This window comes from Megasphaera hutchinsoni (assembly GCF_001553405.1).
In the GTDB taxonomy this organism is placed as follows: domain Bacteria; phylum Bacillota; class Negativicutes; order Veillonellales; family Megasphaeraceae; genus Megasphaera; species Megasphaera hutchinsoni.
Window position 1 is genome coordinate 1 of record NZ_KQ960928.1, and the last position, 87201, is coordinate 87201.

The 87201-nt window shown below is 37.8% G+C and carries 74 protein-coding genes, 2 tRNA genes, 1 pseudogene and 1 riboswitch; of the genes and pseudogenes, 70 read left to right on the forward strand and 7 right to left on the reverse strand.

Going from position 1 to position 87201, the window contains the following annotated elements; translation table 11 throughout:
• From HMPREF3182_RS01035 to HMPREF3182_RS01100, 14 genes are all read left to right on the forward strand, one after another.
• The coding region (locus tag HMPREF3182_RS01035; protein WP_062484976.1) for a TonB-dependent receptor plug domain-containing protein at positions 1-1433 on the forward strand (1433 nt) is incomplete at its 5' end.
• Between the two features lie 125 nt (positions 1434-1558).
• The gene (locus tag HMPREF3182_RS01040) at positions 1559-3274 is read left to right on the forward strand and encodes an ABC transporter ATP-binding protein (RefSeq protein ID WP_062484978.1); all 1716 of its coding nucleotides are present in this window, start codon (positions 1559-1561) and stop codon (positions 3272-3274) included.
• Positions 3275-3544: 270 nt separating this feature from the next.
• The gene (locus HMPREF3182_RS01045; protein WP_036257315.1) at positions 3545-3850 is read left to right on the forward strand and encodes a DUF2325 domain-containing protein; all 306 of its coding nucleotides are present in this window, start codon (positions 3545-3547) and stop codon (positions 3848-3850) included.
• Between the two features lie 238 nt (positions 3851-4088).
• Positions 4089-4877 (forward strand): electron transfer flavoprotein subunit beta/FixA family protein, encoded by a 789-nt coding sequence (locus HMPREF3182_RS01050; RefSeq protein ID WP_007392204.1) that lies wholly within the window; start codon positions 4089-4091, stop codon positions 4875-4877.
• 13 nt (positions 4878-4890) lie between these two features.
• A complete protein-coding gene (locus HMPREF3182_RS01055) occupies positions 4891-5892 on the forward strand; it encodes an electron transfer flavoprotein subunit alpha/FixB family protein (RefSeq protein WP_062484980.1) in 1002 nt (333 codons plus the stop codon).
• Positions 5893-6036: 144 nt separating this feature from the next.
• Positions 6037-6522, forward strand: a complete 486-nt coding sequence (locus tag HMPREF3182_RS01060) for a tRNA (cytidine(34)-2'-O)-methyltransferase (protein ID WP_062484982.1) — start codon at positions 6037-6039, stop codon at positions 6520-6522.
• Between the two features lie 14 nt (positions 6523-6536).
• Positions 6537-6884: a YlbF/YmcA family competence regulator gene (locus HMPREF3182_RS01065; protein WP_062484984.1), complete on the forward strand. Its 348-nt coding sequence runs from the start codon at positions 6537-6539 to the stop codon at positions 6882-6884.
• A 28-nt stretch (positions 6885-6912) separates the two neighbouring features.
• Complete coding sequence (gene murB / locus HMPREF3182_RS01070; RefSeq protein WP_062484986.1) at positions 6913-7800, forward strand: UDP-N-acetylmuramate dehydrogenase; 888 nt, start codon at positions 6913-6915, stop codon at positions 7798-7800.
• 338 nt (positions 7801-8138) lie between these two features.
• A complete protein-coding gene (typA, locus tag HMPREF3182_RS01075) occupies positions 8139-9944 on the forward strand; it encodes a translational GTPase TypA (protein WP_062484988.1) in 1806 nt (601 codons plus the stop codon).
• A 795-nt stretch (positions 9945-10739) separates the two neighbouring features.
• Positions 10740-12209, forward strand: coding sequence for a [FeFe] hydrogenase, group A (locus tag HMPREF3182_RS01080; protein WP_062484990.1), 1470 nt, complete (start codon positions 10740-10742; stop codon positions 12207-12209).
• A gap of 268 nt (positions 12210-12477) precedes the next feature.
• On the forward strand, positions 12478-13836 hold the full coding sequence (locus HMPREF3182_RS01085) for an aldehyde dehydrogenase family protein (protein WP_007392259.1): 1359 nt from the start codon (positions 12478-12480) through the stop codon (positions 13834-13836).
• Positions 13837-13901: 65 nt separating this feature from the next.
• Complete coding sequence (locus tag HMPREF3182_RS01090; protein WP_062484992.1) at positions 13902-15014, forward strand: 4-hydroxybutyrate dehydrogenase; 1113 nt, start codon at positions 13902-13904, stop codon at positions 15012-15014.
• A 283-nt stretch (positions 15015-15297) separates the two neighbouring features.
• Positions 15298-16908: a LytS/YhcK type 5TM receptor domain-containing protein gene (locus HMPREF3182_RS01095; protein ID WP_156439298.1), complete on the forward strand. Its 1611-nt coding sequence runs from the start codon at positions 15298-15300 to the stop codon at positions 16906-16908.
• Positions 16909-16962: 54 nt separating this feature from the next.
• Positions 16963-17721 carry a LytR/AlgR family response regulator transcription factor gene (locus HMPREF3182_RS01100; protein ID WP_062484996.1) on the forward strand — a complete coding sequence of 253 codons (759 nt, stop codon included), beginning with the start codon at positions 16963-16965 and terminating at the stop codon, positions 17719-17721.
• A 38-nt stretch (positions 17722-17759) separates the two neighbouring features.
• Here the strand turns inward: HMPREF3182_RS01100 and HMPREF3182_RS01105 are convergent.
• A tRNA-Lys gene (locus HMPREF3182_RS01105) sits at positions 17760-17835 on the reverse strand.
• A 255-nt stretch (positions 17836-18090) separates the two neighbouring features.
• Between HMPREF3182_RS01105 and HMPREF3182_RS01110 the strand changes: the two genes are divergently transcribed.
• Together HMPREF3182_RS01110 and HMPREF3182_RS01115 are read left to right on the forward strand one after the other, a co-directional pair.
• Positions 18091-19206, forward strand: coding sequence for a pyridoxal phosphate-dependent aminotransferase (locus HMPREF3182_RS01110; protein WP_062485007.1), 1116 nt, complete (start codon positions 18091-18093; stop codon positions 19204-19206).
• 43 nt (positions 19207-19249) lie between these two features.
• Positions 19250-19327, forward strand: a riboswitch (ZMP/ZTP riboswitch).
• 38 nt (positions 19328-19365) lie between these two features.
• Positions 19366-20541 (forward strand): phosphoribosylaminoimidazolecarboxamide formyltransferase, encoded by a 1176-nt coding sequence (locus HMPREF3182_RS01115; RefSeq protein ID WP_082718169.1) that lies wholly within the window; start codon positions 19366-19368, stop codon positions 20539-20541.
• 167 nt (positions 20542-20708) lie between these two features.
• On the opposite strand, the gene yfcE is transcribed toward HMPREF3182_RS01115, so the two are convergent.
• From yfcE to HMPREF3182_RS01130, 3 genes are all read right to left on the reverse strand, one after another.
• Positions 20709-21257 (reverse strand): phosphodiesterase, encoded by a 549-nt coding sequence (yfcE, locus tag HMPREF3182_RS01120; RefSeq protein WP_062485012.1) that lies wholly within the window; start codon positions 21255-21257, stop codon positions 20709-20711.
• 63 nt (positions 21258-21320) lie between these two features.
• Positions 21321-21839 (reverse strand): DUF4231 domain-containing protein, encoded by a 519-nt coding sequence (locus HMPREF3182_RS01125; protein ID WP_062485014.1) that lies wholly within the window; start codon positions 21837-21839, stop codon positions 21321-21323.
• Between the two features lie 134 nt (positions 21840-21973).
• Positions 21974-22048: transfer RNA gene (locus HMPREF3182_RS01130), tRNA-Arg, on the reverse strand.
• Positions 22049-22220: 172 nt separating this feature from the next.
• On the opposite strand from HMPREF3182_RS01130, the gene HMPREF3182_RS01135 reads away from it, so the two are divergent.
• The 29 genes from HMPREF3182_RS01135 to pheT all read left to right on the forward strand — a co-directional run bounded on the left by HMPREF3182_RS01135 (position 22221) and on the right by pheT (position 55300).
• The gene (locus HMPREF3182_RS01135) at positions 22221-22859 is read left to right on the forward strand and encodes an HAD hydrolase-like protein (RefSeq protein WP_062485015.1); all 639 of its coding nucleotides are present in this window, start codon (positions 22221-22223) and stop codon (positions 22857-22859) included.
• Between the two features lie 21 nt (positions 22860-22880).
• Positions 22881-25802, forward strand: a complete 2922-nt coding sequence (locus tag HMPREF3182_RS01140; RefSeq protein WP_062485017.1) for an insulinase family protein — start codon at positions 22881-22883, stop codon at positions 25800-25802.
• Between the two features lie 9 nt (positions 25803-25811).
• Entirely contained in the window at positions 25812-26756 is a 945-nt protein-coding gene (gene gluQRS / locus HMPREF3182_RS01145; protein WP_062485019.1) for a tRNA glutamyl-Q(34) synthetase GluQRS, read from the forward strand.
• A gap of 161 nt (positions 26757-26917) precedes the next feature.
• Positions 26918-27358, forward strand: a complete 441-nt coding sequence (gene mraZ, locus HMPREF3182_RS01150) for a division/cell wall cluster transcriptional repressor MraZ (protein ID WP_007392160.1) — start codon at positions 26918-26920, stop codon at positions 27356-27358.
• 8 nt (positions 27359-27366) lie between these two features.
• The gene (rsmH, locus tag HMPREF3182_RS01155; protein ID WP_062485021.1) at positions 27367-28302 is read left to right on the forward strand and encodes a 16S rRNA (cytosine(1402)-N(4))-methyltransferase RsmH; all 936 of its coding nucleotides are present in this window, start codon (positions 27367-27369) and stop codon (positions 28300-28302) included.
• A 23-nt stretch (positions 28303-28325) separates the two neighbouring features.
• Positions 28326-28715, forward strand: a complete 390-nt coding sequence (locus HMPREF3182_RS01160) for an FtsB/FtsL family cell division protein (protein WP_062485023.1) — start codon at positions 28326-28328, stop codon at positions 28713-28715.
• An 81-nt stretch (positions 28716-28796) separates the two neighbouring features.
• Positions 28797-30293: a UDP-N-acetylmuramoyl-L-alanyl-D-glutamate--2,6-diaminopimelate ligase gene (locus HMPREF3182_RS01165; RefSeq protein ID WP_062485025.1), complete on the forward strand. Its 1497-nt coding sequence runs from the start codon at positions 28797-28799 to the stop codon at positions 30291-30293.
• A 4-nt stretch (positions 30294-30297) separates the two neighbouring features.
• Positions 30298-31674, forward strand: coding sequence for a UDP-N-acetylmuramoyl-tripeptide--D-alanyl-D-alanine ligase (locus HMPREF3182_RS01170; RefSeq protein WP_062485027.1), 1377 nt, complete (start codon positions 30298-30300; stop codon positions 31672-31674).
• A 5-nt stretch (positions 31675-31679) separates the two neighbouring features.
• Complete coding sequence (gene mraY / locus HMPREF3182_RS01175) at positions 31680-32657, forward strand: phospho-N-acetylmuramoyl-pentapeptide-transferase (RefSeq protein WP_062485029.1); 978 nt, start codon at positions 31680-31682, stop codon at positions 32655-32657.
• Between the two features lie 31 nt (positions 32658-32688).
• The gene (murD, locus tag HMPREF3182_RS01180) at positions 32689-34053 is read left to right on the forward strand and encodes a UDP-N-acetylmuramoyl-L-alanine--D-glutamate ligase (protein ID WP_062485031.1); all 1365 of its coding nucleotides are present in this window, start codon (positions 32689-32691) and stop codon (positions 34051-34053) included.
• 28 nt (positions 34054-34081) lie between these two features.
• A complete protein-coding gene (gene murG / locus HMPREF3182_RS01185) occupies positions 34082-35200 on the forward strand; it encodes an undecaprenyldiphospho-muramoylpentapeptide beta-N-acetylglucosaminyltransferase (RefSeq protein WP_062485033.1) in 1119 nt (372 codons plus the stop codon).
• A gap of 23 nt (positions 35201-35223) precedes the next feature.
• Positions 35224-36606 carry a UDP-N-acetylmuramate--L-alanine ligase gene (murC, locus tag HMPREF3182_RS01190; protein ID WP_062485034.1) on the forward strand — a complete coding sequence of 461 codons (1383 nt, stop codon included), beginning with the start codon at positions 35224-35226 and terminating at the stop codon, positions 36604-36606.
• 6 nt (positions 36607-36612) lie between these two features.
• Positions 36613-37551 (forward strand): D-alanine--D-alanine ligase family protein, encoded by a 939-nt coding sequence (locus tag HMPREF3182_RS01195; RefSeq protein ID WP_062485036.1) that lies wholly within the window; start codon positions 36613-36615, stop codon positions 37549-37551.
• Positions 37552-37568: 17 nt separating this feature from the next.
• Positions 37569-38429, forward strand: a complete 861-nt coding sequence (locus tag HMPREF3182_RS01200) for a cell division protein FtsQ/DivIB (protein WP_235808615.1) — start codon at positions 37569-37571, stop codon at positions 38427-38429.
• 120 nt (positions 38430-38549) lie between these two features.
• On the forward strand, positions 38550-39575 hold the full coding sequence (gene ftsZ, locus HMPREF3182_RS01205) for a cell division protein FtsZ (RefSeq protein ID WP_007392250.1): 1026 nt from the start codon (positions 38550-38552) through the stop codon (positions 39573-39575).
• A gap of 56 nt (positions 39576-39631) precedes the next feature.
• The gene (nrdR, locus tag HMPREF3182_RS01210) at positions 39632-40099 is read left to right on the forward strand and encodes a transcriptional regulator NrdR (RefSeq protein WP_007392206.1); all 468 of its coding nucleotides are present in this window, start codon (positions 39632-39634) and stop codon (positions 40097-40099) included.
• Between the two features lie 15 nt (positions 40100-40114).
• A complete protein-coding gene (locus HMPREF3182_RS01215; protein WP_062485039.1) occupies positions 40115-41614 on the forward strand; it encodes a PfkB family carbohydrate kinase in 1500 nt (499 codons plus the stop codon).
• 89 nt (positions 41615-41703) lie between these two features.
• On the forward strand, positions 41704-42225 hold the full coding sequence (locus HMPREF3182_RS01220) for a D-glycero-alpha-D-manno-heptose-1,7-bisphosphate 7-phosphatase (RefSeq protein WP_007392217.1): 522 nt from the start codon (positions 41704-41706) through the stop codon (positions 42223-42225).
• The gene (locus tag HMPREF3182_RS01225) at positions 42212-43246 is read left to right on the forward strand and encodes a glycosyltransferase family 9 protein (RefSeq protein WP_007392282.1); all 1035 of its coding nucleotides are present in this window, start codon (positions 42212-42214) and stop codon (positions 43244-43246) included. The genes HMPREF3182_RS01220 and HMPREF3182_RS01225 overlap by 14 nt, the downstream gene beginning before the upstream one ends.
• 66 nt (positions 43247-43312) lie before the next feature.
• A complete protein-coding gene (locus HMPREF3182_RS01230; RefSeq protein WP_062485041.1) occupies positions 43313-43894 on the forward strand; it encodes an outer membrane beta-barrel protein in 582 nt (193 codons plus the stop codon).
• A 113-nt stretch (positions 43895-44007) separates the two neighbouring features.
• Positions 44008-45159, forward strand: a complete 1152-nt coding sequence (locus HMPREF3182_RS01235; protein ID WP_062485083.1) for a cysteine desulfurase family protein — start codon at positions 44008-44010, stop codon at positions 45157-45159.
• Positions 45156-46244: a tRNA 2-thiouridine(34) synthase MnmA gene (mnmA, locus tag HMPREF3182_RS01240; protein WP_062485043.1), complete on the forward strand. Its 1089-nt coding sequence runs from the start codon at positions 45156-45158 to the stop codon at positions 46242-46244. The genes HMPREF3182_RS01235 and mnmA overlap by 4 nt, the downstream gene beginning before the upstream one ends.
• A gap of 14 nt (positions 46245-46258) precedes the next feature.
• Positions 46259-48061, forward strand: coding sequence for a translation elongation factor 4 (lepA, locus tag HMPREF3182_RS01245; protein WP_062485047.1), 1803 nt, complete (start codon positions 46259-46261; stop codon positions 48059-48061).
• Positions 48058-49185, forward strand: coding sequence for a radical SAM family heme chaperone HemW (hemW, locus tag HMPREF3182_RS01250; protein WP_082718171.1), 1128 nt, complete (start codon positions 48058-48060; stop codon positions 49183-49185). The genes lepA and hemW overlap by 4 nt, the downstream gene beginning before the upstream one ends.
• 367 nt (positions 49186-49552) lie before the next feature.
• Positions 49553-49969 (forward strand): PaaI family thioesterase, encoded by a 417-nt coding sequence (locus HMPREF3182_RS01255; protein WP_206445527.1) that lies wholly within the window; start codon positions 49553-49555, stop codon positions 49967-49969.
• A 4-nt stretch (positions 49970-49973) separates the two neighbouring features.
• Entirely contained in the window at positions 49974-50420 is a 447-nt protein-coding gene (locus tag HMPREF3182_RS01260) for a PaaI family thioesterase (RefSeq protein ID WP_062485087.1), read from the forward strand.
• Between the two features lie 15 nt (positions 50421-50435).
• Positions 50436-51578: an acyl-CoA dehydrogenase family protein gene (locus tag HMPREF3182_RS01265; protein WP_288822786.1), complete on the forward strand. Its 1143-nt coding sequence runs from the start codon at positions 50436-50438 to the stop codon at positions 51576-51578.
• A gap of 255 nt (positions 51579-51833) precedes the next feature.
• On the forward strand, positions 51834-52856 hold the full coding sequence (pheS, locus tag HMPREF3182_RS01270; RefSeq protein WP_062485051.1) for a phenylalanine--tRNA ligase subunit alpha: 1023 nt from the start codon (positions 51834-51836) through the stop codon (positions 52854-52856).
• A 17-nt stretch (positions 52857-52873) separates the two neighbouring features.
• On the forward strand, positions 52874-55300 hold the full coding sequence (pheT, locus tag HMPREF3182_RS01275) for a phenylalanine--tRNA ligase subunit beta (RefSeq protein ID WP_062485053.1): 2427 nt from the start codon (positions 52874-52876) through the stop codon (positions 55298-55300).
• Positions 55301-55429: 129 nt separating this feature from the next.
• Here pheT and HMPREF3182_RS01280 read toward each other — a convergent pair whose 3' ends face one another.
• Positions 55430-56824 carry an NCS2 family permease gene (locus HMPREF3182_RS01280; RefSeq protein WP_062485055.1) on the reverse strand — a complete coding sequence of 465 codons (1395 nt, stop codon included), beginning with the start codon at positions 56822-56824 and terminating at the stop codon, positions 55430-55432.
• Between the two features lie 817 nt (positions 56825-57641).
• Here HMPREF3182_RS01280 and HMPREF3182_RS01285 point away from each other — a divergent pair.
• From HMPREF3182_RS01285 to HMPREF3182_RS01325, 8 genes are all read left to right on the forward strand, one after another.
• Positions 57642-59060: an autotransporter outer membrane beta-barrel domain-containing protein gene (locus HMPREF3182_RS01285; protein WP_062485057.1), complete on the forward strand. Its 1419-nt coding sequence runs from the start codon at positions 57642-57644 to the stop codon at positions 59058-59060.
• A gap of 51 nt (positions 59061-59111) precedes the next feature.
• Positions 59112-60512 (forward strand): autotransporter outer membrane beta-barrel domain-containing protein, encoded by a 1401-nt coding sequence (locus tag HMPREF3182_RS01290; protein ID WP_062485058.1) that lies wholly within the window; start codon positions 59112-59114, stop codon positions 60510-60512.
• A gap of 674 nt (positions 60513-61186) precedes the next feature.
• The gene (locus tag HMPREF3182_RS01295) at positions 61187-62761 is read left to right on the forward strand and encodes an S-layer homology domain-containing protein (protein ID WP_062485094.1); all 1575 of its coding nucleotides are present in this window, start codon (positions 61187-61189) and stop codon (positions 62759-62761) included.
• A gap of 14 nt (positions 62762-62775) precedes the next feature.
• On the forward strand, positions 62776-65109 hold the full coding sequence (locus tag HMPREF3182_RS01300; protein WP_062485060.1) for a TonB-dependent receptor plug domain-containing protein: 2334 nt from the start codon (positions 62776-62778) through the stop codon (positions 65107-65109).
• Positions 65110-65822: 713 nt separating this feature from the next.
• Complete coding sequence (locus tag HMPREF3182_RS01310) at positions 65823-66098, forward strand: GyrI-like domain-containing protein (protein ID WP_072270815.1); 276 nt, start codon at positions 65823-65825, stop codon at positions 66096-66098.
• A gap of 84 nt (positions 66099-66182) precedes the next feature.
• Complete coding sequence (locus tag HMPREF3182_RS01315) at positions 66183-66629, forward strand: nucleotidyl transferase AbiEii/AbiGii toxin family protein (protein WP_062485062.1); 447 nt, start codon at positions 66183-66185, stop codon at positions 66627-66629.
• Positions 66630-67120: 491 nt separating this feature from the next.
• Positions 67121-68017, forward strand: a complete 897-nt coding sequence (locus tag HMPREF3182_RS01320) for a HamA C-terminal domain-containing protein (protein ID WP_062485063.1) — start codon at positions 67121-67123, stop codon at positions 68015-68017.
• On the forward strand, positions 68014-70149 hold the full coding sequence (locus tag HMPREF3182_RS01325; protein WP_062485065.1) for a DEAD/DEAH box helicase: 2136 nt from the start codon (positions 68014-68016) through the stop codon (positions 70147-70149). Before HMPREF3182_RS01320 ends, HMPREF3182_RS01325 begins: the two co-directional genes overlap by 4 nt.
• Positions 70150-70339: 190 nt before the next feature.
• On the opposite strand, the pseudogene HMPREF3182_RS01330 reads toward HMPREF3182_RS01325, so the two are convergent.
• Positions 70340-70693: pseudogene (locus tag HMPREF3182_RS01330) on the reverse strand (plasmid mobilization protein); the annotation flags it as partial.
• 383 nt (positions 70694-71076) lie between these two features.
• Between HMPREF3182_RS01330 and HMPREF3182_RS01335 the strand changes: the two are divergent.
• The 8 genes from HMPREF3182_RS01335 to HMPREF3182_RS07515 all read left to right on the forward strand — a co-directional run bounded on the left by HMPREF3182_RS01335 (position 71077) and on the right by HMPREF3182_RS07515 (position 77118).
• The gene (locus tag HMPREF3182_RS01335; protein WP_009369753.1) at positions 71077-71649 is read left to right on the forward strand and encodes a TetR/AcrR family transcriptional regulator; all 573 of its coding nucleotides are present in this window, start codon (positions 71077-71079) and stop codon (positions 71647-71649) included.
• A gap of 103 nt (positions 71650-71752) precedes the next feature.
• Positions 71753-73492, forward strand: a complete 1740-nt coding sequence (locus tag HMPREF3182_RS01340) for an ABC transporter ATP-binding protein (protein ID WP_062485067.1) — start codon at positions 71753-71755, stop codon at positions 73490-73492.
• Complete coding sequence (locus HMPREF3182_RS07850; RefSeq protein ID WP_456237716.1) at positions 73485-74225, forward strand: ABC transporter transmembrane domain-containing protein; 741 nt, start codon at positions 73485-73487, stop codon at positions 74223-74225. Before HMPREF3182_RS01340 ends, HMPREF3182_RS07850 begins: the two co-directional genes overlap by 8 nt.
• A 61-nt stretch (positions 74226-74286) precedes the next feature.
• Positions 74287-75132 carry an ABC transporter ATP-binding protein gene (locus HMPREF3182_RS07855; protein WP_456237717.1) on the forward strand — a complete coding sequence of 282 codons (846 nt, stop codon included), beginning with the start codon at positions 74287-74289 and terminating at the stop codon, positions 75130-75132.
• Positions 75129-75299, forward strand: coding sequence for an ATP-binding cassette domain-containing protein (locus HMPREF3182_RS07510; RefSeq protein ID WP_072270816.1), 171 nt, complete (start codon positions 75129-75131; stop codon positions 75297-75299). Before HMPREF3182_RS07855 ends, HMPREF3182_RS07510 begins: the two co-directional genes overlap by 4 nt.
• A 104-nt stretch (positions 75300-75403) precedes the next feature.
• The gene (locus HMPREF3182_RS01350) at positions 75404-76678 is read left to right on the forward strand and encodes an ATP-binding protein (protein WP_235808616.1); all 1275 of its coding nucleotides are present in this window, start codon (positions 75404-75406) and stop codon (positions 76676-76678) included.
• 43 nt (positions 76679-76721) lie between these two features.
• Complete coding sequence (locus HMPREF3182_RS07375) at positions 76722-76970, forward strand: methyltransferase domain-containing protein (protein ID WP_072270817.1); 249 nt, start codon at positions 76722-76724, stop codon at positions 76968-76970.
• Complete coding sequence (locus HMPREF3182_RS07515) at positions 76894-77118, forward strand: hypothetical protein (protein WP_062485071.1); 225 nt, start codon at positions 76894-76896, stop codon at positions 77116-77118. Before HMPREF3182_RS07375 ends, HMPREF3182_RS07515 begins: the two co-directional genes overlap by 77 nt.
• Positions 77119-77632: 514 nt before the next feature.
• Here HMPREF3182_RS07515 and HMPREF3182_RS01360 read toward each other — a convergent pair.
• Positions 77633-78451: a sulfite exporter TauE/SafE family protein gene (locus HMPREF3182_RS01360; protein WP_062485073.1), complete on the reverse strand. Its 819-nt coding sequence runs from the start codon at positions 78449-78451 to the stop codon at positions 77633-77635.
• Positions 78452-78923: 472 nt separating this feature from the next.
• On the opposite strand from HMPREF3182_RS01360, the gene HMPREF3182_RS01365 reads away from it, so the two are divergent.
• The 9 genes from HMPREF3182_RS01365 to HMPREF3182_RS07725 all read left to right on the forward strand — a co-directional run bounded on the left by HMPREF3182_RS01365 (position 78924) and on the right by HMPREF3182_RS07725 (position 87118).
• A complete protein-coding gene (locus HMPREF3182_RS01365) occupies positions 78924-79454 on the forward strand; it encodes a hypothetical protein (protein WP_235808617.1) in 531 nt (176 codons plus the stop codon).
• A gap of 483 nt (positions 79455-79937) precedes the next feature.
• Complete coding sequence (locus HMPREF3182_RS01370; RefSeq protein ID WP_062485075.1) at positions 79938-80783, forward strand: phosphate ABC transporter substrate-binding protein; 846 nt, start codon at positions 79938-79940, stop codon at positions 80781-80783.
• Between the two features lie 64 nt (positions 80784-80847).
• Positions 80848-81714, forward strand: coding sequence for a phosphate ABC transporter permease subunit PstC (gene pstC / locus HMPREF3182_RS01375; RefSeq protein WP_007392070.1), 867 nt, complete (start codon positions 80848-80850; stop codon positions 81712-81714).
• 51 nt (positions 81715-81765) lie between these two features.
• Entirely contained in the window at positions 81766-82578 is an 813-nt protein-coding gene (pstA, locus tag HMPREF3182_RS01380; protein ID WP_235808618.1) for a phosphate ABC transporter permease PstA, read from the forward strand.
• Positions 82579-83355 carry a phosphate ABC transporter ATP-binding protein PstB gene (pstB, locus tag HMPREF3182_RS01385; RefSeq protein WP_062485077.1) on the forward strand — a complete coding sequence of 259 codons (777 nt, stop codon included), beginning with the start codon at positions 82579-82581 and terminating at the stop codon, positions 83353-83355.
• Positions 83355-84026 carry a phosphate signaling complex protein PhoU gene (gene phoU, locus HMPREF3182_RS01390; protein ID WP_062485079.1) on the forward strand — a complete coding sequence of 224 codons (672 nt, stop codon included), beginning with the start codon at positions 83355-83357 and terminating at the stop codon, positions 84024-84026. Before pstB ends, phoU begins: the two co-directional genes overlap by 1 nt.
• Entirely contained in the window at positions 84001-84681 is a 681-nt protein-coding gene (locus tag HMPREF3182_RS01395; RefSeq protein ID WP_007392056.1) for a response regulator transcription factor, read from the forward strand. The genes phoU and HMPREF3182_RS01395 overlap by 26 nt, the downstream gene beginning before the upstream one ends.
• Positions 84671-86335, forward strand: a complete 1665-nt coding sequence (locus tag HMPREF3182_RS01400; RefSeq protein WP_062485081.1) for a sensor histidine kinase — start codon at positions 84671-84673, stop codon at positions 86333-86335. Before HMPREF3182_RS01395 ends, HMPREF3182_RS01400 begins: the two co-directional genes overlap by 11 nt.
• A 369-nt stretch (positions 86336-86704) precedes the next feature.
• Positions 86705-87118, forward strand: a complete 414-nt coding sequence (locus HMPREF3182_RS07725) for a hypothetical protein (RefSeq protein ID WP_235808619.1) — start codon at positions 86705-86707, stop codon at positions 87116-87118.
• The last annotated feature ends 83 nt before the right edge of the window (positions 87119-87201 follow it).

The following is an 87201-nucleotide window of genomic DNA, read 5'->3' on the forward strand; positions in this document are numbered from 1 at the left end:
TGGGAACACCACAAGGCGGACACATGGGAACACCGCAAGGCAGAGACATGGATGAATGGGGATCTATTACAGATGGTTATGAGTCTAATATGTATGGTATGCATCGTTTATTCCATGGTACGGCTATTTATGATTTTGAAAATAACAATAAGAATAAAATTCGGTTTGATATCTTTCATATGAATGATGATTTTCAAGCAGAATTTCCGAATATGACAAGTTTGTCGAAACGTATATTTTATAATAAAGATAAAAAAGAATGGTACCATTATGATAAAAATGAATATAGTATAGAGTATATAGGAAAAAATGAAAAAAATTCCTATCAGATACGTACATATTATAGTCGTTTGAATAAAGAATCAAATTTAATTAATAAGAGGGAAACATTTTCTAAGGATTTAGAAAAAAGAAAGGGGGGTAAGCATCCGAAGGCAGATATGGATTCGGCTGTATATATCAACTGGATTGTAGAAGGTAAAAATACGGCATATATAGGGGAGCATCACAATGTGACATATGGTGCAGAATATCGTAATGTTTTTTATGAAGGCACCCGCCTCGGCGGTTCGCCGGCAGGATTGAATAAAGTGAAAAAAGCACATAGTGTAAAATCATATGCCGGATTTGTGGAAGATGTATGGCAAGTAACTGATCGTCTTGTGTTTATACCAGCTATACGATATGAATATAATGAACGCTTTGGTTCAGAAATTACACCGAAAATTGGCATGACCTATGAGTTGGAACCACATGTACGCCTGAAAGTAAATTATGGTAAAGGATATAAAGCACCAACCATTAGTGAGTTGTATATGGATATGAATCGGGCTATGGGGCCGGCTATTGTAAGTATTAAAGGAAATCCTAATTTAAAGCCTGAGTATGCAACTAGTTATGATATTACGTTAGAAGGCGAACAGGGAAATCTATTTACAAAGGTTACCTATTTTAATAATAGCGTGTATAACTTAATTGATGCAAAGACAACTAAGCGTGGGCCTAATGGGATGCCTGCTTTAATTGAGTATTTTAATGTCGGAGAAGTACAAATAAACGGAACTGAATTCACGTTAGGTGTGCATTTCAATCCTCGTGTTACGTTAAAAGCCGTATATAATACGATTAATGCGACAGATAAAAAGACGAATGCACGGTTGTCGGGACGTCCCGAAGCGGTAACAACGGTGCAACTTACTTATGATGATCATCGTGCCGCTGGTATTATGGCGGTATTATCCGATCGCTTTACGTCTAATTATTATCAAAATCAAAAGAGCTATTCGTATAATATCATGGATTTTGTCTTAGAAAAGAAGTGGAGCAAGGATTTCGCTACTATATTTGGTGTGGATAATATCCTTAATAAAAAAGAACCTGTGATGGCTATTGATGGACGGGAATGGCGAGTTTCAGGACAATGGAAATTTTAGCACCATAACACACGGGCTGCTTCTTATGGAGCAGCTCGTGTGTTTTCTTTTTCTCATAATAAAAAATATGATATGATACGATAAGAAAAGCGATGAATTTATAAAACATATAAAAGGAGGATAACATGAGACAGTTATGGTCATGTTATGCACGGTATTATAAGCAGGTGTTATTTGTTGTCTTGGGATCTTGTGTGACGGCTGCCTTGGATATCACTTTTCCGATGATTGTTCGAAATATTTTAGAAACAGTGCTGCCGTTTGCAAATATACAACGGTTATGTTGGCTTAGTGGTTTGTTGTTTATATTATATGGTGTATCGTTATTTTTTTCTTGGGGAATTTATTATTGGGGAAAAAGTATGGGCAGTGCTATTGAGCATGATTTACGTAGTCAATTATTTGAGCATATAGAACAGTTGCCCTTTTCTTTCTTTGATAATACCCATACAGGGCAGTTATTATCTCGTATTACTAATGACATATCAGAAATAGGGGAATTTACGTTTCAACTACCTAATTTGCTTATTATTTGTTCTATTACGATGGTGGGGAGTGCGGCGTTATTATTTTATATCAATTGGATGCTTGCGATATTGGTGTTGGCGTTGATAGCGATCAAGACAGTAGGTACAATTTACTTTAATCGACAGATGAAGGTTTCTTTTGTCGCAACGCGCGAAGCAACAGGAGAAATGAATGCACAGGCCGGAGAAAGTTTGAATGCTATTCGTTTGGTACAAGCATTCGCAAATGAACGACTTGAGCTGGAGAAGTTTATCTATCGTAGCAATTGTTTGCGAACGGCAAAAGAGAAGACGTTTCGTATAGGTGCATATATGATGAGTAGTGTGTTGTTTTTTTCTAACTTAATCAATTTAGCCATTATTGGTGGGGGTGCTTTTTTGATTTTACGCGGCGAACTTCGTGTTGGCGATTTAGTTGCTTTTTTAATGTATTTATTAGTCTTTATTAAGCCTATTTTTCAGCTAACGTCTTTAACAGAACAATATCAGCGGGGCTTAGCTGGATATAATCGGTATGAAGAACTTATGGCTATTCAATCAGCGATTATAGATAAACCAACGGCGACATATCACCAGGTAACGAAGGGACAGGTGTCTTTTTCCCATATTTCTTTTGCATATGAGCCGGGAGAAATGGTTTTACAAGATGTATCTATGGATATACAGGCAGGTCAGACCGTGGCACTAGTAGGTACCACGGGGAGTGGTAAATCGAGCTTAGTAAGTTTATTATTGCGTTTTTATGAACCTTATGGTGGACATATTTATATTGATGGCATTGCGATTGATCAATATACCTTAGCTTCGTTACGGCGACAAATTGGGATTGTTCAGCAAGATGTATTTCTTTTTTCAGGAACGGTGCGAGAAAATATTTTATATGGTAATCCTCAGGCAACAGATGAGGCCATTATACAGGCCGCTATGTTAGCGGATGCAGATTCTTTTATTCGAGAATTGCCACAGGGATATGATAGTGTTATTGGCGAACGAGGCGTTAAATTATCGGGCGGTCAAAAGCAACGACTAGCTATTGCACGTGTTTTTTTAAAAAATCCCCCTATTTTAGTATTGGATGAGGCTACGTCGGCATTGGATAATGAAACAGAACGTAAAATACAACGTTCATTACAGCGGTTATCTGAATCTCGGACAACCTTAGTGATTGCCCATCGGTTAGGAACTATTCGTAATGCCGATGTGATTGTGGTGTTAGAAAACGGTCGGATTGTAGAACAAGGAAATCATGAAACGTTGATGAATTATCAGGGTAAATACTATGAATTATATATGTCTCAATTTAAAAAAAGTTGAACTGGTATAAGTAGCGATATTAATTTCTTTTAAAACGGAAAATAATACTGAAATTATTTTCATATAAAAAATAGAATGTTGGGAAAATTTTGCAGTGTATATTCTTTATTTTTGATATATATCAAAAGGAGTTACGGTATATTTTCTATTGTATTAGAAAATATGTTAAAAATAGCATTGACAATACTTATGACATACCATATAATATATACATGATAAATGAAGATGATTATCGAAATTAATTTGTATATGTGTAAAGGAGAGAGGGTCATGAGTGTTGTTATCGTAGGAGGTAACGACTGTATGGTTTGTCAATATAAAACGATTTGTAAGAAATATTCTTATAAAGCGAAGGTATTTACACAAGTTCCTAGTGATTTTAAATCAAAAATAGGATCGCCTGATTTAGTTGTGTTATTTACCAGTACCGTCAGTCATAGTATGGTGCGATGTGCATTAAAAGAGGCACAGCGTAAAAATGTAGAAGTTGTTCGTTCACATACGAGTAGTTCCAATGCATTAAAATGTATTTTAGAAGCTCGTAATAATGGTAATGAGTATGTCGTGAATGAGTAAGTACATTGCAATGAAGTCAATAAAGAAGCTTATCAACATAGTTGGTAAGCTTTTTTTGATATGTAAAAACGAAACATGGTATAAAACGGAAGAGAAAATTATTCTTTCAATATAAATAGAAATAATTATTAATTAAAAATAATAGTTGATATAAATGGCATAATATGTCATAATTGCTTATAACACTATTACATATATCAGTATGATAAATAGGGAGTTATAAAAGGAGGTATGAAATATGAACATAGTTGTTTTAGTAAAACAAGTACCAGCGATTTCAGATATTCAATTAGATGAAAAAGATAATAATTTGGTTCGTGTAGGAGCACCATCCATGTTAAATCCAGTGGATATGCATGCGATTGAAGCAGCATTAGCCGTGAAAGATATATGTCCTGATGCGACAATTACGTTAGTTACGATGGGACCGTCTACGGCAGGGGAAGTAATGCGTGAAGGTATTGCTATTGGAGCGGATCGGGGTATTTTGATTTCTGATGAAAAGATGGCTGGTTCGGATACGGTAGTAACGGCTCGCATTTTGAGTAAGGCTATTGAAAAGTTAGGCGGTGCCGATTTGATATTTGCGGGCAATCGTTCTAATGATGGCGATACAGGACAGATTCCGCCATCGTTAGCAGAAATGTTACATATGTCGTTATTATCACATGTGGATAGTGTATCTTTGGATGGTACGGAATTAAAGGGAACACGTAAAAATAGAGGTGGCATTGAAACAATTGCTGTTTCATTACCCGCGGTATGTTCAGTTACGGAAAAAGTGAATACACCAAGACAGGCTCGAATTAAGGGAAAAATGGCAGCCAAAAAGGCGGTTTTTGATGTATGGCGTACGGATACGTTAGGTTTGCAGGCTGAAGAAGTGGGCAGTACTGGTTCGGTTACCCATGTGACGAATCTTTTTGCACCAGAAGCTCATACGGTTGGAAAGATGATAGCTGGTGATACGATGGCTCAAGCTGTAGATACGTTGATAAAAGAGCTTGTAGCGGAAAAATTGATATAAGGGGGCGTTTGAAATGGAGTTAAAAAATAGCATATTTGTATATATGGAACAAGAAAAAGATGCTTTAACCAAATTAAGTGTACAAGTACTGGGAAAAGCAAGAGAAATGGCTGATTCTTGTCCTCACAAGGTGGTTGCTTTATTGATTGGTAAAGGGGTAAAGACATTAGCCCCGAAAGCAATTGGTTATGGTGCAGATGCTGTTATCGTTGTAGATCAAGATGAGCTGGACACATTTGATTCGCAAGTGTATGCAAAAATAGCGGCAGAAGTCATTAAACAGTATGAACCATCAGTATTTTTATTAGGAGCTACGAATGATAGTCGAGATATTGGCGGACGCTTATCGGCATCATTGCAACTGGGTTTAGTTGCAGATTGTATTGATGCAACTTTTGAAGGTGCGGATGACACGGTTATGTGGATTCGTCCCGCTTATACGGGAAAATTGTTTGTTAAGATTATGACGAAGACAAGACCTCAATTGGCGACAGCAAGTGAAGATATATTCTTACATACTACCTTTGATGATAAAAGACAGGGTGACGTTATTGAGTTGACTGTTGATGTCGGCGATATAGCTAAAACGCAAAAAGTATTGTCTTTTGAAGAAGTCGCTGCTGAAAAAATGACGTATTCATTGGAAGATGCAGAAATCATTGTGGGTGCTGGTCGTGGTGTAGGTGATATTGATGGCATGAATGCGGTACAAGATTTTGCTGCTTCGATTGGTGCTGGGTTTGGAGTTACTAAACCGTTAGTTGATGCTGGCTGGATTGATCATGAAGCTCAAATTGGTATTACTGGTAAAAAGGTAGCACCTAAAATTTATATTGCGTTGGGCATATCTGGAGCATTACAACATAAATTAGGGATTAAGGATGCAGAAATTATTATTGCTGTTAATAAAGATCCCGATGCACCTATTTTTAAATTTGCTCACTATGGTATTGTGGGGGATTTATTTGAAGCGATGCCCGAACTCGCTGCGAAGATTGCTCAATTAAAAGCATAATAGTGTAACTATTTTTATATAAGCACGTTCTTTATGTAGGAAGAACGTGCTTTCTTTATAAGAAAACCTTCTTTTATTAATAGAAGTAGTGATTGAAATAAAAGAACAAATCCTGTACAATAACCTTTGGAGAGTGATTATAATATGCATATCGTTATGGTAGAACCTGAAATTCCGGGGAATACAGGAAATGTTGCGCGGTTGTGTGCAGCAAATCATATGACGTTACATTTGGTTAAGCCCTTAGGGTTTTCTTTAGAAGATAAGTATTTAAAGCGAGCTGGTTTGGATTATTGGCCTTTAGTGGATGTACGCGTGCATGAAAATGTGGCAGAAGTATTAGATGCATATGCTGGGCATAATATGTATTATTTAACAACTAAATCGGATCAGTGTTATGCCGATATTTCTTTTGCACAAGATGACTTGTTGTTTTTTGGTAAAGAAACAAAGGGGTTACCTGAAGAGATGTTAAAAGCACATCCGGAACGGTGTTTTCGCATACCTATGGTAGAGGCGGCTAGAAGTTTAAATTTATCAAATTCGGTTGCAATTGTGGCGTACGAAGCACTACGGCAATTGCGGTTTCCTCAGTTAACAGGAGGAATAGGTATTTCTAATTTAACATAATATGAGGTGGCATAATGAAATTATATGATCAGGCAAACGTGTTAGCAAAGGCTATTAAAGAATGTAAAGAGTATCAGGATGTTATCGAAGCGGGTAAGGAATTAAAAAAAGATGAAAAAACAAAGCAAATGGTCAAGGAGTTTTTGATCTTACAAGCAGAACTAGCATATGCACAATCTATGGGGGGGAAGGAAGACAAACAAAAAGTAGATCGATTAAATGATATGTCTGTTTTGATTAAAAATAACGCACAGGCCCAATCTTATTTGCAAAAATATCGTGCATGGCAAACGATAGCGGGAGAAGTGTTTCAAATTATTCAGAATGCCATGGCGGAAGGAATGAGTATTCTTGATAAATAAGGAGGTCCTTACGTCATATCTCGCACGGATGCAACGGTATATTGCGAAAGAACGTTTGTTGGAGAATGAGCCTATGCGCCAACATACCACGTTTGCTGTTGGGGGACCAGCAGATATACTGGTTTTGCCTACATCGATAGAAGAAATTGTCTTAGCTGTGCGATATGCTCGTGAATTAAATTTACCGCTGACTATTTTAGGGGGCGGATCGAATGTATTAGTGTTAGATGGGGGCATTCGTGGGATAGTTATTCAGTTGCAGAATATGAAAGCGACCTTGCAATGTCAGGAGAAATTGGTGGTAGCAAGTGCGGGTTTTATGTTAGCAGATGTATGTCAATTTGCACAGAAAAATGGGTTAGGCGGAGCGTCTTTTTCTTGTGGCATTCCTGGAACAATTGGTGGTGCTGTTTTTATGAATGCGGGTGCCTATGAGGGTGAAATGAGTCAAATTGTTTCGCATGTTCGTACGGTAAATGAAAAAGGCGAAGTATGTTCGTATGATGCAACCGCTTGTGCTTTTTCCTATCGTCATAGTCGTTTTCAGGAAACAAATGAAATTATTGTAGAAGTGGAGCTAGCGTTAAAAAAAGAAGATCCCTTGGTTATTCAACAACGGATGGATGAATTAATGAAGCGTCGACGGAGTAAGCAACCGTTAGAGATGGCTAGTGCAGGAAGTACATTTAAACGACCGCAGGGTCATTTTGCGGGCACGTTAATTGACCATGCTGGATTAAAGGGCCTAACGTATGGAGGGGCACAAGTATCGACTAAACATGCTGGTTTTGTCGTTAATACGGGTAAGGCAACCGCACAGGATGTATTGACAGTAATTCGCATGGTACAAGAGCGAGTGGCTTCAGTGCACGGTGTGCAGTTGGAAACAGAAGTGCGTATTCTGGGCGAAGCATAAAGAAGATTCGATAACGAATCTTCTTTTTTTGGGTCTAAGATAAATTTAATCGTTTGTATATGGTTGTTATTTGCAGCTAGAATTGGCGTAGGGATGATCTTGGCAGAACTTATGATAGAAAATATGCTGTATGGTGAGGTTAGTTCCACCGCATAGAAGGGCCTGCGGTGGAGGTGTTATTGTATTTTGGCTAGCAGGGCAAAGATGTATTAAGCAAGTGACTATATTTTTTTGTATTGAGAAAAAAAGTATTCACGAATAAAAACTTTTGTGATATAATAAATAAGTTATATACTTCAATAAATTTCAATTTGGATTTTGTATAGGAGAGAGTTTTAATGGAACGTACAGATATTCGCAATATTGCAATTATTGCCCACGTTGACCATGGTAAAACTACTTTGGTTGATGCGATGTTAAAACAGAGCCATATTTTCCGTACTAATGAAAAGGTGGCTGAACGGGTTATGGACTCGGGTGATATCGAACGAGAACGGGGTATTACAATATTGTCAAAAAATACATCCGTCATGCATAATGGCGTGAAAATTAATATTGTTGATACGCCTGGGCATGCTGATTTTGGCGGTGAAGTAGAACGTGTTTTAAATATGGTTGATGGTGTATTATTATTGGTTGATGCTTTTGAAGGACCTATGCCACAAACTAAATATGTATTGCGAAAGGCTTTAGAACAAAAATTAAAGCCGATTGTAGTTATCAATAAAATAGATAAACCAGGGGCTCGTGTTGCCGAAGTGGAAGATGAAGTATTAGAGTTATTTATGGAATTGGATGCAACGGATGAACAATTGGATTTCCCTGTAGTATATGCAAATGGTCGCGATGGGATTGCTAAACTTTCGATGGATGACGATAGCCAAGATTTAGAACCATTATTTCAGACGATTGTAGAGCATTGCCCAAGTCCACAAGGGGATATAGAAGGACCATTGCAATTTATGGTTACGACCTTAGATTATGATGATTATGTAGGGAAAATTGCTGTCGGTCGCGTTGTGCGCGGTAAGATGATGCCGAATCAAAGTGTCGTGATTACCGATGGTGAAGGACAACGACGTGGTAAAATTGGTCGTGTTTATACATATGAAGGCTTAAAACGCACCGAACAGACAGAAGCAGCGATGGGAGAAATAGCTTGTATTGCTGGTATTAGTGATTTGAAAATCGGTGAAACCGTTACGGATCCTCAAAATCCAGAAGCTTTACCTAAAATTGATATTGATGAACCAACGTTATCAATGATTTTTTATGTTAACGATAGTCCTTTTGCGGGACAAGAAGGCGATTATGTAACGAGTCGTCATTTGCGTGATCGTTTGTTTAAAGAAGTACAGACGAACGTTTCCTTGCGAGTGGAAGAAACGGATAGTGCTGATGCCTTTAAGGTATCGGGGCGTGGTGAACTTCATATTGCGGTGTTGATTGAAGAAATGCGCCGTGAAGGCTATGAATTACAAATCGGTAAGCCCAGTGTTATTACGAAACAAATTAACGGACAAAAATGTGAACCATTAGAAGCATTGACAATTGATGTACCACAAGAATTTATGGGTGCAGTTATGGAAAAATTAGGAACACGTAAAGCTGAAATGGTTAATATGACGGAAGTTTCTGGATACACGCGGTTAGAATTTATTATTCCTGCTCGTGGGTTGATTGGCTTTCGTAGTGAATTTTTAACGGCAACGAAGGGGAATGGCATTATGTATCATGTATTCCATGGCTATGCACCATGGAAAGGCGATATTCCTGGTCGCACACGAGGCAGTTTAGTTGCTTTTGAATCGGGGACAACAACGGGATATGGTATTTTTAATTTGCAAGATCGTGGCATTATGTTCATCAAGCCTGCTCAAGAAATTTATTTAGGCCAAGTGGTTGGAGAAAGCAATCGCGATGTTGATATTGATGTGAATCCTTGCAAGAAGAAGCATTTGACAAATACTCGTTCGTCGTCTTCAGATGAAGCTTTACGGCTAGTTCCACCACAGGATATGGGACTAGAAAAATCCTTAGAATGGATTAATGATGATGAATTGGTGGAAGTTACACCGCAAAGTATTCGTATTCGTAAGGCTATTTTGGATAAACATGATCGGAAAAAAGCAATGCGTAAATAACTTATTACAATAGGTGTATAGGTATAGATTAAAAAAGATCTCAAGAGAAGGAAAAAAGCCTTCTTGATGAGATCTTTTTTCTTATAAATGAGAATGAAAAGGTGGGGGGGAGAAGTGACTGTTGTTGTTTTTTTGTATACTTTGGCAACGTATATCGTTATACTTTTTTTGCAATATAAGCCATTAAAAATACGTAATTATTGAGAATACACGATAAAATGTTTTTTTTGTCAAGGAAGAATGGACTTTTTAAATATACTTGGTAGTAATTTTATTGGAAAAATAATTATTGTGAAAATAATAACTAAGTTTCATAATTTAAATTAGGCACATAAAAGTGTAGTATCAAAAGAAAGAAAAAATGCATAAAAATTGATAAAATGAGGGTATGTATGTTGCAGTTATGATATACGTTAGAAGGGGAGAAAGCTGGTCTATTTTCAGTAGTTATGGTAAGATATATAGAAAGAGAGTATAAGTGAATGTAGTTTTATACGTGGTATAAACAATCATATAGATACGGGATGAAAAAATAATTTCATTTTATTTGAAAAAATGAAATTATTTTTACTCTGTGAGGTGATGGGGTACAATAAAATTGTAGGAGAAATACGTGAAATTATTTGTCATGTATTTTTTGAATATGATATATCTATAATTACGAAGATTAATTTCAAAAAAAATATAGTAATTGGCATGAATTTGTATTACCATATGAAAAGGATATTGTATAATTAAGATAAATTAACGAATGAGATCGATTCGTTAATGTGTTTTTATGAAAGGATATACGTTATGACTGAATTTCATTCTCGTTTTGAACAATTGCAGCGTCGAGTTCCTATTGATGAACATAATTGTTCGGTACAGTTTGATGTGAAAAAGTGTAAAAATTGCACGATGTGTTTACGAGCATGCTGTAATACGCAGACTATTATGGATTATTATTATTTACCTAGTACAGGCGATATGCCCATTTGTGTGCATTGTGGTCAATGTGCCAATGCCTGTCCATTTGGTGCGATTACAGAAGTTAACGATGTTGAGCGCGTAAAGGCGGCATTGCAAGATCCGGATAAAATAGTTATTTTTCAGACGGCTCCAGCCGTTCGCGTTGGTCTTGGCGAGGCGTTTGGAATGGATCCGGGTACCTTTGTAGAAGGGAAAATGGTTGCCTCCTTGCGTTCGTTAGGTGCTGATTTTGTCTTTGACACCGATTTTGGTGCGGATATGACCATTATGGAAGAAGCAACTGAATTAATGCATCGGGTGCAGTCGGATGAAATTCCTACTCCACAGTTTACGAGTTGTTGTCCTGGTTGGGTAGAATTTGCTGAAATTTATTATCCTGAAATCATACCGAACCTTTCTACTACGAAAAGTCCGATTAGTATTTTTAGTCCGATTATTAAAACGTGGTTTGCTAAGAATAAAGAAATTGATGTCAAAAAAATGGTGGTTGTTTGTGTTACTCCTTGTACGGCAAAGAAATCGGAAATTATTCGTCCTCAATTAAATGCTTCTAGCGATTATTGGGACGATCCGACTTTGGTTGATACAGATATTTGTATTACGACGCGGGAGTTAGCCAATTGGATAAAAGAAGAAAATATTGATTTTAACGCACTTGAAGATAGTGCCTTTGATAAAGTTTTTGGACAATCTTCTGGCGGGGGTAAGATATTTGGTAATACCGGTGGCGTTATGGAATCGGCTTTACGGTCAGCGTATTATTTCCAAACAGGTGAAAATGCACCCGCCGAATTTATTCCGTTTGAACCAGTTCGCGGTCTAAATGGAATTAAAGAAGCGGATGTGACGATTGGCGATTATACGTTGAAGATTGCTGCTATTAGTGGGTTGGGCAATGTTCGTAAATTTTTAGATTTACATATGGGTGATAATACATTGACTGATTACGCTTTTGTTGAAGTCATGGCCTGTCCGGGCGGATGCATTGGTGGTGGCGGTCAGCCTTTGGTAAAAATGCCACAAGTTAAAAAAGTACAAGAAGCACGAATGGCTTCTTTGTATCAATCTGATACAGATGCGGCGGTAAAAGCTAGCTGGGAAAATCCGGAAATTAAGGATTTATATAATGATTTCTTAGAAAAGCCGTTATCAGAACGGTCAGAAGAATTTTTGCATACGTATTATCAAAATCAATCGGAGTTACTCGGTCCGATGAAACATGTTACGCCGCAAACGAATCCCATGTCGAAGCAATATAAACCACCAACACCACCAGCAGATGAAAAAGCATAATAATTAGTGTAATAAATTAGTGAATGAAACCGTCTTTTATTTTTGGTATACTATAAAGGGCGGTTTTTTTATGTGATAAAGGAGGTGAAACTTTTTCATTCATATTTATTGGACATCCTTTTTTTGTTGTTGGGGGATTAAATTGGGGCATTGGTAGTCGTTTTATTGTGAAAAACTACACGATATTTTACAATACAGCCATAAGGCAATGCAGGAATAATATAAATGCCTAAAACTTATAGTTTCCAAAAGAAAGGGTGTTGTAATTATGGCAGTTAATATGGATGAGTATGTAGCAAGAGCGAAAGTCGCTCAACAAGAATTTTCCACATACACGCAGGAACAAGTAGATGCGGTGGTTCGTGTGATTGGGCGAGTGGTATATGAAAATGCAGAATTACTTGGTCCCATGGCAGCAGAAGAAACGGGAATGGGTGTAGCTGCAGATAAAATCGCAAAGTGTCGCGGTAAATCTGGTATGATTTGGAATTATTTAAAAGATAAAAAAAGCGTGGGTATTATTGAACGTGATGAAGCACGTGGACTTTTATATGTAGCAAAACCCGTTGGTGTAGTAGGTGCTATTCAGCCATGTACAAATCCAGTTGTAACACCGATGATGAATAGTATGTCCGCATTAAAAGGGCGTAACGCCATTATTATTTCGCCCCATCCGGCATCAGTAAAATGTAGTATTAAAACGGTAGAAATGATTAATGAAGCATTGGATAAAGTAGGTGCACCGAAACATTTAGTTCAAATTATTCCAGAAGCAAGTATTCAAGCCTCTAATGATTTGATGAAAGCTTGTGATGTTGTAGTAGCAACAGGTGGTCCTGGAATGGTTACTGCTGCATACAGTAGTGGTAAACCTTCGTTAGGTGTAGGTCCTGGTAACACGCAAGTTATTATTGACCGTGATGTAGATATTACGGAAGCTGTTCCTATGATTATTAATGGTAGAAAGTTTGATAATGGTATTATTTGTTCGGGTGAACAATGTGTATTTATTCCTAATGATAAATATGATGCTATTATTAATGAATTTAAATTAGATGGAGCTTTTGTCATTAGCGATGAAGCTACTCGTCAAAAAATGCGTGATGTTATCTTCCCTGGTGGAGTGATGAATAAAAAATTGGTTGGTAAATCACCGGCTGTAATTGCTGCAGAAGCAGGATTAACGATTCCTGAAGGTACAAAAGTATTCTTAATTGAATTGGATAAACATGGAAAAGATGAAATCTTATGCGATGAAAAACTTTGCCCCGTTTTGGTGTGCGTGAAGTATCATACGTTTGATGAAGCTATTAAAATGGCTAATGATAATTATCTTTTCAAGGGTGCAGGTCATACGGCATCGGTACATTCATTTAATGATAAACATATTGAAGCAGCTGGCACGAAATTACCAGTTAGCCGTGTAACCGTAAATCAACCATGCTCTTCTACGGCTGGTGGAAGCTATACAAATGGCTTGAATCCGACAACTACGTTGGGCTGTGGCAGCTGGGGCGGTAACAGTATGTCAGAAAATATTACGTATAAGCATTTTCTGAATATTTCACGCGTTGCGTATGTGATTAAAGATGCTAAAATTCCTACTACCAAAGAATTGTGGGACTAATTTCTTCCGGTATATGTGCAGTGGTGGTTGCTATCACTGCACACCATTAGAAAGGGATGAGAGCAATGATTGAATTACAATTAAAACCAACTATTTATACGTATGAGTCATGCCAAGAGTTTGTTAATGAATTAAAAATTGGACAAGGTGATTTGATCGTTACGAATGAATACATTTATGAACCCAATTTTGGCGACATGAATCTTCCTTGTGCGGTTATTTTTCAAGAAAAATATGGTATGGGTGAACCTTCAGATGAAATGGCAGAAGCGATGTATCGGGACATGCCGAAAGATGTAACGCGCATTATCGGTATTGGTGGCGGTACGATCATGGATTTATGTAAACTATTTTCGTTACGTCATGTAAGTCCTATATTAGATTTGTTTGACGGAAAGAAACCCATTGAAAAAGGAAAAGAACTTATTTTAATTCCGACTACTTGCGGTACTGGTAGTGAAGTGACCAATGTTTCGGTTATGGCACTTATTAGTCGTAATACCAAAAAAGGTATTGCTGATGATGCGATGTATGCTGATAAGGCCGTATTGATTACACAGTTATTAAAAACATTGCCTTTTAAAGTATTTGCTACAAGTTCGATTGATGCTTTAGTGCATGCTGTTGAATCAGCATTATCGCCGCATTCCACACCGAGTTTCCGCCTTTTCAGCTATCATGCAATTGATTTGATTTTACATGGATATATGGAAATGCGAGAAAAAGGATTAGAGGCACGGGGTCCGTTGATGAAAAACTTTTTGTTAGCAAGCAACTGGGCGGGGATTGCTTTTAGTACTCCTGGATGTGCAGCTGTTCATGCTATGAGTTATCCTTTTGGTGCAAAATATCACGTTCCACACGGAGAATCTAATTATGTTATCTTCATCGGCGTTATGAATTGTTACATGTCTATCAAGTCGGATGGAGAAATTGCACGTCTTAATGCGTTTATTGCAGAAATTTTAGGCTGTGATGTGGATCATGTATATGAAGAATTAGAAAATTTATTAAATACAATTTTACCGAAAAAAGCGTTGCATGAATATGGTGTAACGGAAGAAGATTTGGCTGAATTTGCCGATTCCGTTATGAAAAATCAAGGTCGGTTAATGTCGCATAACTTTGTAGAATTGGATTATGATAAAGTGTATAGTATCTATAAAGCATTGTATTGATAGGTAAAATCATCATAAGAATTAAGGGATAAAACAATAGATTGCGGCATATAGTGTGCAACCTTTGTTTTATCCTTTTCTTATGTATAAAAGAATGCTGATACTTGTTTTTTAATAATTTAGCTTAAATAAAAATGAAATAACCATTCGTAATAGGAATTTAAGTTGCTTTTTATTAAAATAAAAATATGATAAAATAAAATTGATAATTGAGAAAAATAATGAGAAAACAAATGTTTTCTAAATAAATAATTTATCTCTATAGCCTGGAGTGTAGTGGGTGATGGATGTGAATGGACTGGTATTAGAAATTACAAAAAATCTTTCGGTTATTGCCCTTGCCGTATATCTGATTACCCAGTGGAAACCGTTTAGACGAGCCATGAATCAATCATCTTATTCATATAAGGATAAATGGGCATTATTAGTGGTATTTGGTATGTTATCGGCTGTTGGCAATTATCTAAATGTACCGTTTCAACAGGATGGCATGGTACATACTCGGTTAGTCGGAACGATTATTGGAGGTTTATTTGGGGGGCCGTTAGTAGGTGTAGGTGCGTCTATTATCGGTATGATACCGCGATACTTTATTTCGGTTAGTGCTATTCCTATTATTGTAGTAGCTGGTATTGCTAATATTATTATTGGTATAGTTGCGGGCTATATAAATAAACGATATGGTGCACGACAAATTTCCTTAAAGATAGCTTGTTTAGTAGGACTATTATCTGAAGTGATTTTGCGAATAGGCGTGTTGTGGCAATCTCAATCGGTAGATGTGTTTTGTGTAGAAAAAACGATAGCTTTGCCAGCGGGGATGGCTACTTGTCTAGGTGTGATGATCGCTGTATATATTATTCGTGGGGTCTATCAAGATGAAGATATTCATAAGGCGAAAGCAGCTAAAAAAGTCATTGATATTATTTTTTGCACGCGGGGTGTTTTTCGTCAGCAAGGATTTACACAAGAGGCAGCTTATCATATTGCAAAAACCATGTACGATATTCTTACGGTAGATTATGTGGCGATTTCATCGCCTCAGGGAATATGGGCAGCGTGCATGCAAGGTAAAGATAAAAAAAATAGCCCCAATACGATTAGCTTACCCTTAATTTTGGCGGATAAAAAAATTGCAGAAATTTATGTATCGCGACCAGGTTTGCGTTCGTTTAGAAGCTATGAAAAGCAGTGGTTGTTGCGTTTTGCTGAATTATTAAGTTTGGAATTGTATCAAATGGAATTAGATCGAAAGGCTGTATTACTTTCACAGGCAGAGGTGGCTGTTTTAAAATCACAAATTAGACCGCATTTTATTTTTAATATGTTGAGTACAATAAAAGCTATTGTCAGTACAGAACCAGAACAGGCAAAAGATTTGATCTGCGATTTATCTTCTTTTTTACGAAATAGATTGCATCATGCATCTGATACGATTTGTTTAAAGGATGAGTTAGAAGCGGTAGAAACATATATTCGTTTAGAAAAAATGAGGTATGGTGAAAGGTTGCAAGTAATACAGCATATACAGGTGGAAACTTGGATGCAAAGGGTACCTTGTTTTGTATTACAAATGTTGGTAGAAAATGCGATTAAACACGGTATTTTTAAGAAGAAATATGGTGGTACTATACAAATTTGTGCTATGCGCAAGCAAGACCAGTTGATTTTATCTGTTCAAGATGATGGGATGGGGATGGATCAGGCGATATTACAACAAGTCAATCATTTTTCTATAGATCATGATATTGAAATGAAGTCAGAAAGTACGGGTATTGGCTTGAAAAACATTTATGATCGGATGCATCAATTATATGGTGAACGGGGAAAATTTTTGGTAGAAAATCTGAAAGAGGGAGGTACGTGTGTGTCTATTATCATTCCTTGGGGGTAAGGAACCAATAGCTTATTTATGGATAAAGTGACAAGCAGATTATACTGCTGGGGGATGAAGGTGAAGACAATGATTCGATTAATGATAGTAGAAGATGAAAAGGCAACGGCTGCTGATTTAAAACAAATGGTAGAAGGACTTTGCTCGGATATGGAAGTCTGTAGTGTTTGTTATGATGGCGAAACGGCGTTAAAAGATATTCAGCAAGTCTGTCCCGATGTGATTTTTTTGGATGTGGAATTACCAGGGTTACGGGGGATTGAAGTAGCCCAAGCATTACAAGAGATGGAAAAAATACCGCTTATTGTGTTTGTTACGGCATATGTAGATTTTGCGGTACAAGCATTTTCCGTTAATGCTCTTGATTATATGGTTAAACCTGTTAGTAAGCGATGCTTGGCAAGAGTGTTATTGAAGATTAAAAAACGGATGCAGCAAATCAAATCTTCTCGTGTTGGCAAAGAAAGTGATAGTTATTTGCGTAAATTAACGATTAATAAAGGAGATCGGTTGGAAATTATAGATTGTCAAGATATTCGGTTGATTTATGGTAAAAATAGACAGGTTTTTATTATGACTAAAGATGATGAAGTCTGTCGGGTGAAAATTACGTTGCAAGAATTTGAAGAACGATTGGCGGGAACATCTTTTTTTCGATGTCATCGGAATTATATTGTGAATGTTGATGAAATAAAACAAATTACAACATGGTTTAAACAACGGTATTTATTGATTTTAAAGGGAAAGAAAAATTTAGAAATACCTGTTGGTAGAGCGTATGTTAATAATTTACGTCAACATGTGGAATTTTAATAAAAAAAAGACCATTGCTAGACAATGGTCTTTTTGTGTGGTGGATCATCAGGGGGTCGAACCCTGGACACCCTGATTAAGAGTCAGGTGCTCTACCAACTGAGCTAATGATCCAAGACGTTTTTTAGTACAATAAGTATATTACACTAATTTTAGTGTTTTGGCAAGCTTTTTATTTGTAGCGTTTGGAGAAGATATAGGAAATTTAATTTTTTTTGGTGTGATTTTTAATAAAAAGAAAATACGGTGCGATTTCTTGACTTTGCAAATAAAGGAGCATATTATATAAAAAATATAAGAAAAAGGTGTATGTATTTGTTGCAGGAAATAAGTAAATAGATAACATACTTGAGGTGGAAAAGATATATTATGAAATATCGAATTCGTCATTCTTTGCAGAACTATCATAGTATAGGATATTTACATGGAGATGAGGGGATAACTTGTACGGATGTGATAGATTGTTCATTAGGTATTAATCCGCTAGGGTTTTCACCTCGGATTACACAGGAGGTATTTTTAGAGGCGTATGATCGCATTTATGCGTATCCTGATTATCCATATGAAGGGTTGCGGCGTTGTATTTGTAAATACATGGAATCAGTTGCTACGATTACACCTGAACAAGTGCGATTTTACGGTGGATCGATGGGGGCTATTTGGAATATCAATAAGTTGCTTATTGACGAAAAAACCTGTATTCTTACATTTATACCAGGTTTTTCTTCTACTCTTAGTGATATGCGTTCGTTAGGTGGAACGATTGATGCGGTACCATTGACAGAAAAAGATCGTTTTTTAATTGATCTATATCAATTGATTTATCATCTCAAGCCACAACATCATCTAGTGTATTTAGATAATCCCAATAATCCGACAGGGCAGGTTATTCCTATTGAGGCGTTACGGCGTTTAGCACATAAAGCATTAGCACAAGATACGTATGTTTTAATAGATGAAGCATATGGAGAATTTATGCCATTGGAAAACTCGGCTGTGACGCTTATTGCAGAATATCCGAATGTACTTGTTGTGAAATCCTTCTCAAAAGGGTTTGGGCTGGCTGGATTACGTACAGGTTATGTTGTGATGCATCCTGATTTTATTCCATATATGTCACATTATCCTGGCGAGATGACTGTAAATGGGATTGCTTCGGCGATACTTCCTGTTGCGTTGTCTGATATGGATCATCTTGCTCGGAGTCGTCAGATTATGGCAGAAAATAAGCGACAAATAATAAATTGTCTTACGGAATTAAACGTAAGTGTAACGGATGAGGAAACCCCGATTTTATTATTATATACATCGCAGACGCTTGATTTATATCAGCTATTGCTGTCACAGGGAATAAAAACAGAGCGAGGAGAAGATTTTGATGGTTTAGGGAAAGCCTATGTGCGTTTGCGAATTCCGGCTACCGTAACCGAATGTATTACTCGCTTGGGACGAATGCAAAAGTTATTGGCAAATGATAACAGATAGAGAAAAAATGATTGACAAATAAATTAACACTTTGTATACTAAATACATATCATGTGACTGACGGAAGTGGAGTTAACCACGGGGAGCATGAAGAATATAGCCGACCGTCTGGGCGATGTATCCAGACGTGTCGGTTTTTTTGTTTTTAGGAGGTAGATCATGCAGAAATTGTCTTTAAAATATGGATGTAATCCCAATCAATCGTCGGCTCAAGTTTATATGAAACAAAATCAAGAATTGCCTTTTACTGTATTGAATGGAACGCCTGGATATATTAATTTATTAGACGCACTTAATGCTTTTCAATTAGTACGAGAATTACAAGCAGCAACGGGAAAACCAGCAGCGACATCTTTTAAACATGTTAGTCCGGCTGGGGCGGCGATTGCTACGGATATGAGTGATACTTTAAAAAAAATATATTATGTTGATGATTTGGTATTAAGTCCACTTGCTAGTGCGTATGCTTGTGCTCGTGGGGCGGATCGGATGAGCTCATATGGTGATTTTGTAGCTTTATCGGCATGTTGTGATGAGTCTACAGCTAGGGTCTTACAACGAGAAGTTTCGGATGGTATTATCGCACCAGCGTATACGCCAGAAGCATTGGATATATTAAAGAAAAAGAAAAAAGGAAAGTATTGTATATTGCAAATAGATCCATTATATACACCGCAAGTAATTGAACAAAAAGATGTTTTCGGTATTACTTTTGAACAAGAACGGAATCAAGTGAAACTTACCGCATCGGTGTTGCAGAATAGACCAACTCAAAATAAGGAGATTCCTTTGACCGCACAACAGGATTTATTGATTGCTTTGATTACGTTGAAATATACTCAATCTAATTCGGTATGTTATGTAAAAGATGGTATGACCATTGGTGTAGGTGCGGGACAACAATCGCGTATTCACTGTACTCGTTTAGCTGGGAATAAAGCTGATATATGGTGGTTGCGTCAGCATCCTATGGTGATGGCATTACCTTTTCGGGAAGATATTAAAAGAGCAGATCGGGATAATGCTATTGATATTTATATTTCTCCCGATCAAGAAGATCTTTTGGTAGATGGCATTTGGCAAGCATTGTTTACACAGCGTCCGCCTGTGTTAGAACAAGCAGATAAGAAAGCTTGGTTGATGAAGTTACAGGGGGTTAGTTTGGGAAGTGATGCGTTTTTTCCCTTTGGTGATAATGTTGAACGAGCATATCGGAGTGGCGTAGCCTATATTGCTCAAGCGGGTGGTTCTATTCGTGATGATCATGTGATTGCTACGTGTGATAAATATGGCATTGCTATGGCTTGTACGGGAATACGGTTATTTCATCATTAAGTTGTTCTTGCAACGGGAGACTACATAACATTAATGTTATATCGGAATATTCTGATACCCCCCTTGAATTAAATTGATGGTATGTGGCTTTGGTAACTTCTATACACATAGAAAACAAACTCGTTGCAAGAATAAAAAGCTCAGCAAGTATTATTGCTGAGCTTTTTTTATAAGCAAAGTTGGTGATACGGCTTTCCCTCTAAGGTTTTCCAAGTTAGGTTATGATCTTCTAAGAGTAGATAGCTATGGGGACTTTCTTCTTTTGGGATAGAGATAGACCCTGGATTAATATATAAATTGTCATCGCCAAAGGATTTCCATGCAGGAACATGGGTATGGCCATGTAATAAAATATCGCCCTTTTTTAGAGAAGGAGGTAAATGGTTCAAATTAAATAGATGTCCATGGGTAATAAATACTTGCCGTTTTGTTAGGTATAAAAAGGCATAGTCACTTAATATAGAGAAAGAAAGTACCATTTGATCTACTTCGGAGTCACAATTTCCTCGTACACATAATATACGGCTGGGACAGTTGTTTAGCAATGTAATGACTTCCTTGGGGTGATAGTTTTTTGGCAGATCATTGCGGGGACCATGATAAAGCAGATCCCCCAATAGCAATAAAGTATCTGGTTTTTCTATGGCTAGTTGGTGCATTAGGGCTTGACAATAATAAGCAGAGCCATGGATATCAGAAGCAATTAATAATTTCATTATTAGGAACTCCTTGTATAATAGAGAGCAAATGATAGACGCTTATTCATGTCTAGGTAGTAGTTAGGAAAAAAAATTTTTATAATGGCCACATAATTTATCATTTAACGAACGAAGTTTATAGATATATTGTCCATACGTCAATACTGATAATACAGGGGTAGAAACGGTAGCTTGATTGATATGGAAAGTACATATTAGATCATAAATACGCTGTTGTAACCGTTCATCTCGTTTATAGTCATCGGTGTAAATGGATAGATGGGTCATATAATTGAATTTTTCTTGTTGTAAGGCAAGTGCGAGTTGTTTATAATCTTGCCAATTTGCGTGTTGTAAGGATAAGGAATGTATGGAATGAATGATATCGACTATACCACTCATGATACCGCTACAAATACTACTATATACATTGATAAATTGCAAATAAGATGCGGTAAACGTTAATAATTGTAAGCACGTTATTAATAATTTTTCCGTTTGAGTATATCCTATATAGTATATGTAATTACGAGAACTTTCGAGGGTATAATAATAAATTTTTTCTTCCATATGCAGTACAACAGGGGTTTTTGATTTCATGCAGTATCCTTTCTTTGGATTTTGGGAATCATTATCTATTATTTCTTTTATCATACTACATAATAGAGAAAAATCAATACTTTGGCTTAGAACCCGTGTTGTATAAAAAAAGGCCTTGCTATGCAAGACCTTGATGGTGCGCCTAGAAGGATTCGAACCTTCGCACCCGGTTCCGGAGACCGGTGCTCTATCCCCTGAGCTATAGGCGCATGTTGTATAAAAGAATACTTTCCTATCATAGCATGTATTTTTATATCTGACAAGAAAGATTTTTTTATTAGGAAGAAAGAGGGAAAAGGGACAAACGCACGGTGATGACTAGCCGAAACAAGACAAAGATGGTATTATTAGATACATAGCGATATAGGGTAGGAGAAAAGAATGATTAAACATGTTATTTTTGATTTAGATGGCACATTGACTGATTCTAAAGAAGGTATTATACGATCTGTTGAGTACGCATTGCAAAAAGCGGGCGAAACGACAGCCCATCGGTTGTCATCGGAGATTATTGTAGGACCGCCTTTGTTGACGACGTTTCAAGAAACATATGGCTTTTCAGAGAAAAAAGCTCGTGCTATTTATGCATTTTTTCAAGAGCGATATAGTACTATTGGCAAATTTGAAAATCGATTATTTCCGGGTATTATACAGTTGATGAAAGCACTAGCAACTAGGCATATCCGTTCGTATGTAGCAACGTCAAAACCAGAAATTCATGCACGAGAAATTTGTCAACATTTTCAACTTTTGCCATATTTAGCCGCTATTGCGGGCCCAACTGTAGGAGGAAAAGAAACTAAGATCGATTGCATTAACCGCATTATACGTTGTATTGGGACTAAACAAGAGGTGGTTATGGTAGGTGATCGTAAATATGATATAGATGGGGCACATATTGTAGGAATACAAAGTGTAGCCGTAGCATATGGGTATGGTAGCGAAAGAGAGATACAAGCATGTAAACCAGATTTTACGGCATATAGTGTAGATGAATTAGCCAAATGGTTGCTTCGCTGATAAAAGAAAAGAGGGATTATGATGGAGTTAAAGAAAGCGTGTATGGTACATGGATTTCGTGTTATCCGAGGGGAATATGTTAACGAAATTGCAAGTCAGGTATATGAATTGCAGCATGAAAAATCGGGAGCACGTGTATTATATATTCAAAATGAAGATGATAATAAGGTCTTTTCTATTTCCTTTAGAACGACCCCGATGGATAGCACGGGAGTACCACATATATGTGAACATTCTACATTATGTGGCTCACGGAAATTTCCACTCAAAGAACCGTTTGTAGAATTAGTTAAAGGCTCGTTAAATACCTTTTTAAATGCGATGACTTTTCCCGATAAAACAATGTATCCAGTAGCTAGTCGCAATGCTCAAGATTTTCATAATTTAATGGATGTTTATTTGGATGCGGTCTTTTTTCCAAACATGTTGCATGATCGGCAAGTATTGATGCAGGAAGGATGGCATTACGAATTGGAGAGTGCCACCGCGCCTTTAACTTATAGTGGGGTTGTATATAATGAAATGAAAGGAGTATTTTCTTCACCGGATTCTCAATTAGAACGTCATGTTATGGCATCGTTATTCCCGCAGACTACATATGGTGTGGAATCGGGCGGAGATCCAGATGATATCCCTACGCTCACATTTGAAGGATTTACGAATTTTTATCGTACATATTATCATCCATCAAATAGTTATATTTTTTTATATGGTGATATGGATATTGAAAACACCTTGGCATTTATTGATAGCGAGTATTTACATCATTTTGATAAGCAAAAAATTGATTCGGCTGTTACACGGCAACATTGCCTTAAGGCGATTACGAAGACATTTCCTTATGGTGTAGCTTCTGATGAAAATACAACCCAAAAGACGTTACATAGTTTAACTTATGTTATAGACGATGCCTTGGATACAACGTTGGGATTAGCACTTAAAGTATTGACTTATGTGTTGGTAACATCACCAGCAGCACCGTTAAAGAAAGCATTGTTAGATGCTCAAGTAGGGAAAGATATTTCTGCTGATTTTCAAGATGGCGTTTTACAGCCTATGTGGTCTCTATCTGTGCATGGTTCGGATCCGGACGATCAAGCAAAGATTATACCTATTGTACAGAATGTTTTACAAGAATGCATTACAACTGGTTTAGATCGTAAAGCGTTGACGGGAGCATTAAATCGGGTAGAATTTCTCTTGCGGGAGGCCGATTTTGCAGGACGTCCAAAAGGGTTGATTTATGGTATTCGGTGTATGGATACATGGTTATATGATAAAGATCCCTTGGATTCTTTGCGGTATGAAGAAAGTTTAAAAGTATTGCGTAATGGATTACATACACGGTATTATGAAGAAATTTTAAAAAAATATATATTGGATAATTCTTATTATGCATTGGTATCGTTAGTACCAGAATCAGGATTAACAGAAAAACATGATCAAGCACAGGCACAAGCATTAGCTGAATATAAAAAAACGTTGTCTGCAGCGAAAATTGAACAGATTATTGCCGATACTAAGGCGTTAAAAAAACGACAAGCTGCACCAGATTCACCAGAAGCATTGGCGACTATTCCTATCTTATCGCGAGATGATTTATCGAAACAAATAGAAAAAATTGAACGACGTGAATATATGCATGATGGGGTAAAGGTCATTCATATTCCAGCGGTTACGAATGATATTACCTATCTTTCGGCATATTTTGATTTGCATGGGTTTACGGTTGATGAGTTGCCATATGTATATTTGCTAAGTGATTTGTTAGGTGAAATAGATACAGCTCAGCAATCTTATGAAACATTAGCTATGCAGGTGGATTTAGTGACGGGTGGATTAGATTTTTCCGTAGAAGCTATTGCTGATTATCAAGATAATACGGTATATACACCTGTCCTTAAAGTAAAGGCAAAGGGATTGACGTCTAATTTCGCAGCTATTGGTGATTTACTGCGTGAGGTTACGCTGGAAACGATTTTTACTCGTAAAGAACGCTTGATTGAACTGGTAGAAGAAGTAAAGGCGAATTGGGATATGGACGCTTTTCGGCGTGGAAATATTTTGGTAACACATCGCTTATTATCCTATGTGTCACAAGTAGAAGCGTTTTGTGATGCTGGTGAAATGACATATTATCAATTTATTTCACAGTTAGCAGATAATATCGAACAAGAGGTCGATTCACTTGCAAATACGTTGCAAAAAATATTGCAAAAAGTGATGACTAAATCGGCTTTGACCATAGCGATAACTGGTAGTGATGCGGATTATCAAGATGCACTTTCGGCGTTAGCCCCATGGATAAAATCGTTGCCTGCTGGGAGTAAAAAAACGACGTTATGCCAGTTTGCATTGCGACAGCGCAATGAAGGAATTGTGACTAGTGGTAAAGTGCAATATGTGGCTAAAGGCGGTAATATTCGCTCACATGGATTTGATTATACGGGTGCATTAGCCATTTTAGATACGATTTTACAATATGGTTATTTGTGGACGAAGGTTCGCGTACAAGGCGGCGCATATGGTGCGATGACTCGTTTTTCTGGTAATGGGGACATGATCTTTTGTTCTTATCGAGATCCTAATTTAGGTAGTACGTTGGATGTATATGATACAGTCGCTGATTATTTAGAAGGTTTTGCTGTATCAGAACGAGAAATGACAAAATATGTTATTGGGACGTTGAGTAGAGTTGATATCCCTTTGACGCCATCATTGCGAGGTGAAAAGGCGATGCGTCAATATTTTTCCGGGCTAACAGATGAAGTAGCTCAGCATAGACGAGATCAATTGCTGCAAGTAACCGTAGCGGATATTCGTCAGTTAGCACCATTAATTCGTGCTGTAATGGCTGAAAATAATGTATGTGTCATGGGAAATGAGGGTAAAATAAAAGAAGCGGCTGCACGATTTTCGCAGGTTATTCCGTTGACGAAGTAGGGATTTATCATGCGCGGAAGATTTGCTCCTAGTCCTACGGGAGAGTTGCATTTGGGAAATGTATGGACCGCGTTTTTATCATGGCTGCAAGTACGGAAGTATCAAGGCACGTGGGTATTGCGGATTGAAGATATTGATGAACAACGTGCTAAGCCAGTATATACGCGAAAAATTTTGTTTGATTTGTTGTGGCTCGGATTGACTTGGGATGAGGGACCGCAGCGTGGAGGCCCCTATGCTCCTTATCGACAACAGCAGCGGTATGCACATTATGAGCTTTTGTTGGAGATATTGCGAGAAAAACAATTGTTATATCCTTGTTATTGTACACGGAGTAGGTTACAACATATTGATGCACCCCATGCTGGCGAATATCGCACCTATGATGGACATTGTTACAAACGATGGCAAGCACATGTATTTGATGAAACGAAGACACCTTCTTGGCGTGTTCATATTCCTGATGGTACGATTTCTTTTGTGGATGGTGTCTTTGGGTTACAGAAAGTATCATTTGCCAATGCGACAAGTGATTTTGTTGTGCGACGAGCGGATGGCTTGTATTCTTATCAATTAGCGGTGGTAGCTGATGATGGTGCTATGGATATTACACATGTTGTACGGGGACACGATTTGTTGGCGTGGACCGCAGTGCAATGTTGGCTTTTTGGTGAATTGGGTTATGGTATACCTTGTTATACGCATGTACCTCTTTTAGTGGATCCAGAGGGAAATCGATATTCTAAACGCCAACAGGGGATTACGATTGATTCTTTGCGTCAATGCGGCATTAGACCAACCCAGATTCTCTCTTATTTAGCATGGCGAGGTGGACTCGTGAGAGAAAAACGCTGTTATACGCTTGATGAATTGATTCAGAATAGTGAATGGAAGTGTTTATCTACACAAGATATAGTTATCACGAATCTTGTAGATGAGCTGAAAAATATATAATAGCTAAAAAGAATAAGACGCTTGATAATTATTCTAATTTAGAAATCACTGTAAAAAAAACAGTGATTTCTTTTTTTTTATATAAAAAATTTATCCTATTATTGTCATTTAGTGTGTAAATGTGGTAAAATGTGGTGGAAAGTGAAAGAGGTGATAGACAAATGTTCATGGGTGAGTATACACATAGTATTGATGCTAAAGGAAGAGTTATTTTGCCTGCGAAGTTCCGTGAAGAACTTGGCATTCATTGTGTTGTCACGCGTGGATTAGAAGGATGTCTATCCGTATATACGGCTGATCATTGGATGGCGTTGGCGAATGGAATGAAACAGTTGAAAGCCTCAAAAGAAAGCGTACGAGCATTTAAACGGTTTTTATTTGGGAGTGCGGCTGAAGTGGAATTTGACAAACAGGGACGAGTACTTATTCCCAGTACACTTCGCGAATATGCTAAGCTGAATAAAGATGTCACGGTGTTAGGGACTGGCGATAAAATTGAAATTTGGGATAAAAAAGCGTATGAAGAATACGCGTCTCGTGTTGTTCCTGATATGGAAGAGATAGCCGAAAGTTTAGACGAAACATTAGCGTTGGATTTTTAGGAGGCTGTATGGATTTTCATCATGTTAGTGTGTTATGTTCGGCAACAGTAAAGGCTGTATTAGGTCCGACCAATGGAGTGTATGTAGATTGCACTTTGGGGGGCGGTGGTCATGCGGCGACATTAGGTATGTTATTAGATAATGAAGCATGGTTGATCGGCTTAGATCAAGATAAAGAGGCTTTAAAAGCGGCGAAAACACGATTAGATAAAACGGTGTCTTGTCATGTTACTTGTGTGCAACGTAATTTTCGAGAAGTGAAAGAGACGTTATATGAATTAGGTGTTGACGCAGTGGATGGCATTATTTTTGATTTAGGTGTTTCCAGTTATCAACTAGATATGCCCGAACGTGGTTTTTCGTATATGCATGATGGTCCTTTGGATATGCGTATGAATCAAGAAAATAAGAAAACAGCAGCCGATATTGTTAATACGTATAGGGAAGAAGAATTATATCGTATTATCAAAGACTATGGCGAAGAACGATGGGCAAAACGAATTGCTATGTTTATTGTGGCTGCGAGGAAAGAAAAAACCTTCACACGGACACAAGAATTGGTGCAGGTTATTAAGCAAGCAATTCCTGCGGGGGCTAGAAAAGAAGGACCTCATCCAGCAAAACGTACATTTCAAGCTATTCGTATAGAGGTAAATGGGGAGCTATCTATTTTACAGCAGTCTTTAGAAGCTGCGGTTTCTTGTTTAAAACGGGGCGGCAAAATAGGTGTTATCACTTTTCATTCCTTGGAGGATAGAATTACAAAACGCACGTTTAAACAGTTGGCGACAGAGTGTATTTGTCCTCCTCATATGCCAGTATGTACTTGTGATCATCATGCTAGTTTAAAAATAACAAATAAGGTGATTGTACCATCGCCAGAAGAGATTATGCATAATCCACGGGCACGCAGTGCTAAATTGCGTATCGGTGTTCGAATATAAGAAAAAAGAGGAAGTGTTAAAATATGTTGGCCAGAAATCCAGAATATATGGGATATCGTGTAAAAAAGCAACCGTCGTTTTCGATACCACTACGTACTACCGAATCATGCATGACGATAAATTGTAAACGAATAGTGAAAGCAATTGGTTTGGCAGCTGTCTTTTTGGTTTTATATGTAAATTTATCGGCTATTAAAACGTCTAATGAGTACGCTTTGTCGAATATAAAATTACAAACTAAACAATTACAACAGGAAAATGATAATTTACGCGTTGATATTGCCCAGTTGGAAGCCCCAGAACGGATTTATACCATGGCCACGACTGAATTAGGTATGGTATCACCAGCATATATTTTATATAACCAGAAGAATCAAGGAAATGTAACAAACGAAGAGATGGCAAATCGCTGAGGATATACGAGCAGCCTTTTTAGGCTGCTATTGTTGTACACTATTCTTATTGACGGATAGATGATATAAGGAGGATTATTCATGAAAACAATACAGGAACTTTGTGCTAAGATACAAGGTGCATATACACTACAAGGAAATGAAACGGGTGTTATTACAGGTATTGTGGCCGATTCTCGCGAGGTGGAAAAGGGAAATTTATTTGTTTGTGTAGCAGGAGCTCATGTAGACGGGGGGGATTTTGCTATTCAGGCAATAGAAAAAGGGGCAATAGCTGTTTTAACGGTAAAGCCGTTAGCACTACCTTCGACGATTACGCAAATTGTTGTTCCGGATGTTCATGTCGCAGTAGAACAGATGGTGCCATATTTTTATGATTATCCAGGGAAAAAGATGAGAATGATCGGTGTCACGGGGACGAATGGAAAAACGACTACAACGCATATGATTGCACATATGTTGCGTATGGCAGGACATCATGTAGGCGTATTGGGAACGATTCATGCTTTATTAGATGATGAAGAATTACCCATTCATAACACCACACCCGATGTGGTTGAGTTACAGCGATTTTTATCATTGATGTATGATAAAGGAATGTCCCATGTTGTCATGGAGGTTTCCAGTCACGCATTGGCATTGCATCGGGTGGCAGGAATTGAATTTGATACAGCTGTATTCACGAATTTAACACAAGATCATTTGGATTTTCATAAAACGATGGAACGATATGTGGCTGCTAAGGCAGAACTGTTTCGAGGGTTGACGGAAAATCGTGAACAGAAACAGGGAAAAACAGCAATTATTAATGTGGATGATGAATGGGCACAACAAATACTAGATGCTTGTGGAACGGCGAAAGTGCTTACGTATGGAATAGAACAAAAAGCCGATTTGCGTGGAGAAAATGTTCGTGTTGAATTAAAAAAAGCATCATTTACGGTGCAAGGTAATTTTGTAAATGCTTCGTTAGAAATGCCCGTGACGGGGATGTTCAATGTATATAATACCCTTGCTGCTATGGGTGCTGCACATGCTGAAGGAGTAGATACGGCGGTAATTGAACAAGCTGTACGGAATTTTCATGCTGTCCCAGGAAGATTTGAGTTAGTTGAAGCAGGTCAGGATTTTGCGATTGTTGTCGATTATTCTCATACACCGGATAGTTTGGAAAAAGCACTAGTTACAGCACGAGCATTAAATCCACAACGAGTATTAGTGGTATTTGGTTGTGGTGGTGATCGAGATCGCACGAAACGTCCTATTATGGGGAGGATTGCTGCACAACATGCAGATATATCAATTGTTACATCGGACAATCCGCGCTCTGAAGATCCAGAAACCATTGTAAAAGAAATTGAAGTAGGGGTTAAAGAAGCGATAACCGCTGGTAAAACCTATAAGGTAATTGTCGATCGACGGAAAGCTATTCAAAAAGCAGTTGGCTTGGCACGGAGTGGCGATATTATTATTATTGCTGGCAAAGGGCATGAAACATACCAGATTTTATGTGATAAAACGATTCATTTTGATGATCGAGAAGAGGCTCGTCAGGCCGTATTGGCGTTGAAGAGGTAAAATTATGGCAACATTTACAGTACAGGAAGTAAAGGAAGTAACAAAAGCACAAGTGCTGATGGCACCTAAATCGCGGTCAGAAGTTTTTCAACATGTAGATACGGATACACGTACATTGGCACAACAATCGTTATTTGTGGCGTTAACAGGAGACCGGTTCAATGGTCATGACTTTGTTTTGGAGGCGGTGAAAAAAGGAGCAACGGGTATCGTTGTTTCTGAAAATAGACCGGAATATAGGTCTTTGGATGCGATTGTCTTTTTGGTAGCTGATACGTTGCAAGCATATCAGCAGTTAGCACAGTTTCATCGGCGGAGATTTTCTATACCGGTTATTGCGGTTACGGGATCAGTAGGAAAAACATCAACACGCAATATTATTTCAACTGTTTTATCGCAAAAGTTCAATGTATGCCAAACGGAGAAGAATTTTAATAATGAAATTGGTTTACCGAAAACGTTATTGCAGTTAGATAAAACACATGAGGTTTGTGTGGTTGAAATGGGAATGCGTGGATTAGGACAAATCGCAGCACTGGCTTCTATTGCTGAACCCACCGTTGGGGTAGTCACGAATGTGGGAAAAAGCCATATTGAGTTATTAGGTTCTATTGAAAATATTGCACGGGCAAAAGCTGAATTGGTAGAAGCACTGTCGGAAGAAGGAATAGCGATTTTGAATCAGGATGATTCTCGTGTTGCTGCTATGTCAAATGTATGTAAAGGGAAGGTTATTGGCTATGGGGTATCGTGTGAAGCGGCTGTGCAGGCAGAACGAATACGGGTCAGTGAAAAAGGTGTTTCGTTTATGTGTCGGTGTTTTGATCAAGGATTTGAAGTTAAAATACCTGTGCTAGGAAAACACCATGTCTATAATGCTTTGGCGGCAATTGCTACGGGAAGGCTATTAGGATTAAGTGAAAATCAAATGATACGTGGATTAAGTGAATATAAAGGTGTTCCCATGCGGGAAGAATTAATACATATTGGTTCATATACGTTTATTAATGACGCGTATAATGCCAATCCTGCTTCCATGATGGCGGCAATTCAAACCTTGTCGATGTTACCGAGAGGGAAAAAGATAGCCGTACTGGGGGGCATGTTAGAATTGGGAGAGTGGTCTGTGAGTGAACACGAAGCACTTGGGGCTGCCGTGGTACAAGCGAATATTGATGTGTTAATTACGTTAGGAGAACTAGCAGCTGCAAGTGCTAGAGCAGCGAGAAAAGCGGGTATGACAGCGGTATATGAAGTGAAAACACATCAAGAAGCAGCAAGTAAAATAAAAGAGCATTTGTCGCCGGGAGCAATTATATTATTAAAAGGCTCGCGCGGATTTAGTATGGAAAAAGTACTTGCGTATTTTGAAGGGATGTAGAATGTATGATAGCCATATTGCTATTTGGATTTTTGGCTAGCCTGGTTATTTCATTATTTTTGGGTAGGCCACTTATACAACAATTAAAAAAAGCAAAAGCACGTCAGTCTGAACGTTTAGAGGGTCCAGCGAGTCATAAGCAAAAAGAGGGAACGCCAACGATGGGTGGTATTTTACTTATTGGATCTACGCTGATAACCATGGTTTTGGCGATGTTTATTTTTCATTCTGTGGAAAGTCGTCAATGGTTAGCGATGATTTTGTTTTTAGGCAATGGGGCAATTGGTTTTTTTGATGATGGAATTAAAGCAATAAAACATAGAAATTTAGGGCTAACGGCAAAACAAAAATTATGCGGACAAGCACTTGTTGCAATTGTTTTTTGTGTATTATTGCACTTGACAACACCATTTTCAACGACACTGGTTATTCCTGGAACTTCTTTGCAGTTAGATTTAGGCGATTTTTATTATTTTTTTGTCTTTCTTATGATTGTAGGATCTAGTAATGCTGTTAATTTAACTGATGGATTAGATGGATTGGCTGCGGGGTCATGTGCGATTACTTCTGCTGCTTATGTGATTATTGCATTTACCTTAGGATATACGCAATTTTCTTTATTTCCTATGGTAATTACGGGAGCTTGTTTAGGCTTTCTGTATTTTAATCAGCATCCAGCAAAGGTTTTTATGGGTGATACAGGATCCCTGGCATTAGGGGGGGCATTAGCAGCAATGGCAATAGTAACGAAAACGGAGTTATTGTTATTGCTGGTTGGTGCATTGTATGTGCTAGAGGCATTATCGGTTATTTTACAAGTTCTTTCTTTTAAATTGAGAGGGGTTCGGATTTTTAAAATGAGTCCGATTCATCATCATTTTGAATTATCTGGATGGAGTGAAGTAAAAGTAGTTTCGGCTTTTTGGTTCTTTTCTGCTGTAGTAGCGATTTTTTCTATTTTATTAGTGGTATGGCGTTATTGATGCGATAGTTCATATAAAGTGGGTGTACAAGATGAGTATAATGGATTTTTCAGGCAAACGAGTACTTGTTTTAGGTGCGGGGATTAGCGGTCGGTCTGCGGCAGTGGCAATAGCTCAACATGGAGGAACGGTGTTGCTAAATGATGCAAAGCTACAGGATATAGCGGAAGAACCGTGGAAGGGATTTACAGAATTAGGCATTCAGTGTGTTTTTGGTACCCAAGATATATCTTTGTTGGCAGATGTAGATATTGTTGTTCCGTCACCAGTCATTTCTCTTGACATGGATATATTGCAAGAGGCAAAAAAACGACATATGCTTATTTGGAGTGAAGTGGATGTGGCTTGCCAGTTGACGAATGCGACTATTTTAGGTGTCACAGGAACAAATGGCAAAACAACGACAACAACGTTGTTAGGTGAAATGATAAAAGCGGCAGGAAGACAAACTGTTGTAGGTGGGAATATCGGAATCGGATTGTCAGAGCATGTGATGGATTTACCTAACACAGCAGTAGTTGTTGCAGAATTATCGAGCTTTCAATTGGAGTGCACTCATTTTTTACATGCCAAGGGGGCTACCGTTTTAAATATAACACCCGATCATTTAGAACGACATCATACGATGGAAGCTTATGCGGCGGCGAAGGAAAGAATTTTTCAAAATCAAGAAAAAACAGACGCAGCGGTTTTAAATTATGATGATACACGAGTACGAGAAATGGCAGCACATGTGGTTGGGCAAGTGTATTATTTTTCTACGGAAGGCCCTGTGCCAGAAGGTGCTTTTTATGAAAATAATCAATTAGTCATACGTCATAATGGAGCAGATATGGTAATCTGTCAGGCTGATACGTTACCATTATTAGGAAAACATAATATACAAAATTATTTAGCTGCAACGGTATTGGCACTTGTGGCAGGTGTACCATTAGATACGATTCGTCAGGTTATAATGAATTTTTCTGGTGTAGAACATCGTCTAGAAAAAGTGCGTGTTATTCATGGCGTTCCATATTATAATGATTCCAAAGGTACTAATGTGGATGCATCGATTAAAGCCTTAGAAGCATTTTCAGGAAATCTTATTTTAATTGCCGGTGGACATGATAAAATGACATCTCTTGATGAGTTTATGAAGCTTGTAAAAGAAAAAGTGGACACCTTACTTCTTATCGGAGAAGCATCTTCTCGTTTTGCTCAAGCAGCACAAGCGGCTGGCGTTAAGGATATTCGTCTGATGGGAAACAGTATGGAACGGGCTATTATGGAAGCACGTTCTATTGCTAAAGCACCTCAGGCAGTAGTGTTATCTCCGGCTTGCTCTAGTTTTGATATGTATGATAATTATGAACAACGAGGTCGTGTCTTTAAAGGGATTGTAAATGCTCTATAAGGGGCGTAAATAGTAGGGAGGACAAAAGATGCGTCGAGTCATTATTTCTGGGGGTGGAACGGGAGGCCATATTTATCCCGCAATTACCATCGCCCGTGCTATTGCGGAATTGGAAAAAACAGAATTTTTATATGTTGGTTCGCGTCAAGGACTGGAAAATACCTTGATTCCCAAAGAAAATATTCCTTTTGTTACGTTAGATGTGCGAGGATTAGAACGAAAAATTTCGTGGAAAAATGTGGTTACGTTGGGGCGAACTGGTAAGAGCGTTATTCAAGCTATGCATATTATTCATCAATTTAAACCAAATGTTGTGATAGGTACAGGCGGATTTGTTTGTGGACCCGTGTTATTAGCAGCCAGTATGCGGAAGATACCTACGCTTATTCAGGAACAAAATGTGATTCCTGGGGTTACGAATACCATTTTAAGCAGATTTGTTAGTTGTATTGCTTTGGGGTATGAGGCTGCGGCAGAGAGATTTTCCCATAAAGATCGATTAATTTATACGGGTAATCCTGTGCGTAAAGAAGTACTTACGGTAACAAAAGAACAGGGGAGAGCTGCATTATCTTTAAAAAAAGATACGTTTACTCTCTTGATTGCTGGTGGTAGTAGAGGTGCTCGTTCTATTAATACAGCGGCCCTTATGGTACATGAATATTTTAAGGATATGGATGATATTCAAATTATTCATGTTACGGGAGAAGGGGAATATCAACGAGTTGTACAGGCACTTGCGGAAGTGGATGAAAAAGGAAGGTATGGTCGAGGTAGTCTTATTATTCCTTATTTGCATCAGATGCCAGAGGCATTGGCCGCAGCAGATCTAGTGGTGTATCGTGCTGGGGCGGTAGGATTAGCTGAAGTGACAGTGCGAGGTGTGCCCTCTATTTTAATCCCTTACCCCTATGCAGCAGAAGATCATCAACGTTATAATGCACTTGAATTAGTAAAACAGGGGGCAGCGAAGATGATTTTAGATAAGATGCTCACGGGAAAAGAATTATTAGATGAAGTATTGCGGTTAAAAGAAAATACAAATGCGTTATTGGCGATGGCAAAAGCAAGCAAGGCATTAGGAAAACCACAAGCAGCACATGATATTGCTCAATTAGCATTGACAATGGCAAACCGTCGTAGCTGAAGATAAGAGGAGTGGATATATACGTGGTAGATTTACATACAATACGAAAAATTCATTTTATTGGTATTGGCGGAGCAGGTATGCGAGCAATTGCGAATATTTTTATTGCTAAAGGATATGACGTATCTGGATCGGATAGTGTACGATCTGATATTACTGATCGATTTGCACAACAGGGTGCACGCATATGTATAGGCCAACGACCTGAAAATTTACAAGATGCAGAAGTGGTAGTGGTTTCAACAGCGATTCATCAGGATAATTGTGAGTTGGTTGCAGCTAGAGAAAAACAGCTTCCTATTATTCATCGTTCTGATGCATTGGTTTATATTATGAGCTGGGGAAAATCGATTGCTGTTGCCGGGGCACATGGAAAAACAACGACATCATCTATGTTGGGGCAAGTTTTTATCGAAAGTAAAATGGATCCTACTATTGTCATTGGTGGCGAAGTAGACTACTTACATAGTAATTCTACATTAGGTGCAGGTGAATATAGTATTGTTGAAGCGGATGAAAGTGACGGCACGTTTTTGAAGGAAAAACCATATATTGCAGTGGTAACAAATATTGATGCCGATCATATGGACCATTATGGTTCGATAGAACATGTGGTAGATGCATTTAAGGATTTCATTCAACGTGTAGATCCCGTACAAGGATTGGCGGTTCTTTGTTTTGAAAACGAACGCATTCGTGCACTTGCGAAAACGATAGGACGGCATTATATTTCTTATGGTTTTTCGGATGATGTTGAATATCAGGCACGAGGATTGCGATATGAAAAGGGATTGCATTATTTTGATGTATATCACAAGCAGACGTTAGTGGGAACGGCCTGCCTTCGTATACCAGGTACGCATAATGTGCTTAATGCATTGGCTACCATTGCAGTTGCATTACATTGTGGAATTTCCTTTACAGATATACGTGCAGCACTTAGTCATTTTCGTGGAGCGAAACGGCGTTTTCAAACGAAGGGAATTGTACATGATATCTGGGTTGTCGATGATTATGCACATCATCCTACTGAAATTAATGCAACACTTACGGCAGCACGTGATATGGGAACACATAGGGTAATATGTTTATTTCAACCGCATCGGTATTCGAGAACGAAATTATTGTTAGAACAATTTGGTAGTGCATTTTTACAAGCGGATATTTTGATTATTACTGATATTTATGGTGCCGATGAAGATCCCATGCCAGGGGTAACGGGCAAGTTAATCGTTGATAAAATTAAAGAACAAACGGGAAAAGAGGCTATCTATATCCCTCATAAAGAAGATATTATTCCTTTCTTACAAGCACATGTGCAGCCCTTTGATTTAGTTTTAACTATGGGGGCTGGAGACATTTATAAAGTAGGCGAAGCATATATATCGTTACTGAAAGGGGAATAGACTTATATGAAATTTGATGAAAAAAGTCGTATCGCTGTTGTAGTAGGCGGTCCATCAACAGAAGCGGCTGTATCACGACGTACAGGCGCTGCTATTGCAGCCGCATTGCAAGGTAAGGGATATCACTTAGACATATTGGAATTAGAACCAAGACAATTAGCACAGCAATTGAAAGAATTACAGATTGATGTGGTCTTTAATGCTTTACATGGAAAATACGGAGAAGATGGTGTATTGCAGGGATTATGTGAAATGCTTGAAATTCCTTATACGGGTTCGGGCGTTATGGCTAGTGCCGTAGGGATGAACAAAGTGATGAGTAAATGTGCCTTTGTTGGTGCCGGTATCCCAACGGCTCCTTTTGCGTATTATTTTTCAACACAATCTATACAATCAATACAGCAAGACGTGATACAACATTTTTCTTTTCCTGTTGTCGTTAAATCAGCTGGTCAAGGATCTAGTATTGGTACGGTAATTGTTCGGCGAGCAGAAGATTTACGAGCTGCTTTAGAAGAAGCCTTTTCTTATAATGATTCTATTGTAGTTGAATCATTTATTGATGGAGATGAATTTACCGTAGCGGTTATGGGAAAGGTAATATTTCCTGTTATTCAAATCGTTTCTGAAACAGGGCGATATGATTATTATTCAAAATATACGCCAGGAATAGCAAAACATTTGTGTCCAGCACCTATTTCAGAAGAAAAAACAAAAGAAATGCAGGAATTAGCTTATCGGGTATTTCAAATTTGCCATGCACGTGGGGTGGCTCGGGTTGATATGATGATGGATCGCGAGGGACAACCTTTTGTATTAGAAATTAATACTGTGCCAGGTATGACTGAAACGAGTTTGGTGCCAGATGCGGCACGTGCTATGGGGGTATCTTTTGAAGACTTATGTGAACAAATTCTTCAAGAGGCTTCATTTGGTAAATTTTAAGTATATGGGATAAGACAATGAAATATACAGACGATAATAATAGATGGATGACTGAGTCAGATACATTCAATGAGGTTATGACAAGGGGGGAATATGATTCTTCCTTTGGTCATAAAAAAATAGAAACGCATACTTCTGTACCACGGCAAGGTCTTTCAACAAGGAGAATAAGAAAAAGAAAACCCTTAGTTAAGCGAAAGGTATGGCTTGTAATTGCTGTTTTTTTGATAGGATGGTGTTTGTTGCGATTGGCTCCTATTCCTTTTGGTACAGTTGAAGTGCATGGCAATGAAACGATGAAACAAAGTGATGTGTATCGTGCGGCGGGAGTGGGTAAACCTGTTAATGTAGTACAATTATCGCCAAATCAAATGGAAAACAGATTACATGAGGATTTGCGTGTTGGGAAGGTAACGGTTACGCGCAAATTTCCCTTTACGATTGCGATACAGCTTACCGAGCGAAAACCGATTGCCCTTGTTATGACGATGTTTGGATTTGCTTATATAGATGATACGGGCATGATTATTCAAACTGCATCACAAATCAAAGGGGTGTCGGCACCAATTATTACGGGGAAAAAAGTGGGTGCCGTATTATTAGGAGATACGTTAGATGATGCAACTATACAGGGTGTATTGCAATATATAAAGATATTACCAGTAGCTGTGCAAGAAAAAATTACGGAAGTAAACATGGCGGATACAGCGGATATTGTTGTATATACGAGTGATAGCATCGCAATTCATCTGGGCAAGGCTGATCATCCACGCGAACGGGCAGATATTACGATGGATTTATTGCGACAAGTGGAACAACAGCAATTGCATGTGCAATATATTGATACAGATATTCGTGCTCCTTTAATAAAACGGTAAAGGACAGAAGAATAGTGTTTTATTTGAATTAATTATAGAAAAATTTTTCAAGATAGTGTACAATAAAAAAGAATATAATCTGCGCAGAATGGGTGCGGTCTTGAAGGAGGAAATTTGAACATGGCAGAATTTGCAAATATAAAAGTAATTGGTGTCGGTGGAGGCGGTAATAATGCCGTTAATAGAATGATTGAAAGTGGGTTGCAAGGGGTTCAATTTATTTCCGTAAATACGGAAGATCAAGTGCTGGAAGTATCTCGTGCGGATGTAAAAATTCAAATTGGTGAAAAATTAACCCGCGGACTAGGAGCTGGAGCCAATCCGCAAGTAGGTGAACAGGCAGCATTAGAAAGTAAAGAAGAAATTATGAAGGCGTTGCAAGGTGCTGATATGGTTTTTGTTACTGCTGGTATGGGCGGTGGTACTGGTACGGGTGCAGCTCCTATTGTGGCAGAATGTGCTAAAGAAATGGGTGCTTTAACTGTAGCTGTCGTAACAAAGCCGTTTGCTTTTGAGGGAAAAAGAAGAAAAGAACAGGCTGAAAAAGGGGCTGCTTATTTAAAAGAAAAAGTAGATACAATTATTACGATTCCTAATGATAAGTTGCTGCAGATTATTGATAAAAAAACGCCGTTGAAAGAAGCGTTTTTAGTAGCTGATGATGTATTGCGTCAAGGGGTACAGGGAATTTCTGATTTAATTACGACTACGGGGCTGATTAACTTAGATTTTGCTGATGTAAAAACGATTATGTCTGATCAAGGTGAAGCAATTATGGGTATCGGCATTGCATCGGGAGAAAATAGAGCCATTGATGCTGTTGATAGTGCTATTCATAGTGCTTTATTAGAAACAAGTATTGATGGTGCTCAGAGTATTTTAATTAATGTAACGGGGGGACAAGATATTAGCTTATATGAAGTTAATGAAGCGGCTGAAAAAGTTGCTGAAGCGGTGGATCCGGATGCTAATATTATTTTTGGTTCAGTTATTGATCCCGATATGGAAGACTCCATTCGTATTACTGTTGTTGCAACAGGATTTGGAAAAGAGCCTACTTCGATTCCTAGTTTTGGACAAAATAGCACAAGTAATATTGATTCCAAAAATTCAGCGGGTGTGGAAATTCCAGCTTGGATGAGATAAATAAAAAGCGGATCCCGATAGGATCTGCTTTTTTTGTGATATAGGAGGGACAATTCATGAGATGTCCATTTTGCAAAAGTGCAGAGACAAAAGTTACTGATTCTCGTGCTACTGATGAAGGTAGTGCAATTCGTCGGCGCCGTGAATGCCAAGTGTGTCGCCGGCGGTTTACTACCTATGAAATGGTGGAAGAAGTGCCATTAGTTGTAATAAAACGAACGGGTGATCGAGAGTTATTTGATCGGAATAAAATTATTAATGGACTATTACGTGCATGTAATAAAAGACGCGTTACGAGACAACAAATAGAAGATATTGTAAATAGGGTGGAACGGACTATTCGAAATTTGTTGTTACAGGAAATTAGTAGCGAGAAAATAGGCGAAATCGTGTTGAATGAATTGAAGACAGTAGATGAAGTAGCTTATATTCGTTTTGCTTCTGTATATAGACAGTTTGCGGATTTGGATAGTTTTATGGCAGAATTGAAGCATTTAATGGGGAGTAAGGAAGATAACTCATAAATAGTGGAGCGTAAAATGGGGCAATATATTGATGAATTTTTAAAATATACTTTATCGCAGTTGCGTATTGCCGTGATAGGGGATGTTATGCTCGATAAGTATGTATTTGGTAAAGTGCAACGCATTTCCCCTGAAGCACCAGTACCCGTGAATAAGGTTGAATACACGAAAGCTGTTTTGGGTGGGGCTGCAAATGTAGCAGCTAATTTGGCTTTTTTACATTGTCAGGTTGCTTTGGCGGGAACGATAGGCGATGATGAAAATGCATGTATTTTTAGTGAAATAGTTAAGCATGCTAATATCGAAAGTTCAGGGGTGCTTGTACGTAAACACTGTATGATGACAACCAAAATGCGTGTTTTGGGGGCACAACAACAGATGCTGAGGTTGGATTTCGAAGCTTATACGGATAGTACAGCTGAAGAAGAAAAATATTTTATATCTTGGTTGCAAGCACATATACAGGCAGGATTAGATGGACTTATTATTTCTGATTATCAAAAGGGTGTATTGACACCGAACCTGACTCAAACATTAATTCATATGGCAAAAAAAGCGGGTATACTAGTATTGGTTGATCCTAAAGGTGTGGATTGGCTAAAATATGTGGGTGCTGATTTTATTACTCCCAATATTAAAGAAGTGGCGCAATGTTTGGGGAATGACATAGAAAATACCAATGAAGATGTTGTGCAAGCGGGGATGAATATACATGAGCAATATCGGGTGAAGCATGTCCTGGTTACGCGTTCGGAAAAGGGGTTAACCTTGATTCGTGACGACGGAAAGGTGTGGAATAATGCAGCGACCGCACAAGAAGTATTTGATGTGTCTGGTGCTGGTGATACGGTAGCAGCGGTGTTTATGGCCGCTATGGTGGGACATTTATCAATTCAAGCGGGTTTGCTTTTATCCAATGTTGCTGCAGGGATAGCTGTATCTAAAGTGGGAACATATCCTATTCATCAAGAAGATTTATTGCAATGGTGGCAACAGCATTTTGCACGTAAGAATCAAAATAATCACATGTCATCTTGGCAAGAAGTAGCGGAAAAAATAAAGAACTGGCAACGTGCAGGTGAAACGGTAGTTTTTACTAATGGTTGTTTTGATTTAGTTCATCGCGGACATATTGTATATTTACAAGAAGCTGCATTGTTGGGAGACCATTTAGTAATCGGTGTGAATTCAGATGCGTCGGTGCGGCGGCTAAAGGGAAAAACAAGACCCTTTATAAAGGAAGAAGATCGGCTTTTATTATTACGTTCGTTACGGTGTGTCGATGAAGCGGTACTGTTTACGGAAGATACGCCAGAAAAGGTATTGTCGGTATTAAAACCAGATATATTGGTAAAAGGTGGAGATTATCAACGCGATGAAGTGGTAGGCAAAGAATTTGTTAAATCGGTTGAAATTATGCCGTTTTCTCCAGGATATTCAACAACGGCATTGGTTCAAAAAATTTACGCTGTACAAAAAAAAGAAAGACAAGAAAAACAAGAAAAACAAGAATAGGGATAGATAAAAAGAAACAATATGTTATATGGATTGTTTCTTTTTTATCATAGTGTCTATGGAGATAAAAATTAAAAAAGGAGTAAAATATGCGAAAGGCTGCGTTTTTTGATCGGGACGGTGTATTAAATATTGATTCAGGATACGTCGGGACAACGGAGCAATTTTGCTGGCTTCCAGGAGCTAAAGAAACATTGCAAAGGCTAACTTTATTAGGGTATACTAATATTGTAGTAACGAATCAGAGTGGCGTTGCTCGAGGATATTATACTGAAGAGGCTGTACGGCAATTGCATCGTTGGATGTGTAGCGAGGTAGCACGAGCAGGAGGAAACATTGCAGCAGTATATTATTGTCCTTATTTAGAGGGAGCCTTGATACCTGCTTATAATAAGAAAAGTGATTGGCGTAAACCTGAACCAGGCATGGTATTACAAGCATGTAAAGATTATGATATTGATAAAACAAGATCTTTTCTTATTGGTGATAGTGTACGTGATATACAGTGTGGTCAACGGGCTGGTGTGGAGTCTTATCTATTTATGGGGGACAATTTATATGAATTTGTAAATAGAATTTTGGCAGAAAGGAAGAAACGTGGAATCATATAAGAATATATTGATTATTCGCATGAGTTCGTTAGGAGATATTATTCATACTTTACCGACTTTATATGCAATACGAAATAATTGGCCACAAGCACGCATTGTTTGGGCTGTGCATAAACAATTTCGCGATATTTTACCAGGAAAACCTTATATTGATGAAGTTGTATATATTGATGAACGGCAGTTTATAAATCCTTTATATTGGTGGAACCTGCATAAACAATTACGGGCTTATGATTTTGATCTTTCCTTAGATTTGCAAGGATGGGCTAAAAGTGGTGGCGTTGCTTTGTGTAGTGGCGCAAAACGAAGAGTAGGGTTTTGGGAATTACAAGAAGGGAGTGCTGCGATTAGTACCCCGTTGATTGGAAAATATCAACATGGAAATTTGATTGAACGTTATTTGGATACAGTGCGTGTGTTGGGGGGGAAGGTGAATACGGTGGCATTCCCTTTGCCTGATTTTGCAAAAGAAAAGAAAACTATGACATACCGTTTACAAAAAGATGGTTTACATAAACCATATGTTGTTATTGTGCCAGGAAGTCGCTGGGAGTTAAAAGAGTGGCCTGTTTTATATTGGCGGCAGTTTATACAGCGACTTATTTCGCAGCAAGTATCGGTGGTTTTATTAGGCAGTAAAGGCGATAAGAAAAAAGGAGATGTCTTACTAGAAGGTCTTCAGCATCCTTTTATTAAAAACTATATGGGGAAAACAACGATAAAAGAAATGATGGCGGTTATCCAGCAAGGGGCTTTATTTATTAGTGCTGATACAGGTCCATTGCATATTGCTAATGCACTAAAACGACCGTTAATTGCGTTATTTGGTACGACTTGTGCAGAACGAAGTGCACCCTATTATGGAACTGATAATGCACATATTCATACTATTATATCACCGACATCTAGAGCTACCGTTTGGCATCCTAAAATAAAAGATGCACAGTGTATGGCACAAATTACAGTAGATCAGGTATGGCATATGTATAAGCAATGTTGTATGGAAAATGGAATAGCATAATACTTTATATTTTCGTTAGGATAGAGTATACTAAATGTAGTATTATATGCGTGGGAGGGTATTGATATGAAAAGGATATTGTTAGCGGGTACAGTAGTAATAGGACTCATGGGTAGTACAATGGGGTTATATTCTGTAAATGCAGCTGCACCGGGTACGTTAAAAGTAAATGTAAATTATGGATTACAGCAAAAAGAGGGATCCCGTCCAGCAAATAATCATTTTGCAGGTGGCGATGTTATCTATACGGTGACACCTAAATGGAATGTACAGTATAGTCATCATTATGCCCGTGGAAATACGGGAAATCATATTCAAGAACAATATGTAACTGGCGGATATCATTTGACGGATAATCTTACTGCCTATGCTGGTGGGGCGTATATCCAAACGGAAGTTGAGGGGACTTATCGGAGTGCTTCGGGATACCAATTTGGGGTACGGGGAGAAATGGACTTACCTTATCGATTCAAAGGATATGCTAATATTGGCTTAGGAAATCGAACCCAATCGTATGTAGTTGGTGTGGGATATCCCGTATTACCTGGTATTGATGCACATGTTCAATATCGTAATAGCAAGGTGGATGCGGCAGGATATAAGGATACGGTCAAAGGAGTACAAGTAGGGGTAGGATATAGCTTTTAATACATAGGAAGAATAAGAGGATCCGCTTCCAAGGAAACGGGTCCTTTATTTGTATCACTTGATATAAATTGGCTTGGTTAGGTTATGGAAGAGAGGAATTTAAAAAATATATAATGGAACGAATTTATTTGGATTATGCGGCGGCAACGCCTTTAGATAAACAGGTATTAGAGGATATGCTTCCTTATTTAACCGCACAATATGGAAATCCATCGAGTCTGCATTATTTTGGACAGCAAGCACGTGCAGCTGTTCAACGGTCAAGAGAAATTGTTGCAAAGGCTTTAGCTGTAAAAAATCAGGATATTGTTTTCACGGCAGGGGGAACAGAAGCTGATAATTTAGCTATTTTAGGATATTTGCGTGCTAATTTTCCTAAAGGTGGTCATATTATAACCACGGCTATTGAACATCATGCAGTGTTACGTACCTTTGAGTGGTTAGCTACACAAGGTTATGAAGTTACGTTTTTGCCAGTTCAGGCGGATGGACGCGTAGACATACAGACAGTTAGAGCGGCTTGTCAGAAAAATACAGTACTTATTTCGGTTATGGCCGTAAATAACGAAACTGGCATGATTCAGCCGATAAAACAAATTGGCATGTTAGCACATGAATTGGGCATTGCTTTTCACGTAGATGCCGTACAAGCATTTGGATATATCAATATACAGCCAAAGCGTATGCATATTGATTTGTTGACGATTTGTGGACACAAAATATACGGACCTAAAGGTATAGGTGTGTTGTATATTCGACCAGGCATACAGGTACATGCTAATTCCTTTGGCGGACCACAAGAACATCGGTTGCATGCGGGAACAGAAAATGTACCAGCAATTGTTGGTCTTGGCTCGGCTGTTAAGTTGGTAGAAGCCCATCGTCAAGAATGGTCTGAACACGTATTTCGGTTAAAAAAACGTATTTTCCAAGAATTTATTGTATCTACCAAGAATGTACGTTATAATGGAACTTTAGAGAATAGTGCACCCCATATTATGAATTTTAGTATGGCTGAATGTGATAGTGCCGTTTTATTGATTCGTCTGGATCGAGCAGGGATTGCTGTATCGGCTGGGTCTGCGTGTGAAGCGGGAGCAGCTCAAGCTTCACATGTATTACAAGCGATGGGGATATCTTCAAAGTGGTTAAAGGGAAGTTTGCGTATTTCGCTAGGAAAAGAAACAACGGAGACGGAAGTGGATCGCTTTATTGCGGTTATGAAAGATATCGCCGCGGTTTTTGATAAAGGAGCAAGGATATGAAACAATGTGTAGCAGTAGCAATGAGTGGTGGGGTGGATAGCTCTGTTACGGCTGGCTTATTAAAGAAACAAGGTTTTGATGTGATTGGGATTACTTTACGGTTATGGGAAGAAGAGAATACTTGTGTTGTAACCGATAATATTCATGCGTGCTGTTCTCTCGCATCTGTAGATGATGCGAAAGAAGTGGCTGATGTATTAGGAATTCCTCATTATACTTTAGATTTTCGACAGGTTTTTTCGCAAGATGTTATTTCTTATTTTGTAGAAGCGTATACGCAGGGGAAAACGCCGAATCCATGTATTGCTTGTAATAAGTGGATTAAATTTGGTTTGTTGTGGGAACAAGCAAAGCAATTTGGTGCGGATTTTTTAGCTACGGGGCATTATGCACGCATTGTTTACGATAAGGATAGACAAGTATATTCGTTGCTACGAGGAGCGGATCGCAAAAAAGATCAATCGTATGTTTTATATCAGTTGACTCAAGAAGTATTGCCTCATTTGTTGTTTCCTATGGCGGACTTTGCGAAGGCAGATACGCGGGCGTTGGCAGCAGAATGGAAATTACCTGTATTCAATAAACCGGAGAGTCAAGATATTTGTTTTATTCCAGATAATGATTATAAATCTTTTTTACGTAAACGTGTTCCTGCCTGTTTTCAGCCAGGTGATTTTGTGGACACGACGGGAAAAGTTATAGGTAGACATCAAGGCATTCCTTGTTATACGATAGGACAAAGACGAGGCTTACAGTTAGGGGGACCAGGAGGCCCTTATTATGTTATTGCCTTAAATGTAGCTCATAATCAGGTTATTGTTGGTTCTGAAAAAGAATTGTTTACGACACATGTTCCTATTCATGAGGTTTCGTGGGTAGAAGAAATTCCAACGAAACCCTTTGTTGCATTAGGGAAAATTCGATATGCTGCAAAGGAAGCGTTGTGTCAAGTATATCCGTCAACAGAAGGAATGACATACGTTGAATTTCAGCAACCGCAACGGGCAGTTACATCTGGTCAGGCCTTAGTATTGTATGATGTCCAAACGGGAGAGCGTGTATTGGGTGGCGGTATTATTAAATAAAAGGAGTAATAACGGTGACGACGAAATATATTCGTAATTTTTCTATTATTGCACATATTGATCATGGTAAATCAACATTGGCAGATCGCTTATTAGAACGAACAGGAACGGTATCACAACGCGAAATGGAAGCACAGCTATTAGATACGATGGATTTAGAGCGTGAACGAGGTATAACAATTAAAGCACAGTCAGCACGGCTGATATATGATGCGAAAGATGGACAACAGTATTGCTTGAATTTAATTGATACGCCTGGGCATGTTGATTTTAACTATGAAGTATCGCGTAGTTTGGCTGCGTGTGAAGGTGCTTTATTGATTGTCGATGCGACACAAGGGGTAGAGGCACAAACACTAGCCAATGTATATTTAGCATTAGAACATGATTTAGAAATTATTCCTGTCATAAATAAAATTGACCTACCTAGTGCTGATCCAGAACGGGTACGACATGAAATAGAAGATGTTATTGGCTTGGATGCTTCTGAGGCTATTCTTGTGAGTGCTAAAACCGGAGAAGGTATCGATGAGGTGCTAGAGGCGATTGTAACGCATATTCCAGCACCACCTGAAGCGAGTGATAAACCATTGAGAGCATTAATTTTTGACTCCCATTTTGATTCTTACAAGGGAGCTATTGCCAATGTGCGTGTTATGGAAGGGAGTATCCGACCAGGTCAAAAAATTCGTATGATGGCAACGAATAAAACTTTTGAAGTCATTGAAACGGGCGTATTTTTACCACAAATGCATGCAGTTTCTTCACTGGAATGTGGGAGTGTAGGATATTTTGCTGCGAGCATGAAAAATGTTCGTGACTGCCGTGTAGGGGATACGGTTACGTTAGTTGATAAACCGGCGGCTGAACCGCTTCCAGGATATCGTAAAGCTGTGCCGATGGTGTATTGTGGCTTATATCCTATTGAAACGAATGAATACGATGCGCTACGGGATGCTTTGGAAAAGTTACATCTCAATGATGCGGCTTTGTTATTTGAACCAGAAACATCTACGGCTTTAGGGTTTGGTTTTAGATGTGGTTTTTTGGGTTTGTTGCATATGGATGTTATTCGTGAGCGGTTAGAACGAGAATATGGATTGACGCTAATCACTACGGCACCATCGGTTATTTATCATGTATATTGTACTGATGGGACGATGGTTCCTGTCGATAATCCCTCGCTTATGCCGGATATGACAAAGGTAGATCATGTGGAAGAGCCGTTGGTAAAAACAACCATTATTATTCCTAAAGAAATGGTCGGAACAGTAATGGAAATTTCACAACATCGTCGTGGTCAGTATATTACCATGGATTATTTAGATGATACTCGTGTTTCCTTAGTATATGATTTGCCTTTATGTGAAATTTTATATGATTATTTTGACACATTAAAATCAGCTACGAGAGGGTATGCTTCGTTAGATTATGCGTTACATGGGTATCAAGAATCACCGATGGTGAAGATGGACGTTCTTTTAAATGGCGAAGTAGTGGATGCATTAAGTGTTATTGTTCATCGTGATTTTGCGGCTCGGCGTGGGCGTGCATTAGTTGAAAAATTGCGAAGTCTTATACCGCGGCAACTGTTTCAAATTCCTGTACAAGCAGCTATTGGTAATAAGATTATCGCCCGTGAAAATGTGGCTGCACTGCGAAAGGATGTCTTGGCTAAATGTTATGGCGGAGATATAACACGTAAACGTAAGCTTTTAGAAAAGCAAAAGGAAGGCAAAAAACGGATGAAACAGTTTGGGACGGTAGAAATTCCGCAAGAAGCCTTTATGGCGGTATTAAAGGTTGATGAATCGTGATTGGGGTGTATGTTCACATTCCATTTTGTATTAGCAAGTGTGCCTATTGCGATTTTCCCTCGTATAGTGGCTGTGAATCACTGTACGAGGAATATATTCAGGCCGTATGTCGAGAAATCGAAACATATCAGGGGGAACGGCACGCTGATACAATTTATTTTGGCGGGGGAACACCATCTCTTTTGCCAGTGGCTCTATTAGAAAAAGTACTGGTTTGTTTACGGCACCAATTTATTGTGTCCGAAGATGCGGAAATTACAGTAGAAGCTAATCCCGATAGTCTTACGCTTGATATGTGTCGTCAGTTAGCGACAATCGGTGTCAATCGCCTTTCGGTGGGGGTACAATCTTTTCAAGATGATGTATTACGATATTTAGGTCGCCCTCATACAGGGAAGATGGCATATCAACTGTTTGAAGGGATTCCTAAAACGGGGATTACGAATATTTCTTTAGATTTGATGTATGGGTTACCTGAACAAACCGTGGAAATGTTTCAACAAGACATCGAGATGATTCCCACTATTCCCGTGACTCATGCGTCTATTTACAGCCTTATTGTAGAAGAACATACCTTATTATACCGGCAAGTGCAACAAGGTAGTATATTGTTGCCAATGGAAGAGACGGTAGAGCAAATGAAAACTATCTTATTTTCTAAAATGGCTGAATGGGGATTTTATCATTATGAAATCTCGTCTTATGCTAAAGAAAACTATGAATCTATTCACAATAGTAAGTATTGGAAATATCTTCCTTATATTGGCTTTGGTGCAGCGGCACATTCTTTTGATGGAAGGCGGCGCTGGGAAAATGTACGCAGTATAGCACAATATATTCGTTATAGTAATCAAGATAAATGTATTTTTCATCAATTTGAGGTTTCTCCTCAACAGGGGATGGAAGATTTTTGTTATTTAGCTTTGCGTATGCAGCGGGGGATATCTTATCAAGCGTTTTATAAGCAGTTTCAGACGAATATAGAAGATGAATTTGGGAAGGAAATAGAGCGTTTATGTACGCAAGGATTATTGGAGAAAACACAAGATGGAGTTTGTCTTAGCGATTTGGGGTTGGCCTATGGAAATTATGTGTTTAGTCAATTTATCCGTGTATCCTCATAAGTTTATAAGGTATAGCGTATTATCTTGACAATATATTTATGTATTACGTATACTAAAGAAGATACGTGTTTGTGGTTGAAAGTCGATGCCAGTCGCAGGCAAAGCGATCCACGTAAGGAATTTTAGAAAATTCCGATCATAGTGCGGCCTAGAAGTAAGTCCTGCCGTATAAAACGAGAGAGTGAGTAGTGGGGGATGAACATCTAAGAGCGAAAGTTCCAGCAGGCGAGTGTGGGGGTAAAGACCAGGTCAAGCGTATTGGAAAAAGCTGTGTTTCGACATAGCTTTTTTTTTTGCTTTAAATTTGACGTTTTATACTACGTATAGTAAAATAAAAAAGTGTTTATTTACTTGCAGGGGGATATTTATGAAAATAGATATCAAGTTATTAAATGCAGAAATACAACAAAATCCATTTGATTCTTTTATGCATTTTCAAGTGATAGAAGCAGAAGATGATAAGTTGGTTCTGACATTTCACAATAAAGGGGTAACTTGGAATAATCCTAATCAAACTATGTATGGTGGCGTTTTGTATGCAATGGCTGATTCGGCGATGGCATTAGCTTGTAAGGCTTGCGGTAAAGTTGTAGTGACGTTAGATTTGGCAATGAATTATTTGTCGCCAGCATTACAAGATACAATTATTTATGCACATGTCCATTTAATTCATCAAGGTAGAACGACTGTCGTAGGTCTTTGTGATTTTTATGATAATAACAAACGGTATTTAGCACATGGACGTGGTACTTTTTTTGTTATGTCTACGACGGCAAATGGGTGAAGGTATGAATATAGAAGAAAAGAGAGAGCAAGAAAAAAAGATTTGGGAATATATTACACATGAAATAATCAATAAGGCCCCTTATTATAAGCAGTTACCATTTGTTTTTAAACGGTTATCGCGAGGGTTAGCTATTTTAGAATTTCGTATTGTACCCAAATTTGTTAATACGCAGGGAATTGCATCAGGTGGCATTTTGGCATCTTTTTGTGATAGCGTGATGGGGATCGCTTGTCGAACATTAGGGCATCATGTGACAACGCTTGAAATTAATATGAATTATATTCGTCCTATTTCTGTGGAAAGTCGAATATTAGGGGTTGGTAAGGTACTCCGTGAAGGAACACGGACGGTTGTTGTAGAATGTGAGTTTTTTAATGAACGAACAGAGTTAGTGGTAAAGGGACGTGCGTCCTTTTATATATTACAAAAAGACAAAAAAGGGAATTAAAGGAAGGTTGGTAAAATGATAAATTTTTCGTATACGGAAGAACAACAAGATATAATTCGTACGGTGCGTGCACTGGTGGAAAAGGAAATAGCTCCCTATGCGGCAGAAATGGATGAAACGGAAAAACTTCATGACGGCCTTTTAGAAAAATTAGCAGCACAAGGGTTGCTAGGTGTAGTTATTCCTGAAGAGTATGGCGGAATTGGATTAGATACGGTTACTATTGCTGCACTGTATGAAGAATTAGGTAAGGGATGTGCTGGTGTTGCTACGACTGTAGCAGCTAATGCTTTGGCATCGTATCCGGTTATTATTGCAGGGACAGCGGAACAAAAGAAACAATATTTTGATGTGATTAATGGTGAACGGTTAGCGGCTTTTGCCTTGACGGAACCGGGAACAGGATCAGATGCAGGTTCTGTATCTACGCGGGCAATAAAGACAGATGATGGCAGTGGCTATGTTTTAAATGGAACGAAGTGTTTTATTACCAATGGTGCTTTGGCAGAAATGTTTGTCGTGTTTGCTAATACGCGTAAAACTGGTGGCATACGTGGCTTGACAGCGTTTATTGTACGTAAGGGTACACCTGGATTTATGATTGGTAAAGCGGAAAATAAAATGGGGATTCGCGCTTCTAATACGACCGAATTAATTTTTCAAGATTGCTTTATTCCCGTAGAACAGCGTTTGGGAAGAGAAGGACAGGGATTTAGAATTGCTATGAACACATTAGATGCAGCACGTCCTTTAGTCGGTGCTGTATCCGTCGGTATTGCTGATGCAGCATTTAAAGCGTGTAGTGAATATGCTAAGGTGCGGGTACAATTTGGTAAACCTATTGCATCTTTTGAAATGGTACAGCAGATGATAGCGGATATGGCGATTGAAGTAGAGGCGGCACGTATGATGGTGCAAAAAGCATGCTGGATGCGTGATCAAGGTGTTGATTTTAGTCGACAGGCAGCTATGGCAAAATGCTATGCATCAGATGTAGCTATGCGTGTTACTACTAATGCTGTACAAGTTATGGGTGGATATGGATATATGAAAGATTATCCTGTTGAAAAATACATGCGTGATGCTAAAATTATGCAAATTTACGAAGGTACTAACCAAATTCAGCGAATGGTTATTGCTAATAAGACATTATATTGATATAATAACTACAATATGGTTAATATAGTGATGATAAAGAGGGTATAAGATATTTTCGCGATACAGGAAAAGCGTTCATTGATTGAGAAACGTTACGTTGAAATCTTATACGTTCACTTTTGAGCTTTTTGTTGAATGGAGTAGGCAAAACGGGAGCTCCCGTTATTGAGCACCTGAGAATTTGTTAGGGTGGTACCGCAGAATAGATTTCTGCCCCTTGAGGGGTAGAAATCTTTTTTTTTAGGAGGTAGGAATATGCAGACAAATATGGAAAACCTCAAGGCAGAGGTAAAAAAACAACTAGCCGCATGTAAAAAAATACAGGATGTACAAGACATACGGGTTAAGTATTTAGGTAAAAAAGGGGAAATTACGGGATTGATGAAAAACATGAAAAATTTGTCCCCTGAAGAACGCCCTGCCTTTGGACAGTTGGTTAATGCGACACGTACTGAAGTGGAACAATGGATTGAAGCACGTCGTGAAGAAGTAAAGGCACAAGAATTAGCCCAACGCTTGCAATCAGAAACGATAGATATTACCTTACCTGGAAGAATTTCCGCAATAGGACATGAACATCCTTTGCATATTACGCGGAAAAAGATGGAACAGGCTTTTTTGCGAATGGGATTTTCCTTAGTAGAAGGCCCGGAAATAGAAACAGATTATTATAATTTTCAATGTTTGAATTTTCCTGATGATCATCCTGCAAGAGATATGCAAGATTCGATGTATATTACTGATTCTATTTTGTTGCGTACGCATACATCGCCTATGCAAGCCCGCGTATTACAGCAGCACGCAGCGAATGAAGCGGTGAAAGTTATTGTACCTGGAAAGGTATACCGCTGGGATTATGATGCTACCCATTCACCGGTCTTTCAACAAATGGAAGGACTTATTGTAGATAAGCACATCCGTTTTTCTGATTTAAAAGGTATGTTAGAAGATTTTTTACGTGAAATCTTTGGCGCATCAACGAAAGTTCGTTTTCGTGCGAGTTATTTTCCCTTTACGGAACCTAGTGCAGAAGTGGATATTTCTTGTGTCATGTGTGGTGGTTCGGGCTGCCGCGTATGCTCGCATACAGGGTGGTTAGAAATTTTAGGTTGTGGTATGGTTCATCCTAATGTTTTACGACTGAATGGGTATGATCCGACCGTTGTCAATGGATTTGCCTTTGGTATGGGTGTAGAACGCATTGCGATGCTTACATATGGTATTGATGATTTACGGCTGTTTTATGAAAATGACATGCGTTTTTTGGCACAGTTTTAAGGTAGGGAGGAAGTCATATGAAAAGTTCATTACAATGGATGAAAGAATATGTAAATATAGATTATATTACAGATCCGCAACAATTTGCAGATACGTTGACGATTGCTGGCATTCCTGTGGAACAGGTAGAATATTGGGGACAAGATATTAGTAAAGTATATAGTGGAAAAATCAATACGATTGAAAAACATCCTGATGCGGATAAATTATTGATTTGCCAAGTTGATATGGGAAAAGAAACCCTACAAATTGTAACAGGGGCACATAATATTCAAGAAGGCGATATTGTTCCTGTTGCTGTGCATGGAGCACATTTACCTGGGGGTGTAAAGATTAAAAAATCAAAATTGAGGGGAATATTATCGCAAGGGATGTTTTGTTCGGCGAAAGAATTTGGTTTTGATGATACGGTATTGTTGCCTGAAGAACGTGAAGGTATTTGGATTTTACCGGCGGATACACCCGTAGGAGAAGATTTGGTAACGTATTTGGGTATTGCCGATACTGTTTATGAATATGAATTAACACCCAATCGGGCCGATTGTTTTTCCATGGTGGGATTAAGCCGAGAATTTGCTGTTTTGGGTAAAGCACAAGCAACGTATCCTAATATTACGTTAACTGAATCGGCAGACCCAGTTGATTCTTATTTGACTGTATCTGTGCAAGATGCGGATTTATGTTCCCGTTATACTGCACGTGTTCTTACGCATGTTAAGATTGGTGCATCTCCTTTATGGTTACAAATGCGATTGCGTAAATCAGGGGTACGTCCGATTAATAATATAGTTGACGTAACGAATTATGTCATGTTGGAATTAGGTATCCCTTTGCATGCGTATGATTATGATAAAATAAAAGATCATCATCTTGTGGTACGTCGTGCTGCTGAAGGGGAAGAGATTCAGACCTTAGATGAAACAAAACGCATTTTACATAAAGATATGTTAGTTATTGGAGATACGGAAAAAGCAGCCTGTGTAGCTGGAATTATGGGTGGTTTGGCTACGGAAGTTACGGCAGAAACGAAAACCGTAATTTTGGAATGTGCCTCTTTTAAGGGATCTAATATTCGGCATACTGGACGTACTTTGGGATTGCGTTCGGAAGCATCTGCACGTTTTGAACGGGGACTTGATGCGGAAGGATGTATTGCTTCGTTAAATCGTTGCGTTCAATTATTACAACAAATAGCGGTTTGTGAAACGGCAGCTGGTATTGTTGATGTTTATCCACATAAACAAGAAGTAAGACATATTACTTGTTCCGCTACACAGATTAACGAGTTTTTAGGTACAGATATTGCCGAAGAACAAATGATTTCTATTTTGCAAACATTGCATTTTATTGTCCAAAAAGAAGGTAACGTGTTTAACGTTACGGTTCCTTCTTATCGTGGTGATTGTACTGAAATGCCTGATATTGCAGAAGAAGTAGCTCGTATTTATGGCTATGAAAATATTCCATCGACTCGTCCATGGAGTCATATTACGGAAGGAACGGAAACACGTTCACATCAGTTGCGAGAAAAAGTTTCTGATGTATTAAGTCGTTATGGGCTAAGTGAAACAGTAACTTTTAGCTTTATGAATACCTCGTCTTTGGAAAAATTATTATTTCAGAAAGACGATAAAGTATATCAGGCTGTTCCTATTTTAAATCCGATTACAGAAGAATATCCTTACATGCGGACTACCTTATTACCTTCTTTGATGGATGTTTTAGCGAGAAATCAAGCGGTTAAAAATCCTACTGTTGCTATTTATGAAATAGGGGCAGTATACATACCGAAAGCATTGCCTTTGGTAGAACAACCGGAAGAACATCAGCAAGTGATGGGACTTTTATATGGAAAACGAATAGGCCAAGTTTGGAACGATGTGGCACAAGAATATGATTTTTATGATGTAAAAGGAATTGTTGAGTATGTTCTGCATACCTTTGGCATTCAAGCAACGTTACGGCGTTCTACATTTGCCCCGTTGCATCCGGGAAAAGCAGCGGAATATGTGATAGATGATCACGTTTTATGCCGTTTTGGAGAGCTGCATCCGCAAGGGGTGGATCAATATGATGTGGACGGTCCTGTTTATATGTTTGAATTTGACATCGACACGTTGTTGCCATATGTTCAATTTTTACCGAATTATCAAAAGATAGATAAATTCCCTGCTATGAGTAGAGATTTAGCTTTTCTTGTTCCTGAAATGGTTTCGCATCAACAAATTATGGATATTATCCAAAAAGAAGGCGGCTCTTATTTAGAATCAGTTACTTTATTTGATTCTTATCAAGGGGAACAAGTACCTAAAGGGTATAAAAGTTTGGCATATGCATTAGTATTTAGATCAAGCGAAGGAACACTTACGGAAACGGATATTCAAGGCGATTTAGACCGCATTATACAAACGTTGAAAGAACAATTCGCTTGTGAATTAAGATAATACAGACCACAATAAAAACCGCTATGATCATGTAGGTCATAGCGGTTTTTGTGTTCTTGTGTAAACGTTTTCCGTCAGGCGTTTGTTTTTTTCTTGTGGAACCGGTCCGGCGGATTCGGCGTTAGGTAGTTACAAGACAACATATTTAAAGGCAAAAATGATAGCTAAAATATACATTAAAGGGCTAATTTTTTTGTAGTGTCCAGTAGCTAAATTAATGATTACATAAGAAATAATGCCGAAGGAAATGCCTTCAGAAATACTATAACAAAACGGCATGCTGATGATGGTAATGTATGCCGGAATTGATTCGCTGAAATCATTGAAATCAATGCCCGTTACCGAGGTCAACATGAGGAAGCCCACAATGACTAATGCCGGGGCTGTTGCAAAGGCAGGAATAGCCATAAAAATCGGTGCCAGAAACAGCGAAAGTGCAAAGAATATGGCTACAAATACAGCTGTTAAGCCCGTGCGTCCGCCTTCACTGACGCCGGTAGCACTTTCTACATAGGTGGTAGTGGTACTGGCACCTATTAAGGCACCTATGGAAGTGGCTACGGCATCGGACATTAAAGCACCTTTAATACGGGGTAATTTTCCTTCTTTATCCAGCATATTGGCTTTGGAAGATACGCCGATTAATGTTCCCAAAGTGTCGAAGATGTCTACAAAAAGGAAGGCAAAAACGACAACTGCAAAGTCTAAGGAAAAGAAGCGAGTAAAATCGAGTTTGCCCAGCAGAGGAGATAAACTGACGGGCGTAAAGGAGGCGATACCGGCGGAAAGATTGGGAATGACACTATACATATGAAGTTCGGGATTCGGTACATACCAGCCTATTAATTCACAAATGACAGCCAGAATCCAAGTAAAGAGAATACCCAAAAGAATATTGCCACGCACTTTTCGAACAATTAATGCCGCTGTTAATAAAATTCCGATCATGGCAATGAGGACGGTAATGCCGACGGTATGAAAGGAGCCGTTGAGTAAAGAATGTTTAAAGGAAAATAAAGATATTTTTGTGGCAGGATTGGCAACAATAATTTGTGCATTTAAGAGACCGATAAGGGCAATAAATAAACCAATCCCTGCAGAAACGGCTTTTTTTAAGGTTAGGGGAATTGCATTAAAAATAGCTTCACGAACATTGGTTAAGGATAAGACAATAAAAATAATCCCTTCTACGAAAACCGCTGCTAATGCCATTTCCCAAGTGTATCCCATTTGTAAAACTACCGTATAGGCAAAAAAAGCGTTCAGTCCCATACCGGGAGCCAAAGCAAAGGGATAATTGGCAAAGATGGCCATGCATAGCGTGCCTACCAAAGAGGCTAAGGCGGTAGCGGTTAGCACGGCACCTTTGTCCATACCGGTAATACTCATAATTGTCGGATTGACAGCCAGAATATATGCCATTGTCATAAAGGTCGTAATCCCGGCTAAGAGTTCCGTTTTCACGTTTGTTCCGTTTTCATGTAAATGGAACAAACGATTCAAAAAACCAGAATTGTTTGTCATAGTACACTCTCCTTTGAGAAAAATAATAATAATTGAATATGTGTATTATAGGATATTCTGGTGATTTGGACAATAGGTGAAGTAAATTTGCTTGTTGTTCGCTACGTTTTTTTTAGTATATTCGTTTTTATCTATATATGAAAAGATAGACTATTATGGTACATATAATGTATTTTATATTATTTATAGGCTATATAGAGATAGACAAAAATAGAATCTATGCAGTTGTGAAAGGTGTGTAACAATATAGGGAGAACAAATGATGAAAAACAGCAAGGCATTTACTATGTGTGGTTACGAGTAGAATTAAATGCACCTTATCAAGTTGTATCTGGTTAAGCTAGCTGCCTAAGCCGCCGTATTTATGTTGTGAAGGATGACTAACGGCAAAACGTAAGACGATGTATTACTGAAAACATGGGAGAAAAGAACTCTATAAAATGTCAATATCTAGCAATTTATTAACAGATTGATATTGGATATGTAGAATAGATAATAACGCTCTTTGCCATTCTAAAAAATAAAGATACGAGTAAGTCGATATTAACAAACGAAAGTAATTTTCATAGTGACAGATACAGAGGGGTTAAAATGATGGAAGAAGGTGATATAGGAAGAGAAAAAAATTCTCATCTTTATCGGCGATCTTGGTTCGGGGAAAAGTAAGATCATTCGAGATTTATTGAAGCAGACGGGTGGAAAATTTGTTAATTACGGGAGGGTTATAGAGAAAATAGGATATAGGACTTGCATATTTATCAGAAATAATAGTAAAATATAAAAATATTAGCTTAAAAAACTGTGGAGGTTGTACAGGATGAAAAAAACTGTATGTTGGTGGGCCGTATTGACGGTGATGATGACCGGTACGGTGACGGCAAATGATTTATATACATATCGTTATGTTAATTCGGACGGTACGATTGTCAATATTACGGATGCGGGATATACGAAAGTGGGAGAAGTAGCGGCAGCAGGAAAAACGTATTGGGTGGCCTTTTCGGCGGTACCTAAGTCGCAGGATACGATTATCGGTAAATTGGCAACGAATGTACCGTTGACTCATCACGAGGGCCTTACGGTTATCAAGCGGATGCCCGATCCGGAGCAGCCGGGGGAGCAGATAACTGAACTGGAGCAAGAAATTCCTCGTAATTTATATGGTGAGGCAAAATGCCCTCATGCATGGGGAACCACAGACGGAATCGAGGTTTCTGTACCGAAGACTCCGGGAAAAATGGTATTGCTTAATAATGCCGTTCATATAGAGCCTACCGACAGGGATACAAATGTGGATTTGGCGAAGATCTGTTTACAGAATGGTGAAACCCATGGGAAGGTGTCCGCAGTGACGGAGCCGGCAGCGTGGTGGACCCATTATACGTCGGCACATATACAACATGTGCGGGTAGTGGGAAGCAAGCGGTTGTTATGGGAACGAGATGCGGCGGGGAAGTGGAAAACCGAAATGCGGTATAATCTGTTTGAGAAAGAAACGCAGCTTCGTGTATGGACCATCGGTAAAAATCGCACAGGGCGTGATAAGAGTGTAAACAGTATGTATTTCTTTTACGGACAAGAGGCCGGTCGATATTTCAGGTCGTCCGTTCTTGATGAAAGGATACGGTGGATTACGAATCCGAACGGCTTTCATGTAGCCAATGCCAAGACGGATATGTTCGGCGTGGGATTTCGTAAGACTAAACCTTTTTCACATGGGCTGTATGGAGAAGTACTGGGGCAATATGCCGTATTTGACCGTCAGATACATACGGTAAATGACGGCATATATGGCAGTCAAAAGGCGTCCGTACAGGGATCGGATGTGGGACTGTCGGTGGAAGCGGGGCGGCATATAGAGGTCATGTCTCATGTATTTTTACAACCGGAAGTGCAGTATACGTATCATTTGTATGATCAACATGCGTATACGGACAGTTTGCAAAGGAAATTCGGGCGTATATATCGACATGAAGAAGACATCCGTGTCGGTTTGCAAGTAGCGTATAAGGGTATTTATGCGAAGGTGAACCGATATTTTTCGTGGTATAATCAGTATCGTTTGCCGGCGGCAACGGAATATGAAGTCGGGGTGGCACGACATTTTCATCAGAACGGCGAGTTGGGGGCGGCGATTTCCTCCCGCACGATGGTATTATGGCGTTCAAGAAATAGCGGTAAAACGTATAAAAAACGGCAACAGACCTATCGCTTTTGGGCACAATTTCACTTTTAAGCGGTGTGTCGATGGCATCTGTAAAGGAATGACAAGAAAGGGATAAATCGCATGAAAAAAATGGTATATAGTGTTTTGGTCGCAGCCTGCTTATTCATGACCGAGGTTGCGGCGGCAAATGATTTAAATACATATCGGTATATCCATCCGGACGGAACGGTGCATGAACTGACGGATACGGATGATTATACGGAAGTGGGAAGAGAAACAATAGAAGGAAAAGAGTATTGGGTAGCCGTCATGATTCGGCCCCAAGATGAGTACACTAACATATATAAGATGAAGACAAATGCACCGATAGATAAGAATAAAACGGTCGGCTTTATTTTGCGTAATCGTACGAAGGACCCGAAAGACGGTACGGTCGTGACTGAATTGGAAAGGCCGGTTCTGCGACGGGTATATGGGGGTTGGTTTAGCACCGGTGCTGTAAAGTTGACTGTTCATGGGAAAAATTATATGTTTCTCGATAACAAGGGAAGATTTGTATTACTTAATAATGCCGTACACATCCTGCCGTCCGACCCGGATACCGGGCTTGATTTGGCGAAAGCGGGCATTATGAGTTTGGAGCGGCGAAACGTGGCGGCAGCGGAAAAAGAGAAGAAATCATCGTGGTGGACAACGTATACGACAAACCGTATACATCGAAAATATTTCGGTACATTTAAGGTACCGACGTGGGAAGTCGATAAAAATGGGAAATGGAAAATAAAGGAAATTCGGAAAGGTTTTTTTAAGAATTCCTATAGTCAGGTGTTAGGTGTCGGCAGGAATACAATCGGACAGGACGGGAGCCTTACGGGGATATATTTCTTTTATGGGCAAGAAGAGACGCAATATTTAGGAAGAACTATCATGGATGAAAATGGTAACTTTATTTATAATAAAGCAGGGTTTCATGTGGCGAATGGAAGTACCAAGATGTTTGGCGGCGGTTTAAGCAAGACAACGTATTTTTCGCATGGACTGTATGTAGATGCGTTGTGTCAGTATGCAGTTTTCGGCAGAGATATACATACGGTGAATGACGGTGTATATCGTAGTCAAAAGGCTTCGGTACGGGCGGATGATATAGGGCTGTCCTTGGAAGTAGGGCGGAAGATTCAGATGCGGAATCATTGGTCGATGCAGCCGGAAGTACAGTATACATATCATCACTATGTACAGGATCCGTATACGGACAGTTTGCAAAGAAAAATTGCCCGGGCGGATATACGGGATCGAGAATTTAGAGTCGGTATGAAGGTCATGTATCGGGATATATATGTTAAGTTCAATAAGTATTTGAATTATACAGACGGTAAAAAGATAGATACAGAAACGGCAATCGGGATAGATAGGGAAAGAAAAAACAATTATAGCATTCATTCTTCCGTGACGTATCGAACGGGGGTACAGCGAGAGGAAGAGCAGGTACGGCTGAATATTTCAGTAAAAAAATATTTATAAACAGGCAAGGGACGTTTTCAAGGGTCCCGGTAAAGACGGCAGCTTCGCGGCGAAATGCGAAGCATGCCGTTTTTTTATGATATGTGCCGATTGGTTGTAAAAACAACGTCTTGTCGGCAGAGTATTAAAAAATACTAAGCTACAAAATTCAAAAAGCAGACTCGCTTTACCGTTAAGGTACGAGCGAACACATTTTCAATACAGGCGTTTGTCTTCCTTTAAGGGAGACAAAAGAATAAAAGCAACAAGCGTAGAAATATAGTAGCAATTAATGAATGGAAAGAAAAAAACAAAAATTAGAAAAAGAAGTGAAAGCACTAAAAATATTGGTCTATCATTTGATTAAATAAAAGCACTAATGATCTATGTGCAGTATATTAGTTATAGCGATTATGTAGTTAGATAATAAATAGATGCCGGCCTGTATGTTATAGGTGGCATCCATTTTTTTGTTGCGTTACAATAGGAAGCTTTCATAGACGGTTGTTTTTTACAAGAATTTTATGGTGGAATATATTGTCATATTATTAATAAAAAATAAAAAATTAGTGAAAAATGTGAGAAAAATGTCGGATTGGATTATTTTATGTCCAAATGGAGTAGAAAAAGTACTCGGGGGGGGGTATATTAAAAAGGAAAATAAGAATAATATCATAATGGAGAGAGGGGAGTATATGAAAAAGTTTCAAAAAATAAGCATAACGTTGGCGGTTATGTCATTAATAGGTTTTAGTGGTGCTTATGCAGAAAATCCTTTTGTCGATGTGCCGTCTGACAGTTGGGCATATCGGTCCGTGGCAGATCTTGCGAATTCCGGCATCATTCAAGGTGTAAATGGGAAAGAGTTTGAAGGAAATCGGTCTATCACTCGCTATGAAGCCGCAGAAATTACGGCGAAAGCTTTAGCACAAGTAACACGGGCGAGCACATCACAACGGCAAGTTATTTATAAATTGGCACGAGAATTTGCTACGGAATTGCAAACACTGGGGGTACGAGTGGATCAATTAGAATCCCGCGTAGGTACGGTAACCGTATCGGGAGATGCTCGGTTGCGTTGGCGGCATCAGAAAGCTATGTCGGGTCGGTATGAATTTTTACGGTGGAATTATCCGAATAAAAAGTTTGATAAGCGAGATGAAGCACATTATGAAGTTGATGCAGGATATAGCGGTGAGCGAGCTTGGGATTATCAGATGAATTTGCGGGCGGATGCACCCGTAAACGAAAGGGTAAATCTGCATGTGGGGGTTACAACGGATAATCAGCAGTTTAGCAGTAACGAAACGGCACAGACCACTAAAACGTTTATTAATCGAGCCTATATCAATTATCGGCCGTTGAAGCAGGTTCTTCTGCAAGTAGGACGATTCGATGATTACACACTGGGCAAAGGGTATCAGTACGGGGATGTTTTGGACGGTGCGATTATTCGCCATGAAACCGGCCAAGGCGGTCTTACTGCCGGCTATGGTAAATTAAAGAGCGGCGATACTACGATGGCACGGGTCTATGCTTTTGATGAGCAGGGCAATCAGAAAATGGTGGAATGCCCCGGTGATAAGTGGAGTAAAATATATGGATATACAACGGCCCCCCTTCAGGTAAAAACGGCTTTTCTGTCGGGGGATACGGCACTGAATGAAAATACACACATAGGTCTTTATTATAGTCGATTTATGGTGCCGGCCAAATATCGTTCCTTGCCCGATGGGACGGAAGCACATAAAACCTATCAGTCCGCCTTCCGTGCAACGTCGCTTTGGGGAACGTATTTGGATTTTCTCTTTCCTCATGAAGGGCGTTTACTCTTAAATTATGAACAGGTACAGCAAAATGATGCGGCAAAAGTGATGGCCGATGAGCGTGGTATGAAAGCCAAACCTGCCATGTGGTTAGGCCGGTTTACCCTTGGTAACGTACAGGAGAAAGTCGGTTCTTGGGATATGTGGGTTGAATATTTGCATGCCGACAAGGGGGCACAAGTAGGCGGTTCTTCGGCATCGTGGCGTAAAGATGTTGATAATATCAAATCGGTGGGACTGGGCATGGATTATCGTTTGGCTAAGAACGTGACGCTTTCCGTTGCACAAACGATTAGTTCCAGTTGGATAAATCGTACACCCGAACGCGTGGCTCCTTGGAAAAAAGATCTTGGTCCTTATGATAATAAAGGTGAAACTATTTATCGGGAAAAAACAAGCGAACCGCAAGAATATACGAGTGTTTCCTTAAAGGTAGTATTTTAATGAAGGAGAAAAGTATGAATAGACGAGCTTATATGGCCGTGGTTGCGATCTTATTTAGTAGCATCGGCATGGGCGGCATGCTTGATGCGGCTTCGTATACGACGGGACAGGTCGTAGTAAAGGCGGAAACGGCACGAGAAATGATTCAAAAAAGACCGAAAACGGTAACCGTTGTCGGCAAAAAAGAAATTAAAGAAAAAAAGATGCAAAACTTACGTGATGTCTTGGAAGCGGTTCCGGGGATGTCGTTTAGTATTGATCCGATGAATCGAACGAATTATTCTCTGCGAGGAGCAGAAAGTCGGCACGTTCCCATTATGATGGATGGAATGAAAATAAGCGGAGAACTGGCAAAACTAGCGGGGGCAGCCAATGAATTGGAACGATTTTCAACGGAGGACATTGAACGTGTTGAAATTACACACGGTATTTCCGGTGCTCGCTATGGTGCGGATGCCATTGGGGGCGTGATTAATATTATTACGAAACGTCCGCAAAAAACGGGTGGTTATCTTGAGGTGGAAGCACGACAGACGGCACATGACCATCAAGGGGAACAGCTCTATCACATGGGATATAATTTGGTAGATACGCATAAGCAAGTAAAACTATGGGGGTCGTGGTCTAAAACGGCACCGCATTATAATCATGCGTACTGGGATTATGATTTTACCTTAATTGATCCGAATGATAGGTACCATGATTTAAAAAAGTCGGAAATTTTGAAACAAATGGAACCGGTCAAGACGCCGAAGAAGGCAAGTCAGATTTCCGATAATTATTTTGGTAAGCGCAGTCAGTGGGGAGCGACATTTTATTGGCAACCGCAAGACTCGACCGAAATCTCTTATGCCTATGATAAGATGATAGACGATACGCAGACGCGTAATTTTTTGGGGCGAATAAATTTGGGGCATCTGAATATAGGTATGGGATGGGATTTTGTCAATGATAAAAATAAAGATCTCTTTTGGACGACCTACTTACAGGGCATGAATCATATTATTCGCGATAATCATATGCTGTCGGTGCGTCATTTTTGGGATAAGGGCGAACTTCGCTTGCGTATAAAAGATTCGATGTATCACAAGCATTTTGCTACCCTCTTGCGGACCGTTATGTATAATAGTTATAAGACTGATTATATGGAAAGTAATGATCGGACGTATGAACTGACCTGGGAAGGGTATCCCAATCAGCAACATGGGGTCACTTTGACAACCCAAGTGAAGACCAATTACGGCATGGGCTCGCGGATGATCGTGCCGGGGCATCGGGTGCAAGATTATGAGGCATGGATTTGCTCGGGTGATATATTTGATCCTAATGTAGAAGAGTTAACTAAAGAAAAAAATATGGGGATAAAAGCAATTCCTATGTACCGTGCCGATATGCGTGAATGGAATGTCTCTCTTGCCGATGACTGGCAGATTAATAAGCAGTGGCGTATTTTGCCGATTATTCGGTATACACATCATACGACAGGAAATCAGTTCAGTGGTGAAATAGGCACGGTGTATGCACACAAGAATACGAAAATCAAATTTAACATTGGTACGGGATTTTCGACACCCGGTATTATGGAACGATATCATGCGTTTTTAATGATGCCTTTAAGTGTGCTTTGGGAAAAAGGCCCGAAAACCAATTATTGTGTAAATCCTGATGCACCGGAAGATAAGCGTGTTTATTATTATCCCGGTTGGTGGTGGGAAGGCAATCCGCAGTTACAGCCTGAAAAGGCCTTTGGGATGGACCTTTCTCTGGAAAAAAGGTATCGTAAAAGCAACGCGAAGATAACGGCATTTTATAATAATATTCGCGATTATATGAACTTTTTCCGAACGGATAGAAAGTTACCGCCGAATCATCCTGCTAATTTGCAGAAAAATGATTCGATATATTGGATTTATAGTTATAATAATTTGGATCGGGTCACCTTGTCGGGGCTGGAAGCGGAATATACACAGTACATTAATCCGTACTGGACAATGACCGCTTCGGCTACTTATCTCCATGCTATTGAATCAAAAACGGGCAAACGGCTGACGATGAAACCGGAAATGAAGTATTTATTCACGTTACGCTATAAAAAAGATAAATGGAGCGGTTCGTTCTGGGGAGAATATAGTACGAAGTACATTGATATTTTCGATAAAAAATATATTCGCGTGGATATAGCCGACGGTATTCCGAAAAATTACGGCATTTGGAACATGATTATTGAACGGCAACAAAATAAAAATTATTCCATCTATGCGGGGGTTAATAACATCTTTAATTACGAATCACCAAGTTTGGGGATTTATGGAAGAGTCATTCGTATCGGCCTTTCCGCGAAGATGTAACGTTGCTTATATAGAGTGAGATTTAATAGGGAAAGTCGGTGGTTTGTGTTGTAAAATGGGAGCCTATATAGCCGGGAAATGTGGCTATATAGGCTCCCGTTTTTAATGATGGAGAAATCATTTAATGATGTAATGCCGTCTTTTTTTATTGGAGAGAATAAAATAGGTAGATCATTTTAAAGCTAATAGGCAGCGGTTTAAACTTCTTCGAATCAAGCTGGAACCCTCAAGGCTACAATGCAAGCCATATCAAGAAAAGATACGTGGATATACAAGTTCACTATGTAAAAAAAGACTTATACGAGATTGGTAAGACAGAAATAAAATCACCACAAGACAACCTTATCCCAGTTTATGATATAGATCGAACAATTTGTAACATCATAATCGACAGAGATAAAATAGATAAGCAAATTTTTATAGAAGCCTTAAAAAGATACTTTAAATCACAAAATAAAAATCTAAGACGAATTATTAAATACAGTAGACTATTTAAAATAGAAGATGAAATCAGAAAATATATGGAGGTATTATCGTGATTAATATTGAGAGTATAAAGGGAAAGATAAGCAGTCTGGCAGAGAAGAAAAATAGTATAAACATGTGATGCTATAATATTTGTATTAGCATTATTGGGTATAATTTAATAAATCCTTGTACAATTTAAATGAAAGGTGGTGGAAATATGGATATAATGAAATCATTTAACTTATATATACTTAGCTGGTTTTGATTTGAAGGATGAGGTAAAAGCTAAGGAGTTAGGTTTAAATATACTCAGCATTCCTGAAAAAGAGTATGTTATTGTAAGCTTACAAGGACCTATACCAAAGTGTATTCACGAAGGATGGAAGTATATTATTTCATATTTCTTCCCTAAAGAAGGATATAGACATGATGAAAGTCCTGATTTTGAAGTATATGGAGATGGAGACCCTAATTCAGAAGATTATAAAATGGAATTATGGGTTCCTATAGTAAAAGAATAATTTAAATTCATTTAACGGCATCTATCAAATGGTAGGTGCTCTTTTGATGGCTATTAGTAAAAATAGGAATGAGTAAAAAATCCAATGAAACTAGACCTAACAACAGGAGATGCAATAACACCAAGGGAGATAGAATACACCTATCTTTGTATCTTTAGCAAAAAAGATATAAAAATAATGGCATATCCACTAGAAACAATTCTCGCAGAAAAATACGAAACCATAATCAGAAGAAATATAACAACAACACGAATGAGAGACTTTTACGACCTATACATCCTCTACAAACTAAAAAAAGATGATATAGATTATAAAATTTTAAAAGAAGCAATAGAAAGAACTTCCGAGAAAAGAAAAAGTCAGGAGGAAATGCAAGACTATGAGGAAATAATCGAGGACATAAAAGAAGATTCATACCTAAGATCCTTATGGGAAGTATATTTCAGTGAAAATAAGTATATTGGAAATCTGAAGTTTGATAAGGTTGTTGACGTAGTGAGAATTATTTCAAATAGAATTAATGAGATGTAATTTAACGGACACTGTCTGGCAAATTATAGACAAGAAAATATTAAAGACTAAAGAAGTGATATTGATCTACTTCTTTTTTAATACTTAAATGTTATTTCGAGGAGAACGTTTTTATATTAAACGAACATTTAATGGTATAATATAATAAATAGGGGGTTTCGACGTAGAGCATATTGAGAATTTTTAGTTATAATCTATAAAAAAACTGATAGATTTAGACATGATAAGTCATGAATTGATGGGAAAGGCAAAAGTTAGTAAAAGTAAGTTTTATAAAATGACGAACGGGAAAATATAACTGCAGATATTTTTCTTAGGATTTGGGATCTTTTGGATTGAGGTATTCTAGATATATTAGAGTGCGTAAATAAAGATTATATATAATATACGAGTTAGTAATTAGAAGTAAGTTTTCAAACATTAAACCAATTATTTTAGTGAATAAACTTCTTAAGTAGAGATATAACAAAAATAAAATTTAAGGAGAAAAAATGAGTCATAAGCATTCAAATAATATAGAAATCAATAATAGATTGCATATTTACTATATAAGTTTTGATTTACTTGATAGTGGATATGGACAAGTAAAAGATAAGTTCTATGATGAACTTTTTGATGATATTCCTGCTTTTGCGTTTGGTACTGATGTGATGAACGAGAAAAAAGATAAAATTGGTTTAGTACCTACTGTAAGAGAAGCAATGAAAAAACTATATACAATAAAAGAAATTCAAGAAGCCAGTAGAGAATATTTAAATTCTAATTCAACAGAAGACAAATATATCAAGAGAGGAGAATTTGGAGAGTTACTTCTATATCATCTTTTACACGAATACTTTAGAGCCGATGCATTAATATCTAAAATATATTTTAAAGATAGTGTGGGTAGTGTTGCCCATGGATTTGATGCGGTTCATGTAGATGTTAAAGAAAAAATTATATGGTTAGGAGAATCTAAACTATATAAAAATCCTAAAACAGCAATTGATGAACTTGCAAAAGATGTAGAGAATCATTTTAATGTTAATTTTCTAGACAGCGAATTTCAAATAATTACAAATAGAATACACGATTCTAAAGCAGCTTGTGATGATTTTATTTTAGAATTATTAGATCCTAATACTAAAATTCTCAGAAAATTAGCCAATATTAATGTATGTTTGTTTGCTGCATTTGAAAGTAAGAGCTTAGTCAACTTTAATAAAGATAATTTCGAAAAAACATTAAAGGAAGAAGTAGAAAAATTAGATAAGAAAATGAATACTTTATTAAGTCAACACTTATGGGCAAATTATCTAAATGTTTATTTGTTGGTATTTCCTTTAGATAATAAGAGAGAATTTGTATCCTCTCTTCATCAAAAATTAAAAGGAGGGCAGCAAATATGAATGATAGTGTTAAATTTAATGCTGACTATTTGAAAGATTTTGAATATAATTGGAATTGTACTAAATATTATTCTTCTGTTATAGACACAACTGAAGCTAGAAAATTTTTAATAAATGTACTAGAAAATTGGGATAAAGTAAATAATGAGGCTAAATTAATTTGGTTGGACTTGGTTGAAAGAGCAGGTTTCTATCCTTATTATATTGATAAAATTAAAAATATTGAAAATTATAATCAGTCTTTGCAATCTAGTATTAGAAGTACTTTTTTTAAATCTGAATATTTAAATGGTGTATACTTTCATGAGAAACAAAAGGAAATTGAAATAGCAATTAATTTAAAGAAAAATGTTGCGGTTAGCGCACCTACGAGCTTTGGGAAAAGCCTATTTATTGAAGAATTTGTTGCCAGAAAACAGTATAACAATATTTTAATAATTCAACCAACTCTTGCATTAATTGATGAAACACGAAAAAATATGTATAAATATTTAGATTATTATAATATTGTTATTAACACCAAACAAAAAGCGACTGATAGAAATATTTTTATTTTAACAGCAGAGAGAGTACTTGAATATGAGGCTATGCCTAAAATTGATTTTTTTATTGTTGATGAATTCTATAAGGTTAGTAATTTGAGAAATGATGATAGAGTAGATGCTTTAAATATTTCTATAATGAAGATAATGAATGATAAACCTCAATCTTTGTTTTTAACACCTTCTGTTAACTCGCTTTCAGATAAATTTATAAAAATTTATGATGTGGAATTTTTCAAGACAGATTATTCATTGGTGAATACTAATATTATAGAAGTTCGAAAGAACAATAAACCGTTTAAAAGCAAAGAAAAGAAACAAGAACTATTTAAATTGCTTAAGGAACTAAAAGAACCAAGCATAGTGTACGTAAAATCACCTAATGAAGCATATAAGTTAGCAAATGAGTACATAGACTACTTAAAAAATGTTGATGTTGTGAATAGAAATTTACCAATATTTGAATGGATGGATGAAAATATATCTGAAAAATGGGATCTTAAAAAACTCATGAAGTATGGGATTGGAGCTCATAATGGTGCTTTACCAAGGCATATTGTTTCTTCTGAAATTGAAATGTTCAATGAAGGAATTTTACAAATTTTGTTTGCTACTGTATCACTAATAGAGGGAGTAAATACGGTTGCAAAAAACATATTGATATTCAGTAACAAAAAAGGTGTTAGAGTCATAGATTTTTTTGATTTTGCAAATATCAAAGGAAGGGCTGGAAGAATGGGAAAGTATTATACAGGAAATGTTTATTTATTTAATGAACAGCTTTTGCCAGAAGATTTTTCCATAGATGTTCCTTTTATTGATCAAAATGATATTTCAAATGAGATTTTATTTAATATACCTGATGATTATGTTGAAGATAGAAATAGAAAGAAAAGTTTAGTGTCAGGAATACCAGAAGAATTACAAACTATAATTAGAAAAAATTTGATCTCTGTTGAAGGGCAGAAGAAATTATATAATTATATTAAATCGAATGTTAATAATTTGTCGTATTTAAAGTGGAGTAAAATTCCTTCATTTGAAGATTTGTGGAAGACGCTAAATTTGGCATATAAATTCTTAGAAAATAATAATAATGAAAAGTTTGCAAAGTTACAAGCATTAATGTCATTAGATATTGTTAATAGGCCATTAAAAGAAGTAATTTATACAAGAGGAGAATATATAAAAAAAACAGATTCAAATAAAAATTTTCATGAAAAAGCTATAGAAGATGTTTTAAAGTTTGTTAGAAATGATGCAAATTATAAAATTCCCAAATTACTATCAGTTGTAGAGTCTATTCAGAGATATGTTTTTGAAAATATTCATAATGGTATATCTGGAGATTATAGTATATTTAGTTCATTATTAGAGAATGGCGAGATAAGTGAAAATTTTAGATTTTTAGTTGATTATGGTGTACCATTATCAGCTGTGAAAAAAATAGAAGTTGAATTTAACAAGTGTAATAAAGAAAACTATGATAATATATTTATATTACAATGGTTGAAGCAAAATATTAATATATTTAATAGTATATTACTGGAATATGAGTATAATTTACTGAAAAAATCTTTAAATTTTTGAATATTATGTAGAAGATTGATAGTTTTAAAGGGGGCTGTGGGTCTGTAAATAATTTTGTGTATCAACCTAAATCCTGATAAAAGGATAAAGGTTGATACATTTTTTATGTATCAATGTTTGACCATTCCTATAGAAATGAAGATTTTCTTAATTTTACACAGTTTCGATGTATTTTTGTAATTGCCATACTATCACCAGAACTTTCTTTTGATTTATTTAGAAGTAGGGAATGGATATGCCATATTTCTTTTGATAATTTTTCTATCTGTTTATTCATTGAGTCGATTTCATTTTTGTAAATAACACCAGTTGTATTAGTGACTTTTGCAATCTGATTGATATTGCTTGTAGCGTTGGAAAGTAATCCCTGTAAATCTCTAAACGGCTCTAAATCCACTTGATATATTTCCTTTTCTAAAACGCACTTGCGAATGAAATGGCTCATATTTCTGCATTTAGAAAGTTTTCTTTTTTCCTCAAAAAGAGCCTTTTCTTCTTCAGTCAATTTAATTTCAAGTCTTTCGTTTTGTATTCTATTTGTCATAAGTAAATCTTCCTTTGATGCATTTCGGGGGCGTAGGGTTCTCCCTAACAAGGTAAAAATTAGCAGTAGACTTCAACCAATCGCTAACTATATTAGCTCTGGGAAAGTCCTTGCATAGCACCTATCAAACACTCAAGTAAATTTTCGTGTGGTTAGGTGCGTAAAAAAATGGAGCATGCCGTAAAGGTATGCTCCATTAATTTTTTTCGTAAGTGTCCGTACACTTATTGTGCTTGCTATTAAAGCTATAAGCGTTAAGCGTGTTATTTATATTAAATCAATTATACCATACTTAGAATATAAGTTCAGGCACTATTGACAAATACTGAATTACTATTTGTTATTAAATATAAATTCAGTATTAAAATAGAAAGAGGTGTGATATGGCACAAGTATTAAAAGAAGAAGTTAGAAATAGAATACTCGAAGCAGCAGAAAAAGTATTTTATAAAAAGGATTATAGAGGTGCCAAATTAACAGAAATTGCAAAAGAAGCAGATATTCCTGTGGCACTTATTTATACCTATTTCAAAAATAAGGAAGTTTTGTTTGATGCAGTAGTAAGTTCTGTTTATATAAACTTCGAGTCAGCTTTTAATGAGGAAGAATCTTTGGAAAAAGGTTCTGCTTTTGAAAGGTTTGATGAAGTTGGAGAAAATTATATTCATGAGCTTTTAAAAGAGCGTAAGAAGTTAATTATTTTAATGGATAAAAGTTCAGGTACAAAGCATGCAGAAGCAAAACAAAAACTCATATCGCAAATGCAGGTTCATATTGAAGTAAGTTTAAAAAGACAATCAAAACAGGAATATGATCCAATGCTTGCCCATATTTTAGCCAGTAACTTTACGGAGGGGCTTCTTGAAATAGCGAGGCACTATCAAAGTGAAAAGTGGGCAAAAGATATGCTAAAACTTATTGCAAGGTGTTATTACAAGGGAGTGGAATCCCTGTAATCAGCACTAAAAAATAGACTTTGTGTAATCAGCAAAGTCTTACTTTAAATCTTAATATTGAATTAAAATTCAATATTATTCAATTTTGAAAGGAGTGTTGTTCATGCCGGAAAAGGAATTAAGGAAAAAAGTGATTGGGAAAAATGGTTTATCCAATTCACTTCTTGCTTTAAAAATAGTATTTGATTTGATACCACAAATCTTACTTGTATATTTGATTAGTTCTTTAATCACAAATAATATTAACGAAGGTAATTTAAAGTATATATTTGGGGGAATCTTTATATCGTTTGTGTTAAAAGGCGTGTTTTACTATTTTGCAACAAAGGTTGCTCATGAGAAAGCATACGAAAAATTAACAGAACTTAGGTTAGATATTATTGAGCATCTAAAAAAACTAAGTTTGGGATTTTTCAAAGAACATAATACAGGGGAGCTTACGAACATTGTTCAGCATGATGTGGAGCAAGTGGAAGTATACCTTGCTCATGGTCTTCCTGAAATAATGGCAGTTACGCTTCTGCCTACCATTATTTTCATAGCCATGCTTTTTGTAGACTGGCGTCTTGCTTTTGGAATGATTGCCGGAGTTCCACTCATGTATTTGGTAAAAGTTCTTTCACAGAAAACAATGGATAAGAACTTTGCTATTTACTTTAACCACGAAAAGAAGATGAGAGAAGAGCTAATGGAATATGTAAAAAATATTTCTGTTATTAAGGCTTTTGCTAAAGAAGAGGAGATAAGTGAAAGAACATTAAAAACGGCAAGAGAATATGTTTACTGGGTTAAAAAGAGCATGGGGATGGTAACAATCCCAATGGGACTCATTGACATATTTATGGAGATTGGAGTGGTAATTGTCATGATTTTGGGAAGTATCTTTCTTTATCAGGGGAATATTACAACGCCTAATTTTATCCTTGCAATTATTTTATCATCTGCGTTTACAGCATCTATAAGTAAGACTGCTACATTGCAACATTTTTCTATTGTGTTTAAGGAAGCACTAAAGGCGATTGGAAAAGTTTTAACGGTTCCGCTTCCAAACAAAAATACAGAACAAGGTTTAGCGTTTGGAAATATAGAATTTAAAGATGTGAATTTTACATATGGAAAAGATGGTTTTGAGCTTAAAAATATCAATTTAACTTTTAAGAAAAATAGTTTGAATGCCTTTGTAGGAGCAAGTGGTTGTGGAAAGAGTACGGTATCTAATTTGCTTATGGGATTTTGGGATGTAGACGAAGGACAAATACTAATAAATGGAAAAGACATAAAAGAATACAGTCAAGAAAACATCTCAATGCTGATTGGTAGTGTGCAACAGGAAGTTATCCTTTTCGATTTAAGCATTTTTGAAAATATAGCAATCGGAAAACTAAATGCAACAAAAGAAGAAGTCATAGAAGCAGCTAAAAAAGCAAGATGCCATGATTTTATTTCAGCGTTGCCAAATGGATATGAAACACGAGTAGGTGAAATGGGAGTTAAGTTATCCGGTGGAGAAAAACAAAGAATATCAATTGCGAGAATGATACTTAAAAATGCACCGATTTTGATATTAGATGAGGCAATGGCAGCTGTTGATAGTGAAAATGAAAGACTAATCGGTGAAGCGATTGACGATTTAAGCAGGGATAAAACCATCATTACAATTGCTCATCATCTAAATACGATTAGAGATTCAGACCAAATTATTGTTATGGATAAGGGTCTTGTTCTTGATGCGGGAAGTCATGAAGAGCTGATGAAAAGATGTGAGTTCTATAAGGATATGGTTGAAGCACAGAACAAGGTAGATAGATGGAATTTGAAAGAGGTGGTAACAGAAAATGTTTAGAGAAATGTTAAAACTACTAACAAAAACCGGGAAGAGAGATTTGATTATATCAAGTGTATTCTTTGCCCTTTATGGACTCAGTTCCATAGCCATGATTGTTATCGTATTTTCTATACTGTTCCAAATCTTTGATGGAACGAGCTTAGTAAGCCTATATAAATATTTTATTGCGATTGGATTACTTGTAGTCTTCAAAGGTATTTGTAATATGGTCGCAGATATGAAAAAGCATAGTGCAGGTTTTGATATTGTTCAGCAAATAAGAGAACGCATGATTATTAAATTGAAAAAATTCAGCTTAGGATTTTATACCAATGAAAGACTGGGCGAGATCAATACAATTTTACACAAAGATGTTGATAATATGTCCCTTGTTGTAGGACATATGTGGTCAAGAATGTTTGGTGATTTTTTGATAGGTGCAGTCGTATTTATTGGTCTTGCAAGTATTGATTTAAAACTTGCTATTCTGATGGCTGTATCTGTTCCGATTGCACTTGCCTTTCTATATCTGACAATTAAGCAATCTGAAAAAATAGAAAATCAGAATAACTCAGCACTTCTTGATATGGTTAGCTTATTTGTTGAATATGTGAGAGGGATACCTGTATTAAAGAGTTTTTCAAACAATAAGAGCTTGGATAATAAGCTTATGAATAAGACAAAAAAGTTATATTGGATATTTAGTTCTTTTAATTGCAGGAACAATATTTGTTGTAAAGGGAAATCTTGATGTACTTCATTTTATTATCTTTGCAGTAATTTCAAAAGAGTTTTATAAGCCATTCGCTTCTATGGAACAACATTATATGTACTATGTTTCGGCGGTAGATAGTTATGAGAGACTTTCAAGAATTTTATATGCAGATGTAATCCCGGATAAAGTGAATGGAATTGTTCCGCAAGATAATGATATAGCATTTGAAAACATAGATTTTTCTTATGAAAAAGATGAATTTAAAATGGAAAACTTGAGCTTTTCTATTGCTGAAAAAACAATGACAGCCTTAGTTGGAGAATCGGGAAGTGGAAAGACTACGATAACCAACTTGCTTTTAAGATTTTATGATGTGCATAAAGGAAAAATTACCCTCGGAGGAACTGATATAAGGGATATCCCTTATGATGAGCTTTTAGATCGTATCAGCATTGTCATGCAGAATGTTCAACTGTTTGATAACACGATTGAAGAAAATATCAGAGTAGGTAAAAAAGGAGCTACAAAAGAGGAAATCATTAAAGCTGCAAAGAAGGCAAGGATACATGATTTCATTATGAGTTTACCAAAAGGTTATAAAACTGATATTGGAGAAAATGGTGGGATTTTATCAGGTGGACAAAGACAAAGGATATCCATTGCAAGAGCCTTTCTAAAGGATGCACCTATTTTAATTCTTGATGAAATGACAAGTAATGTTGATCCTGTAAATGAATTGTTGATACAAGATGCTATTACAGAACTTGCAAAGAATAGAACTGTACTTGTAGTGGCTCATCATTTAAAGACAATTCAAAAAGCTGACCAAATTCTCGTATTTCAAAAAGGCAATTTACTTGAAAAAGGAAAGCATAGAGAACTTCTTGAGCAAGATGGCTACTACACAAAATTATGGAAAGCTCAGTACGAGGTATCATCATGATTTTGTTAAAAGCTGTTTCTTATGAATGGGAAGATGGGCGAACTGCTTTAAAAGATATCAATTTTGAAGTTAAAAAAGGTGAATTTATCTTGATTTTAGGAAAAAGTGGACGTAGTAAAAGCACGCTTGGAAATGTAATGAATGGTCTTATTCCGCTACTTGAATAAAACTAGCCAAATACTTGAATTAAAACTAGCCAAATACTTGAATTGAAATTAGACAAACACTTGAATAACTGATAAAATCTACTTAAGCATGAGTATGGGAGGCAATGATGAAAGAGTATTTACCAAGAATTGCAGATAAATTGTTAGAAGAACGATTAGACGCAAAGGGTGCAGTTTTAATTGAAGGTCCTAAATGGTGTGGAAAGACAACAACAGCGAAACAAAAGGCTAAAAGCTTTATATCGATGGATCGTCCTGATATGACGAGACAATATCAGCAAATGGCAGAGATTTCTCCAAATACGCTGCTTAAAGGAGAAACTCCAAGACTTATTGATGAGTGGCAAATTTCACCTAATTTATGGAATGCTGTGCGTTATGAGGTTGATAATAGGGATGAATTTGGTCAATTTATCTTGACAGGGTCAGCAGTTCCTAATGGATTTGATGATTCTATGCATACAGGTACAGGAAGAATTTCTAAGCTTTTGATGAGAACCATGAGTCTATTTGAATCAAAGGATTCTAGCGGTGAAGTTTCTATTAAAGACTTATTTAAAGGTGAAAACATATCAGCCATTAATGAAACGAGTCTTGAAAAAATTGCTTTTTTCATTTGTAGGGGGGGATGGCCAAAAGCAATTGGGTTAGATGAGAAACCGGCATTATTTCAAGCGATAGATTATTTTGATGCTATTGTGTCTACTGATATTAGTAGAGTGGATTTCATAAAAAGAGATAAAGAAAGGACTAAGAAATTACTTAAATCCTATGCAAGACATGTAGGCACGCAAAGTTCTTTAGAAACGATTAGGCAAGATATGTTAGCTAATCAATCAGATACATTTGATCAGGGAACACTTTATTCTTATCTGGATGCCTTAAGAAAAATATTTGTTATAGAAGATTCTGTCGCATGGAATCCGAATTTAAGGTCGAAAACATCTATACGAACAACGGAAACTAGATATTTTTCAGATCCATCTATCGCAACGGCATCATTAGGTATGGGGCCTAACGATTTACTAAATGATTTAAATACCATGGGATTTTTATTTGAAAACTTATGCGTTCGTGATTTAAGAATTTATACAGATTATTTAGATGGGACAGTTTATCATTATAGAGATAAGTCTGGATTAGAATGTGATGCAGTGATTCATTTAAGAAATGGAGCTTATGGACTAATTGAAATTAAACTCGGTGGCGATAAATTAATTGAGGAAGGCGCTAAAACTTTAAAAGATTTGGCCTCTAAAATAGATACAAAAAATATGTTCAAACCATCATTTATGATGGTATTATGTGCCAAAGCACCTTTTGCATATAAAAGAAATGATGATGTTTATGTAATACCTATTACTGCTTTAAGACCTTAATAGTTTTTAGTATTTATATATTTCCCCGCACGCCTTCTTCCAAGTGAACCAAGAACAAGCAGAAAAACTTTATAACATAGCACTTTCCTATGCTGATTTAAAAGGAAACGAAACCGTCATAGACGCCCACTGCGGCACCGGTACCATTTCCCTCTATTTAGCACAAAAAGCAAAACACGTCATAGGCATAGAAATCATTCCGGCGGCTATCGAAAATGCAGAAAAAAAATCATGTAAAAAACGTAGAATTTCATGCCGCCTATGCTGCCGATTATCTATCACAAGCAGCTAAAAAAGGAAACTCGGCAGACATAATAGTTTTAGATTCCATTCGTGCCGGTTGCAGTGAAAAAGTCATTGACGTCATCAGCGAAATAAAACCAAAGAAAATCGTCTATATTTCCTGTAACGTCTCCACCTTGGCACGAGATATAGAATGACTCACACAAAAAGGCTATACCCTGCAAAAAGTACAGCCCGTAGATATGTTCCCCGAAACGATGTACGTTGAGAGTGTTGTTTTGATGTCAAAGGCTGATTAGGTGGGTGCAAATTTGCCCTTGTGTAGCAGGGGTTTGCAGGGGCGATCGTTAAAAGGTTTAGTGAGTGGCGGCTGTAAGATAGCTCGGCGTGGTTTTTGAGCGTGATTTTTCTGTATGAGGGAACATGTCTACGCTTTAGGGTTGAGTGCACAGGATGTTAACGTTAAAAAGTGCACCCACTTTGCACCCACCCTGTGAAGTGAGGATATCCAGTATAGTTTGCATAATTATTTATCACGCAAAAAACATGATAATAAAATTTATACAAGCAAAAAGAGATGTTACTCAAATGGCATAATTGTAAAAAGTTACTTTATAACATTCTCCTATATCGTGGGGCTTAAATCTAAGCCCCACTTTTTATATTCAAAACTATTTTTTCAAATAAATAAAAGTCAAAGACTTTACATATTTAACGCTTATTCTTAGCTAAAATACCTGTTTTTAATATCATTTGTAAGCATACACTGAACAAAAAAATACAAAACAATATATTGCATATAAAAGGTGAAATACTGCGCGCAATTATTGCGCCTAAGTTTACAGTAAATGTCGCAAAAATACCGATAATAATTCCTTCAGTAAAATGAGTATAATGGTAACGAGCATTAGCAATACTGCCACTTATAGCTGTAGGAAGCATGACAAGCAAAGCAGTTCCTCTTGCCATAAGGTCTCCCATGCCGAGCAAAAGTTGCACGCATGGCACTATAATTCCTCCGCCGCCAACGCCTAAAATACCTGAAAAAATACCAGAAACAACGCCTATAAATATAAGACATATAGCTTTTAAAAAACTAACATTAAAATCTACATTTCTTAACGGAATCCAAACTTGACTAGAACATATAACTAGTAATACAAAAAGTGTAAAACACCAAGGAAATATTTTTTTAGGCAAAATATGTAAAAAATATACCCCAATTTGTGATCCGAAAACTGAACCTATTATTAGAAAAAATGCTGATAAAAATGACACTTTTCCGTCTAAACCGTAAACAATGCTTCCACAAAGCGACGTTATAATTATGGCAACAAGAGAAGTAGCACTAGCATGACGCTGATTAAATTTCATAAAAACAGTTAATGCAGGAACTATCACCATTCCCCCACCTACACCGAACAATCCTGATAAAAAACCTGCTAATAGTCCAATGAAAACGATTAAAACAATATTATGGAAATTATATTTGATTTTAAAAATATTTCTCAACATATATCTTTTCTTCACAAATTACCTCCTCGTGCTTTATCCACTACTTTTACTATATTATATGACCCTCGACCATATAATTATAAAAGAAAATATTACAATTTTGCAATTACCGTATTTCTATTAAGCTTAACCTTGCCTTTTCTCTTTATATATTCTTCAATATCAAACACATTCTTCTTGTCATAATCTTCTAAGATGGGAGCGTAATGAAAATAGACGAGTAAATAACGGATATACAATATATAAAGGCTAGTCAATATAGATTTTTTCTTGTATAATTAACGCAAGAAAAGTTAGCATAAAAGTTTGACAAGCCATGAAAAAACAGACAGACAGACAGACAGTGTAGTTCTGTCTCTTTTCACGTAGAATTTTTTAATTGGCAGAAATATATACCTGATGGATAGGTATGTGTTCCTGCCTATTTTTATGCAATTTTTCAAAACAATAAAAAGAACATTATTAGATTAATAAGGAGGAAAATGAGATGCAGGATGTTTTGAATGATTATATTGATTTTTGCTCCGAAGAGCGACTCCTACCAAGCAAAGCTGCTATGAGAATGCAGCTTGCAGGAACAACATTTGATTTTAATGTGAAGTCAAATGTTTATTACGATAAAGTTGAGCGTGGATTTCGAACACATCAATATCTTGGACTCTATAAAAACAAAAGCGTCAGAGCGATTGGAAAAGTTTGTGCAATAATACGCGCAGTTGAGGAAAATGGTTTTATAAGATTCACTAATGAGATGGGAGAGTTAACAGCCGAGAGGAAGCAGATTATAGACAAGGCAATGAATGATGCAATTACATGTGGATATGATATCCGCCACTATGAGTATAGATATTTCTTCGTTGAAAAATTCTACGAGACAAATTTTCAGAAGGTATCATCTGGAGGTTGCATGGGGGCGCGGATTTTTGACTTAGAGGAAATTCTTGACTTTGATAACAATAAATCTGTACCAGACACATTTTGGATTGCAGAGGAACTAAAGAAGCATAGTTGGCGATAATAAAAAGATGTTGACATACATTCTCCGACATCACTCCTTTTGCCAGCTTCTATACTGTGACGAGTGTTAAGACCAAGTTTCTGATGTAGGGCTATCACTAGAGTAGTCTTGATACACGTGGAATGCGTAGCATTGATGTCAGAAGTTGCACCCTAGCAAGTAAAAAAATATGTAGTAAATAAAAGGCTTTTCAACGGGTTATCGTTAATGAGTACGATTGGCTGTTGGAAAGCCTTTATTTTTGTGATCGGAAATGGATAATAAAGATTTGAATTCTAGGAGGGCTTATCTTTTAATGATATTAGTGACAATATTCATAGAAAAACGGAGGTTCTAAAATGATGATGTAGGTTGAGATGCAGTTCATGATATACTTTACACCAACTTTACAAACCTTGTCTTTTGAACTTTACAAGCAGTCTGTAAACTTATTATTGTGAAAGGAAAAAAAAATCACGAATAAGAAAGGACGAGCTGTTGACTATGAAAATTAAAAAAATGTTGTCAATTGTTGCAGTAGGTGTGCTTTGCCTGGGGGTTTTAACGGCATGCGGAGGAAAGGCGAGTCAGAAAAATGCACTTCCCGATGAGAAGGCTAGCTCGGCTTCTGTTTCCTTGGACGGTTCGACATCCATGGAGAAAGTTATCGGCATTTTGGGAGAATCATTTCAAAAGGATACGGGGATTGCATTTACTTATAATCCTACCGGATCCGGTTCAGGGATCAAAGCAGTTTCAGAGGGACGATGTGATATCGGATTGGCTTCTCGGAATTTGAAGGACGAAGAGAAGGCATCCGGTCTTACGGAAACGGTAATCGCCCATGACGGGATCGCAATGATTGTAAATCCCGATAATCCGATACGGAATTTAAGCATTACAGATATTGTAGGGATTTATACAGGAAAAATTACCAACTGGTCGCAGGTAGGAGGTAAGGATGAAAAGATTGTTGTGATTGGTCGTGAAGCTGGTTCCGGTACCCGTGATGGATTTGAATCTATTACAAAGACTAAAAACGCCTGCAAGTATCGACAGGAACTTACTTCAACAGGCGATGTCATTACTACTGTTGCGCAGAATCCGAATGCTATAGGGTATGCATCTGCTGCATCTATTAAGAATTCTGTCAAAGCGCTGACGGTTGATGGGGTAGCAGTTAACGAGGAAAATATCCAAAACGGAAAATATACCATACAGCGTCCCTTTGCACTAGTAACAAAAAAAGCCGTGAAACTTTCAGATGCAGCAAAGAAATTCTTTGACTATGCAACATCCCGGACATCCAATGATCTGATTTCTAAAGCGGGTGTCGTTCCTGCAAATTAAGAATAGGAGATCAGGATGGAGACAGTACAGAATGTACTGTCTCCATTTGTCGAGGTGAACGTTGATGAAGAAAAAACAAATGATCGAAAATGTTATTCATGGACTGTTTTTTATGCTGGGCTTAATTACAGTTGGCGGTGTGCTTTTGATTACTGTTTATTTAGTCATATCGGGAATTCCGGCTATTCATAAGATCGGTCTTATACCATTCCTTTTCGGAACAGAATGGGCACCGACTAAGGCGAATCCTCAATATGGCATTCTGCCGTTTATCCTTACCAGTATTTATGGCACGGCAGGTGCGGTTCTGCTTGGGGTTCCGGTTGGATTTTTTACGGCTGTGTATCTGTCAAAAGTAGCAAATCCTAAAATCAAAGAACTCATACAGTCATTCATAAGTCTGCTTGCAGGAATTCCATCTGTTGTCTATGGTCTTGTGGGTATGTTAATTTTAGTAGCGGGAATTCAACGGTTATTTTATGTTTCGGACGGCGCAAGTTTGTTGGCGGCAATGCTGGTACTTGCTATTATGATCCTGCCTTCGGTAATTAAGATGTCCGTTACTGCATTGGATGCAGTACCAAAGGAATATGAAGACGCTTCTCTTGCGTTGGGAGCGACTCGGATAGAAACCTACTTCCGGGTGTCTGTTCCGGCAGCGAAAAGCGGCATAGCCGCTGCAATCGTACTTGGCATCGGTCGGGCAATCGGAGAGGCGATGGCAGTAATGATGGTAGCAGGCAATGCTGCCAATATGCCGAATTCCCTGTTTCAAAGCGTGCGTTTTCTGACCGGTGCAGTTGCCGGCGAAATGTCATATGCCGGCGGATTGCAGAGAGAAGCGCTGTTCTCTGTCGCCTTGGTTTTGTTCTTGTTCATCATGCTTTTGAATGCTACATTAAATTTCTTTTTGAAAAGGGGTACCAAATAGGAAATGAATACAGAATATCACAAAGTAAGACGAAAGCAATATGAGGTGTTCATGAAAGGACTGATGTATATTTGCACCGGTTTGACAGCAGCTATTTCATTATTCCTGTTGGTTTATGTTTTGATAAAAGGGGTACCGGGTATTAACTGGTCTTTTTTGTCTACAGCACCCAGTTATCTCAGTGACCGCATCGGTATTTTACCGGATATTCTGAATACCTTGTACATTATGATTGCGGCATTGCTGATTGTACTGCCGCTCGGAGTTGGGGCAGCCATCTATTTGACAGAATATGCGACGAATCAAAAAATAGTTTCTATTATGGAATACACGGCAGAAACACTGTCGGGTATCCCGTCAATTATTTATGGGTTGGTGGGTATGCTGATATTTGCAAATCATATGGGAACAAGTCTTTTGGCAGGAGCGTTGACGCTTGCAATCATGAATTTGCCGATTATTATGCGAAATACACAGGAGAGTTTAAAAAGTGTCCCTATTTCCTATCGGGAAGGAGCGTTCGGACTGGGTGCCGGAAAATGGCGTGTAGTACGCACCGTAGTTATTCCCGGATGTGTGGACGGGGTTATTACCGGCTGTATTTTATCCGTAGGAAGAATATTAGGAGAATCTGCTGCACTTCTTTTCACTGCAGGATTTGCCCATGCGTTGCATGGATTTGCAGACGGCCTTGCCTCTCCCGGAGCAACGCTTAGCGTCAGTTTATATGTTTATGCAAAGGAGGATGGAGAATTTGACATTGCGTTTGCGATTGCCGCAATACTTATGCTTTTAGTATTGATGATAAATTTTGCGGCTGAAATGACACAGAAATATTATGCCAAGAGGAGAAATGAACGATAAATGAAGAAAGGAAATAAACCTATGGGTTCACTCATTACTGTTAAAAATTTGTGTCTCTGGTATGGAGAACATCAGGCTTTGAAAAAGATTAATATTGAAATCCCGGAAAAGAGTATTACGGCACTGATTGGTCCGTCAGGGTGTGGAAAGTCTACTTTTTTAAAGACATTAAATCGCATGAATGATCTGATTCCGTCCGTAAAAATTATCGGAGAGATTTATTATAGGGAAGAAAATATTTTTGCACATCATGTTGATGTCAATGAATTGCGTAAACAAATAGGAATGGTATTTCAAAAACCGAATCCGTTTCCCATGAGTATTTATGATAATGTTGCCTACGGTCCGCGAACTCACGGAATCACCAAACGAGAACGTTTGGATGAGGTTGTTGAAAAAGCACTTCGAGGTGCTGCCATTTGGGATGAAGTGAAAGATCGTCTGAAGAAAAATGCATTGGGGTTGTCAGGCGGTCAGCAACAAAGGCTTTGTATTGCCAGAGCGTTGGCAGTAGAGCCGGATGTCCTTTTGATGGATGAGCCGACAAGTGCACTGGATCCGATTTCAACTTCTAAGATTGAGGAATTGGTTATGGAATTGAAAAAAGATTATACTATCGTTATGGTAACGCATAATATGCAGCAGGCAGTCAGGATCTCGGATTATACAGCGTTTTTCCTGCTTGGTGAACTGGTGGAATTTGGGGCAACGGACAATATCTTTGACCGGCCACAGGATAAAAGAACGGAAGATTATATTACGGGAAGGTTTGGATAATGAGAAATCAATTTGACAAGCAAATGGATGAGCTGAACTTACAGCTGATTCGAATGGGTGCGATATGTGAAGAAACCATCGCCGGGGTAACGAAATCCTTGTTTGAAGGAAATGTAATGTTGGCAAGAGAGCAGAAAGAGAATGCCGGAGAAATTGATCGATTGGAAAGAGATATTGAACAGCTCTGTATGAAGTTACTCTTGCATCAGCAGCCGGTAGCCGGTGATTTGCGTCAAATTTCTGCTGCACTTAGAATGATTACCGATATGGAGCGAATAGGGGATCAGGCGGAGGACATTGCAGAACTTGTCATTTTACTGAATGGCAGTCAGATAAAGGGGGCGGAACTTATCGATGATATGGCTCCGGCAGTTGTAAAAATGGTAACGGACAGTGTGGAGGCATTCGTTCGGAAGGATATAGCACTTGCAGAAAATGTGATTTTAGAATATGATATTATAAATAATTTTTTTGACCGAATGAAGAATGCCGTTGTAGAATTGATTATAAAACAATATGCAGATGCCGAATCGGCGCTGGATTTTTTGATGATTGCAAAGTATCTGGAGCGTATCGGAGATCATGCAGTCAATATTGCCGAATGGATTATTTATGCCATGACAGGAAAGCATAAGGAGAGAGAACATGATATGGTGTGTAGAAGACGATGAAAACATTCGGGAAATAGAGATATATACGTTAAATTCCACCGGGTTTGAGGCAATAGGATTTTCCGACGGATTGCAGTTTTGGAAGGCTATTCAAAAAGAAAAACCGGAATTGGTGATACTGGATGTGATGCTTCCGGGAATGGATGGCGTGGAACTTTTGGGTAAGATGAGGCATTCGGTGGAACTGGAAAATATTCCGGTCATTATGGCAACGGCAAGAGGTGCTGAACATGAAAAAATTCAGGCGCTGGATCTAGGAGCCGATGATTATATTGTAAAACCATTTGGTGTGATGGAATTGGTGTCACGTGTAAAAGCCGTATTACGCAGATGCCAGAAAGGACGGGTTTTTGAACTTTTGCAGGTAGGCAGTTTAATTCTGAATTTAGATGAGCGAACGCTTACGATAGAAGGGGAGCGTATTATGCTTACCTTTAAGGAATTTGAACTCTTACATTTATTTTTATCACATCCGGGCAGTGCTTTTACGAGAGAACAGCTTTACGATTTGGTTTGGAACATCGATTACATGGGAGACAGCCGCACGCTGGATATGCACATTAAAACCTTGAGACAGAAATTAGGTCGGTATGGAAAATGCATTGAAACGGTTCGTTATATCGGTTATCGATGGGAGACGGGATATGAGCAGTAAAATTTTCAAATCCATTCTTTTGATTGCTTTCAGTACATTATTAGGCACGCTTCTGATTATCACTGTCTGTATGTTTGACTATTTCGGAACGGTTCAAAAGAATCAGTTGGTAGGCGAATTGTCAATCGCCGCACGGGGAACGGAGGTTGCAGGAAAGGATTTTTTAAATCAACTTGATTTAAAAAATTATCGCATCACATGGGTTGCCAAAGATGGAACTGTGTTATTTGACAATGAAATCAATCCCGCCAACATGGAAAATCATGCCGATAGAGAAGAAATCAAAGAAGCATTTGAACATGGAGCGGGAAACAGTTCCCGCTATTCCAAAACGCTGACAAAAAAGACAGTGTATGAGGCAGTAAGGTTAACAGATGGCACTGTTTTACGAATTTCTGCCAGTCGCATTACAGTGCTTGTGCTTCTTCTTTCTATGATACAACCGATTCTTATCGTGAGTATTTTTGTTGTTATTCTGTCAGCGGTATTGGGAAAACGTATGGCAAAGCGCATTGTTGAACCTTTAAACCGATTGGATTTAGATAACCCCCTGGAAAATGATACCTATGAAGAACTATTCCCTCTATTACGCTGTATTCAAGGGCAGCAACGTGAGATACAACGAACACTTGCATGTTTGAAACAGAAGCGGGATGAATTTAATCAAATAACCGGTAATATGCGTGAAAGTTTGATTTTACTGGATAATGCCGGGGCAATTATTACGATCAATCTGTCAGCGAAAAAGCTGTTTCGTGTGACTGATACCTGCATTGGAAGAAACATCATTGAGGTTGATCGCCATCAAAATATTCGTGATTTCATGCAAAAATCTATGGAAAACGGGCATGCAGAGTTCAGGGAAAATCGAAACGGGCGAGAGTATCAGTTTGATTTGAGCAGAATCGTATCCGATGATGCGGTGGTTGGAACGGTTATTTTGGCGTTTGATATTACGGAACAGGCAGAGGCGGAGAGAGGTCGTCGGGAATTTACAGCCAATGTGTCCCATGAACTTAAGACACCGCTTCAGGGAATCATAGGATATACAGACTTAATGGAAAGTGGTCTTGCAAAAACGGAAGATATTCCGCGGTTTGTGGGATATATCAAAAAGGAAGCAAGCAGACTTGTTACGCTCATTGAGGATATTATCCGCTTATCGCAGTTGGATGAAGGGACAGATATGCCTGTTTCCGAGGTTTCGCTTGGTCATCTGGCTGATGAAGTATGTAAAACACTCTTTGATGCTGCAAAATCAAAAAATATTTCACTTTCATGGAGCGGCGCTGATGGAAATATGTACGGTGTAAAAAGACTCTTATATGAAATTGTATATAATCTCTGTGATAATGCCATTACGTATAATAGGAGTGGCGGTAGCGTGAAAATTACTGTTTCCGAGGATGATAAGCATGTCAGACTTGAAGTAGCAGATACGGGTATCGGTATTCCGGCAGAGCATCAAGAGCGTGTCTTTGAACGATTTTATCGTGTGGACAAAAGCCACTCCAAACAGTCCGGCGGTACCGGACTCGGACTTAGCATCGTAAAACATGCTGTGGCATATCACCATGGCAAAATATCGTTAGAGAGTGAACCCAATAAAGGTACGGTGATTACTGTAGCGTTTCCAAAAAAATCACTTGTCTGATTCGGCAAAATAGGGATAACACATCTATTCAGATATTTTGATAGAATGAATTTGCAAAACTCGAAGGAGAACTAAAAGATTTAACAAAAAAATTGAAACGGTATACTAGACAACAGTACCCGACACGCCTCTTAACAATGCGGACCAAGTCGGGTCTTTTTATTATTTTAAAGATACGTATGAGGGGGAGAGAGTTCATTATATTCCGCATTACAAGTAGCAAGCTTTGGTGCACTTTCAAACCCTAAGGCTCATAACAAAGAAGAATTGGACTTAATACAATGGATGCTGAAGCGTAACGGCGTGTATGGGTTGGCCGAAGTTTACGTGAGATGCAGAGAAAAAGGATATAAAAGAAGTTTTACCAGTATGTGTAGACAAATACGTAAAAAAGGATATAAGAAGCCGATAATCCGTCGAAAAAGTTATTCTAAATACGAGAGAATGGACGGTAAATATGCGGGCGATAAAGTTCCAATTGATATCAAATATGTTACGGATGAATGTATTTGCTTTCCCAGTTACGGGAACAGATATTATCAAATAACAGGAATAGATGAATACAGTAGGGAACGAGTGCTAAAAATAGTAAAAGAAAAGAGTACCTATGAAACGGGTAAATATCTAATGGAACTTGAGGAAAAAATGGGATTTCCCATTCGAATGATTCAGGTAGACAATGGCTATGAATTTGTAAAAATTTCAAAAATCCTAACCAAGTTGTATCGGAATACTTCTCCATGTGTAACATATGTGTTGACAACTAAGAAACTTAAGTTTTAGAGAAACAAATATTGGTTGACAGGGATGAAAGTAGGTGGTATACTAAATTAGTCGTCACAAGACGGATGACCTTTGAAAACTGA

Coding starts and splice junctions, on each gene's coding strand:
- HMPREF3182_RS01090 (WP_062484992.1), top strand. CDS start 13,902: ATGATTGAATTACAATTAAAACCAACTATTTATACGTATGAGTCATGC.
- HMPREF3182_RS07515 (WP_062485071.1), top strand. CDS start 76,894: ATGCAGAAAAAAAATCATGTAAAAAACGTAGAATTTCATGCCGCCTAT.
- HMPREF3182_RS01215 (WP_062485039.1), top strand. CDS start 40,115: ATGGGGCAATATATTGATGAATTTTTAAAATATACTTTATCGCAGTTG.
- HMPREF3182_RS01260 (WP_062485087.1), top strand. CDS start 49,974: ATGAATATAGAAGAAAAGAGAGAGCAAGAAAAAAAGATTTGGGAATAT.
- HMPREF3182_RS07855 (WP_456237717.1), top strand. CDS start 74,287: ATGGAACAACATTATATGTACTATGTTTCGGCGGTAGATAGTTATGAG.
- pstB (WP_062485077.1), top strand. CDS start 82,579: ATGAAGAAAGGAAATAAACCTATGGGTTCACTCATTACTGTTAAAAAT.
- pheS (WP_062485051.1), top strand. CDS start 51,834: ATGCAGACAAATATGGAAAACCTCAAGGCAGAGGTAAAAAAACAACTA.
- typA (WP_062484988.1), top strand. CDS start 8,139: ATGGAACGTACAGATATTCGCAATATTGCAATTATTGCCCACGTTGAC.
- HMPREF3182_RS01230 (WP_062485041.1), top strand. CDS start 43,313: ATGAAAAGGATATTGTTAGCGGGTACAGTAGTAATAGGACTCATGGGT.
- HMPREF3182_RS01335 (WP_009369753.1), top strand. CDS start 71,077: ATGGCACAAGTATTAAAAGAAGAAGTTAGAAATAGAATACTCGAAGCA.
- HMPREF3182_RS01170 (WP_062485027.1), top strand. CDS start 30,298: ATGGCAACATTTACAGTACAGGAAGTAAAGGAAGTAACAAAAGCACAA.
- HMPREF3182_RS01045 (WP_036257315.1), top strand. CDS start 3,545: ATGAGTGTTGTTATCGTAGGAGGTAACGACTGTATGGTTTGTCAATAT.
- HMPREF3182_RS01200 (WP_235808615.1), top strand. CDS start 37,569: ATGAAATATACAGACGATAATAATAGATGGATGACTGAGTCAGATACA.
- mraY (WP_062485029.1), top strand. CDS start 31,680: ATGATAGCCATATTGCTATTTGGATTTTTGGCTAGCCTGGTTATTTCA.
- phoU (WP_062485079.1), top strand. CDS start 83,355: ATGAGAAATCAATTTGACAAGCAAATGGATGAGCTGAACTTACAGCTG.
- HMPREF3182_RS01050 (WP_007392204.1), top strand. CDS start 4,089: ATGAACATAGTTGTTTTAGTAAAACAAGTACCAGCGATTTCAGATATT.
- HMPREF3182_RS01085 (WP_007392259.1), top strand. CDS start 12,478: ATGGCAGTTAATATGGATGAGTATGTAGCAAGAGCGAAAGTCGCTCAA.
- HMPREF3182_RS01350 (WP_235808616.1), top strand. CDS start 75,404: ATGATGAAAGAGTATTTACCAAGAATTGCAGATAAATTGTTAGAAGAA.
- HMPREF3182_RS01395 (WP_007392056.1), top strand. CDS start 84,001: ATGATATGGTGTGTAGAAGACGATGAAAACATTCGGGAAATAGAGATA.
- HMPREF3182_RS01220 (WP_007392217.1), top strand. CDS start 41,704: ATGCGAAAGGCTGCGTTTTTTGATCGGGACGGTGTATTAAATATTGAT.
- HMPREF3182_RS01135 (WP_062485015.1), top strand. CDS start 22,221: ATGATTAAACATGTTATTTTTGATTTAGATGGCACATTGACTGATTCT.
- HMPREF3182_RS01110 (WP_062485007.1), top strand. CDS start 18,091: ATGAAATATCGAATTCGTCATTCTTTGCAGAACTATCATAGTATAGGA.
- mraZ (WP_007392160.1), top strand. CDS start 26,918: ATGTTCATGGGTGAGTATACACATAGTATTGATGCTAAAGGAAGAGTT.
- HMPREF3182_RS01160 (WP_062485023.1), top strand. CDS start 28,326: ATGTTGGCCAGAAATCCAGAATATATGGGATATCGTGTAAAAAAGCAA.
- HMPREF3182_RS01290 (WP_062485058.1), top strand. CDS start 59,112: ATGAAAAAAATGGTATATAGTGTTTTGGTCGCAGCCTGCTTATTCATG.
- HMPREF3182_RS07510 (WP_072270816.1), top strand. CDS start 75,129: ATGATTTTGTTAAAAGCTGTTTCTTATGAATGGGAAGATGGGCGAACT.
- pstA (WP_235808618.1), top strand. CDS start 81,766: ATGAAAGGACTGATGTATATTTGCACCGGTTTGACAGCAGCTATTTCA.
- HMPREF3182_RS01325 (WP_062485065.1), top strand. CDS start 68,014: ATGAATGATAGTGTTAAATTTAATGCTGACTATTTGAAAGATTTTGAA.
- HMPREF3182_RS01125 (WP_062485014.1), bottom strand. CDS start 21,839: ATGAAATCAAAAACCCCTGTTGTACTGCATATGGAAGAAAAAATTTAT.
- yfcE (WP_062485012.1), bottom strand. CDS start 21,257: ATGAAATTATTAATTGCTTCTGATATCCATGGCTCTGCTTATTATTGT.
- HMPREF3182_RS01040 (WP_062484978.1), top strand. CDS start 1,559: ATGAGACAGTTATGGTCATGTTATGCACGGTATTATAAGCAGGTGTTA.
- HMPREF3182_RS01065 (WP_062484984.1), top strand. CDS start 6,537: ATGAAATTATATGATCAGGCAAACGTGTTAGCAAAGGCTATTAAAGAA.
- HMPREF3182_RS07850 (WP_456237716.1), top strand. CDS start 73,485: ATGTTTAGAGAAATGTTAAAACTACTAACAAAAACCGGGAAGAGAGAT.
- pheT (WP_062485053.1), top strand. CDS start 52,874: ATGAAAAGTTCATTACAATGGATGAAAGAATATGTAAATATAGATTAT.
- mnmA (WP_062485043.1), top strand. CDS start 45,156: ATGAAACAATGTGTAGCAGTAGCAATGAGTGGTGGGGTGGATAGCTCT.
- HMPREF3182_RS01400 (WP_062485081.1), top strand. CDS start 84,671: ATGAGCAGTAAAATTTTCAAATCCATTCTTTTGATTGCTTTCAGTACA.
- murB (WP_062484986.1), top strand. CDS start 6,913: ATGCAACGGTATATTGCGAAAGAACGTTTGTTGGAGAATGAGCCTATG.
- rsmH (WP_062485021.1), top strand. CDS start 27,367: ATGGATTTTCATCATGTTAGTGTGTTATGTTCGGCAACAGTAAAGGCT.
- HMPREF3182_RS01285 (WP_062485057.1), top strand. CDS start 57,642: ATGAAAAAAACTGTATGTTGGTGGGCCGTATTGACGGTGATGATGACC.
- HMPREF3182_RS01370 (WP_062485075.1), top strand. CDS start 79,938: ATGAAAATTAAAAAAATGTTGTCAATTGTTGCAGTAGGTGTGCTTTGC.
- HMPREF3182_RS01140 (WP_062485017.1), top strand. CDS start 22,881: ATGGAGTTAAAGAAAGCGTGTATGGTACATGGATTTCGTGTTATCCGA.
- HMPREF3182_RS01315 (WP_062485062.1), top strand. CDS start 66,183: ATGAAACTAGACCTAACAACAGGAGATGCAATAACACCAAGGGAGATA.
- murD (WP_062485031.1), top strand. CDS start 32,689: ATGAGTATAATGGATTTTTCAGGCAAACGAGTACTTGTTTTAGGTGCG.
- HMPREF3182_RS01100 (WP_062484996.1), top strand. CDS start 16,963: ATGAAGGTGAAGACAATGATTCGATTAATGATAGTAGAAGATGAAAAG.
- gluQRS (WP_062485019.1), top strand. CDS start 25,812: ATGCGCGGAAGATTTGCTCCTAGTCCTACGGGAGAGTTGCATTTGGGA.
- HMPREF3182_RS01365 (WP_235808617.1), top strand. CDS start 78,924: ATGCAGGATGTTTTGAATGATTATATTGATTTTTGCTCCGAAGAGCGA.
- HMPREF3182_RS01115 (WP_082718169.1), top strand. CDS start 19,366: ATGCAGAAATTGTCTTTAAAATATGGATGTAATCCCAATCAATCGTCG.
- HMPREF3182_RS01320 (WP_062485063.1), top strand. CDS start 67,121: ATGAGTCATAAGCATTCAAATAATATAGAAATCAATAATAGATTGCAT.
- HMPREF3182_RS01300 (WP_062485060.1), top strand. CDS start 62,776: ATGAATAGACGAGCTTATATGGCCGTGGTTGCGATCTTATTTAGTAGC.
- HMPREF3182_RS01055 (WP_062484980.1), top strand. CDS start 4,891: ATGGAGTTAAAAAATAGCATATTTGTATATATGGAACAAGAAAAAGAT.
- nrdR (WP_007392206.1), top strand. CDS start 39,632: ATGAGATGTCCATTTTGCAAAAGTGCAGAGACAAAAGTTACTGATTCT.
- HMPREF3182_RS07725 (WP_235808619.1), top strand. CDS start 86,705: ATGTGTAGACAAATACGTAAAAAAGGATATAAGAAGCCGATAATCCGT.
- ftsZ (WP_007392250.1), top strand. CDS start 38,550: ATGGCAGAATTTGCAAATATAAAAGTAATTGGTGTCGGTGGAGGCGGT.
- pstC (WP_007392070.1), top strand. CDS start 80,848: ATGAAGAAAAAACAAATGATCGAAAATGTTATTCATGGACTGTTTTTT.
- HMPREF3182_RS01060 (WP_062484982.1), top strand. CDS start 6,037: ATGCATATCGTTATGGTAGAACCTGAAATTCCGGGGAATACAGGAAAT.
- HMPREF3182_RS01165 (WP_062485025.1), top strand. CDS start 28,797: ATGAAAACAATACAGGAACTTTGTGCTAAGATACAAGGTGCATATACA.
- HMPREF3182_RS01235 (WP_062485083.1), top strand. CDS start 44,008: ATGGAACGAATTTATTTGGATTATGCGGCGGCAACGCCTTTAGATAAA.
- HMPREF3182_RS01195 (WP_062485036.1), top strand. CDS start 36,613: ATGAAATTTGATGAAAAAAGTCGTATCGCTGTTGTAGTAGGCGGTCCA.
- HMPREF3182_RS01280 (WP_062485055.1), bottom strand. CDS start 56,824: ATGACAAACAATTCTGGTTTTTTGAATCGTTTGTTCCATTTACATGAA.
- murG (WP_062485033.1), top strand. CDS start 34,082: ATGCGTCGAGTCATTATTTCTGGGGGTGGAACGGGAGGCCATATTTAT.
- HMPREF3182_RS01255 (WP_206445527.1), top strand. CDS start 49,553: ATGAAAATAGATATCAAGTTATTAAATGCAGAAATACAACAAAATCCA.
- HMPREF3182_RS01265 (WP_288822786.1), top strand. CDS start 50,436: ATGATAAATTTTTCGTATACGGAAGAACAACAAGATATAATTCGTACG.
- HMPREF3182_RS01095 (WP_156439298.1), top strand. CDS start 15,298: ATGGATGTGAATGGACTGGTATTAGAAATTACAAAAAATCTTTCGGTT.
- HMPREF3182_RS01340 (WP_062485067.1), top strand. CDS start 71,753: ATGCCGGAAAAGGAATTAAGGAAAAAAGTGATTGGGAAAAATGGTTTA.
- HMPREF3182_RS01080 (WP_062484990.1), top strand. CDS start 10,740: ATGACTGAATTTCATTCTCGTTTTGAACAATTGCAGCGTCGAGTTCCT.
- HMPREF3182_RS01295 (WP_062485094.1), top strand. CDS start 61,187: ATGAAAAAGTTTCAAAAAATAAGCATAACGTTGGCGGTTATGTCATTA.